Genomic DNA, 109,712 nt, shown 5'->3' with positions numbered 1-109,712 from the left:
GCGGGCGCACCGGACACGGCGGCCCGACGGGTCACGTGTCCCGGTCGCGCGGTGTGTGGCGGGCCCAGGGATGGCGCAGCCGGATCCAGATGTCCCGGGCCTGCCGGCCGGCCGCCGTGCGGCTGCGGGCCACCAGGGCGTCCGCCTCGTCGGGAGTCTCGACCATGGGACCGGACCCGCGCAGCGGCTTTCCCGCGGTCTCGTGGAGGAACAGGGTCGACACGAAACCGATGACGCCCGCCACCATCAGGTAGTACGCCGGAACCATGTCGTTGCCGGTGGCCTCCACGAGCGCCGAGGTGAACAGCGGCGTCGTACCGCCGAACAGCGACACCGAGATGTTGAAGGCGATGGACAGCGCCGCGTAGCGCAGGCGGGTGGGGAACAACGCCGGCAGTGTGGACGCGGCCGTCCCCGCGAAGCAGACGAGCAGCAACCCGAGGATCGCGCAGCCCACGGCCGGCCACAGGATCCCGCCCTCCCGGATCAGCAGGAACGCCGGAATGGCCAGGGCCACGAGAGCGACGCTGCCCGCGAGGAACACCGGTCTGCGGCCCCAGCGGTCCGAGGTGTGGCCCACGGTCGTGATCGTCAGGACCACGAGCAGCATCGTCCCGAGGACCAGCAATTGGGCCGTGGTGTCGTTCTCGCCCAGGGTGACGGTCATGTACGTGGGCAGGTACGACGTCACCATGTAGTTCGTGACGTTGTAGAGCAGGACCAGCCCCATGCAGATGAGCACCGCGTGCCAGTGACGCGTGAAGATCTCCTTGAGGTTTCCCCTGCCGGTCGCGGCGGCCTCCGCGTCCGCCTCCCCTTCGGCCGCCGCGTAGGCCGCCTCCTTCTTGAAGGCCGGGGTCTCCTCCAGCTTCAGACGCATGTACAGGCCGATCAGACCCAGGGGGCCCGCGATGAAGAAGGGGATGCGCCAGCCCCAGTCCTCCAGGCCGTCCGAGCCCATGACGAGGGTGAGGATCGTGACCAGGCCGGAGCCCATGGCGTAGCCGACGAACGTACCGAAGTCGAGCCAGCTGCCCAGGAATCCCCGGCGCCTGTCCGGCGCGTACTCGGCGATGTAGGTGGTCGCGCCGGCGTACTCGCCGCCCGTGGAGAAGCCCTGGACCAGCCGGCAGACCAGGAGCAGCAGGGGGGCGACGAATCCGACGGACGCGTACGTCGGGAGGAATCCGACGGCGAACGTACTGGCCGCCATCATGATCATCGTCGCCGCGAGCACCTTCTGCCGGCCGATCCGGTCGCCGAGCGGGCCGAACACCAGGCCGCCGAGGGGGCGGACCAGGAAGGCGGCGGCGAAGGTCGCGAACGTCGAGACGACCTGGGCGCCCGGGGAACTCGACGGGAAGAAGACCTTGCCCATGGTTCCGGCCAGGTAGGCGTAGACGCCGAAGTCGAACCACTCCATGGTGTTGCCCAGGGCGGCCGCGGTGACGGCCCGACGCACCTGCGGCTGGTCCGCGACCGATACGTCCTCGCTGGTCAAGGACTTCTTACGGCGCCGGAGCAGGGTACGGAGCAGCCGATCGGTCGACGCGTGACCGCTGCGTGAGGGCTGCGGGCGACGGGACGGTCCTGCCATCGTGTCGACCTCTCTGCCCGGGTGCGCCGTGCCGAACCACTGCGGCCTCTGATTCTTCGGGCAGGCGCGCCACTCGGCATGTCGGCAGGTCCGACCGTGTGACGGGACGACGGTGTGGCGGGACGACGGTGTGGCGGGACGACGGTGACGGGACGGCCGTGTGGCGGGACGGCCGCGGGTCGGGACCACGACGGCGGGGCGGCCGTCGGGACCGGACGTGTGGTCGGTCCCGACGGCCGCCCCGCGGGGTCGGGCCGTCCGGTCTCGGGGGAGGGGAGTGGCTCAGGCGTCCTGGAACCGGTCCTCGTCGTGCGACACCGGGGTGGTCTTCACGGCGTGCGGCGTCAGCCGCTGGATGCGCGTCTCGTGGTTCGACGCCGTGCCGCTCGCGTCGTCGGTCCCGGTCGGGTCCGCGTCCGTCAGCTCCCAGGCGGTGACCACGGTGTGCGGGGGCCGGTCATCGGGCCTCACCGTGGGCGTGCAGGACGGCCCGTACGTTCTCGATGCTGCCGCAGTCCGCCGCCAGCTGCTTCTCCCGCTCGCGCAGGAACGCGACGCCCAGCTCGGCCCGGCGTTCGTCCGGGACGTTTTCCCTGGCACCGTTGAGGATCGTCCGTTCCTCCTCGTCGATGTGGTGCGTCACCGCCTTCGACAGGTCTTCGAGGCGTTCGTCCCACTCCTCGGATCCGACCTCGGCGACTTCCAGGAGGGCCAGCAGCGCCTCGTTGCCCTCGGTGTGCTCCTCCTCCCCGTGTTCCACTTCCTCGTCGTCCACGTTCTTGAACCGCTTCAGCGCGCCGTACACCTCGGATTCCTCGGCTTCGGCGTGCGCGATGAGCAGCGCGGAGAACTTCTTCAGCGCCTCCGCGCGGTCGGCCTCCACGCTCCGCATGCGGCGAAACAGTTCCTCCATGGTGCGGTGGTCCTTCAGGATCACCGCGACTACATCGTGATTCGCCGTCATGGCGTGCTCCTGCCTGTTCTGTCGTGCCCGGCGTGGTTCACGCGGCCCTGGTGGACCGCAGGTCAGCGTCGTCGGCTGCCGCCCGTGACGAGGCGGTAGACGAGCAGCAGGATCATCGAGCCGACGACGGCCGCGATCCAGGTCGAGAGGTCGAAGAAGCCGTCGATCGAGTCGACCCCGAACAGCACCTTCCCCAGCCAGCCGCCGAGGAGACCGCCGGCGATGCCGATCAGGATGGTGACGAGGAAACCGCCGGGATCCCTGCCGGGCATGAGCGCCTTCGCGATCATTCCCGCAAGCAGTCCGATGATGATCCAGGCGATGATTCCCATGGTGTTGCCTCTCCGGGCTCCGATGAATTTCCTACGTTCGCCGAATGCTCCCTTCGGGGGAATTCAAACCCGGGCGAAATGCCCTGCCAAAGGCGAGGCCCGGGGGCCCGCCCGGGACGCGTGCCTTCCGGGGAAGTGGGCAGACGTCGGACGAGGAACCAGCGAAGGGGCCCGTATGCGCAGTGTCGGCGTCGAGGAAGAACTGCTGCTCGTCGATCCGCGGACCGGTGAACCCGCCGCATCGGCCGGCGCGGTGCTGGCCTCCGCGATCCGAACGGGGGGCCGCGCGGCGGGAGCCGACGGCGAGATCCCGCTGGAGAAGGAACTCCACGAACAGCAGGTCGAATTCGCCACCAAACCGGTGACGCTGATGGGCGAGCTCCGCGAGGAGATCCTGCGCTGGCGCGCCGAGGCCGCCCGGCACGCCGAGGCCGCCGGTGTCGTCGTCGCCGCTCTCGCCACCTGCCCGACACGGGTGGAACCCTCGCTGAGCCTGGGGGAGCGGTACCAGTGGATCGGCCGGCAGTTCGGCCTGACGGCGCAGGAGCAGCTGACCTGCGGCTGCCACGTGCACGTGTCGGTGGATTCCGACGAGGAGGGCGTGGCGGTCCTCGACCGGATCCGCCCCTGGCTGTCCGTACTGACCGCCCTGAGCGCGAACTCACCCTTCTGGCAGGGAGAGGAGACCGGCTACGGGAGCTATCGCAGCAGGGTCTGGAACCGGTGGCCCTCGGCGGGCCCCGTGAGCGTCTTCGGCTCGGCCGACCGCTACCACGAGCGGGTGCGGGCCATGCTGGCGACCGGCGCACTCCGCGACGAGGGCATGATCTACTTCGATGCCCGGCTGGCCGCCTCCTACCCCACGGTGGAGATCCGGGTGGCGGACGTCTGCCTGGACGCGGGGACGCCCGTACTGCTCGCCGCACTGACCCGCGGGCTGGTGGACACCGCCGCCCGGGCCTGGCAGGCCGGAGAGCCCCCGTCCCAGGTCGACACCGCCCTGCTCCGACTGGCCGCGTGGCGCGCGGCCAGATCCGGGCTCGACGGACCCCTGATCCACCCGGTCACACTGTCGCAGACCCCTCCCGAGGACGTCGTGTGGGCCTTGTACGAGCACGTACGGGACGCCCTGGAGGAGAACGGGGACGCCGACCTCGTCAGAGGCGGCCTGGTGGAACTTCTCGGCCGGGGCACCGGGGCCCGCGTGCAGCGCGCCCTCCTGCGCGACGAGGGGGACCTCGCCGCCGTGGTCACCCGGTGCGCCCGCCTCACTCTCGGCGGTTGACCCGCCGCCGGCCCCGGGGGGCGGTGCGCCGCCGTCGGCGCAGCGCCGCGTCGAGGGACAGGGTCGGTGCGCCCGCGAGGACCAGCGGGGTCCAGGCCATCAGGTAGGCCAGGTCGTTTCCGTAGTAGTACGGGGTGGCCTGCCAACTGACGGTCAGCCACAGGGAGAGCGAGATCAGGGCGCCCCCGAGCGCCGCGATCCGGGTCAGCAGCCCGACCAGGACCCCCAGCCCGACGGCCGTCTCGCCGAGGGCCATCGCGAGGCCGAAGCCACCCGGGTCGTTCAGGGCGACCGCCACCAGTGCCGGAATCGCGGCCGACCCCTTCACCCCTTCGAGCTGTTGGCCGATCGAGCCGTCGCCGGTGGCGGAGAGGAACGCCGGGTCGAGGAGCTTGTCGACGCCGGCGTACACGAACGTGATGCCGAGGAAGAGGCGCAGTGGCAGGAGCGCGTGCCGCGTGGCGGCGGCGCGGGGCCCGGAGGATGTCGTGTTCACACGCAGCACACGTCGCGATCGGGCCCGTGGTTCGGACCGCCTCGGGCCCGGTCGACCCCGCGGAGGAGTCCCGCGACCCGCTGCTCCGGCCCGCGATGCGGCGCCAGGAGCGGGCCGGTCGCTCGGCGCGGGGACGTCACGCCGCGCAACCCGCCGAGCAGTCCGTCAAGGAGACGTGGTGCCACCGATTCGAGTGTCCTCGGTCGTCGGGACGGCCAATCCGATGGACTCGGCCGCCACGGCGATGGCGAAGTCGAAGTAGGCGGACTCGTCCCGAACGCTGTCGTGGGTCCGGCTGAAGACCTGGAACACCAGGAGCCCGATCAGGTTGCTCCACAGCACGATGCCGCGCTCGATCAGGTCCGAGAAGGGGGCCTCGGGTACACCCCCGAAGAGCGCCACGGCCTCCGGTCGCAGCAGCGGCGGCCCGGGCACCACCCGCCGTGGCGGGGTGAGTTCACCGGCCTCCAACGCGGACCGCACGATGCCGGCCAGTACCGCGGGGGTGCGGGACGCGTGCGGGACGGTCTCCTGCGGGGCGTGGTAGCCCGGCACGGGTGAGCCGTAGATCAGCGTGAACTCGGCGGAGTTGTCGAAGGACCAGCCCCGCAGCGCACGCGTCACCGCGAGGAGCCGCGCTCCCGCCGACGCCCCGGCCGACAGGGCGGCCCGGTCGGCCTCCTCCATCGCCGCGGCGGACCCGTCGTACGCGTCGACGATCAGCGCGGTCAACAGGTCGTCCCGGTGCGGGAAGACGGCCTCCACGTCGGGGACGGCCAGACCGCCGGCGCGGGCCACGACCTCCGGGGCAAGCCCTCCGGCCCCCAGCTTCACCAGGAGTTCGCGTGCGGTGGCCTTGACGGCCGTCCGCCGCCCGGTGTCCTCGTCGTTGCCCTGGGTTCCGGAAGTATCCATGGCCAAACCGTACCTTCGGGTGACCGTGACCCGGGGTGATTTTCGGTCCGTCCCGCCATCCCGCCGTCCGGCCCGACGCCCCTGGCGCCCGCGGTTCAGTCGGCAAGTCCGGCGAGCCAGTCCGTCAGGATCCGGTTGACCTCGGCGGGGCGCTCCTGCTGGACCCAATGACCACATCCGTCGAGGACGTGGGAGGAGACCAGGCCGGGCAGCGTGGTGGGGTACCGCCTGATCGCGTCGGCCAACCAGCCGGTCGCGGTGTCCAGGGCACCGGTGACGAACAGGGACGGCTGTGTGACGGGGGCGCCGTCGAAGTCCGCGAGGTCCTCCCAGTCCCGCTCCATGGCGCGGTAGCGATTCAGCGGGCCGGTGAGGCCGCCGCGCTCGAACTCCGCCGCGTAGTGGTCCAGTTCCGCCTCGCCGAGCCAGGAGGGCCGGCGGCCGCGGGGGAATCGGTCGCGCAACGTTCCGCCCGGCGCGACGAAGTGGAGGGGAGGGTCCTCGGGTCCGGGCATCGTGTCGCCGGACAAGGCGGTGTAGAGGCCCGCGATCCAGCCGCGCACATCGGGTTCGATCTCCGCCTCGGCACGGCCGGGTTGCTGGAAGTAGGCGACGTAGAACTCCTCGCCGCCGGGCATGCCCGCGAAGACCTCGCTGGGCCTGGGACCTCCACGCGGGGCGTAGGGAACGCTCAACAGGCCCACCGCGCGGAAGACATCGGGCCTCAGCAGCCCGGAGTACGCGGCGATGGGCGACCCCCAGTCGTGGCCGACGACGACGGCGGTCTCCTCCCCGAGCGCCCGCACGACCGCGACGTTGTCCTCGATCAGCTCGGTCAATCGGTACGCGTCGATGCCGGCCGGCTTGGAGGATCGGCCGTAGCCGCGGACATCGACGGCGACGGCGCGGTACCCGGCCCGGGCCAGTGCGGGGAGTTGGTGACGCCAGGAGTACCAGGACTCCGGGAAGCCGTGGACGAGGAGCACCAGCGGGCCGGTGCCCTGCTCGACCAGGTGGGTCCGGCCGGCCGGCGAGGGAACCAGCCGGTGAGTGGGGTTCGTGCCCTGCCCCGCCACATGTCCTCCTGGGGTCTCGATCCCGCGCGCGTCCGGACCGGGCCGCCTGCCGCGCGTCGGGAGTCAAACGATCATGTGGCGCCCGCGCGGCCGGGGTCAACCCGCTGCGACGCGGTCCGGCCGAAAACGCTCGGTCCGCCTCGCACGTCTCCCTGGGGTCGGCCGGGCAGCACCGAGTCCCGGGACCTGGGCCCCGGGACTCGGTGTGGTCCACTTCGCTGACCGTTCTTCTCAACGACCGTCCGGCCGCGGAGACACCGCCTGCCGGGACGGTGTTCCCGGACGCCGGCCGGCCGCGGGCCATCGGCGCACTCCGCAAAAGGGTGCGCAACCACCTGAACCGTTGCATCCGTCGCACTACGCAGCGTGATCGTCGTGACGCCGGGTGGCGAGGGACCCGTACGGGAGGATGCGGGTCCGTGCCGCGAGGGCCCGGGACCGCGATCACCGCACCCCCGAACGTCCTGCCGGCGCCTCACGCGGGGGCGGCGGCCACGCAGAACTCGTTGCCCTCCGGGGCCGCCATCACCACGTGGTGTCCCTCGAACTCCTCCACGACCCGTCCGCCCGCCGCCACCAGGCGCCGGGATTCCGTCCGGATCCGTTCCCGTCGCCGGCCCGGACCACCGTGCCCCGGCACCCGGATGTCCCTGTGAAGGCGGTTCTTCGCCCGTCTGGGCTCCGGAACCCTCAGGATCGAGAGGCGGGGGCCGACGCCGTCGGGATCGCAGAGCCACGCCCCGCCGCCCGCGGGGTCGACCGCCTCCTGCTCGGGCGCGTCCGCGCCGTCCCGCGGGGGATCGAAGCGGGCGATCCACTCCTCGCGCGTGGCGAAGGGGGCGGGTGGCGGCTGGGCGCGGCTCGGGTCGCGGGCGGGTGGTCCGTGCGTCGCACACCACGGCCACCCGCCCGCGCCCCGTCGGCGTCAGGACAGCTTGCCGCCGTAGTCGGGCAGCTTGACGGTGCGTTCGGCGTGGCCTCCGACGAGGTCGCTCGTGTTGTTCCCGATGTTGGCGATGATCGTGTAGCCGCGGGCCTCGATCTCGGCGCGCTTGCCCGTCTTGTACGCGCTGACCTCCTGGAACAGGTCCGGCAGGTCACGGACGTACAGGCCCGAGACCGGGTAGCCGACGGCCTTCAGATTGCGTTCGGTGAGGGAGTATACGATCCCCGGGCGCGCGGTCACGAAGAAGACGGCGACCCCACGTTCGTTCGCGTACCGGGTCAGCTCACGGACCTTGCCGATCGCGGGGGTGGGGAAGGTCCAGAACCAGTGGAAGTCCGTCTCCAGCGAGCTGTTGTCGATGTCGAGGACGAGCGCGGGCTTCTCCCCGGCGGGCGAGGCGGCGATGCGCTGCTCGATGGCGGGCCGGGCCGCGTCGATGACGGCGGCGACGTCCCGCTGCCAGGTGGCGTAGTCGATGCCGAGGATCGCGGCGTTGCCGCCGGGCGCGGACGCGGCGGGGGCCGAGGCCGCGGGCGTGGGCGCGGATCGATCGGCCGCATCCGCGGCGGTGGCCGGAAGCAGGGTGAGGACGGTGGCCGCGACGGCCACCGCGGCGGCGGTGGCGGTGCGGGTGGCGCGGGGGCGGGTGCTGCGCATGGGGGACGCTCCTCGTCACACGTTGGCATGTACGCGCCCATGCTTGGGGAGCGTCGTCGCAATGTCTACTGGCCGGTAAGAAACATTTGGTGGCCGACGGATGAATGCCTGGTCGCGAGGACCGGGGCCGGACGGCCCGGGTCCCGGCGGGGCGGCGAGGGCGCGCGGGGAGGTGCCGCGGCGACAGCGCCCGGCACGGTTTCCGGCCGGGCGGCGAGAGTGCGCGGGCCCGGCTCGCGTCCCCGCGCCCCGACCGAGTCGCCTCCGCCGGCGGCGGGCCAATCCCCTCGCCGGGCGGCTCCGAATGACTGACGAGGCCGGGCCGGCTTCCCCTCCGCGGGTGACCGACCGAGAGAGCGGACGCGGCAGCCGCCCGGCCCTCGCGACCCGTCATCCAGGGGAATGCCCGGGCCCCGCAAGGGGGCGGCCTGATCAGGGCCGTCCCGCCGGGCGGCCCGAGCCGGGCGTCCGTGGCGCGGGGCCTCACGGGTGGGAGGGCGGAACGCAAGCCTCCTCCGTGGGATCCCCGGGGATCCTCGGTCCTGCCCGAGCCAACACCCCGGGACGCGGGACCGGAACGTCCTCCAAGACGAGCCGGCTGACCCGCCGCGGATGGTCCTGCGCGAGCAAGTAGCCCACCACACCACCCATGGAGTGCCCGATCAGGTCCCCTTGTCCGAGCCGCCGCGCGTCCGGGAACCGGAGCGCCCGTGCCCTGCCGCCCGCGGCGCCGGAGGCCGGCGCCGCACGCCGGGGTGAACCGGCCCACCGCGTCCGGCTGTTCGCGTGCCCGCGTCGGCGAGCGCCTCGATGTCGTGGTCGACTCGACGCGACCGGGACGGCGTCGACGCGACCCGAACGGGCACGCGTACCGGATCGCGCGCGAACGCTCGACCCCACGGCCCCCGGGTCGCGGGCGCGCCGGCCGGGCACACGCCGACGGTGTCGGTCGGGGAGTTGCCGGAGCGCCGGCGGGCGGCGGGCCTGCCCGTGTGACCCGCCGAGTGCCCCGTTCACGGAGGGTGTTCGCCCGCGACCGGACCGGCGTACGGCTGGTGGCCGGCGGTACCACTGTCGGTGTTCCGTCGTAGGGTGCCCGTCAGTCGACCGTCTCGTTCCGGAGGAACCCTGTGCCCTCTTTCGCGCGCCTCCTGACCACCATCGCCCCCGCGTTGTCCCCGGCCGAGGCGGACGCTCCCCACGTGGAGTCCTGGTCCCCGTCGAGCCGGCTCCTGGTCCAGCGAGGCGACACCGAGCTGCTCGTTCAAGGGCTGGAGGGCCCCCTCGGAGACCGCCGACCGGCGCGGCCCGTCCGCATCCCGGCGCCCTGGCCCCGCGGGTTCGGGCAGTACGCGGTGGCGCCGTCGGCGGACTTGGCCGTCTTCTCCGGGGCGCACGCCCTGACCGCCGTGGACCGGGCGGGAGCGGTGCGCTGGGAGGTACGGCACCGCTGCTGGGCGGGGTGCGCGTCCCACGACACGTACGAGGAGTACGTGCACGACCGCGATCACCGGTACGCGAGCAGCGGTTCGGCCGCCTTCTCGGCGGACGGGGCCCTCGTGTGGGCCCACGTACGAGGACCGCTGGAGCAGGACGGACGCGAGGGGGCCCCGGGGGTGGAGGAATGGCTGGTCCTCGACGCGGCGAACGGAAGGGTCCTCGCCCGCGCGGCCACGGGGTCGGTGGCGGCGGGGTCGGTCCACGTCCCGCCCGCCGACCCGGGACGGATGGGCCTGTCGATCGGCGAGGGGCAGGACGGCGCCCCGCTGAGATGGGGGAGATGGGACGGTGCGACGCTCTCCGTCGAGTGCTTCGCCGGCGAGGACCTCGTGCTGTCGGCGGCGAGTCCGGCCGGCACGCGCCTGCTGACCGTCGGGCACGGACAGGAGGCACTCGCCGTGCACCGGCTCGTGGACGGATCCGCGGAACCCGGCCCGGAGGCGGAACTGCACGCCGACGCGGTGATCCCCCGGCATCCGGAAGCGGACCCGGACGACCGGGACCTCGAGGTCTTCTGGGACTACGAGGCCGGCTTCCTCGACGAGGACACCGTCATCGCCGCGACGGTCGAGAGCGACGAGGAGTCCGGTGCGGGCCGGCATTGGATCGTCGACCTGGCCCGGAAGGGGGAGGTCGATCAGCTCCTCCATCCGTACCCCGTCACCGGAACGGCTCGCGCCCTCGGCGACGGCACCTGGTACACCGTCTCCCCGGCCGACCACGTCGTGCGGATCTGGGGCCTGCGCTGACGTCGGGCCGGAGGCGGGTACGCGGTCGCCGTCCGCCTCACCGCCGTAGGCGAGGGCGACCTGTGGCCCGGTGCGCGAGACACCACGAGGTCCCGGATGCGGGGGCTCCGGGACCTCGTGGTGTTCACTTCGCCGAGCGCCGGGTTCAACGAGCGATCGACGAAGTGGTCACCGGGTTCGACGGGAAGTGGTCAGCGGGGTTGACGGGGGTCGACGGGCGGTGTTCACCCCCGGCCGGTCACGATGCCCCGGCCTCGCCGGCCGGCCCCGTCCGGGCGTCGAGGCCCGAAGCCCCGTCGGCGGGTGCGGCGTCGGCCTGGCGGGGCAGCCATCGGGTGCTCCAGTCGTCCTCGCCCGCCAGATCGGCGGGGGAGGACAGCAGCGCCGCCTCGACGCGGCCCCAGGTGCCGTCACCGACCCAGATCCGGTACCGCTCGGCCATGCTGTGCCAGGGGCCGTACCGGGCGGGTAGATCCCGCCAGGCGGCGCCCGTCGAAAGTTTCCACACGATGGCCTCTACGGCCGTGCGCTCCACACGGGCCGCGGGCCTGCCGAGCCGCGTCTCGATCGCGGTCCAGGCCTCGTCACTCAACTGAAATCGGCGCTCCACGGGAGCATCAACGACCGGCCGCACCCGACCGGCACGCCCCGAGAGCCACCGGTTCCCACACACTGCCTTTCCGGAGGGTTTCCGGGCAATGAACGCGGCCCGGTATGAAGAGCGCATAAACGGGCAGAAGCCGGATTGAAGGCTGCCCCGTGCGCCCCTCCGGCGCACGAATCCGTTGGGAGGGCGCCATGCTGATCATCCTCGGGCTGATCGTTCTGATCGCCGCGGTCGTCGTGGCGGTCGCCGGTGTTCTCGGCAACGCCGGGGTCGGCCACGGGATCGGACAGGGATTCGACGTCTTCGGCTACCACGTCACCGGTTCCACCGGCACGCTGTTCCTGTACGGCATGGTGCTCGGCGCGGTCGTGCTGTTCGGTCTCCTCCTGTTGCTGGCGGGTGCCCGCCGCGCCTTCAGGCAGGGGCGGACCGCGCGTGCCGAACTCGGCGAGTCACGTCGACACGAGGCGGCCGCCAGAGCGGAACGCGATCAACTGATCAGCGCCCGCGAGGCGGCGGCCGCGGACACCGGGGCCGCACCGGCCCGGGACCCCGCGAACGGGGTCGCGCCCACGCCGGCACCGACCGATCAGACCTCGACCGATCAGACCTCGACCGGTCAGACCTCGACCGATCAGACATCGACCACTGCCGCCACCAACCAAGCCCCGCCCACCGACGAGTCCCGCCCCGCGGGAGGAGTCCCTCGAAGGCGGCACCTCTTCGGACACTGAACCGTCCCCCACCCCCGGAGCCATGTGGCCGCCGGGTCCACAGTGAAGAATCATCACGCGAAGATCGGAGGGCACCGTGATCATCCTCGGAGTAATCCTGCTCATCGTCGCGATCGTGGCCCACATCAGCATCCTGTACACCATCGGGATCATCCTCATCGTCGTAGGCCTGATCCTGTGGATCCTGGGCGCCATGGGGCACGCGCTGGGCGGACGCAAGCATTACTACTAGGCGGCGCCGGTAGGCGGTGTCCTTCACGGCCGTCCCGCACCGGCCCGGTACGTGGCAACCACACGCACCGGGCCGGTGGTTCGTTCCCCGCGCGGATGTGGGGCGGACACCGATCACGGTGTCCGCCCCACTCGCCTGTGTGGCGATCCCGACGTCCCCCACGCGGGCGCCGCGCGCGGGAGCCGACGGGTGTGAGACGTGTTCGCCCGGGCATGCGTTCGATGATTTCGGGAGCCATCCTCCCCACCGCGCCCCGCGGACCCACGCCGCGCGGCCGGAAGGCCGCCAGAAGGGATCATCATCATGGCGGACCACGCACAGGCCGCGTCCGACGACGGGGGCAAGACCCCCGCGGCCGGCCAGGGACATTCGCACGACGGCAGAGGCGAGAGCCCGGAGGAGCGTGCCGACCGCCAATGGCAGGAGCTCGTACAAGAGATACGCGTGGCTCAGACCGGAGTGCAGATCCTCTTCGGCTTCCTCCTGACGGTGGTCTTCACCCCGCTCTTCCACGGGCTTCCGTCGACCGACAAGACGATCTACATCATCACCGTGGTCCTGGGATCGTTCGCCACCGGCGCCCTGATCGCCCCGGTCGCCTTCCACCGGATCGTCTCGGGCCGCCGCATCAAGCCGCAGGCCGTGGCCTGGGCCTCGCGGCTCACCTTCGTGGGACTCGTCCTGTTGCTGGCCACCCTCGTGACCGCCCTGCTGCTCGTCCTGCGGGTCGCCACCCACAACATGCTCGCGCCCTGGATCGTGGCCGGCGTGTTCCTCTGGTTCCTCGTCTGCTGGTTCCTTCTGCCCCTGTGGGCCCGCCTCCGCTACACCTCCGAGGACTGAGAACCGGCCAGGCATGAGGGGGCGTTCCGAGGGCAGGCGGATGAATCCACCGCCCGCGTTCCGGAGGCCCATGTGAAGACCTGTGTGTCGGAAACGATTTCGATGCGCCTGGAAGAGGAAGCGGGACTCCCGCTCGTCGTCGAGGCCCGGATGACTTACGAAGGCGGCGACCCGCATGCGGTCCGGGCACAGTTCATGTACGGCGAGACCTTCCTGGCCCAGTGGTACCTGGACCGGCAGATGCTGGCCGACGGGCTGCGCCGGCCCGTGGGGGAGGGAGACGTCACCCTGCGACCGCAGCGGGACGGGGCGAACGCCGCCGTCCGCTTCGAGCTGCGGGGTGACTCCTCGGCGGGTCAGGGACGAGCGGTGCTGCTCGCGGACGCCGGCGCCGTGTCGCGGTTCCTGGAACAGACCTACGCCATGGTGGCCGCGGGGGCGGAGAACCAGGACGTGGACGGCTTCCTCGCCGAGGTGTTCGCCGCGGAATGACGGCGCTCGCCGGCGTGCGGGCCGCCCCATGGGCATGTCGGACACGGCGACGGGCACAAGAGCGCCGGGTACACGAACGCCGGGTACACGCTCGCCGGCACACGAGAGACAGCCACACGAGAGACAGCCGCACGTTCGATGTGTACACGACGTCGAACGGTCCGGAAGACACAGGCGGGAGGCGGAGTCAGTGGTCATGAAAGCGGTCGGATGGGCACGCTCGTTCCCCATCGCCGAAGGAGTCCGCGCGGCACGCCGCTGGACGGACGAACACCTCGACACCCTTCCGTGGGCACGGGAAGCGCCGGACACCGTGCACTCCGTCCTGCTCACCGTGTCCGAGCTGGTCACCAACGCACACCTGCACACCGAGGGCGCCGCACACCTGGTGCTGACCTGGGACGGCAGCTGTCTGCACGTCAGCGTCGCCGATGGCGATCCCCATCTGCCCGAGCCGCGCGAGGCCGGCGACGAGGCGACCTCCGGGCGCGGCCTGGGCATCGTGGCGACGCTCGCCGACACCTGGGACGTGCACGCCTGCCACGGCGGCAAGGCGATCACCGCCTGTTTCCACCCCGCCGGCCCACCCCACCCGCACACGAACTGACACGCGCCGCGCGACCCTCCGGGGGTGGACACGCCACTCCCGGAGGGCGGCGCGCGCACCGGTGGCCCCTGCCACCCCACCCACCGACACCCACTCATCTCGACTCCACCCGGGCGGGTTTGTGCCCAGGGGTTGCGGGCAGCCGCCTCAGCAACCGAAGAGACGAGGCCGCGGCCTGGAGGCCAACATGTCCACAAGCACACTCATCGCGATCATCATTCCCGCCGCGCTGGTGCTCGTCGCCCTCGCCGCGGGGGTGTGGTTGTTCACGCGCCGCAGGAACCTCCAGCGGCAGTTCGGCCCCGAGTACGACCGGACGGCCGAGGCCGCCGGCAGCCGGATGGCGGCCGACCGCGAACTGCGGGCGCGCCAACAGCGCCACGACACGTTCGAGATCAAGGACCTCCCCGCCGAACGCCGGACGGAGTACGCCGAGGAGTGGCGCGGCGTGCAGGAAGCCTTCGTGGACCGCCCGGAAGGGTCGGTCGCCCGGGCCGACGAACTGGTGTCCCGGCTGATGCGGGAGCGCGGCTACCCGGCGGACGGGTTCCACGGCCAACTGCGTGACCTGTCCGTCGAACACGGACGGACCCTCGAGCACTACCGCGCCGCCCACGAGGTCAACGTGCGCAGCGGCGAGGGCGAGACGACGACCGAGGAACTCCGCGGAGCGATGGTGCACTACCGCGCTCTGTTCGACGACCTGCTGACGAACACGAACCAAGGGAGCCGATGACATGCGGGAGAACGAAGACACGACCGGCCGACCCGTCGAGGGCCGTCTGACCACGGAGAACCTCGCCCACCCGGGTACCGGGCGCGACTCCGCGGTGTATCCCGGTGGCGCCGATGCCACCGTCGGGACCGAGGGCGACGTCATACGCGAGGACCCGCGCGGGTTCGGCCGGGACGGCCTGCCGGTCGACCCCCTGGACGGCGTACGGGACGACCCGCGTGAGGTCTCGGCGGACGACCCGAGGGCGTTCGGCCGGGACGGCCTGCGGGACGAGCCGGCGCGTGCCGGCGTGCACACCGACGAGGTCGGCGCCGGCGAATCGGACGAGCCCCTGCTCGGAGGAGCCGACGCGGACGGCCTGCGCAAGCAGTGGAGCGAGATCCAGGGGCGCTTCGTGGACGACCCGCAGGAAGCGGTGCGGTCCGCCGACACCCTGGTGGCCGAGGTGATGCAGGAACTCGCCCGGACCTTCTCCGCGCACAAGCAGGACCTGGAGGGCCAGTGGGACCGCGGTGAACAGGTCGCCACGGAAGACCTGCGCCTGGCGCTGCAGCGCTACCGTTCCTTCTTCAACCGCCTCCTCAACACCTGAGGCACGCACCGGGTCGGGGCCGCGCATCGAGGCCCCGACCCCCACGCGCCCGGCCCGGTCGCCGCGACACGAGCGGATGCCGGAGCGGGCCGGATGAACCACGCTGGACCTCCGGGGCGAGTCGCCCCTCACCGGACAGCGGAGGGAAACCGTCGTGGACCGCGGAACCGCATCACCCAGGGCCCGGCGTCGGACACACGACGCCGGGCCCCCTGCCGTGTGAACCGACTCCCGAACCGACTCGAACCGACCGGGCCGCGCCCGGCTGGCGGAGCGGATCGAGGGCAGAAGGGCAACGACACGGAGGGAGGTTCCGAATGCCCGGAATCCACAGATGGCTCGACCGCGTGAAAGAAGGCGCGACCGCGCTCGGCGAGCGCCGCGCGCAGGCCCAGGCGCGCCGCGACGCGGAGTACGGGGAGAACGCGGAGGAGGAGCGCGCGGCGGAGGCCCGACGGGCCCGCCCCCGTACGCCCGACCCGGCCGTTGCGGTGCCCTGGAGCATTCGGGTGGCGGCCGAGGCGGGCTGGCGGTTCCTGGTGCTCGCGGCCACGCTGTGGGTGCTGATGCGGGTCATCGGCGCCGTCCGACTGGTCGTCCTCGCCTTCGTCGTCGCCCTCCTGGTCACCGCGCTGCTCCAGCCGACGGTCGCCCGCCTGCACCGCAGCGGTCTGTCCCAGGGACTGGCCACCGCCGTGACCGCGATCTGCGGGTTCCTCGTGCTGGGCCTGGTCGGCTGGTTCGTGGTCTGGCAGGTGCTCGACAACCTCGACACCCTCTCGGGACGCCTCCAGGAAGGCATCGAGGAACTGAAACAATGGCTCCTCGACAGCCCGTTCCACGTGACCGAGCAGCAGATCAACGACGTCGCGAACAATCTGAGCGACGCGATCGGCACCAGCACCAGCGAGATCACCTCCAAGGGCCTCCAGGGCGTGACCGTGCTCGTGGAGATCCTCACCGGCATGCTGCTGGCGATGTTCTCCACGCTCTTCCTGCTCTACGACGGCAAGCGCATCTGGCAGTGGACGCTCAAGCTGGTCCCGGCCGTGGCCCGGCCGGGCGTGGCCGGAGCCGGCCCGCGGGCCTGGCGCACGCTCACCGCGTACGTGCGCGGCACGATGATCGTCGCCCTGATCGACGCGCTCTTCATCGGCATCGGCATCTACCTCCTGGGCGTCCCGCTCGCCGTGCCCATCGGCGTGGTGATCTTCCTGGCGTCGTTCGTGCCGCTGGTCGGCGCGGTGGTGTCCGGGGCCCTCGCGGTGGTCGTCGCACTCGTCACCCAGGGCGTGTTCACCGCGCTCATGGCCCTGCTGGTGGTGCTCGCGGTCCAGCAGATCGAAGGGCACATCCTCCAGCCCTTCATCCTGGGACGGGCCGTTCGGGTCCATCCCCTGGCCGTGGTCCTGGCCGTCGCGACCGGTGGACTGGTCGCGGGGATCGGCGGCGCGGTCGTCGCCGTACCGCTGGTCGCCGTAGCCAACACGGTGATCGGTCACCTGCGCGCCTACGCGGGGGACGAGGGCGACGAGCCCCCGGCCGAGGACGGGACGCGGACCGGGGCGCAGCCCGGTTCGGAGACCGGGACGCAGCCCCCGGCCGACCCGGGGCCGACCGCCCCCGCCGCCGACGGCCCCGCCTGAGCCGTCCATCGGGCCGAGCCGGGACTGCCGCGCGCGCTTCAGTAGCGCAGGGCGGTCCCGGTCTCGGCCTTCACCTCGCCGGAGAGGCTCCGGGTGCTGCGGGCCGTGCCCTTGCCGGTCGCGCCGGCCGCCACGTCCGCGAGGGTCACCACGACGGTGTCGAGCAGGTTGCCCCCGCTGTCGCGGAAGTTGACCTGGACGGCGAAGGACTTCTTGCCCTCGGCCGTGTTGGACGCCGTCACGGGCACGGTGGTGCGCCCGTCGGCGTCCTGCGCGACGGTGCCGAGGGTCACGTCGTTCTTCGCGTTCACCCCGTCCTTCACCCCGTCGAGCTTCTTCTTGGCCTCGGCGGCCGCGGAGTCCAGACCCGCCCCGACCGACTGCACGGCGGACGCCGCCTTCGAGGCGACACCGGACGGAGTGCTGCCGTCGGAACACCCCGTCGCGCCGGCGGCGAGACCCGCCAGGACGACCAGCGAGAGGGCGCGCATCCACACACGGTTCATTCGGCTCTCCATTGAGCTCGGGCCGGCCGCCGCGGCCGGGTGCGCGAGCGGAACGGCGGACGATCGATCGATGGCGGTTCGGCAACGCCATGATGGATCCCGAAGCCGTGAGCGGGCGGCCCCGCGTGCGGGTGTCGCCGTGAACGCCCCTGATGGCGCCTACGGGGCGCCTCGTGCCAGGTCGCGGGCGACCGCCGGTCAGGGGCGGGTCGCCCCCAGCACCACGGCCAGCCCGAGGAGCACGCCGGCGTGCGCGCTCACCAGGGTGAACCACTGCCCGGCGCGCATCCGGAAGCGGGCCTTGACCAGCAGTGTCCACTCATAGGACACGGCGAGGAGCGCGAGGGCGAGCAGGGGCAGCCACAGAGCAGTCCACCAGCCGTCCGTGCCACCGAGCCGCACCGACGCGAGGAAGCCGCCGCCGAGCAGCATCGCCACATCCCAACCCGGCTTCTCCGCAGGCGGCTTGACGTCGTTCCTCGGCTCTTCGGCAGTCGTGTCCATGGAGGCCAAAGGTACACGGAGCGTCGCGGAGGGCCTCGGGGCGTCACCACCTCACCCCGGGCGGGCGGCGGAGTGGGGGAGTGAGGTGTCGTGCCACGCGCGCGGGGAGGGAGCCGGCGCGGTGGCCGATTCCCTCCCCGCGCAACAACGGTGGGGCCGGTGGGGTCAGCTCAGCGGCTTGTCCAGGACCGCCTTGAGGTGGCTGAACGTGGCCAGGGACCAGTGACCGTGGTAGTTGCCCATGCCGCTCTCGCCGACCCCGCCGAACGGGAGGTCGGAGACGGTCAGATGGGCCACGGGGAGGCCGAAGGCGAGACCGCCCGAGGAGGTCTCGTGGGTGAGGCGTTCCCGGGTGGTCTCCGACTCGGTGAAGGCGTACAGGGCCAACGGCTTGTCCCTGCCGCCGATGAAGGCGATGGCCTCGTCCAACCCTGCCACCTCGACCACCGGCAGGATCGGCCCGAAGATCTCCTCGCCCATCACGGGGGAGTCCGGGGACACGTCGGTCAGGACCGTGGGGGCGATGTAGCGTGCCGCCCGGTCGTGTTCGCCGCCGACCACCGTGCGGCCCGACGCCAACAGGCCCGTGAGGCGGTCGAAGTGACGGTCGTTGACGATGCGGCCGTACGCGGGGGAGGCGGCCGGGTCGTCCCCGTACAGCGAGTGCACGGCGTCGGCGAGGGCCTTCTCCAGCTCCCGGGCCGTCTCGGGGTCGGTGAGCACGTAGTCGGGGGCGACGCACGTCTGTCCCGCGTTCATGAACTTGGTCGACGCCAGCCGGGCGGCCACCACGGCCAGGTCCGTGCCACGATCGACGAACGCCGGTGACTTGCCGCCGAGTTCCAGTGTCACCGGCGTGAGGTGCTCGGCCGCGGCACGCATCACGATCCGGCCGACCGTCCCGTTGCCGGTGTAGAAGATGTGGTCGAAGCGCTGCGCCAACAGCTCCGTGGTCTCGGGGACGCCGCCCTCCACCACCGCGACCGCGTCGGTGTCCACGTACAGCGGCAGCAACTCGGCCACGGCCCTCGACGTGGCCGGGGCCAGCTCGCTGGGCTTGGCGAGGACGCAGTTGCCCGCCGCGAGCGCGCCGATGACCGGGGCCAGCAGCAGTTGCAGCGGGTAGTTCCACGGGGCGATGACCAGGACCACGCCCAGCGGATCCAGCACGGTGTGGGCGGTGGCCGGGCTCAGCCGCTCGGGCACCTCCACCGGCCGGGGGCGGAGCCACTCGGCGAGGTGGTCCAGCGTGTGGTCGATCTCCCGCACGACGAAGTCGATCTCGGTGCGGTAGGCCTCCTCGCGCCCCTTCCCGAGGTCCGCGTGGAGCGCGGTGGCCAGCTCGTCCCCGCGTTCCTTCAGCAGGGCGCGTACCGCCCGGAGCTGCGTCGTTCGCCAGGAGAGCGACTTGGTGCGACCGGAGGCGAAGCCGGCGCGCAGCCGCTCGACGGTGTCTGCGGGCTGCTCCGGGAGGTGGTTCGACATGCGGTGACTCCTGAGGGGAAGGCCAGGCCGGGCGTTGCCGTCGCCGGACATGAGGATCTGCGGCGGTCGTCGAGCGGGGTCGTCCCGCCCCGGGGGAGGGGCGGCACACCGCGTCGATCGATGTATATAGCAACTAGTGTGGCCGGATTATTCCGCTCCAAACGCGGACTTCCTCCCGTCCTCCGCTACGGCTTGCGGGCGTCGGATTCCAGGGCTGCCTTGAGATTGCGCAGGGTGACGCGGATGTTCCGGCGCTGGAAATCGGCGAAGGTGTGCCCGCCCGTCGCGATCTTGTCGAAGGCGTTCGCGACGAGATCGGGCCACGAGCGGCGGTCGTCGGTCCACGTCTCCGTCACCCTCGTCCCCCCGGGGACCGCCTCGAACCGGTACTCCCAGGTGGCGATCGGGCCGCGCAGTCGCGGCCGCTTCAGCCCGATGGAGTGGACCCGGAAACGGAACAGCTCGTCCTGGTCCGCCGCGATCACGGTGCAGCGCGTGGTCCAGCGGAAGGCGCCACGCTTGTTGTGGCCGTCGAAGACCGTCCCGACCGGTACGGGACCCGGCTCGCGGGTGAGGGTCGCACCCAGGTTCTCGGGGCTCCAGCGGCCCATGAGCGAGGGGTCGCACACGTGCCGGTACACCGTTGACGGGCTGGCCTCGACGATGACGCTGTCGGAAACGCTGAGCAGGCGGGTCATGGAACTCCAATCCTCGGAGGCCGACGTTACCGCCTGGTAGCCGGGGCGGACGAGGTGACCCCGGCCCGGAGGTTCGGCCGGCCGGGCGGAGGGGCGGTCCCGGCCGTGCGGCGGGTGGCCGGCAAGCTGCCGATTCTCATGAAACCGCTCTTCGTCGGTGACGGGACCGCCGGCCTGAACTCGCCCTCCATCAGCCTTGTTTACGCGCTCACAGCGGGATTCGTACGGCCTTAACCTGTCGCGCATGCCCTTGTTCCGCAGAGCGAAGAAGGCCGCCGTCCCCGCCGATACCGGGCTGCCCGTCCCACCGTGGTGCCCCTGGTTCGGGCCCGCCGAATGGCAGTCGTTCCTGGCCCTCCTCAACGACCTCTTCCTCGACGGCGAGGGCTCCGACCAACCCATGCGGTTCGGCGCCGAGCAGCACCTGCAGCTCGGCATCGGCAGCGGCCTCCCGCTGGACCTGGCGGAGATCGCCCTCCTGGTCCGGCCCCTGCCCCGGGAACAGTGGCGCGAAGCCGCCGTACGGCACCTCAACGGGCTGCTGGAGCTCGGTGACCGCCGCAGGGCCCTGCACGAGGCGGGATACGAGGAGGTCCGTCCGCTGCTGCTGCCCCGGGTCGTGCCCGCCCGTACCGTCGCCGAGGACTTCGCCCTGGTCAGACCCCTGACCGAGGACCTGGCCGTGGTCCTGGTGGTCCGGGTGGACGGCGACCGTTCCTCCCCCGTGCCGGCCTCGCAGTTCCGTGCCTGGAACGTCGACGGGGACGAGGTGTGGGCGCTGGCCGAACGGAACCTCGCCGCCGAACCCGTCGTACGGGACGACAGCGGCGCGGCCAACCCCATGGTCTCCGTGACCTGCGAGACGGGCTTCACCTGTACCCACCTGCTGCGAGCCGGCGACCTCCTGGGCCGTCCCGCCCCCCTGGGCATCCTCGCGATGGTGCCGCACGAGGGGTTCCTGTACTTCCAGGCCGTGGACGGACCCGATCTGCACTCCCAGCTCGTCGGCTACTCCACCGTCACCCTCGACAACTGGGAGCAGGCCCCGCCCGAACAGCGGCTGACCCCGAAGGTGCTGTGGATCCACGAAGGCGACATCGAGGCCGTGGGTGTGGAGCCCGCCCCGGCCGGCAGCGGACGCCCCGGGGTGATCACCGGGTCCGCGTCCTTCATCGCCATGCTGTCGTCGTTCCGCCCGCCGGATCCCGAACACTGACCGCTCCCGGCCCGGCGAATCCCGAACACTGACCGCTCCCGGCCCGGCGACGGGCTGGGACACTGGGCCCGTGCCGTTCTCCCGTGAACCGATCCGCAGCGAGCCGCCCTTCTCCCTGCCCCGTGCCCTGCTGACCCAGTCCTGGCTCGACCTCGCCTTCCTGCACTGGCCGGTCGACCCGGCGGACGTGGCTCCACTGCTGCCGCCCGGGACCGTCCCCGACACCCTCGACGGCGTCACGTACGTCGGTCTCATCGCCTTCCGGATGGACCGCGTCGGCTGGCTGGGGCTGCCGGGCGTCCCCTACCTCGGCTCCTTCCCGGAGACGAACGTGCGGCTGTACTCGGTGGACGCCCGGGGCCGACGCGGGGTCGTCTTCCGCTCCCTGGACGCCTCGCGCCTGGTGTCCGTGGCGGTCGCCCGGACCGTGTTCCGGCTGCCCTACCAGTGGTCGCGGATGTCCCTCGACCGCACCGGTGACGTCGTCACGTACACGGGTGTGCGCAGATGGCCCGGCCCTCGGGGCGCGCACTCGCGGATCGCCGTCCGCGTCGGGGATCCCATCGACGAGCCCACGGAGTTGGAACACTTCCTCACGGCCCGCTGGTGTCTGCACAACGACTTCCCCGGTGGTCCGCTGCACCTGCCGAACACCCACCCCCGCTGGCCCCTGCACCGAGCGGAACTCCTCGAATGCCGGGAGGACCTGATCTCCGCGGCCGGTCTGCCCGCCCCGACCGGGGACCCGGTCAGCGTCCTGTACTCGCCCGGGGTGCCGGTCCGCTTCGGGCGCCCCAGCCGTTTCGCGGCGGACTCGCCCCCTCCCCGGTGATCGACCGGCGCGGAGCCCGCTCCGCGCCGGGACTCAGGACGCCGACGGCGAGGGCGCCGTCGGGGGGTGCCGCAGGAGGTACAGGCCCGTCGCGGCGGCCAGCACCGTCGCGCACACGGTGAACGTCAACCCGGCACCCACCAGCCCGAGCCACAGCGTCAACGCGCCCACGCCCACCACCGGCAGCGAGATGCCCGTGTACGCCACCACGAAGAACGAGGAGATCGTGCCACCCCGGTGCGCGGGCGGCGCCGCGTCGCTCACGGCCGTGAGCCCGGCGCGGAAGGCCATCCCCTGCCCCAGCCCCCCGCACACCGCTCCCGCCACCAGCAACGGCATCGACTCGGTCCACAGCGAGGCGCCGACCAGCAGGAGACCGACCATCAGGACGAGGCAGCCCAGCGGCAGCGCCCGCCGTACGGGCATGCGCCCCACCAGGACCTGACCGATCGTCGAGCCGAGGAACACGGTGAAGACCACCAGGCCGGCCGTGGCGTGGTTGGTCACGCCCAGGGTCTCGGACACGAAACTCGGCGCGATCGAGGTGAACAGCCCGAGCAGCGCGAACCCGGCGAACGCCGCGAGAGCGCACGGCACGAAGACGCCGCGGATGTCCGGTGGAACGGACAGCCCCTGCGGCTTCAGAGGGGGCAGGCGTCGGGGGTGCTCCACCGTCTCGGGCAGCAGCAGCACGATGGCGCACGCGAAGCACAGGAGCACGAGGTGGGCCAGGAACGGCAGGACCAGCGGCAGCGGCGCGTACTCGGCCAACAACCCGGCCAGCAGGGGACCGCAGCCCAGGCCGCCCATGTTGGCCGCGGTCGCGGCCAGTCCGGCGCGCCTCTTGCGCTCGGGGGGCGCCAGTTCCAGGACGGTGACCGTACCCACGCCGCTGAGCAGCCCGGCCGAGAACCCGGACAACACGCGGCCCGCGAACAGCATCGGCAGGCCGCCCTCCAGCAGGAAGCAGACCGCGCTCAGCGCCGACAGCCCCAACGCGTACAGCAGCACGGGCCGGCGGCCGGCTTCGTCGGAATAGTTGCCGGCGACCAGCAGCGTGACGATGACCCCGATGGCGTAGGCGGCGAAGACGAGCGTCACCGTCAGCTCGGAGAAGCCGAGTTCCTCCCTGTACAGCCCGTACAGCGGAGTGGGGAGCGTCGTGCCGGCCATGCCGATGGCGAACACCGCCGCGGCGCTCAGGTATCCGAGCCGTCGCCGGTCGTGTCCACGGTCCGGGCTGATCTTCGCTGCCATGGAGCACACAGTAGAGCGCGGGGCCCGAAAGCCCGGAGGGCCCCGTGTGCGCATGTCGGCGGGCGGCGGGGGCAAGCGGTGGAACACAGCCTTTTCGGAGCCGCATGGCGGAGGTGTTGAGGGTGACGGGTGCGAGGGTTCTCGAATTTTTCCCCGCCGGTGGTCCGCGCGGAAGCTGGCCCGCAGAGGAATCCGCGGCGCGGCGCCGTGCCCGCGGCGAGGCGGTGCGCGTCGTGATGGACCTGGACCAGGACGCCTTCCTCGTGGTGGCCCAGGACCAGGACGCGGGCGCCCTGACGGGCTGATTGCCCGGGCGGGGCGGGCGGTTCGCGCGCACGGCGGGCACGGAAGCGGGAAATCGACCGCGGTGTGAACCCACCACCGCCCACCGCAGGGCCGGTTCCCGGTCACGCCACCCCCTCCACCTCGGCCGGGGCACGGCTTCGACCCTCGGGCAGCGCGTGCCCCGACAGGGCGCCCGCGTCCCCGGCCACCGGCTCCGGTGCCAAAACGATCACCGAGTCCTCCAGGCCCAGGCACACCCGCTCTCGCTTGTCCGGGTTGATCCGGACACCGTACGAGGGGCCCCGCGCGCCGCCCTCGTGGAGTCGGAACCCGATGACACAGTGCCCCTGCCTGAGGCCGGACTCCACCACCGTCGCGAAGGTGACCGAACGGTCGGGCAGCACGTACCCCGTCGCGGGCTTCAGATGGAGGGCGTCCCCTCCGACCGTGAACAGGCTGTCGAAGACGTCGGCGAGGTACGGGTTCTGCGCGATCTGCGTCATCAACAGGCTGATCAGCCGGCCGCCGACGATGAAGTCGGCTCCCTCCCGCGCGGGAGCGAGCAACCGGTTGCGGTCGTCGGTCATCTCGGTCACGACGGCCAGTTCACGCCCGGACGCCTCTTCCAGCGCGCGCAGGTGGAGCAGGGTCACCAAGGTCCTGTCGTCACCGCCGAGAGCCCCGGGCGCCGTGGACACGTCGTCGTACCCCAGGACGATGACCCTGTCGAAAGAGAGCACGTCCAGCTCGTCGAGGATCCGCGGGTCGGTGACGTCGCCGCTGTGGACGGTGACGCGCATGCGGCGTCCCGTGGACCGCGCGCAACGACCGGCGTCCTCCAACGGCCCCTCGCCCTCCGCCACGACCACGAGGACCGAACCGTCGGGCACACACCGGTCGAGTTGCGCGACGACGAGCGGGGCACGGTGGTTCCACCCGAGCAGCAGGAACCGCTCCGGGGGCAACGGCGTCGTGCGCGGCACCACGATCGCCTCCTCGTCCACGGTGGGCGGCCGGTCCGCCCTGGCCGCGGTGTCGTCGTCCTCGGTGATCAGCACGACCCGGTCGTCCGCCCCGAGCACCCTGTCGGAGGCCGGATTGAGTTCGACGCCTCCCGTCCCGCGCAGGACGCCGATGACGCTGGAAGTGTCGTAGGCGAGCAGCAGGTCACCGAAGGCGTGCCCGACCAGGGCGGGTTCCTCGACCATGTAGATCTCGTCGCCGCCGAAGTCCAGCAGCTCCTGGTAGACGAGGGACAGCCCGGGCCGGCACGAGGTCTGGGCGATGAGGCGGGCGGTGATGTCCTCGATGTTCAGCACTCGGCCGTGGGCTCCCGCGGCCAGGTCCGCCGCCCGTTGGTGGCGCCCGTCGCGCACCGCGGCGACGACGGAGGGACGGCCCCGCCCCCGCACCGCCGCCTCCAGCGCCAGCAGCGTCTTCACCACGTGGGCGTCCCCGTCCTCGCCCTCGTGGGTCAGGACGAGGACGGCGCGCGCGGTCTCGGGGCTGACCAGGGAGACGACAGCGGGATCGGTGGTCACGCCGCTGCGACAGATCAGCCGGGTGTGACCCGGGCGGCCGAGCGCGGTGTGGATCTCGTCCTCCATCTCCGCCTTGTCCCTCGGCCCCAGGACGGCGATGACGCCCCTGCGCTGATTGGAGTTGGCGACGGTCAGTTCGGAGACGATCGGGAAGACCTGGTCCGACCAGCCGAGCAGCACGGTGTGCCCCGACTCCAGGACGGTGGACCGGCCGCGTCGCAGGGCCAGCACCTTGTCGTTGAGGCCGGTGGTGATCAGGCTGACGAGGGTGGAGACGAACAACAACGCCACCAGGGCCAGCAGGACCGAGATGACGACGTACAGGGGGCTGCCGACGGCGCCCCCGATCTTCAGGGTCTGACCCACGCTCACCCAGACGGCGACGAGCTGCCCCGACCAGGTGGTCGGTGCGTCCTGGTCGGCCCAGACCAGCGCGATGCTGGCCGGGACCACGATGGCCAGACACATCAGGGTGAGCCAGCCGATGAGCAGCGCGCTCCCGCGCGCCACGATGGTGTCGAACCAATAGCGGGTACGCGGCCAGGTGGGGTCGGCGCGTTGTTCCGTCGTCCTGCGACCTGTCAACCGGGGTTCCTCGGTCAGCTGTCGGTGCCGGGTGCGCGTCGCGTTCACGACTGCCCGGCATCGGTGGTTTTGTACGGGACGCAGGCTAGTGCGCCCGCGCGACGCGAACGGAGCGCCGGCGCGGAATCCGCCCATCGCATGACGTGTCGATCTTGAGTTCGGGCCCGGTGCGCAGCCGGGTCCGGGGGCGCGTAGGAACGGCCACGACGGGCATGAGCGCCCCGTGGCATCGAACACTTCCCCCACCGCTCCCCGCACCACCCCCGCGATCCCGGGGAACGGCGCCGTCGCGCTCGCCGTGCGCACCCGCTCCGCCCTGCGCGACACCGCGGTGCGCGTGTGGGACGACAACGTCGCCGACTACGCCGCCGCCCTCACCTACTACGCGGTGCTGGCACTCGTACCCGCGCTGCTCGTCTCGGTCTCCCTGGTGGGGCTGGCCGGCCCCGGCACCCGCGAGCGCCTCATCCTCGACCTCACCTCCTACGCCCCGCCCCAGTCCGCGGCCACGCTCCGCGAGGTCCTCGACTCCCTGACCGCGAACCCGTCCTCCATGTGGCTGCTGCTCGCCAGTGGGATCGTCAGCGCCCTGTGGTCGGCCTCCAGTTACCTCGCGGTCTTCCGCCGCGCGCTGCACGCGATGTACCGACTCCCCGACACGCGACCGCCCCTGCGCGCCGCCCACATCCTCGTCCTCACCGCGGCCCTGCTGCTGGGCCTGCTGGTGACCGGCGCGGCCAGTCTGGTCGCCTCGGGCCCCTTCGCCCGCCGCGTCGCGGCCGCCGCGGGCTACGAGGGGGTGGACACCATGGCCCTGTTGCGCTGGCCGACCCTGCTCGTCATCGCCGTCTCGCTGATCCTGATCCTCTTCCGCACCGGCCCGGCGCGCGCCCGGGGAACCCGCCGAGGTCTTCCGGGCGGCGCGCTGGCGGCCGTCCTGTGGCTCGCCGCCTCGGCGCTCTTCACGCTCTACACCGAGTTCGGCACCTACAGCCGGCTCTACGGTTCGCTCGCCGGGATCGTGGTCTTCCTGATCTGGCTGTGGTTCACGAACCTGGCGCTGCTCACCGGTGCCCAGTTCAACGCGGTCCTGGCCCGGGACACGCCGCGGTCGGAACCCGAGGTGCCCTGACCGTCCGGGACGCGCCGCGCCCGGCGGGGTCGTGTCCGCGCGGGTGGCGGGTCGTTTGGGTGGACATGGCTCCGAAGCACTCCACGACCACCGGCACGGCTCGGCACCGCGGCGCGGACGACGGCGTCCTGGCCACCCTCGTCCCCCGACACACGAGCCGTGCCGGCGCCGAGGGGGCGCCCCTGTTCGAGGAACTCGCCCGGGAGTGGACCGCGCGCGGCGCCACCGTACCGGGCGAACCCGATCCCCTCTGGCAACGGCTCGTCTCCTGGGACCACCACCAGCGCGAGATCGCCGCCACGATCCGGGACCTCCACCTCCGTGGAGCCGATCCCTCACCCGCACCCCTGCCCCCCGGCGGCGGGGCGCGGCGACAACCGGTCTGACGGCCCGCGAGGGGCCGCGCGGGGCCAGGGGCCGCCTTCGGCGTGCGCCGCGGACCAACGGGCGTGAGGGACCCTCGATCCGTACGAGAGCCTCCCGCGCGGCCCGGCCCGGTTCCTCGTCCGTGCGGATGTCCGCCTGGAAGCGGCGCGGGGAGGCCCCCACCCGGCGCAGCGCGGGCGAGGCGTGTCCGGGGGACTGAACGGTGCCCCGCACGTCGCCCCGGCAGGGGCGGCGGGGGCTTCCGGCGCGGATTTCACGAGTGTCGGGGTGCGGCCCCCGTCGCGACCCTGATGGCCAAGGCCGCACCCCGTACCAACGAACGTACCCCGAATCGACGGACGTGTGCGTTCGCGGTGCGTTCACCCACGTCGGACGGGACCCGGGCGCCCCGCGTCCGGCGGACCGGAACCGTTGGACGCAAGCCTTCGCTAGCGTGGCGGCCGGAACCCTCTGGAGGACGCATGAGCGCACGGTCCGAGTACGCGCCCGCCCTGCCGCCGGCACCGGCCCCCGCGGCGGCGGCCGAACTGCTCGTCCGCATCCGAGCCGACCGCAACGCGGAGCGCTGGGCGCCCGCCTTCGAACGTGACTGGGCGCAGGCCCTGGAGTACGCCCGCCACAGCTACAGCCTCGCCCCGCTGCACGACGTGGTCCGCACGTGGCAGGTCCGCCTCACCGCCGCCCCGGCCGTCGATGCCTTCCTGGCCGCGGACAGGGACGACACCGACGGCACCGCCCTCGACGAGCTCTTCGGACCCCGCCGGTGAGCGGTTGGCCGGTCCGACTCTCCCCGCACGCGGCGAAGGCGCTCGCGGGACTTCCCGAGTACGCGGTGGAGATCGTCCGCGACGTCCTCGACATCGCCTCCCGGGACCCCTGGTCGTTCCCGGCCTTCGACAACCGGGACCCCGAGGGGGAGGACGTGCGCTCCGCGACGATCGGGCAGCTCGCCGCCGTGTACTTCGTCAATCGGTCCGCCGGCCGTCTCTACGTCATCGACGTCGTCTGGCTCGGTTGACCGCCCCGGCTCACGTGCCGACGCCATCTCCCGCGCACCCGTTCCGGTGCCCGTCTTGCCCAGCCCTCGGAGGCCGAAACGGTCGCAGGTTTGCGGGATTGTAACGATCACCCACGTGATTCGCAGGCGAAATTCAGAAGTTACATTCTCGTTATAAACCGTCGGGCTGGTATGACATGTCATGATTCGGCACGATATGAAGATCGCCGGTGAGGTGCATCCGGGGGCCTCTCCGCGCCCGCATCAATAACATGCCGACCCTCCATCCGGAAGCTTGTGGACCCATGCATTTTTTTCTCGTGCTGGGTAACTTGCGTCGGCATGACCACTGCACATGCAGACCTGGACCGCAGCCGAAGCGGCTACCTGGAACTTCCCGGGAAGTTGCGCCTCGACAGCCCGGACGTGGAAGACGGAGCTTCCCTCTGGCGTATCGCTCGTGACTCGAAGGCCTTGGACCTGAACTCCTCGTACAGCTACCTCCTGTGGTGCCGTGACTTCGCCGGCTCCTCGGTGGTCGCCCGTGACGAGAGCGGACGGCCCGTCGGGTTCGTCAGCGGATACCGCCGTCCCGAGGCCCCCGACACCCTGTTCGTGTGGCAGGTGGCCGTCGACGAGTCCCTGCGGGGACAGGGCGTGGCCGGGGCGCTGCTCGACGGCCTGTCCGTCCGCGAGGCGAGCAAGCAGCCCCTGCGCTGCGTCGAGACGACCATCACGCCCGACAACGCCGCCTCGGAGCGACTGTTCGCCGCGTACGCCGCGCGCCACGGCGCACCGCTCACCCGCGAGGTGCTCTTCGCGCCCGGCGACTTCCCCGAGGCCGACGCGCACGCTCCCGAGGTCCTGCACCGCATCGGGCCGCTGGCCTTCTGACCCTTCTCGGGCCGGTTCTTCCCACCCGTTCCACGGCACCCCCACGTGGCCGGCCACGTCGCCGATCCGTTGCCGCGCCGTACCGCGCCACGTCGCACCGCCGCACGTCGCACATTCACAAGGAGATTTCGTTGACCATCACCGAGCCGCTTCTGAGTGTTTTCGAGACCGTCGAGTCCGAGGTCCGCAGCTACTGCCGTGCCTGGCCGACCGTGTTCGAGAAGGCGAGCGGCAGCCGACTGTACGACGAGCGGGGGCGCGACTACCTCGACTTCTTCGCCGGAGCCGGATCGCTGAACTACGGACACAACAATCCCGTGCTGAAGCGTGCCCTGCTCGACTACATCGAGCGGGACGGCATCACGCACGCCCTGGACATGTCGACCACCGCCAAACGAGCCTTCTTGGAAACCTTCCAATCCAAGATCCTGGCCCCGCGCTCCCTCCCGTACAAGGTCATGTTTCCCGGACCGACGGGGACCAACGCCGTCGAGGCCGCGCTGAAGCTCGCCCGGAAGGCCAAGGGGCGCGAAGCGGTCGTCTCCTTCACCAACGCCTTCCACGGGATGTCCCTCGGCTCGCTCGCCGTCACCGGCAACGCCTTCAAGCGCGCCGGCGCCGGTGTCCCCCTGGTCCACACCACGCCCATGCCCTTCGACAACTACCTGGGCGGCCAGACGCCGGACTTCATCTGGTTCGAGCGGCTGCTGGAGGACCAGGGGTCCGGGCTGAACCAGCCCGCCGCCGTGATCGTGGAGACCATCCAGGGCGAGGGCGGCGTGAACGTCGCGCGCCCCGAGTGGCTGCGACAGTTGGCGGACCTGTGCCGGCGCCGCGACATGCTGCTCATCGTCGACGACGTCCAGATGGGCTGCGGCCGCACCGGCGAGTTCTTCTCCTTCGAGGAGGCGGGCATCACCCCGGACATCGTGACGCTGTCCAAGTCCATCAGCGGCTACGGACTGCCCATGTCGCTGTGCCTGTTCAAGCCGGAACTGGACATCTGGGAGCCCGGCGAACACAACGGCACCTTCCGCGGCAACAACCCCGCCTTCGTCACGGCCGCCGCCGCCCTGGACACGTTCTGGCACGACGGCGGGCTGCGGGACCGCACCCTGCTCCAGGGCGCGCGCATCGAGCAGACGCTGAGTGAGATCTGCGCCGAGGACGGGCGTCCGGGAACCACCCACCGGGGCAGGGGCATGGTGTGGGGCCTGGAGTTCGAGGACAACACCCGGGCGACCGCCGTCTGCCGGCAGGCCTACGAGCACGGCCTCCTCGTCGAGACCTCCGGTCCCGAGAGCGAGGTGGTCAAGCTCCTGCCGCCGCTCACGCTGACCCCCGCCGAACTGGAAGAGGGTCTGGAAATCCTGACGCGCTCCGTCCGCGAGACGGCCTGACCACCCCGCGCGTCGCATGTGAAGAGAGGTGAACGAAGAATGATCGTCCGTTCTTTCAAGGACATCGAGGGGACCGACCGGCACGTGAAGGCCGCGTCCGGGACCTGGGAGAGCAAGCGCATCGTGCTCGCGCGCGAGCGCGTCGGCTTCTCCCTGCACGAGACCGTGCTCTACGCCGGCACCGAGACGTCCATGTGGTACGCGAACCACGTCGAGGCCGTCGTGTGCACCGAAGGTGAGGCCGAACTCACCGACGAGGAGACGGGCGAGAAGTACCTGATCACGCCCGGAACCATGTACCTGCTGGACGGCCACGAACGCCACACCCTGCGGGTCGCACGGGACTTCCGCTGTCTGTGCGTCTTCAACCCGCCCGTCACCGGGCGCGAGGACCACGACGAGAACGGCGTCTACCCGCTGCTCACCGAGCCGCACAGCGCCTGAGGACGCCCGAGAAGACGAGAGGAGAGGCAGGCAACATCATGATCACCACAACCGCGCGCACCACGGACACGTATCCGACCCGAGGTTCCGAGGAGGTGCTGATCGGCCGTCAGGACCCCGTCGTCTGGTCGGCGTCCGGGACGCCGGGGCCGCTGTGGGGGCATGAGCTGGAAAGCTTCGAGCGGCAGGGCTTCCACCCGGTGGACCAGCTGATCACCCCCGAGGAAGTCGACGTCTACCGGACCGAACTGGACCGTCTCGTCGCGGACCCGGCGATACGGGCGGACGAGCGGTCGATCATCGAGCCGGCCTCGGACGAGGTCCGCTCGGTGTTCGAGGTCCACCGGATCAGCAAGGCCTTCGCGCAACTCGCCGCCGATCCACGGGTGGTGGGCGTGGCCCGACAGATCCTCGGGTCGGACGTGTACGTGCACCAGTCGAGGATCAACGTGAAGCCCGGCTTCGGCGCGCGCGGCTTCTACTGGCACTCCGACTTCGAGACCTGGCACGCGGAGGACGGACTCCCGCGCATGCGGACGGTCTCGGTGTCGATCGCGCTGACGCCGAACTACCCCACCAACGGCGGCCTCATGATCATGCCGGGCTCCCATCGGACCTTCCTCGGCTGCGCCGGAGAGACACCCAAGGACAACTACAAGAGGTCCTTGCAGATGCAGGACGCCGGCATCCCCTCGCAGGAAGCGCTCTCGAAGTTCTCGGAGGCCTGCGGCATCAGGCTCTTCACCGGCCAGGCCGGTTCGGCCACCTGGTTCGACTGCAACGCGATGCACGGTTCCGGTGACAACATCACCCCCTACCCGCGCAGCAACGTCTTCTTCGTGTTCAACAGCGTGGAAAACGCGCCGGAGGAGCCCTTCGCGGCGCCCGTCCGCCGACCCGAGTTCATCGCCGCACAGGACGTCGTCCCGGTGCGCTGACCCCTCGGCGGGCCCGCCCGCACGTGTGACCTCACGGGGAACACCGTCGCCATTGGGCGTGGTGTTCCCCGCACTCGTGCGGGTCCATCACCCTCCCGCCCTCTTGCGCGACCGCCGGCGAGCGGCCTTGGTGGCACGGGTTGCCGCGGAAGGCCGACGGGAAGGCCGGGTCCCATGGCGGACATCACGCGCATCGAAACCCGGCACGGCGAGGACCGTCCGCCACGCAGGGCGAGTTGGCGCCCCACACCGACCACCGCCGGATCGGCGGTGGTCGTTCTCAGGAGTGCGTCGCGTGGTCGTAGGCGCCGATGATCCGTTCCAGGAAGGACGCCACGGTGACCTGCTCCTCGGGCGTGAGGTTGGTGGCCGCGGCGGTGACTCCCTGGATGAGCGGGGAGACGTACGCGTAGGAGCGGGCCTCCCAGTCGTCGGCGGGGGCGACGATCACCTTGCGGCGGTCCGTGGGATGGGGGCGGCGGGTGGCGTGGCCGGCCGCCACGAGCCGGTCGATGACCAGCGTCATCGCCGCGGTGGAGGTGCCGAGCGCCCGGGCGAGCTCGGTGGGCGAGGTCGGGCCGACGCTGACGAGATGGCCCATGACCGTCAGCCCCGCCGAGTCCGTGTGCAGCTCACGCCCCAGGTACCTCTCGAAACGCTGCTGGCGCAAGGTCATGTTCCGCAGTTGCTCGCGGAGCGTGTTCGCGTCCACGTCCGGCTCGGCGGCTGAATCGACATTGACATCCATGCGGCCAACGATACTCTGAATATTGCTAAGAACATTGGTAATCAAGGATCCGAGGTAAATATGGATACCACTCGACCCACGGGCGGGGCCGCCGAGCCCTACCGGTGGAGGTGGATGATCCTGGCCGTGATGCTCGTCGCCGAGGTCATGGACCTGCTGGACGCGTCGATCGTGAACGTGGCCGGGCCCGCACTGGAGGACTCCCTCGGCGCCACCTCCACGGGCCTGCAATGGGTGATCGGGGGATACGCGCTCACCCTGGGCGCCGGACTCGTCCTGGGCGGACGCCTCGGCGACCGGTACGGTCGGCGCCGGATGTTCCTCATCGGCCTCGGAGCCTTCACCGCGACCTCCCTGCTCTGCGCCCTGGCACCGAACATCGAGCTGCTGATCTGCTTCCGGCTGCTCCAGGGCACGGCCGGCGCCATGCTCCTGCCCCAGGGGCTCGGACTCCTGCGGGAGAACTTCTCGGGCGCCGAACTCGCCAAGGTCTTCGGCATCTTCGGACCCGTGCTGGGACTGGGCGGCATCATCGGCCCGGTCCTCGGCGGCGCACTCGTCTCGGCCGACCTCTTCGGCCTCGGCTGGCGGCTGATCTTCCTGGTCAACCTGCCCATCGGCATCGCGGCGCTCGTCGTCGCCGTCAAGGTGGTCCCGAGGAAGCCGGGCGACCGCGCCGTCACCGTCGACGGAGTGGGCGCGGCACTGATCGTGACGGCCTGCGCCCTCCTCGTGCTCCCGCTCAACCAGGGGCAGGAGGCCGGCTGGCCGCTGTGGACCTGGATCTCGATGGCCGGCTCCGCGCTCTGCTTCACCCTGTTCGCCGACCGGCAGCGGCGCGCGGCCGACGGCGGCCGCGAACCACTGGTGACCCCCGGGCTGCTGCGCAAGCCCGCCTTCACGGTGGGGCTCGGCGGCATCGCCCTCTTCTTCGCCGGACTGGTCGGCACCCAGCTCGTACTGACCCTCTACCTCCAGATCGGCCGACAGTTCACGGCGGGCGAGGCGGGTCTGGGCAACCTTCCCCTGGCGGTCGGCACCGCCATCGGCGGCGCGCTCAGCGGCGCCTTCCTCGCGGACCGGATCGGCAGGGCCGTCCTACAGGTCGGCCCGCTCGTCCAGCTCGGGGGAGCGGCCCTGCTCTGGTACGAGTTGGGGCGGGTGGGGGCCACCTTCTCGCTCGGGGACATCGCCCCGGGCGTGGCGGTGGCGGGCATCGGCTCCGGCATGGTGATCGCGGCCCTGTTCAGCTTCATCCTGGCCGCGGTGGACGACGACGAGATCGGCTCCGCGTCCGGCGTCCTGTCGGCCGTCCAGTCCATCGGCGGCTCCATCGGGGTGGCCGTCTTCGGATCGCTCTTCTTCGACAGGGCCGGTACCGGTGACTTCACCACCGGCTTCCGGCACGCGCTCGTGGCCCAGGCCTGCCTGTTGGTGGCGTTCCTGGCCGTCACGTTCCTGCTTCCGAAGAAGGGGCGCCCGGAGATCGAGGAGCACGAGGAACCCGCCGTCGCGGTCCCCGCGCCCTGACGGACGCCACGCGTGGCCCGGGGAAGCCGCCACAGGTGCCGCAGCGCCGTTCGCCCCGGTGGACGAGCGCGCCTCGGTGCGGAGGCCGGAGACGGCCGAGGGCGCTCGGGTGCTGGACGCGGCGGGCATCTGCCCGGCCCGGGCCGTCACGGTGCACGAGGTCGGAGCGGTGATCGCCCCGCGACCGTGGGACGTGTCACGACCACACGGTGGTCGGTCCGCGTCGGGCGGGGTGTTCAGTGGCCGGCGGCGACCTTGACCAGGGCCACCGCGGTTCCGATGATCGCGTCCACGACCCCGGCCAGTACGGCGAGGACGGTACCGGACCCCATGCGGATGCCCCCGTAACACCCCCAGGTGAACAGGCCGGCGACGTTCACCCCGGCCGCGATCAACAGGGCGGTGTCCACGTCGATCGCGGTGAGTGCCGCCACGGCGAGCAGAGTGAGGGGCCCCGCCGCGGACAGCAGCAGGGGGCTGCTGACGGACAGCATGTGGCGCAGCTCGCGGCCGGTGGCGAAGCGGGTGTGGACGACACGGTGGGCCTGTTGGTCCGCGACCAGGGCGGCCAGCCACAGTCCGACGGCGGTCGTGAGGATCGTGGCCGCCGCTTCGGCCGTGTCGGTGTGGCCGAAGCCGGCGAGCCCGACCACCACCGAGATCATGGTGATCGTCGCGTACAGGCGTTCCTTGAGGCGCGCGGCGGCGAACAACGGTTCGTCGTCGAGGGCCTTGTCGGGTGCGGGACCGTGAGCGGGGGACCCGGCCGCGGGGGTCTCGTCGTGGGCCATGGTGCACACCGTAGGGGCGGTGAGGCGTCACGACCGGCAGGTGGTGGCGGGGATCGGCGCCGTGTCCGCCCGTCCCCGCGTGCGCGTCGCGCGGTGGGGCCTCGATGTCGTATTTCTGTGTCGGCGGACACAGAAATAGAGGAAAGACGCGGGGAGGGTTTCTTTCCTCCCGGGAGGGCCGGGATTCTCCGCCGATTTTGTCGAGTCCGAGCGTGCTACTGTGATTTCAGTTGCAGTTGTGGTTCCCAAACTTCGAGTGTGCTCATCGGCCGTTCCGGTCGGTGGGGGTGCTTTTGTGTTTCCGGCATTTTCCGGACGGGAAGATCATGCGGCGACTCGAAATCCACATGGTGTGGATTTCTGGGCTGTGCCCCGAAGGAGATTGACATGGCAAATGGCACCGTGAAGTGGTTCAACGCGGAAAAGGGCTTCGGCTTCATCGAGCAGGAGGGTGGCGGACCGGACGTGTTCGCCCACTACTCGAACATCGCCTCCCAGGGCTTCCGTGAGCTCCAGGAAGGCCAGAAGGTGAGCTTCGACATCGCGCAGGGCCAGAAGGGCCCGACGGCCGAGAACATCGTCACGGCCTGACGTTCGCGATCACGCGTGGCCGGGGCCCGCACCCTTTGGGTGCGGGCCCCGGCTCGTTGCGTTCTCGCATGTCCTTCGTGCGCTCCGCGCAGCCAGGGCAAACGCCTGTGGGCGGCCCCGACCGAGTCGGGGCCGCCCACAGGCGTTCTCGGATTCCGAGGAGGTCAGTGCTTGAAGGTGTCCTTGACCTTCTCCTTGGCCTCGCGGGCATCGCCCTTGGCCTGGTCCGCACGGCCTTCGGCGGTGAGGCGCTCGTTGCCGACCGTGCGGCCCGCGGCTTCCTTGACCTTGCCCTTGGCCTGCTCGGTCTTGGCCTGGGTCTTCTCTTCAGCCGACACAACCATCACTCCCAAACATTGAGAAAGTCTCTTGCCTCGGTTCGTATGACCCGTTCTCGGGCCCGCAAACAGGGTGGGTGTGAACGGTGGCCGCGGGAGCCGGTCGGCGGGGCGACATCGACTTCCCGCCTGGGGCGATAAAAAACAAATAAGTTTTGTGCGCATGGTCGGGCCGGGCGCGGGCAGTCGGCGTTTCGGAGGTTGATGACAATGGTTCCCTTGCTTCTCGTTCTTCTGCTCGCTCTGATTCTCTTCGGTGCCGGTTTCGCGGTGAAGATCCTCTGGTGGGTCGCCATCGCGGTACTGGTGCTCTGGCTCGTGGGCTTCGTCGCCCGCCCGAAGGGTGGGAGTGGCCGCTGGTACCGCTGGTAGTCACGCTCGTCCACGCATGACGGTGGGGCCCGCTCCTCGACAAGGAGCGGGCCCCACCGTCATGTTCGGCGGACACAGTGAGCCGGGAGCGGCGGGTGCCGGCGGATGGTGTTGAATTCTCTCGGGGCCCCGGTGCCACATGGCAGCGGGGCCTTGACGCGTTCCCGTCCGATGAGGTGGAAGTGACAGCAGAGAACCCGCTCGATCGTCTCGACGACGACGACTACCCCGCCTACACCATGGGCAGGGCCGCCGAGATGCTCGGAACCACGGCCGGCTTCCTCCGCGCGATCGGTGAGGCCCGTCTGATCACCCCGTTGCGCTCGGAGGGCGGCCACCGCCGGTACTCCCGCTACCAACTGCGAATCGCCGCCCGCGCCCGGGAACTCGTCGACGGCGGAATGGCCATCGACGCCGCCTGCCGCATCGTCATCCTCGAAGACCAGCTCGAAGAGGCCCAGCGCCTCAACGCGGAGTACAGAAAGGCCGCGGCGCAGTCGCCCGCCGACCCCGGCCGCGATCCCGATCCGAATCCCGGTCGCGACCGCGATCCCGATCCCGGACGCTGAACCGCCCGGCGAGTTCGAGGCCCGATCAGATCCTCTTCGCGAGTTGACGGCCCCGGGCCCCGACGTCCCCGCTCGGCCGAGGGGTCCGTGGCACCATCGGCCCATGCGCTACCGATACGCCACCGAGGCCGACGCGCCCGCCATGGCCGCGCTCTTCTCCGCCAACCATCACGACGCCCTGACCGCGGAGCAACGCCGCGCCCAGGGGTTCGTACAGGGGGCCTTCGACGAGGCGGCGCTGCGCGCCATGGCCGGCGACGGGGAGCTGCTGGTCGCGGACGAGGAGGGCCGGCTCGCCGGTCTCCTCGCACTCTCCGTGGCGGCGGACCTGCCGGCACCGCCGCCTCCGGTCCTGGGACTGCTCGCTGCGCAGGGCGTGCTGGAGTGGCGGGGACGCCCCCTGAGCGACGTGCGCTGGTTGCTCTACGGGCCCGTCGTGGTCGATGCGGCGTTCCGCGGGCGAGGGGTGGCACGGGCGCTCTTCGCGAACGCCGTCGCCGAGGCCTCCGGACGAGCCGAGGCGGTGGTCGCCTTCATCGAGGAGGGGAACGTACCGTCCTGGCGGGTGCACGTCGACGGCTTCGGGATGACCCCGCTCGGCACCTACGAGGCGGGCGGACGCACCTACCACGCCATCGCGGCTCCGGCGGACGGGCCTTCCTGATTGCTGCGGCGGCCGTTTCGACCCCCTTCCCGCAAGCCTCCCGGACGCCACGCCGAGTGAACGTGGCGGATCGATTCGCCTCACCGGGCGCTCCTAGGGTCGGTTACCGAATCCCCCCACGGAAGGTACTGATCCGCCCATGAAGCTTCGTCGCACCGCCACCGCGGCCCTCGCCTCTCTCGCTCTCGTCCTGTCGATGCCCGGTTCGGCCTCGGCCGCCGTGGGCGAATTCCACTACAAGTTCGTCGATGAGTTCGGACAGGAACAGTCCGTCGTCCTGCAGAACCCGCACAGCGGCAAGTGCGTCAACCTGTACGCGGTGGGCGAGGACGACGAACTGCCCGGCTACGGCCCTCAGAACTCGACCGACTCCACGGTGACCGTCTACGTCGGCGCGGGTTGCACCGGATCGCAATGGCGGCTGCGGCCCCACGGCAAGCCCGCGACCGACGAACTCGAAGTGCGCTCGGTGCGGTTCGACGTCAGGGCCTAGCCCTTGGCGCCGCCACGGGGCGTTCCCGCCGCCGACACCTTCGGCGTCCGCGGCGGGAACGCCCCGCCCTTCAGGGGCACGGGCCGGCCGATCAGCGGGTGGTCATCACCACCTGGCTCGAACCGTCGGGCAGGCCCGCGATGGCGACCTGGTCTCCCGCGAAGGCGCCGGCGCGGCCGGGCCAGGGCACGGTCCGGAAGGGGGTCCACTCACCTGAGCGCTCGCGCGTCGTGTGGTGGACGTTCCCGTCGAGTCCCACGGCGAGGACCTGGCTGTCCCCGTTGGACATGCCGGTGATCGCGACGGATTCGGCGCCCATCATCGCGGTGGACACCCCGGGCGGACCGTTCCAGCCCTGCCAACCCCCCTCGGCGCGGCGGACGGTGTGCCAGATGTTGCCGTCGTCGCCGATGGCCACGATCTGGCTGTCGCCGCCGGGCAGTGCGGCGATGGCGAGGGCGCGACCTCGGAAGTCGGGAGCGTTGACGCCCGCCACGACCGACCAACCGGTCCAGGAGCCGTCGGCCCGACGGGCCCCCAGGCGCATCCTGCCGTCCTCGCCGAAGATCAGGAACTGCGCGGAGCCGTCCGGCATCCCCGCCGCCGACACCTTCGTGGCCCGCAGGAGAGCCGTGCCGCCCTCACCCGCCATGACGGACCATCCCTGCCACGAGCCGTCGGGGCGACGGATGTCGTGGTGGACGTTCCCGTCCCTGCCGACGGCCACCACCTGGGCCGAGCCGTCCGGCAACCCGGTGATCGCGGCATCCGACGCCTGGAAGCCCGGGTCCCTGCCGACCCCCGCCATCGCCGCCCAGCTCTGCCAGGTGCCGTTCGCGAAACGGATGGTGTGGTAGAGGTTCCCGTCGACGCCGCGGCCGATCAACTGTGTGCTGCCGTCGGGCATGGCCGCCACCGACACACGGGAGCCGACGAACCGGAACGAGCCGCCGTTGCCGGACAGCGGGCCCGCGCCGCTCCACGTACCGTCGGCGTTCCGGGACACGTGGTGGAAGGTGTGTGGGGTGACGCGCGGAGTGTTCTTCGCGATGATCTCCCGCTGGAGTTTCCCCGCCCCGAGCCCGGAACCGTTCTGGTTCACGTCGTCGGTCATGACGACGTTCATGTTCTCCGCGATGTTGGAGCCGCTCCAGTCCCCCTTCAGCTTGGCCAGCAGCCGGGGGTTGAGCTGGTGCTCCAGGTACAGCAGGTACTGGGACGCCACGGACGACGGGACGACCCCGATCTTTTCCAGGCCCTGGGCAAGGACCAGGTCCGGGATCGACAGCGACGGGTCGATGATGCCCTGCAGGACGAAGAACCTGTCCGCGTCGCGGCCCGGGTCCTTGTCGAGCACCTGATCCCCCCGACGCAGGACGGCGTCGAAGTTCTTCCGCAGCGTGTTCGGGTCGAACAGCGCCTTCACGTAGTCGGTCCAGTGGGTGTCCGCCTGGACGTAACTGCCGCGGTAGCTCTGCGCGGAGGGACCCCAGGCCCACGGATGGGAGGTGGTGTCCTTGTCGTCGATGAGGACGACGTGCTTGCCCGCCGCCATGTACTGGTCGTAGGTGGAGGTCGGGTTCAACGAGTCGTCGGCGAGCGCCGGATTGCCGGCCCCGCCGCCGAGCGCCTGGCCCAGGGCGGTCACGGCCTCGGTGTTGTCGGCCCGCTCGGTCTGCGGGGACGCCGCGGTCGACAGCCTGATGATGACGATTTCCCTCGGGTGTTTCCTGATCCACTCCGCGACCTGGTTCACCTCGCCGCGCACCACGCCACCGCGGCCGTCGGGCGCGTCGAGGAACTGGTTGCCCATCGGGCCGCCGTGATAGGTGAACCACCTGCCACCCTGCTTGCACAGGCGCAGATCGAAGTACCGGGCACCACCTTGGAGTTGGTCCACCAAGGTGCCGCTCTGCGTGCGCGACATGCTCGCCGCGATGGAGGGGAACCGGTGGGCCAGGTCGGCCTGGTCCCCGAAATCGCACACGCCGCTGTTCTTGGTGATGCTCCAGGAACCCGAGTCGTGGCTGCCCGGCATCACGATCCGGTTCAGCGGACGATCACCGATGGTGTTCCGGAGGTCGCCCATCCAGGCACCCAGGTCGACGGCGGGAGCCGCGACGGCAGCGGCGACCGACGTCGGCCGCACGGCCGCCGTGGCAGCCCTGACCGTGTCGGTCGCCGTGACCGGCGTCGCTCCGGAGACGCCGGGGGCCAGGCCCAGACTCAGTCCCAGTCCCACGACCAGGGATCCGGTGGCCAACCGGAGACGAAAGCCCATGTGAGTTCCCTTTCGGTTCGATGGTGCCGGTGTTCGGTGCACGGCCCCGGTGTTCCGTACGCACGCGCCGGTGTTCCGTACGCGCGCCGGTGTTCCGTACGCGCGCGCCGGTGGCCGGCGCACGACCTCGCGGCGGACCGTGCGGGATCACATCTCCCGGACCGGCGCAGCCAGGTGGGAGCGGACCAGGGCCAGGTAGTCCGCCGCCAGGCGGTGACAGTCGCCGGGCCAGCGGGCGGAGAGGTAGTTCCCGTCGCGGACGGTGAAGCCGCGCCCGGGCTTCGCGGCGGTGTCACGCACGGGCAGCGGCGGCCCGGCCAGGAAGTGGCCCGGGTCGGCGAGGGCCGCGGTCACCTCGGCCTGAACGGTGGTCGGATAGGTGCGGTAGTACTGCCCCAGCCACAGCCGGGTCAGGTTGAAGGCGGTGAGTTCCAGCAGCGAGGTCAGTGCCGTCGTCCGCCGCCCGTACAGGACCGACCGTCCCGTCGAGGGGTCCTCGGCGCGGGCTCCCAACAACACGCCGTGACACACGGCGCCCACCGGCAGCCCGACGGTCAGGACCCGGGCGAACAACCGCTGGGCGGTGGTGTTCTCCAGCAAGGTACGCATCCCCGCGGCGTGCCCACCGGGGACGAAGAGCCCCGTCAGCGCCGCCGGATCGACCCGCGCGTAGGACAGGGGCGACTGGAACCACGGGTCGTCGGTGAGCCGCCGGTACGCGTCGAGTTCGGCGCGGCGGGTCATCAGCCACGGGGAGAGCCAGGAGAAGCCGACATCGGTGAGCCGGTGGTCGGCCAGGGCGACCTTCCCGTCGGGCGTTGCGAACCGTACGTCGAGACCGGCATCGCGCAACGCGGCCCACGGCACCGCCGCCTCGGTCGGGTCGTAGCCGGAGGCGGGCAACAGGAAGACGATCACGGAGTACTCCTCGGACCGGCGCTGTGCCGGCGGGTGCGGGCCAACTCGGCGGCGACGCGCGGTCCCTCGTCTCGCAGGGGCCGCGGGGCGAGCCGGCCGGCGGTGATGAACCGGTGCGTCGACCCCGACGCCGCAGCGCGCGAAGGGACGACGGTGAACCCCGGACCGGGGCCGGTCGGCAGGGACAGGGTGCCACGGTCGTGGCCGAAGGGACCGGTCAGGATGGCGTCCCGCAGCCGGGGCGTCCACGACGGAACGGCGTAGGCAGCGGTACCGCGACGTGGTAGGGCTCGATGCGTGACAGGACGGGCACGATGATCCTCTCGGTGTGTGCGGCCCGACCCTAGGAGCGCCCGTGGGCCCCGGTCATTGACCCCGGCGGCCACCTCGTTGACTTCCCGGACCGCCACCGGGCGGAGTCCGGCCCGCCACGGCCGGTTGACGGGAGGCGCGCCCCCGCATTGACTGACCGCCATGTCCGGCATCGAGCCCTCCACCGTCGCCGCGTGCTACGCCCGCGCGGTGCTGAGCGCCACCACGAAGGGCGCCGACGAGCCCGGTGTCTGGAACTCGCCCATGGACCGGCTGGGGTTCACCGAGATGCGCGCGTTGTGGGAGACGGTGATCGACACCGAGGGCGCCGATCCCCACACCGGCCTGCTCGTCGGGGACCGGATCCGACCGGGGAGCCTGCACGTCCTCGGCCACGTGGTCCTGACCTGCGCGAGCCTCGCCGACGCCGCCGACGCCGCGGCGCGCTACCACCCGCTGGTCAGCCAGGCCGGCACCGTCACCCTTCACCGCGGCGACGACCGGACCCGCATCCGCTACCGGCCGACCGTGGATCCCGCGACCATGCATCCCCAGCAGGTGGAGGCGATCCTCACCGGCATGGTGAGAGCGGCCCGCTGGGTCGCCGGCGACGACTGGGCACCCCTGTCCGTGTCGTTCACCCACCCGCGCGCCGGCTCCGCGGAGCCGTACACCCGTGTCCTCGGTTGCCCGGTCACCTTCGACGCGCCCGAGAACGCGATCACGGTGGGCAACGAGGACCTCGACCGGCGCCGCGCCCCCTGCGACCCGGAACTGGGCGCCCTGCACCGGGCCTACGCCGACCGGCTCCTGCACGAACTGTCGAAGGCGGTGACCATCGGGGAGCGGGTGCGTCAATGGTTGGAACACGCCCCGCTCGACGGCACGGGCCCCGCCGACCCGGGCAGGGAACTGAACCTCAGCGCCCGCACCCTGCGCCGCGCCCTGCAGGAGGAGGGCACCTCGTGGAGGGCCCTCCTCGACGCCGCCCGCCACACCCGGGCCCGGCGCCTGCTGGAGACCACGGACCTGCCGTTGGACAGGATCGCCCCCCTGGTCGGCCTGAGCGGTGCGACGGCCCTGGTCCGGGCCTTCACCCGCTGGGAGGGCATCACCCCGGGCACCTACCGCGGCCGGCACGCGGGAGCGACCCGTTGAAACGCGAACGTGTCCGGCCGCCCGCCGTGCGTCGGCGGACGCGGCGGGCAGCCGGACACGGGGGAGTGGGCCCTGGCGTTCGTGCCGGCCCTCGGTCTGGGCCGTCTCTTTCGGATCTCGCCGGGGCCGCGGCGCCCGGCACCGCGGCCCTGACCGACAAGGCCCGAAAGAGACGGCCTAGCGGAGCGCGCCGAAGGCCTTCGTGAAGGCCAGCGGCTGCTGGAGGATCGAACTGCACGTCGGGTCGGCGTGGTTCACGGCGCCCTGCGCACACTGGCGGTCACGCGTCGCGGACCACATCGCCAACCGGCCGATGCCCTTCGACTTCGCGAAGTCCACGAGTTGTGTCGCGTCCGCGACGGTGAAGACCTCGTTGGCGACGTCGTTGACGCCGATCATGGGTGTGACGGCGACCGTCTTCCAGGCGGCCGCGTCGGTGAGCCCGAGCACTCCCTTGATCTGAGCCTGGGTGGCCGTCGCGGCCTGGACGGCGTACTCACCCATGTCGCCGCCGTACGCGGGCCCGTAGTCCATGGCCATGATGTTGACGCCGTCGATCCGTACACCGGCCCGCTTCGCGTCGGCCAGCAGGGCGACGCCGGGCTGGGTCAGCCCCTCCGGCATCACCGGCAGGGTGAAGGCGACGTCCAACCCCGGGTGCGACTTCTGGAGCGCGGCGATGGCCTGCCCGCGGCGTGCGTTGGCCGCGGTGTCGGGCAGCGCGGCGCCCTCGATGTCGAAGTCCACCTTGGTCAGGCGGTACTGGTCGATGACCTTGCCGTACGCGTCGGCCAACGCGTCGGCCGTCGCGCAGTTCAGGGCCAGCTCGTGCCCGGCGGCGCCGCCGAAGGAGACCCGGACGTCACCGCCCTTGCCCCGCAGTGCGCCGATCTGCGCGGCGACCTTGTCGCTAGCGAGGTCCGTGACACCGCCCCACAGCGGCGCGCAGCCGCCACCGGAGGTGATGAAGGCGAGGTGGAACTCGTTCACTCCGGTCTTGGCCGCGGTGTCGACCAGGTCGTAGGCCGGGTACAGCGAGGTGTCCACGTAGGGGGCGAAGCGCGCCCCTGCGGCCGGGGCGCCGGTGACCGGCGGGGGAGTGGAGACGGTGGGGGTCGCGGTCGGTGACGCGGTCCGGGTGGGCCGGGTGGAGGGCGGCGGGGTAACGGGGGCGGTCGTACTCGCGCTCGCCGAGGGTGTGGGTGTCGGACGTCCCCCGGGCGGGGGCGTCGCACCCTGGTCCACGGAGCACTTCACGCCGTTGATCAGGCAGGCCGTCGGGTTGCCGGGGGTACCGGTCCCGCTCGTCACGAAGCCCACCGTGACGGAGGCACCGGCCGCGAGCTGCTTGTTCCAGCCCGCCGGCTTGACGGTGACGTGCCGGCCGTCCACCGTATGGGTGCCGTTCCACAGGGAGTCGATCCTCGTGCCGGCGGGCAGGTCGAACCGGAGGGTCCAATCGTCCTGCGCCTGCGCGGTGTTGTTGGTGATCACGTACTGGCCGGTGTAACCACCCGTCCAGGAACTGGACTTGGTGTAAACGGCTCCGACGGCGGCGGCCTGCGCGGTCCCGGTGAACGCGAACGCGGCGCCACCGATCACCGCCGCGGCCGCGATCACGCCTGTTGCCTTCGCCGTCTTGCTCGTCCTGCGCCGGTGGCCGGTCGTGCTGCCCATCGCGTGCCCTGCCTCTGAGTTGCTGGAAATCCGAGTTGCCGGAAATCGGGGGTGCGGCAGCACGCTAGCCGCCCCGAAACGGACATCGGTTCGATTCGGGGTGGCGGGTGTGACTCTTAGGTTCCGCTTAAGGCGGCGGTAAGAGGGGGCTGAGGAAAGGGGCTTGCGGGGGCGGCCGACACGTCGCGGGCGGGCCGGCGGCGGGTCAGAGGTCGAGGTCGCGGAGGGCGTTCTCGACGACCTCGGTGAGAGCCGGGTGGATCCAGTACGGCTCCTCGGCGAGCGAGAGCGCGTCGATCCCCCGCGTCATCGCCAGCACGAGGGGCTGGATCAGGATGGCGGCCTGCGGCCCCATGATGTGCGCGCCGAGCAGGCGTCCGGTGCCGGGCTCGGCGAGCACCTTGCAGAAGCCGGTGGTGTCCTCCATGGCCCAGCCGTACGCCACGTCCGCGTAGGAAGCCGTGCCGACGAGGAAGTCGCCCCCGCGGTCGCGGCACTCCTCCTCGGTCGCGCCGATCGAGGCGATCTCGGGGCGGGTGAAGACGGCGGACGGCACGAGGTCGTGGTCGGCGCCGATGAGGTCGTCGGGATGGCGGAGGTTGTGCGAGACGACCTCGGCCTCGCGGTTGGCCACGTGCTTGAGCGGCACCGGCGTGCAGACGTCTCCGAGCGCGAACACCCCTTCGGCGGTGGTGCGTTGATGGTCGTCCACCACGATGCGTCCGTCGTCGTGGGTGCGGATGCCGGCCGCCCCGAGTTCCAGCCGGTCGCCGTTGGGGATGCGTCCGGCGGCCACCAGCAACATGTCCGTCTCGATGGTCGACCCGTCGTCGAGTGTCAGGGTCAACGCGCCCGCCTCCCCGCTCACGGCCGTGAGTTCGCGCTCGAGCCGCAGGTCGTACCGGGTTCGGGCCAGGTCGGTGAAACGCTCGGCGACCGTCTCGTCCTGCGGGCCCAGCAGGTACGGCTCCGTCTCCACCACGGTGATCTCGGTCCCCGTCGCGTGGAAGACCTCGGCGAGCTCGGCGGCGATGTACCCGCCGCCCAACACGGCCAGCCGGCGGGGCGGCGCGTCGATCCGCATGACGGTGTCCGAGGTCTCGTACGGCACTCCGGACTCGACCACCGCGGGCGGCACCGCGGGACGGCTGCCGGCCGCGACGACGATCTGCCCGGCGGAGACGTCCACGGCGCCGCCGTCCAGGTCGACGCGCAGTCGGCGGGGACCGGTGAAGCGGGCCGTGCCCTCGTACACCGTGACGTTCGAAGCGTCGAGGCGGCCCTGCCGGCCCCGCGCGCGTTCCGCGTCCAGTCGCCCGAACACCCGGTCGCGGACCTCCCGCCAGCGCACGGCACGCAGCCGCGCGTCCACGTCGTAGGTGTCGGCGCCGAGCACGGTCCGGGCCACATGGGCGGTGTAGGCCAGCATCTTGCTCGGAATGCATCCGGCGTTCAGGCAGGTCCCGCCGAACCACCTCTCCTCGACGATGGCCACGTCGAGATCGGCGAACGACTCGTCGATGACCGCGTTGCCGGATCCCGCACCGATGACGATCAGATCGTGATGACGCATCACTCCAGCGTACGAGGGGCACATGCCGTGTGGAGGACGCCCCGCTCCGCGGGGTGCGGCCGGATCCTCGGAGGCGTCGCCCTCACGTGTGCGCCGTGGGGGATGGGCCCATTCGGACCCCCCAAGTGGACCGTTTTGATGCGTGTGGGTGGGGTAGGCGGCATTTCATCCGGTAATCAAACTCATCGGTGGAAGAATCCCCGGATGTCACCCGAGACGTCAATCGAGGCGTCAATCGAGGCGTCAGCCGAGTCGACTCGGGACGACCACCGACCGCATTGCGAATGGAGAACCCCGTGTCCGTCGTGAAGAGTGCCCTCCCGGCTGCCGACCTGAAGATCGTCGGTGAAGCCCTGCAAGGCGCGCTGGTGGATCTGGTCGACCTGTCCCTGGTCGCCAAGCAGGTGCACTGGAACGTGGTGGGCCCCCGCTTCCGCTCCGTTCACCTGCAGCTCGACGACGTGGTCGTCTCGGCCCGCACCCACTCCGACGTGGTGGCCGAGCGTGCCTCCGCCCTCGGCGTGACCCCGGACGGACGGGCGTCGACCGTGTCGTCAAGCAGCGGCATCGCCGACGTGAAGGCCGGGTGGATCAAGGACGTCGAGGCGGTGAAGATCCTCGTGGACGGACTGGCCGCGGTGGTCACCCGGATGCGCGAGCGCATCCAGGCCACGGGTGACGCCGATCCGATCACCCAGGACATTCTCATCGGCCTGACCGGCGACCTGGAGAAGCACCACTGGATGTTCCAGGCCGAAAGCGCCTGACCAGGGTCAGGGCCATATCGGCTCGTTGACCTGCCAGTTGATGCATTTCACGCTGTTTCGTGAGGGGTCGACGCGTTCCGTGAACGTACGGAATCTCACCGGAATCCGGGGCCCGAGCGGAAGGATTCCGGAACGCCGCACCGCTGCGCCTGGTGACTCGTGAGGTGATGTTCCAGTGCAACCCCGGCCGCCGTTCGTGTGGCCGGGGTGCCGGTGCGTCAGAAGCGACCGTTCGGGTACTGACGCATGATCATTTCCGTCTCAGCGTCAACGCGTGCCGGCCCCGTCGTACGCCCCTACCTGATTGGGGCATCGCCCGCAGACAGGAGCTGGGCGAACGTATCGCTCAGGGCCGTAGAGATCTGCACCTATCCCAGGATCAGCTCGCCGATCGGATCGGCCTCGAACGCCGCAGTGTCCAGCGCTACGAAAGCGGCGAGCGGGACCCGAGGTGCGCCGATCTCCTTCTGATCGGCCACGCCCTGGAGGTCCCGGTCGAACAACTCGTCGAGAGAAAACAGTGACCCCGGCCGGGGCCGGCCGGCCGGGGGCGAGGGCTCGCGACACCCGAGAGCGTGCCAGCCCGAGGGTGTCGCGAGCGCGATCATGGGGTCCTGTCAGGACCACGGCCGTTTCGGGCCACTGACGCAATGGGCTCTGGACATCTACTTGGCGAGTGCACCGGATCGTTAGATGTACCCAGTCAGGTGCAGACAAATGACCAAGATCATTATCGTGTTGGTCGAGTGTCTACCGATCCGCCGCCCGCTTGGGCAGTCGCCCGCCGCCGGATCATCGGAGCACGTCTACGAGATGCCCGCATCGCTGCCGGCCATTCGCAAGAACGGCTCGCCGAGTTGGCCGGAATCGACCGGAAATCTGTAGTGCGCCCTGAGGGTGGCTCTAGCGACGCTCGGCTGACGGTCTGGCTACGTCTCGCCCGTGCCGTGGGCGTTCCGCTGGCCGACCTCGTCAGGGAGTAGCAGGCCTAGCCCGGGTCTCCATGTCGTGTGCATGTACACACCATAGGGACCAAGTCGTGAGACGGAAGCCAGAGTTCCGCAACGACTCTGCACAACCCCCTTGCGGGTTAGGGCCTGTTGCGAAAGTGGCGCGGTCGCCCGAAGGGCGGCCACGCGGCAGGCGCCGCTTCGTATCAGGTTCCCAAGGACCGCTGTCCCTGGGAGCCGTGGGCTGCGAGCGGAAGACTGCGCAGCGACAGTGCGCTCGGCGCTGGCAGCGCTCCGTGGGCCGCCTCGGCGCGGAACGACTGGAGCAAGTACGCCACCAGACGCCGGGACGCCGCACGGTCACCCGGCAATGCGGTGACCAGACCGCAGTGGGACAACAAGGCCACGGCAAAGTCGGAGGGGTGGAAGTCGGCCCGCAGCACTCCCGCCGCCTGAGCCCTGCGGACCAGGGTCATGAAGTCCTGCTCGGCCTGTTCCCGTACCCGCGCGTGTTCTCGCGTGCTGTCCGGAAAGGCCGCGACGAACGCGGCCGGGAAGCCCCGTTCCTCCCGTTGCAGTTCGCAGACCGTCTCGACCAGTCGCTGGAAGCCCTGCCACGGATCGGGGTCGGCCAGCGCCTCGGTGAGCGCCCGGGCGCAGGTGTCCATCTGGTGCGCGAACGCGGCCCGCACCAGGGCGTCCCGTGTCGGGAAACGCCGGTACAGCGTCGCCACGCCGACCCCCGCCCGCCGGGCCACGGTCGCCATGGGCGCGTCGATGCCGTGCTCGGCGAAGACCAGGCGGGCAGCCGAGAGGATGCGCTGCCGGTTGCGCCGGGCGTCCGCCCGCAGACTGTCCTGCCCCGCGATCCGAGAGGATTCCCCCACCGCTGTCTCTCACCTCCGGTCAAATGGACGATCTCGTCCACTTGCCAGCCTACGCTCGGCGCCACGATCCCCCGCACGGCCCCTGGTGGCGAAGGTGAGAACGCAACGATGGACGACCACACGATGAAAGCCGTACTGTTCGACCGCTTTGGCGGCCCCGAGGTGCTGTATGTGGGCCGGGTGCCACGTCCCGGACCGGCACCCGGCGAGGTCCTCGTGCGCGTGCGCGCGTTCAGCGTGAACGGCGGCGAACTCGCGGCCCGTTCCGGTCGGGTCCGCCTCATCACCGGCCGGAAGTTCCCGCAGCGCATCGGGCTGGACTTCACTGGCGAGATCGCCGCACTCGGCGCCGGCGCGACCGGCGTAGCGGTCGGCGACCGGGTGTGGGGCGTCCTGGGCCGCGGCTCCGGATTCGGCAGCGCCGCCGAGTACGTGACGGTACGGCCCGAGCGGCTCGGCCGGGTCCCGGACGGCCTGGACCTCGTGGCCGCTGCCGCGCTGCCGGTAGCCACCACGGCCATCACGGCCCTCCACGACAAGGCCGCACTGCGCCCCGGCGAACGGCTGCTTGTACGGGGGGCGGCGGGCGGCGTCGGCAACGCCGCCGTCCAGCTGGGACAGGCGTACGGTGCCGAGGTCACGGCCCTGGCCCGCGCTGCCAACCTCGACTTCGTCCGTACGCTCGGTGCCCACCACGCCGTCGACCACCGGACCGTGTCCCCTGCGGAACTGGGACTGTTCGACGTGGTCCTCGACACGGCGGGCACCGACCTGCGTACCGTACGGCGGATGCTGAAGCCGGGCGGACGCATGGTCACCATCGCCTTCGACCTGACGCGGCCCGCCGCCTGGCTGGGCTACATCGCGGCCAGCGCCGTCCACGGACGCGGCCGGGTGCGCTTCTTCAGCGGCAACCCCGAACGTGCGCTCTTCGACGACCTCGCCCGCCAGGTGACAGAGGGGAAGCTGCGGCCGGCGGTGGACACGGTCTTCCCGCTGAAAGAGACAGCGGCCGCACACCGGGCGCTGGAGGCGGGCGGTGTGCGGGGCAAGTACGTGGTCAGGGTCGACTAGGGTTTGTTGGGAAGGTGCTGGTCACAGCCACTCGTTGAGGACTGCAACCAACACGGTCGCCTCGTAGCGGACGGCGAGCTTGTCGTATCTCGTGGCCACGGCCCGGTGGCGCTTGAGGCGGTTGATCCCGCACTCGACGGCATGCCGCTCGCGGTAGTCGGTTTTGTCGAACTTCGGCGGCCGACCGCCTCGGGCACCGAGCTTCTGGCGGTTGCGGACGCGGTCGGCGGGGACCGGGATGGTCGCCTTGATCCCGCGTCTGCGCAGGTAGGCCCGGTTGCGGCGGGAGTCGTACGCTTTGTCGGCCCGCACCCGGTCCGGCCGCCTGCGGGGCCTGCCCGGACCAAGGCGAGGTACCCGGATGGCTTCCAGGACCGGCTCGAATTGCGGCGAGTCACCCCGCTGGCCGGCTGTGATCACGACGCTCAGCGGCTTCTGCCCCTGCTCGACGGCAAGGTGGATCTTGGTGGTCAGGCCGCCTCGGGAACGTCCGAGACCATGGTCGGCCGGCTCAACGGCAATGCCGCCGGGCGGTTCCATTTGCAGATCCCCTTTTTCGAGGCCCCGGCGGCGTGCTGGTGGGCCCGGCAGACGGTGGAGTCGATATTCACGTCCCAGGCGATCAGGCCCTTCGCGTCCGCCTGAGCTTGGAGCTGAGTGACGAACCTGGCCCAGGTGCCATCGCGCCGCCAGCGCCGGAACAGGTCGTAGACCCGCTCCCAGGGCCCGTAGCGTTCCGGCACATCACGCCAGGGAGCGCCGGTACGGGTCCGCCACCGAATGCCGTCTATCAGCTGCCGTCGCGTCCACACCGGCGGACGGCCCGGCTTGATGCCCTGCGGCAACAACGGCTCAAGCCGGGCCCACTGTCCATTCGTCAGATCACCACGCCCCACAGGGCGTGATCATCCACGACCAAGATCCACTTTCGCAACAGACCCTAGCCCCGACCGGCAGCGGGGGGACTGCTGCCAGCCGGGGCGGTCATTGCGGGCTACGCCTCGCCGTCGTCGTCCGGCACGATGAACCCCCGCACAGGCTGCTGGGGTCCTCGTCGGTCCGGCTCGCCCTGCCGCTCACGCAGCTCGGCGACGACATCGGCGTACCTGGGATCGATCCACTCAGTCATGTGCGGCAGCCTACTCAGACACCTTCGGCTTCGGCCTCGGGATGATGACGATCGGGCCCTCCGGCCCCGAGTGCTGGCAGGACGCAGCCACCGTGATCAACGAGTCCTCCGGGCCGCGCCACAGGTCCGCGTCCACCGAGTAGCCGGCCGCCTCGATCGCCGCGACCGTGCGCTCGACGTCGCCGTGCGACCGGGCTCCCGGGTTCGGACGCTCCGGCACGTGGTGGATGAACCCGCCCCCGAGCCGCATGCACAGCGACTGGTACAGCGGAGTGTTGAGGACGAGCGCGTGCCACCCCTCGTCAACGACCCGAGACGGCACCAGGCCCTCCGGGGTACGGGCTGCGGTGGCGAGGAACGCGAGCGCGTCGGTCACGATCCGGGAGGCCAGCCCGGGTTCCATGCCCGCGTTGTTGTCGAGGACGGTGTGCATCACCCCGTTGAACTCGGCGTCGCTCAGGAGTGCTCGCGGTGTCACCGGTTCGAGCAGCGTGGTGCCGGTCACGGCTGGCTTCGGGTCGCCCTGCTTGCTGGTGCACGGCGGAGGGACCGGGTGCGGCTGCGGAGTGGACATGACTTCTCCCTGAGGGTGTGAAGGAAGGTGCAAGGTCAGTGCGGACGTGCAGGGCCTGGCGGTTGCACGGTCACCGGATGCCGGTCCGGCCGCCGCGAGGGCAGCCCTTCGCGTGGATGATCGCGCCGCCCTCCGAGCCCCCGCCCGGAACAGGCGTCGCACCACACTTGGGGCACTCACGCCCCGGAGGACGGCCCGGGCTCGCGGTCATCGGACGGCCGCCGGAGCAGGGCAGGACCAGACCTCCGTGTCCAGGACGCAGGCGCCCTGCCGGCCGGCGACGACGCCACGTGGCACCGCGCCGCCGGTGAGCGGGCGGCCGCAGGACACGCAGGCCCGCCCCATGTACTGGTCCTGCGACAGATCGGACACCGACGCGGGCAGCGGCAGCGTGTCACAGTGCTGGCTCACTACGACGTCCCGGACGCCGTAGTGCAACGGTCAGCGCATCGGACGATCGGCCACGCCTGCTCGAAGCCGCGGACGGTGACCTCACCCGCGGGGACCAGAGCGGTGTTGACGGCACCGCAGTCCCAGCAGGCGTGACCGTGGAGACGGGCGATGCTCACATCGCCGGTGGATACGACTGGATGGATACTCACGGAAGCCGTCCCATCTGCTCGGTTGGTGCGGGCAGAGAGAGAATGACCTCCAGGAAGGGGTGCAAGTACCACAAGTGGTGGTAGCCGTGTTGCTTGACTCAGACGGCGCCGATCCACTCGGCGAAGGCGCTGAGCGACTCGGCGTCAGCCCGCTTGATCCGGCGGATCTTCTCGACGTCCTCGCGAGCCCACGGGTGCTCGCGCACATGCTGCGGCGCCAACCTGCGGGCCACCTTGAGCGACTCGAACGCGGCATCAGGCTGGCCCGCCCACAGTTGCGCGCGGCCCACCTCGACGTAGAACCCCGACTGCCGCTCGGCCGGAACCTCGGCGCCAGGCTTCCAGGTGCGGGCGACGTCGAGAGCCCGACCGATGTGGTCCTGACCCAGGCTCACCGCGACGGCCACCTCGTGGATACGGACGCTCGACGGGCCGAACGCCGTACCCAGGTACACGCCTTCGGCGAGACCGGCCGCCAGTCCGCTGGCCTGTTCCAGGTGCTCGTACGCGGTGACTGCCGCGCCCGCTCGGGCAGCCACAACGGCGGTCCTCATGAACAGTGCACCGCGCGCTGCCGCCGCAATGGCAGTCACCGGCGCCGGGGACGCGTCGAGAGCCTGCTCCAGCGCCGCCTGCCCAACACGGTAGGCGCGCGCCGCCAGGTACGTTTCCGCGCTGGTGTACGCCACCGCCGTCTCCAACACGGGGTCACCGGTCTGCGCGACGGCCCACCGCATCACGTCGATCAACCGGGCTGACAGATCGTGGGCGCCGACCTTGTAGGCCACCGCGTCCGCGCAGCGGGCCGCCGCGACCACCAGCGCGGCCACATCCTCGCGCTGCTCCCCGGCCGAGTGGTGGAGCAGCGCGAGCGTGTCGGCGAGCAGGGACGGGGCGGCGACCGCGATTAGCCCGTACTGCGCGGCCAGGCGTTGGGCCACGGCCGCCGCGACCTCGCGCCGCAGTTCTTCCCGGCGCCTGGCCGGCGGGTCGAGGCGGATGTGGTAGCCCGCGATGGCGGCGGAGATCGACGGCAGTGCCGAGTGCACCCGGCGCGAGGTACCTGCGAATGCGGGGTCGAGACGTGCTGGGTCGACCCCGAGCGCTGCCGCGATCGACTCCAGCGCGGACGGGCTCGGCGCGCGCGTGCCTTGCTCGATGTGCCGGATCATGCTGAGGGACAAGTGGGCGGCCCGGGCGAGGTCGAGCTGGGTCATGCGTCGGGACTGGCGACGCGCGGCGATGCGCTGGCCGATGTGGTCTGCCATGCCCGCACCGTACCGCGCGCGCAAGGGGCCTTCTGCCGCTACGCGTTGACGATGCCCACGATGCCCACGAGGTCGTGCAGGGAGTCGATCGAGTGGTCGGCCGCGCCAGTCGCCCGGACCTCGTCCGCCCACCAGTGCCCCCAGGGGCCGCGACGCAGATGCGCGGTCGCGAGCCCGGCCGCGCGGGCAGGAGCCACGTCGTTGGCCGGGTGGTCGCCGACGTACAGAGTCTCCGCAGCCGGGGCGCCGGACACTTCCAGGACCCGTTCGAAGAACCCCCTCGACGGCTTGGCCACGCCCCAGTCACCGGACACCGCGACCACATCGGCTGGGAGGTCCAGCGCACGCAGCATCCGCCCCGCCTTCGGGGACTGGTTACCGGAGATGACGACCCGGACTCCTGCGGCCCGCACGGCGGCGAGGGCCGGGCGTACGTCGTCGTACAGGTCAGTCTCGTCGAGCTGCTCTCCGCGGCCCGCGGCCTCCCGAGCGGCGTACTCGGCGGGGACGTCGATGCCCGGGCGGACGAGGCGGAGCGCGTCCGCGTTGTCGCGGCCGTCGACCACCATGGCGCCGACGAGCGCCGACAGCGTGTGCCGAGGGACACCCAGCCAGTCGGCCCATGCCGCCCAGTACCGGTCGTCCCGGGTCAGCGTCTCTCCGATGTCCAGTACTACGGTCCGAATCATGGAGTCAGCGTACGGACGGGCCCGGACGCACGAAAGCGCCCCCTCCCGCCCGAAGGCGAGAGGGGGCGTTGTGTTTGTTCGTCAGGAGACCCCGTACCACTGGGAGGACCACCCGGTGTTGATGATCGTGGTCGTCTGCTGCGTCAGATCAAGCGTGGACGGCAGCGACGTCTGGCTGGTCAGCATGTTCGTAGAGATCGCTCGGGCAGCAGCAGAGATGGCAGCCGAGACCCGGTCCGCGCGGATGCTCCGCGAACTGCGAACTCTGGAGCGTGCCATGCGGCCATGGCACGATGCCCCCGTAGGCCGGGACCTCGCCGAGATCCTGGCACCGGTGACCGAGGGGGTATGACATGGGCGTGCCGCAGCCGATGACGCACGAGCAGATCGCCGAGCACCTGGCGGACCTGCCGGGCTGGACGCAGGACGGCGACGCGATCACCCGCACGTACCCGATCCGCTACCACGCGGCGGTGGCCGCGATCGTCACGATCGCCGACCGGTCCAGGCGCATCCAGCATCACGCGGACCTCGACCTGCGCATCGATCACCTGCGTGCGTCGATCACCACGCACGACGCCGGGAACCGGCTGACGCGAGCGGACTTCGACCTCGCGCACCGCATCGACACCATCGTCGCAGCACACCAGGCCCTCCCGCTGGACTGACCCCGGACGCACGACGGCGCTCCGCCTCCCAGCCCGAAGGCTGAGAGGGGGAGACCGGGGCTCGTCTCGCATCAGACGCATCAGCCGGATCAGACGCATCAGCCGCCCCCCGGGGCGGGACCAGCCGGTCACGCCGATACGGCCGAGACGCGGCCCGCGGCGATCGCTTCCGTGAGATGGGCGTAGTCCCGCTCGTTCAGGTCGGCATAGCTCTCCGCGAAGCGCAGCACCGCACGGTCGAAGACGTCGCGCCGGCCCAGGTAGGCGGCGATGGCGATCCGGTCGCCGGAGCGGGCGTGTGCCCGCGCGAGGGTGGCGCCGCAGAGCTCGGCGAAGACCCTCATGCCGCGCGGCACCATCTGCGACGGGTCCACGATCCCCTTCCAGTCCAGCAACTGGCGTACGTAGAAGTCCCGTCGCCGGCCGTCGATGCCGTGGACCTGCTGCCAGCCGAGGAAGATGTCCCCGGCGGCCTGCATCAGCCGCTGCCCGGCGACCACGCGTTCCCCCTGTGAGGCGAACTCGCTCCCACCGGCGTGCGCGGCGAGCACCGATTCGCCCGCCTCCTTGGCCTGGAGGATGAGCGGGTCCTCGTCGTCCCGGCCCAACAGCAGCACGACCCAACACCTCATGCCGACGCTGCCGACACCGACCACCTTGCGCGCCATGTCCACGACGCGGAACTGCTCCAGGAGGTGCCGCCGGTCGGGCGTGAGGCTGTCGCCGTACTCCCTGACCAGGCCGCGGATCTCGTCTTCGAGCGCGGCGCGTTCCTTGTCCTGGATCAGCTCGGAGATCGGTGTGATCAGTCGTGGAGCGGCGGCGAACCGGCGCTCGCCCCCGACGACCTCGGTGAGCTTCTCGAAGGCCCGCATGCTGTCGCGTCCCCGTGCCTTCGTCAGTTCCGCGGAGACGCGCTTGCGACCGCGCGTGTGCAGCGCGCCGGCCGCCACCGCCTGGAGCTGCGCCTCGTCGACCCGCGCGTACCAGACGTCGAGGGTGCGCATGGCGGCGAAGCGGCGCATCTGCTCGCGGTAGGACCGCACCCCGGCCCGTACGATCTCGGCGCACTCGTCGCCGGTGAAGGAGTTCTCCCGCGCGGCGATGACCAGGCTGACGGCCAACCGCTTGACGTCCCACTCCCACGGACCGGGCAGCGTCTCGTCGAAGTCGTTGATGTCGAAGAGCAGGTTCCGCTCCGGGGAGCCCAGCAGGCGGAAGTTCAACAGGTGCGCGTCCCCGCAGAGTTGGACGCGGATCCCGGAATCGGGAGTGCGGGCCAGGTCGCCCGCCATGATGGCCGCCGCACCGCGGTAGAAGCGGAACGGCGACTGTGACATCCGCCCGTAGCGCAGCGGTACGAGTTCCTGCACCCGGGTGGCGGACTGCCGCTCGATCACGTCGATCGGGTCCGTCCGGTCCGCGGACACGTCGAACTCGCCGTGTGCGGACCGGGGCGTGCGCCGCCGTGCGGCCCGTCCGAGGGCGACGCGTTCGTCGGCGGAGAGGGGCGGCCCGGCTCCGGCCGTCTTCGAGGTCGCCTTACGCTTCGTCATCGCTGTGAACCTCCAGGCCGCCTCTGGGTCGCCTTCTCCCGGTACGGGCGCGGCGCTCCGACGTCGGCTCCGCGCCCGTGTGTCTCCGGTGTCCGCGAGCGGTCCGTCGGCTCCGCGCCCGTACGGCCTTCGCCTTCGTGCTCACGCCCGGACCCGCTCAGTAGAAGAGCTTGTACGTGACGTCCTTGGGGATGGGGGAGGGCACGGTGTCGGTGTAGAGGAGCCGGACCGTGGTGAACCGCTGGACCTCGGGGTGCGCGGGCCACGGCTTCGGATTGCTGAAGGTCACGGTCACCGGGTGGGGGTGGAACCGACCGGCCGCACAGTAGGGGCGGCAGTCGTTCACCATGTTCGTACCGGTCGCCGTGGCGGTCTTCGGACCCCAGTCCTCCCAGTCCAGTCGTACGAGGCGGCTGTTGCCGTCGCCGCACGCCAGCAGGTAGTCCTCGGGTCGCACCTGGGCCTCGTTGGAGCAGTCGAGCACCACGAGGGGTTCCGGTGCGGCGCGCGTCTGTGCGGAAGCGGGCACGGCGCCCGCCACGAGGGCGGCGGCCGCGCACAGCAGGGTGGCCGTCCTGACCCCGGCCCGGGGTGTCGCGGGAGTGAGCCCGCCGTCTCCTGAAGTGACCACAAGACCCTCCTTGACCGGGCCGTCCCGACATCGGTACTGCCGTAGCCCTGATCAGCTTCCCCCATCCGGGCGTACCGCGCACCCGCTGCGTACCCGGACCCGCCCGGACGTGGGCCCACCGGGCGAGAGCGCTCGCCGTCGGCGGGCGGCGCGTGCTACGCCTGCGGCAGCGACTCGCCCTGTACCGCCTGGATGTCCAGCTCCACCCTCAGCGTCGTCCCGATGGCGGCGATGCCCGCCCGCACCACCTGGTTGTAGTTCATCGCGAAGTCCTCGCGGTGGAGGTCCGCGGTGGCGCGGAACGCGGCGCGCGTGCCGCCCCACGGGTCGGCGCCGGTGCCCAGGTAGGCGAGGTCCAGGTCCACGGGCCGTACGACGCCGCGCATGGTCAGCTCGCCGTGCACGGTCCAACGGTCGGACCCGGCGGGCGTCAGACCCGTCGAGCGGTACGAGAGCTCCGGATACGTCTCCACGTCCAGGAAGTCGGGCGACTTCAGGTGCCCGTCGCGCAGGTCGTTGCCCGTGTCGATGGACGCGGCGCCGATCCTCGCCTCCACACGGGACGCGGACACCGCGTCCGGGGAGATCTCGATCCGGCCGGTGAACTCGGTGAACCGCCCGTGCACGCTGGAGATGCCCAGGTGCTGTGCGACGGCGCCCACGGAGGAGTGCGCCGGGTCGATCGTCCACGGCCCGGGCGGCGGCAGCTCCGTACCTCCCTGACGGGCGAGGACGACCTTGCCGACCTCGGCGCGTCCACCGGCCGTGACGATCGCGCTCGACGCGCTGGGCGCGTAGCCGACCGCCGTGACGATGACGGTGTACGCCCCCGGCGCGAGCGCGGTCGTGTCGCGTACGGCTCCCTCGGCATCGGCCTCGGCGCGGACCACCTGCGTGCCCGTCATGTCGGTCACCGTGACGACCGCGTGCGACACGGCCCATCCGTCGCGCGTGAGGATCCGTGCGGTCAGTCCCATCCCGTTTTCTCCCTGCCAAGCATGTCGAGATCGTTCGAAAATGGCCGGCCCGCGGGGCGCGCCTCCGTTCGGGGCGCGCCCCGCGGGCCGGGGTACGGCTACTCGCCCGGGTGGGCCAGTTCGATGTCGTGGTCGTCGACACCGCGCACGCCCACGCTCAGGGCCGTGGCCACCGGCGGGTAGCTGGTCGCGATGACGGTGTACTCGCCGCTGTCCAGGTCGGTGAAGGCGTACGCGCCGTCCGCGCCGGTCCTCGCCGTGTCGACGACGTTGCCCGCCGTGTCGATCAGCGTGACCCGCGCGTCGCCGAGCGGGCCGTGCGGCGCCCGTACGACGCCCTGGACCCGTGCGCCGGGGCTGAGCTCGACCTCGACCCGGGTGACGCCGGCCCCGCCGACCTCGACGGGCAGGGCCGCGGGGCGGTGCCCGAGAGCGTTGACCGCGATGGTCACCGAGCCCGGCACCATCTCGGCGAAGGAGAACTCGCCCTGCTCGCCGGTGGTCGCGGACGCCAACACGTCACCGCGGACGTCGGTCACGATGACCATGGCGTCCTTGACCGGGTCACCGCTCCCGGCGGCCCGGACGAGTCCGCTCAGCCCGCTCGTACCGCTCAGCAGGATGTCGTACGCGACCGGCTCGCCGTTGACCACGATCGTCGACGCCTGCGGCTGGAAGCCGTCGGCCGAGGCGATCAGGACGTACGAGCCCGAGCCCGGCGCGTCCACGGCGTACGAGCCGTCGGCCCGCGAGACCGACCGGCCCAGTTGACGTCCCGCGAGGGAGATCAGCGTCACGGCCGCCTGGGGTACGGGCGCGCTCTCGGAGCCGCGCACGTAACCGCCCACCGGAGTACCACCGTTCACGGGACCGGTCCCTTCGTTCGCCACCGCGGTGACGACGGTCGACTGCCGCGTTGTCCCGGGCTCGGCATCGTCCGTGCCGGGTCCGGCTTCGATAGCGGTCTCGGACCGCGCCATGCTCTCCGCGCCGGTGGCCTCGGCGAGCTGCGGAGCCGGGACCGTCACGGACGCGGGGACCGCGAGGTCATCGCTTCGTCCGGGGCCCGCCTCGACGGGCGAGGCGACCTGCTCCAGACCGCCCGACGTCCGCAGCGGAACCTCCTTGATGAAGATCGTGACGAGGAAGGCGATCAGTGCGAGCGGCGCGGCGATCAGGAAGACGTCCGCGATGCCGTGGCCGTACGCGCTCTCCATGACGGTGCGCAGCGGGCCCGGCAGGCTGTCCATGTCCGGGATGCTGCCGCCGGAGCCGGCACCGGCGGCGGCCGCCGCGTACTTCGGGTCGAGGGTGGCGAGCCCGTCCTGGGCGTAGTGGGTGATCCGGTTGGCCATCACCGCGCCGAGCGCGGAGACGCCGATCGCGCCACCGAGGGAACGGAAGAAGGTCACCGTGGAGCTGGCCGAACCGAGGTCGGACGGCGCCACCTGGTTCTGCGTGCACAGCACCAGGTTCTGCATCATCATGCCGATGCCGAGGCCCAGCAGCGCCATGAAGATCGCGATGTGCCAGTACTCGGTGTCGTAGCGGATCGTGCCGAGCAGGCCCAGACCCGCGGTCACCAGCACGCCACCGCAGAGCAGCCACGCCTTCCACTTTCCGGTCTTGGTGATCACCTGGCCGGAGACGGTGGAGGAGACGAACAGACCGGCGATCATCGGAATCGTCATCACGCCCGACATGGTCGGGGACTTGTCGCGGGCCAGTTGGAAGTACTGACTGAAGAACACCGTGCCGGTGAACATCGCGACACCGACGAACAGCGAGGCGATCGACGACAGCGCGATGGTGCGGTTGCGGAACAGGCGCAGCGGGATGATCGGTTCGGCGGCCTTGGACTCGACGAGCACGAACAGCAGCCCGAGCACGATCGATCCGCCGACCATGGCGAACGTCTGCCAGGAGACCCAGTCGTACTTGTCGCCGGCGAACGTGACCCACACCAGCAGCAGCGACACGGCGGCCGAGATGAAGAACGCGCCGCCCCAGTCGACCTTGACCTCGCGCTTGACGACGGGCAGGTGCAGGGTCTTCTGGAGCACGATCAGCGCGATGATCGCGAAGGGCACGCCGACATAGAAGCACCAGCGCCAGCCGAGCCAGTCGGTGTCGGTGATGACGCCGCCGAGGAGCGGGCCGCCGACGGTGGCGACGGCGAAGGTCGCGCCGAGGTAGCCGCTGTAACGGCCGCGCTCGCGCGGGGAGATCATCGCGGCCATCACGATCTGCGCGAGGGCGGACAGGCCGCCGACGCCGATGCCCTGGACCACGCGGCACGCGATGAGCATTCCCGCGTTCTGGGACAGGCCGGCGGCGGCCGAGCCCAGCACGTAGATGACCAGGGCGATCTGGACGAGTGCCTTCTTGCTGTACAGGTCGGAGAGCTTGCCCCACAGGGGAGTGGCCGCCGTCATGGAGAGCAGTGCGGCGGTGACGACCCAGGTGTAGGCGGACTGGCCGCCGCCCAGGTCGCCGATGATCTCGGGCAGGGCGTTGGAGACGATCGTCGACGACAGGATCGCGACGAACATGCCGAGCAACAGCCCGGAGAGCGCCTCCATGATCTGCCGGTGCGTCATCGGTGCGCCGTCGTGGCCGCCTCCGTGCTTGGCGTGAGAGCCCCGCACACCGGCTGGTGTGGTCGTTGCCATGGGCTTCCTAACGTTCTTCGTGCGGGTGTACGGGTGATCAGTTCAGTCGTGTGCGGTGCACGCCGGCGGAGCGGCAGTCACCGAAGCTTTCGCGCAGCCGGGACATGAGCCGGACGAGCCGGCCCACCTCCTCGTCGGACCAGTCGCTCAACCGGTCGGCGAGCAACTGCGAGGAGCGTCGGGAGAGCTCGTCGAGCTGTTCCCCTCCGGCGGCGGTGAGGTGGAGGATGCGTGAGCGTTTGTCGGCCGGGTCGGGGCGCCGTTCGATCCAGCCCCGGTCCGTGACGTGCGCGACGTGACGGCTGGTGACGGACATGTCCACGGAGAGCAGCTCGGCGAGCCTGCTCATGCGCATGTCCCCGTGCCGACCGAGGAGGTGCAGCACGGCGGCGGATCCGGCCGGGCAGTCCTGGGGCAGGATCCGCCCCAGGTCCCTCTTGACGGCGCCGATGGCACTGAGCTCGCGAGCCAATTCCTCGTACTGCGCCCGCTCGGCCATCGCACCTCCCGCATCGTTGCTTCAGGCAACCGTAAAAGTGGTTGGTTGTTCCACGCAAACCGGGAGGGGTGTATTGAGCTAAAAAGTTGACAAAGGCAAGCATTGGCGAACGTAAACTCGCAGGTGGGCGGCCTGCCTGCCGGAGTCGGCGAGGGATGGGCCTCACTCATCGGCAATCAGGGGATCACGCTGCGCGGTCGTCAGGTTCCCGAGCCGGGATGGTGCGATGCCGACGGTCGCCGTGTTGCCTCCGCAAAGGGGATGACGCTCGACCGGGGGCGCGTGCGGCGCCTCGGTCGAGCGTCGTCCCCGGGTGGAGCCGTCGTCCCCGGGTGGAGCCGTCGTCCCCGGGTGGGGCTGTCGTCCCCGGGTGGGGCTGTCGCCCCCGGGTGGGCCCGGGTTGGCCGGGTGGAGCCGGGGTGGCCGGGTGGGGCCGGCCGTCGGTCAGTGGCCCTGGATCGCCTTGAGGTCCCGACCGGCGGTCAATGGGTCTGGACCAAGTCCCCTGTGGGTGTCGGGGTGTTCAGGAAGGGCGGGAACAGGACAATCCGATCGCCGTGCCCGCAACTTCGCTCAAAACCGGTTAAGTTGACCTCCCGTCCGGAGCGTCATCGACGCGCGACACACCGTGCGCACGTACGCCCGACGGGAGCGACCCCGTCCCGGGGAGGGCGGGTCGCGAGCGGAGACCCGAGAGACAGAAACAGGCATGTACGCGAAGAACGAGCACGGGCAGGTACGGCCGGCGGCCGGCGGGGGCGGGGAGCCGGCACGAGGAGGGGAGTCCGCGCGGGCCGGGGAACCGGCGCGGGGCGCGGGCGGCGACCGGGACCTTCCCGAGGCGGCGCGGTGGTTCGAGGCCCTCGCCGCGTACGCCCCCGCGCCCGCCTTCATCCGCGACGGACACGGCCGGTACCTGTGGGTGAACGCGGCCTACGCCCACCTCTACCGCATGGAGTCGCACGCCGTGGTCGGCCGGACCGTGGAGGAGATCGACGCACCCGACGACGCCGCCGTGTTCCGGGCCCTGGACCGCGAGGTGCTGTCGTCCCGCCGGCCGGTCCGCCACACCCTCGTCTTCCGGCACCCCGACGGGACACCCCGCCAGGTCACCGGGCACCGCTTCGTCCTGGACCACGGCCGGGGCCTGCGCGTGGGCGGGATCTACACCGACGTCACGGACCAGGCCAGGGCACTGGAGGACAAGGCCGTCGCCGCCGAGGAACTCCACGCCCTGTGGGAGCGCTCGGGGCTGGCCATCGTGACCCTGGACCTGCGCGGCCGGATCCAGCGGGTCAGCGGAGGAGTCGCCGAACTGCTCGGGGGCGACCGCGCCTCCCTGGAGGGCACCCGCGCCCTCGGACACCTGCGCGGTGACGCCCGGACGGTGCGTGGCGCCTGGGTGGACCTGGTCACCGGAAAGGCGTCCCGGCGCACGTGCTCCGTGGTCTGCGCCACGGCCTCGGGGGAGAGCAAGGTCCTGCGGGCCGATCTCGCGGTGGTCAGGCGCCAGGGCGCTCCCGACCGGGTCTCTGCCGTACTGACCTCGCTGAGCGTCGGGTTCGACGCCCCCGCCCGGGTGAGCCCCGTGCAACTGCGGGTCCTCTCCCTGATGGCGGCCGGCCGCTCCAACGGGGCCATCGCCACCGACCTGGGCCTCTCGCGCCAGGCGCTGGACTACCACCTGCGCCGGCTCCGCGGAGCACTCGACGCGGAATCACGCCCCGCCCTCGTGGCCCGCGCCTACACCCTCGGCATCCTCGACACGGGGGTGTGGCCCCCGCGCGCCGCCGTCGCGCCCTGTCAGGGCTGACCGACGGCCTGCCGCACCCCGTCACGACGCAGCCGCCACAGGACGACGCCCACGACGAGCAGCAGCAGGCACGTGCCCACCGCCGCGTGCACGAGGAGCGCGTCCAGGCGGTCCGCCGCCAGGTAGGCACCGACGGCCAGCGCCACCAGCGCACACACACCGCGGTCGATGATGGACTCCACCGACAGCAGGGTCGCCCGGTACGGGGTCGGCGGGATGGCCGCGTTGATCAGGTTGCGTTGCACCGGGTACGCCAGACCCGCCGCGGCGGCGAACACGCACAGCCACACGATCGTGGCCGGCGCCCCCGACAGGGTGGTGGCCGCGAGAGTGAGCGCCATGACCACGCTCAGCACGGTCACCACCGAGGTGTCGGAAAGTCTGCCGCGCAACCAGCCGGTCCGGGCCGATCCCACGGCCTCCGCGATCGTCATCGCCGACAGCACCGCACCGTGATCGGCGACGGGGAGGTCCTTCTCCAGCAGCAACGGTTGGAAGAGGTTGACCTGGCAGATGCGCCCGAGCGTGAAGATGGCCACGCCCTGCACCATCAGCGGTCCGAGCGACCGCGAGGTCCCGAGCACCTTCAGGGCCTGGCGGGCCGAGTCGAGGAGCCCGACGCGTTCCGCGGGCGGCCGCGTTCCGCCGTGCCGCTCCGCGATGGCGGGGAGGGCCGCGGCGCAGGCCAGCGAGCCGAGCGTGGAGAGCGCGGTCAGCACGTACGGGGCCTGGTGCCAGACGTGCATCAGGACGCCGACCAGTGGCCAGCAGGCGATCTTCGCCCACAGGCCGATCGCCCGGGCGGTCCCCTCGGCCTGGACGTAGTGCTCTCCCGCACCGTGCTCGTGCAGGTACTCGTACAGGTACGCGCTGGACGCTCCGGAGACCAGCGAGCGGGCGGCGGCGATGGCCAGGAAGTGCGCCATGAAGCCCACGAAGGAGGGCCAGGCGACCGGGACGAGGTTCGCCGCCGTCATCACGGCCGCCCCGAGCTGCATGCAACGGCGCTGTCCGATGCGGTCGGCGATGAAGCCGGTGGGTATCTCCAACAGGCAGAACGCCACGTAGTAGACGCTCTGGATGCCGAAGATCTGGCTGTCCGAAAGACCCGCCTGCTTCTGGTACTGGTAGAAGACCGGCATCCACCACAGCAGGTTGAACAGGAGCTGGAAGCCGTTGTTCAGGCGGATCACACGGAGCACCGCGGCGGGCGGGCGGACGCGGCGTTTCACGCGCGCACGCAGGGAGAGGGGCATGGGAGTGACCTTCGGAAGGGGCGGAACGCGGGGGAGCGCGGGCGGGATCAGGCGCTGTAGGGCCTGAGTTGGAGGATGTGGAGCGCGCCTCCCGGCCCGAGCAGCCATTCGACGTCGAGCGGCCCGGCGAAGGTGTAGTCCGCGGCGAAATGGGACTGGAGCAGGCGGCCCGCAAGCGCCAGCCGGCCCAGATGGGCCTGCGTCTCCAGGTCCAGGTCCTGCTCGGCCGCCCCGAGCGAGAGCGTGCGACCGCCGCCCTCGACGGTGTTGTACAGGTACTGCAGGGGCATCGTCCGGCCGTCGACCACGTCGGCCGTGGAACCGTGCGCACAGTTGAGGTACACGTTCCGGAAGTCGGCCCGGTTGGTCGGATTGCAGGTCACCATGACGCCTCCGAGCGGGGACGGCTCGTAGCGCTGGACGATCACCCCCATGTACGTGTCGTCCAGCGAGATGCCGGCCTGATGGCGCAGCCGCACGCTGCGCGGGGACAACAGCGAGGCCCACACCTGACGGATCGCGTCCAACAGCCCCGGCAGATCGGTGACCTTGGTGTGGGACTCGTAGATGCCGGCCGCGGAGAAGCCCGGCAGGTCCTCGGCATTCGACGAGGACCGCACGGCGAAGCGACTCGTGCCCGCCAGGTGCTCGACCAACTGGGTGTCCAGGGCCCGCACCAGGTCCTCGGGCACCGGGAGGGTGCGCACCAGGTGCTGCAACTGGACGCAGACCGTGTCCACGGCGTCCATGGCGTTCAGCTCCAGGGCCATCTTCAGCTTGCCGATGCTCTGCTGCACGGCGGGCGAGGAGTCCAGGAAGCGTTGTTGGACGGAGAACGGCACGGCGATGCCCGCCGGCGCCTGGACGTGCCGGGCCAGGAACTCCCCGGCGTACTGGGCGAGATCACCGTCGGCGGGCATCCGCAGCCGGGCGGCCAGGTGACCGAGCAGATCGGCCCGGGGCGGGCGCGGCACGGAGTAGTAGCCGGTCAGCCGGCCGGAGCCGTGGCGCAGTACGTGGTGCAGCTCGCCCAGGTTGGCCGCCTTGGTGCCGTAGCGGTTGCGGTCGCGGGCACGCAACGCGGACAGCGGCACGAGCGGTACGTCCGTCACGTGCGGGGCGTCGAGCCGGACCCGCTGCGTGTGCCAGGTCGGTTCCGTGAGGTCCGCCGGCTCCTCGGCGCGTTCGACGACGAAGTTCTCGGCGGTGACCTCGTAACGGACCCAGGCACCGTCCAGCTTCTCGTCGGCGATCGTGTCGAGGATGCCCCGGACGATGGCGTTGGGGATGCCCCAGCCGGCCGCCAACATGTTGGTGTGCGACAGCGGGGTGGTGGGCAGGGCGTTGAGCAGCCCCGCGAGGCGCGGAATGTCATCGGGGACGACCGGCATGGCAACGATGTCGTACCAGGTCAGGTCCGCGCGCGCGGCCCGGTACTCCTCGCCGGAGGCGAACGCGCGCAGCCGGCCGGTCGCCGAGGCGAGCGTCAACGGCACGAAGGGCGCGGTCGCGGACAACGCGTGACCCCGGGCACGGGGCACCACGGTCTCGGGCACCGCCGCGAGGGCGTTCTCCTGCCCGTGGTTGGCCGGCTTGACCAGCAGTTCCAGCGCGGGGTCGAGGTGGGCCCGTACGAAGGCGTGGAACTCGATCAGCAGGTCCGCGCCCATCGTGTCGGCCTCGGTGGTCTCCAGGACCATGAACGGCTCGTCCTGCTCCGGGCCTCCCCGGGAGTGCAGGGACAGCACGCCGAGCAGGAACCGTCGCTCGGGATCCTGGTACACGTCGTGGTTGAACCGGTCGAGCCGGGCGTCGAGCTCTTCCAGGGTCAGTCCCACGACCTCGGTGGCTATGTAGTTGACGTGGAAGGAGTGCACGGCGCTGTCCAGGACGTGCCAGAGGCCCTGCTCCCGGTCGACGACGACCTTCACGTACGGGTGCCCGCCCAGCACCCCGGCCAACTGCTCGAACAGGGGCAGCGTGAGCAGGGTGTCCACGGCGGCGCCCCGGGGGGACGGTACGGGTGTGGTGGTGCCGGCGTTCGTCATGCGGCGCTCCCGGGCGTCGAGCGGTCGGCGGACGTGGCACCGAGGGCGTGCGGCAGCGCCGCGAGGATCCGGCCGCAGTCGGCCAGCAGCTCCGACCCGGACTCGGCGGTGAGGAAGCACAGCGCCGCCATGGAGTTCGCTCCTCCCGCCTCCTCGTACACCGGCACCCGACTGCCCGGCGGGAGGCTGTGCTCCCGTACCAACTCGACGCGGGAACCGGGCGCGAGCAGGGCGGGCCAGTCGACCGCCTCGAAGTCCCAGGTCGGGAGTTCGCTCCAGGGCCGCCCCTCGGGATCCACGGCGAGGACGACGAGCGACCCGGCCGCACCCTCGCCCTCCGTCAGCATCCGCCGCGGGTAGTCGACGTCCCGGCCGAGCAACTCGCGGACCAGCATGCCGATCATGTCGAGGCCGAAGACGGTCTCCACCTGCCGTGTGGTCATCACCCCGCCGAACCGGGCCGCCGTCTCGATCAGCCACATGGCACCGTCCGCACCGAGTTTGATCTCGGTGTGAGTGGCACAGGTGTCGAGCCCGAGCGCGTCGACGGCGGCGCGCGACACCTCCTCGATCCGGCGCTGAAGGGCGTCCGGGAGAGCCGCCGGAGCCAGGCTCGCGCGCTCGGTGAAGGGCGCGATGGTGGGCATCCGGCCGGTGATGCACAGCGGGTGGTACCGGCCGTCGGCGACGATCCCCTCCACGCTCGCGTAGTCGCCCCAACCGGCCTCGTCGAACCAGTCGGAGGCCTCGCCGGTCACGATCTCCTCCAGCAGGAAGTCGCTCACGCCCTCGTCCGCGGCGTGCAGTTCCGCGTATCCCTGGGCGGACGAGGCCTCCATGACGGAACGGCCGGTCTTCCACGCCTCCTCGGCCTGCTGCTCGTTCCACACGGTGAGGTGGGCCGTGGAGCCCGCGCTCCAGGCGGCCTTCAGCAGCAGTGGCGGCGTCAGTTCCTCGAAGGCGGTCGCGATGTCCTCCGGCGCGTGGACCTCCGTGAACCCCGGTACCGGCACCCCCGCGTCACGCCAGATCCGGCGCATCAGGCGCTTGTCCCGGGCCCCGGCCACCCGCTCGCCGGCGCCGCGCAGCCCGAGCCGCAGACTGGCGTGGGCCACGGCCACCACCGCGTACTCCGACAGCGTCAGCACCGCTGCGGCGCCGACGCGGCGCGCGTGGGAACAGATCAGATCGACCAGTTCCACCCCCTCGCGGGGCCGCACGGAAGTGATCGACGCGCATGCGGGCAGCCAGACGGACTCGGTGGTTCGAGGCAGTGGTGCGAGCGCCAGGACATGGACGTCGGCATGGGCCGCGATTCTCGGTATCGCGTACTCCAGCGGAGGGCCGCCCTTGGCATAGACGAAGAGGATCGGGGACATGGTGCTCCCGGGGTCGAGGGGGACGCCGCGTGGTGCCGCGGCGGCGTCGGGGGACGATCCGTACGGGGTGACACGGTGTACGGACCAGGGGCAACTAGAGCACGACAGGGAACGGCGGACGCACGTCTGTACCCCTACTCGGTTAGGCGTTCGCCAAACAACCGCACGCGCCAAGTGGGCGTGCAATGAGGGTGTTTCAGCCACCTGTACGGAGCCCGAGACGATCACGGGCCCTCGATGTCGACCGGGTGGTCCAGGGCCCGCGAGCGGGGTCCGCGGCGCACGGGTCCGTGCCGGGAGGGCCGGCAAAAGGAGGCCGGTAAGTGGGGGTGGGGGGTGAGGGGTGGGCGTGATACTCGACCGGTGGACTCGATCCATCGCAGTGCGGCGGGCAGGGAACTCATCCGGCGCTGGTGCCTCGACCAACTCGACGTCTGGCCAGTGCCGCACGAACGGAGCACGGTGACAGCCCAGGGAGCGTCAACCCATGTGGTGCTCGCCGGGTCCGGCGCGCCGCCGTGGAGGCGGGTGACCCGAAGTCGCGCGTCAGACGATGGCACACGCCAGGCGCCTGCTGGACACCATCGGCAAGGAGTCGGCGAAGGCGCTCAGCCGGCTGTCCACTCGGGCGAAATGGGCGGTGGCGGGTCTGGAACGTCCCCGCACACGAACTCCCTGAACATTCCTGGACCCGTTGCCACCCCTTGACCTCCACCAAAGTCGAGGTTTTGAGGAACTGGAACGCAGGCTCACCGAGGCGTGAGGCGTGAGGCGTGAGGCGTGTCGTGTGGTGTGAGGGGGGTGGGGGGTGCGCGGGCGGGTGCGTCGTCGGGTCCCGGGTGGTCGGCGCGCGCACCCGGGAGCGTTCAGTCGCGGTGGCGCAGGACGTGTTCCGCGTGAGGGAGGTCGTGGACGTCGGCGGCGGATCCGGTCAGCGGGAACATGGGGGTGTACGCGCACCGGCCGGGATAGGCGTGGTCGACTTCCCACTGCGCGGCCGTCGTTCCCTCGCCGGACTCCCGCGTGCAGACCGTGTACAAGGGGTGCGAGCAGCCCTGGCAGGCGGGCGGGCCGTTCACGCCCGGGCCCGAGGGGCGTCGCCGCGGCCTCGCGCGGGCGGGTGGGGTCGCAAGGGGCGGGACGGCGGAGCGCCGGGGGCGGAGGTCGCCGGGTCGGGCGTGGTGATCATGACGGAAGAACGATTCTGCGAGGGCGGGGGACACGCCTCGTCGCTGCGGAATGTGACCGTCCGCCACGCGCGGGTGGCCCGTTCCTCCCGCGCGGACCCCGTCGCGCGGGTCCGTGTTCCCTCCCCGGTGTCGTCCCGGGGCCGTGCTAGCTTCCGTTCATGGAACAGCGTGTCAGTCTCATCACCTTGGGCGTCACGGACCTCGGTCGCGCCCGGGCGTTCTACGAGAGCCTGGGGTGGCGTGGGCAAGAGGTCGAGGAGACCGTCTTCTTCCAGGCCGGCGGCCTCGGATTCGTGCTCTGGGGTCGCGAGGAACTCGCGCGTGACAGCGGCCTCGCCGACGGCCGGGGAACCGGATTCGGCGGTATCACCCTGGCTCACAACGTGCGTTCCCCGCAGGAGGTGGACGCGCTGATCTCGGTGGCGCGAGAGGCGGGCGCCACTGTCACCAAACCGGCCGCGGCGACGTTCTACGGGGGTTACGCGGGATACTTCACGGATCCCGACGGGCATCCGTGGGAGATCGCCCACAACCCGGGCTTCCCCTTGGCCGAGGACGGCTCGCTGACCGTTCCCGACTTCGGTTCCCTGTAGCGCCGCCGGCTGTATCACCGGCCGCTGTGGTGCCGGTGCCCGTGGCGCCGATCGGGCCGGGCTCGCCCATGGCCATCCCCACCGGCCCGGCCCGCCCGCTCAGTTGGTGGTGACGGTGACGATGGCGGCGATGACCGTGAGCGTGGAGAGGGCGAGCATGCCGTGACGGGCCAGCCCCGTCGCCCTGTTGTCGACGGCTGACCGGCCCGTGGTGGGGGCGGGAGGCGTCGATGCCGCGGGTTGGGGTTGGTGCCGGCACGCACAGGTGTCCTGGTGGGTCAACACGTCGCGCCAGAGTTCGCCGTCGAGGGGTGCCCGCGAGAACGCGGCCGGTTCGGACTTCATACGCGTTTCAACCGTCAGGCGTCCGGGGTGGTCACGTGCGTCGGTCAATCCGCCACTGGCCGCCACCTTCCGCCAGGGGCGGGGGCGCGATGCGAAGCCGCGCGCGCCGGGGGCGCGGAGGGTGAGGGGGTGTCCTGGCGTGGCCGAACGGGAGAGTGGGGCGGGTGTGATCCGGTACGGATGCGGGCGCCGCCGATGCCCTTGACGGGAGGTCCCATGACAAGGACGTCGTCCGACCGGGCGGGAGCCACTGGGTGGCGGGGGTGAAGTGGAGCGGATGGCAGGGATCGCACACTGCGTTTTCCCCCTGGAAGGGGGACGTTCTACTACTGAACTACATCCGCACGCATGAGGAGGTTCGGTCCGTGGCCGATCCCCTTCAAGGTGATCACCATCCTAGACGACAATCAGGGTGGGTTGGCAACTCGGCGCGCGGTGAGGGGCGGTCGATGACCCGCGAGGCCTCCGAGGTGGAGCCGCAGGGTTTCTGGTGGGGCGTCGGAGGACCACGGTCGCTACGCCTGCCCCCTGCCCCCGGCCCCCTGCCTCCGGAGCCCGAAGGCCCCGGCCGGTGTCCCTGCCGGTGTCCCGGCGAGAACGCTACGTGGCGGAGCCCTTGTTGCGGTTGGCGAAGGGGCGGGCGGCGTGGACCGCGAGGAACTCGGCGATCAGGGACGCCTCGGCGCTGCCCGGATTCTCATCGGGTGTGGACCGCCACGCGACGAGCAGGCCGGCCGAGTCGCGCAGTTGCCAGAGGTGGCGTCCGCCCCAATGGCCCACCGGTAAGCCCGCGCCGTGTCGCCGGTACTCGTCGAGCCTCTTGCGGAGCCCGCGCCGGCCGTCCTTGCCCGCCGAGGCCTTGCCCACGTAGAGGACCGTGGCGCCGTCGACCCAGGCATCGGCCAGTACGCCGACGTCCTTCGTTGCTTCCGGAGCGGGCGGACGCCGGCCCGGCCCGCGCTCCGGTCCGCTACTCCTCGGTGGGCAACCAGGCCCCGTGGAGACCGAGCGGCACGCGGACCGGGATCCGGATCCGTGCGCAGGGGCCCTGCGCGGGGTCGTGGGCGGGGATGACGAGAAGCAGGCTGGTGCCGTCGGTGCGGTCGGTGGCGAAGGTCAGCCAGTAACCGTGTCCGGTGTCGCGGGTGCCGGGCGTCGGCGCGTAGACGGGCTCGCCGACCGACAGGTCTCCCGCGTCCCAGTCCAGTGCGCCGAGGCCCGCGCCGTCGCCGGTGTACCACCGCAGGGCGTCGTACTCCCCGGGAAGCAGTCCGTCGGTGCGTCCGCTGACGGACGCGACGGCGATCGTGTCGTGGGGTCGGGTGAGCAGACGGTCGTCGACGCGGGGGAACTCCACGCAGGCGTCGTCGAGCTGTGTGCGTCGTACGGTTCCCGCCACGGGGTCGATGACGGCCCGGGTCAGACCGCGATGCGCGGTGGAGCCCCGAACGGGGTCCTGGCCGAGCGACAGCTCGGGCCACTGGACGTAGTCGAGGACGATGCCGCCGTCGCTCGTGTCCTCGTACGCGTTCACGGTGTGCCAGACCCAGAACGCCTCGTCGCTCGCCCAGCGCACCGGGCCCCCGTCGCGCGGGACGAGCGCGATGCGGGTGCCCCGCTCGGGACGCCAGGCCAGGAACGAGCCGCCCCGCATGGCGCCCGCGATGTCGAAGAACGCCGGCGCCAGGACGAGGACGAGATGGCGGGAGGTGAGGGCCATGTCGTGGATCATCAGCGGCTCGTCCACCCCGTCGATCGGGGTCGGGCCGCGCCCCACCGTCCCGTCGGGGTTGACGACGGACCAGGTCAGGTAGGGAGGTTCGAGGGCGTAGCAGAAGACGACCATTTCCCCCGTGGCCGGGTCGATCTTGGGGTGGGCGGTGATGCCGGCCGGGAGTCGCCCGTCGAACGTCTCCTTGCCGAGCGTCTCCAGGTCGGGGCCCATGCGGAAGGGGCAGTCGGACTCGGCCAGGGCGAGCAGGCGCCCCGCGTGCCGGACGACATTGATGTCGGGGAGGTTCTTGAAGGTGTGGGCGAGGTCGGGGCCGACGACGTCCGGACCGGGCGTGATCATGGATTCCAGCCCGCCCCACAGGGCGTGGCCCACCTTCTCCTCCGCGAGGATCGCGGGGGTGCGCACGAAGCGGTTGCCGTAGCGGGCGCGGCCCCCGGAGAGCCACACGCCGTGCAGCATCCCGTCGCCGTCGATGGGGTACAGGTAGGACCCGATCGGGGTGAAGCGCGGGTTGGGGCCATTGCGCAGGTAGAGGCCGTCGAGATCGTGGGGCAGCTCCCCTACGACGTCGAGGTCGACGACGTCCACCTCCTCGGTGACGGGGGCGAACCGTCCGTTGAGGTGGGCCGTACGGGTGGGGTCGAAGGCCGTGGCGTGGGTGGTCATGGGGACCTCCAGGGGGCGGAAGGCGTGCGGCTGCCCTCGAAGCCAGTCAACCGCCGCGAGCGGTGCACTGCCACTTCCGGGGCGCCCGGCCGGCGGGGCAGGGGTGCGCGTCGCGGAGGCGGGGTAGGTCAAGGCCACAACGCACGGGGGCCGTTGGGCGGGGTGGGGGCACGGATGGTGAGGAAGGCGCTGTCGGCCGGCGGTCGGATCCTGTTGCTGGTCGTTCCGGCCGCGGCGGCGTACGGGTCCGCGTGGGCCGTGTGGGCGGGAAGCGGCGGCCGGTCCGCGGTTTTGATCTTCGTCTGCGCGGTGGTCGCCCAGTGGGCGGGCGTGGCCTGGTTGGCCAAGCGCGACGCCATGATCGCGGTGGCGGCCCTGCTGGTCATGAACGTGGCGTGGCTGGCGCTGACCTGGATCCGGACCGACATGCGCGAGGAAGAGACGATGCACGACCGGGGCGTGACCGCGCGGGCCGTGGTGACCGGGTGGATCCGTACGTCCGACCCTCTCGGCGGCGTCTACGACAAGGTCACGTCCATCGATGTGCGACTCCCGGACGAGGCCGGGGTGCGGCGCCTGCAACTGATGGGGGCCGGGGCGCCGGACGTGGGCGAGTCGGTGGAGGTGACCCGCGATCCGGGCGGTCGGGTACCGATCCGTCTCGGCCCCCGCCCGGACGCGCCCGGCGGCGTCCTGGCCACGATCGCGCTGATCGTCATGATCGGCAGCGGCCTGGTCTGTTCCGTCGCGGCCTTCGCCGCCCTCTCGTGAGGTCGCCGCTCTCGTGGAGAGGGAGAGGGGGACGACGGAGCGACTTCGAGCGTCAGGCGTCGAAGCGGTGTCTGGACGCCTCGATGTGACCGAGGTACTGGTGGGTCCAGTCGCACATGCCGTGGACCGTCTGCCGCAGGGCGCGACCCGGCTCGGTGAGGGTGTACTCGACCCGGGGCGGCACGGTGGGGTGCACGCACCGGTCGACGAGGCCGTAGCGCTCCATCATGCGCAGGTTCTGGGTGAGCATCTTGTGGCTGATGCCCTGGATCTCACCCCGCAGCTCACTGAAGCGCAGGGTCCGTTCCGCCAACACGTCGATGATCAACAAGGCCCACTTGTTGGCGATGTCCGAGAAGATCTCGCGCGCGAGGGAGTCCGCGCGCGTCAGGTCCGCTTCGTCGGGCGAGCCGCTGAACTGCTGGGTCACCATGAGGTTCCTCAGTCACTGAAAAGTGCGTTCTTCCATGTCAGCGCACACTCTCCTACGGTTCCCGAGTAACCACAAGAGATCGAGTGCGCGGGAGTTTGTGAGCCCGCGCGACGAGAGGCGGGCAACATGGCCATCACCCTGGTGAACCCCGACGGACTTCCGAAGATCGACGTCTACCGGCAGGTCTCGATCGCGACCGGTTCGAGGCTGGTCTTCATCGCCGGGCAGGTCTCCTGGGACGCCGACGGGGTCACGATCGGAGCAGGGGACCTCGCCGCCCAGGTCGAGCAGTGCTACCTCAACGTCGCCACCGCCCTGGCCGAGGTCGGCGGCTCCTTCGACGACGTGGCGAAGCTGAACGTCCACGTCGTCGACTGGACGCCCGACAAGATGCCCTCGTTCCTGGAGGGCGTGGCCCGGGCGGCGGCGAAACTGGGCGTCACCCCGGTGGCACCGGGCACGCTGGTGGGGGTCGCGGCGCTGGACGTGCCCGACCACCTCGTCGAGGTGGAGGCCATCGCCGTCCTCGACTGAGGTGGCGTCGACCGGGCGGGCGTCGACCGGGGGCGGCGACCTGGCGGGCGGCGTGGGCGCCCGCGTCGGTCACGGGGGTATGGGTGCCCGTCTCGGCGGGCCGGCTAATCTTGCGCACATGACGATGCACCAGAGCGCGGGCGTGAGTGTCGACGCGATGATCGAGGACCTCAGGAAGCTCGTCGAGGTCGAGTCCCCGTCGCGCGACGTCGACGCCCTGACGGCATCGGCCCATGCCGTCGCCGCTCTCGTCGAAAGCCGTCTCGGCGGGCGGGCCGTCCTCGTGGAGAGCGAGGCCGGACCGCACGTCCACTGGTCGGGCGGCGGCAAACCCCGCGTGCTGATCCTCGGCCACCACGACACCGTGTTTCCCCTCGGTACGCTCGACCGCCGCCCGTTCGCGGTCGAGGACGGGCACGCGACCGGCCCCGGGGTCTTCGACATGCTGGGTGGACTGGTGCAGGCCGTTCACGGCCTCGCGACGCTCGACGACCGGTCGGGCGTAGAGATCCTGGTGACCGCCGACGAGGAGGTCGGCTCCGGCTCCTCGCGCACGCTCATCGAGGAAAGAGCCCTCGCGTGCGGCGCCGTGCTCGTCTTCGAGGGCGCGGCCGACGGCGGAGGGCTGAAGACCGGCCGCAAGGGCTGCGGCACCTTCCGGGTCTCCATCACGGGCCGGGCCTCCCACGCGGGCCTCGAACCCGCGGCCGGGGTGAACGCGCTCATCGAAGCCTCACACCAGGTGTTGCGCATCGCGGAGTTGAGCCGACCCGACATCGGAACCACGGTCACCCCGACGGTCGCGTCGGCGGGCACCCTGGACAACGTCGTCCCCGCCGAGGCGACCGTCGTCGTAGACGTACGGGTCGAGTCGACCGCCGAGAAGGAGCGCGTCGAGGCCGCGTTCGCGGCGCTCGCCCCGCACCTGGACGAGGCGGAGATCAGGGTCGAGGGGGCGGTCGGCCGGCCCCCGATGCCCGTGTCGGCGTCAGCCGAACTCTTCGCGGTGGCACAGCGGTTGCTCCCGGGTATCGAAGGCAGGTCGGTCGGCGGCGGAAGCGACGGCAACTTCACCGCCGCGCTGGGGGTGCCCACGCTCGACGGCCTCGGAGCGGTCGGCGGTGGTGCCCACGCGGACCACGAGTACCTGGTGATCGGCGCCATGGCCGAGCGCGCGAACCTCGTGGCCGCACTGGTGCACGCGATTCGCAACCCACTGGACAACGGCCGGGGTTCGGCGGCCGACGCCGCGTGATCCGCGCCGCGTGATCCGCGCCGCGTGATCCGCGCCGATGATCGTCTCGCGCCGTTGGGTGTTGGTCGAGGGTCGAGGGTCGAGGGCCGTGCTCCGCCGTACGCCCCACAGGCCGCGGGGCGATGAGTGGCGCCCTCCCGGTCGTCGCGTTCCGGAGCGGCCATTAGGGTGAGTCGCCTCCCTCCCTGACGAGAAGGCACCCATCTCACAGTGACCGGCACCCGCGCCCACACCCTGTTCTCCTTCGGCACGCTGATGGACGAGCGGGTCCAGACCGCTCTCTTCGGTCGAGCCGTGCCCACCACCCCGGCGTCCCTGGCCGGCCACACGACCCGGCCCCTGCCGATCACCGACCAGGCCGTGATCGCCGCGAGCGGCCTGGACGTACACCTCACCCTGGAACGCGGATTCGGCGCCACCGTCGAGGGCGCCGTGCTGCACCTCACCGACCGGGAACTCGCAGCGGCCGACGCCTACGAGGTCGACGACTACACCCGCCGACGCGTCCGGCTCTCCTCGGGGGAGACCGTATGGGCCTACCTCGACGCGAAGCCGTTGCGTGCCGCGGAGCGCATCGTGATCGTGGGCGACAGCATCGCCTACGGACGCTGTGACCCTCGGGGAGGTTGGGCGGCCCGCCTGGCGGCCACCCACATCGCACGGAACGAGACCGCCCACCGGGTCTTCAACCTGGCCGTCCCCGGCAGCACCCTGACCGACGTCGCCGAGCAGAGCCCGGGGCTCCTGGACGCACGCCTGCCCGACACTCTCCTCGTCGCCGCCGGCATCAACGACTCGGCCCGGCCCCTCGCCCCCTCACGGCCCGGACCCGACGCCGGGCCGCCACACCTCACGGAGAGCCTCGGGGCACTGGCCGCCGCCGCCCTCGACCGCAACGCGCGTCTGGTCCTCGCGGGACCGGCGTGGATCGACGAGGAACGCGTCCGCGACCACGAGGGTCTTCGCTTCACCAGGGAACGAGCCCTGGGCCTGCGCGAGTCCCTGAGGGCCTGGTCCGAGGACAACCACGTCGACTTCCTCGACATGTGGGAGCCGCTGCGGGACAGCCCCGAACTCCTCGCCGACGGGCTCCACCCCACGCCCGAGGGCCATGCGGCGCTCCACCGACACCTCGAGGCGATCGGTCACTGACCCGACACGCGGGCCGCGTTCACCTGACCCGCCGCGGAGTCGGCGGGTCACGGCGATGCGCGTCGGGCGCGCCGGCCGCTCACTCGGACGCACCGATGAGGCGTCCATGCCGGAACCCGGCAACGTGCGGACCCCGTTGACACACGGATGCGACGGGCCCGGGCACGTACGCGACGGGTCCCCAGCACGTACGGGACGGGCCCCGGGCACGTACGGGACGGGTCCCGGGCACGTACGGGACGGGCCCCGGGCACGTACGGGACGGGTCCCGGGCACGTACGGGACGGGCCCCGGGCACGTACGCGACGGGTCCCGGTGCCGGAGGACAGGGGCCTGCGGGCCCGCTGTCCGCCGGCGAGGGAAGGTCAGCGGCCGGGGGCGACCTTGTCGCCCGTGCCTCTTTCGCTCGTGCCCCTTTCGCCCGTGACCGTGTTGCCGGTGACCGTGCCGTCCGTGCCGGACAGGGTGACGGCGTGCCGGACACCATCGGGCCCGATGACGACGGCCAGCCACGCGCTGCCACCGCCCTGTTGCCCGACGACGCGCAGGCTCTCCACCGAGCCGCCGCTCACCGCGCCGGTCGCCTTCTCGACCGCGTCCTTCGCGGCCAGCGAGGGCAGCGGCGCCGGCGCCGCCCTCGGGGTGGTCACCCGCCCGCCGGTGTCCTCGTCGCCGCCGGGCAGGGCCGGGACAGCGCGTTCCCTCCCCGACTGCCGCTCGCCGGCCCGCCGCTCCCCGGGGCGGCCCGGGAAGGCGTGCTCCTCGCCGTCCCCGTCGTGGATCCACGGCCCGAGGATCCCCACGGGGCGCCGGTCCTGGTGGTGTTCGGACACGGCGACGGCCGTGACCGCCGCCGCGCCGCCGACCAGCACCACGGCCGCGCCGGCCACGGCCCAACGGGCTCCCCTGCCCCGCGGGACGACCCGGGCGAGCCCCTTGCGGTCCCGGGGAGCGGTCTCCGCGGCGTTCCCGAGGACCTGAGAGCGGTCGGTCGATACGGTGGGTGCCGCCTGGGCGCCGCTGTCGGGCCGGACGGTCGGGTCGGGCTGGGGCGAGGGTGGGACGGACTGGGACATGCCTGCGACTCCTCAAGACGAACGGCCACCGCGGCCGGTGCGTCCAGAGCTTGCGCGACCCCACCTGAAGCCCACCTGAAGCCGCCTGAAGACCCCTTCAGCAAGCCGGCCGCCGGGCCTGAGACCCTGTTCGGCATGCGCGTACTGGTGGTGGAGGACGAACGACGGCTGGCCGTGGCCCTGCAACGGGGGCTCCAGTCCGAGGGCTTCTCCGTCGACGTGGCCTTCGACGGGCCGCAGGGACTGTGGATGGCCACCGAGCACGACTACGACCTGATCGTGCTCGACATCATGCTGCCCGGCCTGAACGGCTACCGGGTCTGCTCCCGCCTGCGGGCGGCCGGCAACGAGGCCGGGATCCTGATGCTCACCGCGAAGGACGGCGAGTACGACGAGGCGGAGGCGCTGGACACGGGCGCGGACGACTTCCTCTCCAAGCCGTTCTCCTACCTCGTGCTCGTCGCCCGACTCCGCGCGCTGGGCCGACGTACCGGCCGACGCACCCCCCAGACCCTCGAATTCGGAGACCTTCTCGTCGATCCGGCGCGACACGTGTGCTCCCGGGCCGGTACGGAGATCCGTTTGACGGCACGGGAGTTCGCGGTCCTGGAGTGTCTCGCCCGGCGCCCGGGCGAGGTGGTGCCGAAACGGGAGATCCTGGAACAGGTCTGGGACAGCGCCTTCGAGGGCGACCCCAACGTAGTGGAGGTCCACGTGAGCGCGGTCCGGCGCAAGATCGACGCGCCGTTCGGACGGGCCGCGCTGGAGACCGTGCGGGGCGCGGGCTACCGCCTGGCGGTGGACGGTGGCTGAACCGCAGCCCTCCCCGGGCCCACTCCTGAAGCCGATCGTCCCGCCGAGACCGCGCCACCTCCCGAGCCCGTTCCACCCTCCGAGGTCGCGACGGTTCCCGGCGGTGCGCCGCCCGGTGCGGTGGGTGGGGCGGTGGGTCGTGTCGCGGCGCTGGTGGCCGACCACGGTACGGGCCCGGGCCACCGTCGCCGCGAGCCTGGTGGTCGCCGCCGCCCTGACGGCGGCCTCGTTCGCCCTGATCGGTCTGCTGGAGAACAACCTGCTGCGCAACGCGGAGAACGACGCCCGGCAACAGGCCGAGTCGGTGGCCGCGCTCGCCGCCACCGGCAACCTGGGACGGGTCCGGCCCCTCGCCCCCGGCGTCGAGTTTCTCCAAGTGGTCGCCGCGAACGGCACCGTGCTGTTCTCCAGCCCCCGACCACTCGCCGCACCCGGCCCCTTCCGCGCCGGACCCGACCCCGTCGCCCCCGTGCCCGACCCCGACCCCGTCACCCCGGTGCCCCAGCGCCCGGGGCTGCGCCTGCACACCTGGAAGGACCGACCGTTCGGCCGCGAACAGCGTGTGCGGGTGGCCCAGGTCGTCGTCGACACCCCCGACGGGATTGTCACCGTCTACGCGGGAGCCTCGCTGCGCGCCGCCGACGCCGCCGACGACACCACCACCGCCGCGCTCGCGATCGGCATGCCCCTCCTCCTCGCGACCGTCGCCCTCGTCACCTGGCGCGTCACCGGCCGGGCACTGCGCCCCGTCGAGGAGATCCGCGCCGAGGTCGCGGAGATCTCCGACCGGGACCTGCACCGCCGGGTCCCCGTGCCGCCCACGCGTGACGAGGTCGCCCGCCTGGCGCAGACGATGAACACCACCCTGGACCGACTGGAGGCGTCCGGGATCCGTCAGCGGCGGTTCATCGCCGACGCGTCCCACGAACTGCGCAGCCCCATCACCGTACTGCGGACCCAGTTGGAAGTGGCCATGGCGGTCCGGGACCCGGACCTGTGGCCCGAGCTGATCGGGGGCGCGCTGGAAGACGTCGAGCGGCTCCAGCAACTCGCGGCCGACCTGCTCCTCCTTGCCCGGATCGACGCCGCGCAGCCCGTGCCGACCGTGCCCCTGGACCTCACCGAACTCGTCCGGGACGTGGTCGAGGCCCGCGTCGGCGACCGGGTCCCGGTCGGTACGGTCCTCACCGCGGGCGTCCGGGTCACCGGCAACGAACTGTGGCTGACCCGGATCGTCACCAACCTGCTCGACAACGCCCAACGCTTCGCGCAGGAGCGGGTGGACGTGGTGCTGCGCACCGCGCCGGGCGCGGACGGCGCGCCGGTCGCCGTGCTGGAGATCGTGGACGACGGGCCCGGCATCCCGCCCGCGGAACGGGAGCGGGTCTTCGAACGGTTCACCCGCCTCGATGACGCCCGCAGCCGCGATCAGGGCGGGGCCGGGCTGGGGCTGGCCATCGCCCGGGACCTGGCGGCCCATCACGGCGGTTCCGTGGCCGCGGAGCCGAATCCTCGCGGCGCCCGCCTCGTCGTCCGCCTCCCGTCAGAGCCGTCGGTGTCGGTGCCCGGGCGTCGGGGCGGCCGGGCCGGCGGGTCCGGTACGGACACCGCGCCCCGGTAGGGGGTGGGGTGTCCGTCAACGCCCCGCGTCGACGGCCGCCGACTCGACGACACCCCGCCAGGTTCTGCGGTAGCCCTCGCGAAGCGGCCCGCCGACGAGGTCGAGGATCCGAGCGGCGGCTTCGACGAGCGGCGTCGGATCCTGCGATCGACACAGCCGCAGGTGTCCTTCGAGCAGGGCGGATCCGCGTTCCGCGTCCGCGGCCAGGAGGCGTCGTGGCAGCCATTTCCCGCCGCCCGCCCACGCGCGGTGGTGGTCCAGGAGGAGGGCCGCTGCCGCGTTCAGCACGTATCCGGCCACGGCCAGGCGCTCGAAGGGATCACCCGCGTCGCCGAGGTCGTCCAGGGCGTCCGTGAGCAGGTACCGCCTGGTCTCGACCGCATCGGCTCCCAACGGGGGCGGACCCTCGCCGAGGTCCGCCGCGGCGAGCGCCCGGGCGCGCCCCGCCGCTCCCTCGTGGTCGACCAGGACGAGTCCGGTCGCGTACATGCTCTGCAGGGTCGCCCGGCGCCCGGCGACGTCCGCGGCGAAGAGTTCCGCGAGGCCGGCACGAGTGTGGACGAAGAGCTCGACGACACGTCCCTCGACACGGAGGGTCTCGCGGAAGGTCTCGCCGCCGTCCCCGACGAGCACCGCGACGTCGAGGTCGCTGCTCGGGGTCGCCCGTCCCGAGGTCGTGGATCCGGCCAGTACCACGGCGAGTGCTTCGGGGAACCGATCGCGCGTGAGACGTCGCGCGAGGTCGACGGGGTCGGCGTCCATGCGGGACAGGCTCTCATCGGCCTTGGATCATCGTCGACCGGTTTCCGACCCGTCAGCGGTCGGGTTGGTCGGAACGGACCGCGGGGCCGGTCGTGGGCCGCGCGGTCCGCGCGGTCCGCGCCCAGAGGTTGGCCAGGTGGGCGTGCAGGACGTCCCGCGCGGCGTGTGGGGTGAGGTGGCCGATGAGCACGTGCGTGGTGAGACCGTCCGTGAGGGCGAGGAGCGTGCGGGCCTCATGCGACGCGTCGAGGGGCGAGGCGAAGGGTGTGTCAGGCGACGCGTCGAGGGGCGCGGCGAGGGGTGTGTCAGGCGGCGCGTCGAGGGGCGCGAGGCCGTCGACGCTCTCGGCGGCCTCCGCGACGAGGTGCGTGAACGCCTCGTGCAGGGCCGCGTAGTTGGCCTTCAGGGTGGCCGCGAGGGTCTCGTTGACGGCCGCCTGGGCGACGAACGCGAGCCAGACCCGGGCCTCGGCCCGGTGTTCCTCCCGGAGCAGCGCGATCTCGGTGGCCGCGTGACCCAGGGCGGTGCCGGCCGACTGCGCGGGGCTCGCCGCCACTCGGGCCCGGATGCGCTCGCCGATCCGGTCGCCCACCCGCCCGAGAGTGAAGGCGAGCATCTCCTCCTTGGTGCGGAAGCAGCGCTGGACGGCGCCCATCGACACCTGCGCGCGGGCGGCGACGTCGCGCAGGGTGACGCCTTCCAGTCCGCGTTCGTCGGCGAGTCGACAGACGGCCTCGGCGATGAGATGGCGGCGGTCCGCGTAGTCCACCTGCTTGGGCATGCCCGGCTCCTCCCTGACCCCCCGGTGCTTCCGGTGCTCCGGGTCCCCGGCACACATTATGCGATGCGCTCGTATCGATTCCCGGGGTAGTGTTCCGATGCAGATGCATCGGAACGTGTTCAGGGAAGAGGTACCAGACGTGGTGATGGATGCCCTGTGGAGGATGACGGCCGCCGAGCAGGCGGCGGCGGTACGTGGCGCGGACGTCTCCGCCCTCGAAGTGGTCGACAGCCATCTGGAGCGGATCGCCGAGGTCAACCCCCGGGTGAACGCCGTGACGCGGATCCTGGCCGAGCGCGCCCGCGCCGCCGCCGCCCGAACGGACCGCAGGCGGGCCGCGGGTGAGGTGTTGGGTCCGCTCGCGGGCGTGCCGTTCACCGTCAAGGAGAGCACCGCCGTGGAAGGGGTGCCGACCACCTTCGGTGTGGAACGCTTCCGGGACCTGGTGGCGACGGCGGACGCGCCACCGGTGGCGCGACTGCGCGCGGCGGGCGCCATCCCCGTCGGGCACGCCAACATCCCGACCCTCATCCTCGCGGGGATGCACACGCGGAGCGAACTGTTCGGGGACACCGTCAACCCGTGGGACCCCGACCGGACCCCGGGCGGCTCCAGCGGAGGCGACGGGGTGGCCGTCGCCACCGGCATGGCGGCTCTCGGCCTCGGCAACGACTCGGGCGGATCGATCCGCATCCCCGCCCAGTTCAACGGGGTGGCCGGGTTGAAGCCGACCAGCGGGCGCTTCCCCGCGGACCACCGGGTGCTGGGCCCCGACGACCCGGGCCCGGCCTCACAGTTCCTGGTCACCGACGGCCCGCTGGCGCGCTCCGTGGGTGACCTGAGGCTCGCCTACGAGGTACTCGCCGGGACCGATCCGCGCGACCCGCGCGCCGTACCGGTGCCCGCCTACGGCGCACCGATCCCGGGGCCCCTGAAGGTCGCGGTCGTGACGGACCCCGGCGGCCACGGGGTCCACCCCACGGTGTGCCGAGCCGTCGAGGACGCGGCCGAGGTGCTGCGGGACGCCGGGTACGACGTCCGGGAGGTGCCCGACGTGCCGAGGCTCGACGAGGCGCTCGACGCGTACGGTCGGATCGTCGCGACCGAGTTCGCCCCCACCTGGCCCGCGGTGCGCGGGCTGCTCGGGGACGGCGGGGACCGCTACATCGACATGACCATGGAACGGACCCCGCCCGCGAGCGCCGACGCGTTCATGAAACTGATGGGCACCTGGCTGAGCATCCGCCGCTCCTGGGCCGAATTCCTCGACGCGTACCCGCTGTTGATCGGGCCGGTGTTCACCGAGCCGCCGGTCGAGCCGGGATTGGAGTCGCGCGACAGGGCAGGACGGGACCGGGTCGCCTCGGCCATGCGGCTGTGCACCGTGACCAGCTTCGCCGGCGTACCCGCCGTGGCCGTGCCGACCGGGGTGGTCGACGGACTGCCGACCGGGGTGCAGGTCGTCGGACGGGCGTTCCGCGAAGACCTGTGTCTGGCGGCGGCCCAGTCGATCGAGGACCGGCTGGGGATCCTCACCCCGATCGACCCGCGCGGGAGCGGGCGGCGCTGAACCGGCGGCGACGAGGGCCGGGGCATGTGCGCCGTGGCGCTTGAGGCGCGGGGCGACTCAGGTGCCCGCGCCAGGAGTGTCGGGCGAGGCGGGTGTGGCGGTCGTACCGGGTGCGACGGGAGTGTTCGTCGCGGCGCGCGCGTAGCGGTGCGCCAAGTGCGCGAAGGCCTCCCTCAACTCGGTCGGCCCCACGACCTCGATGTCGGCGTCGAACCTGCCGAGGGTGGCGGCCAGTCCGGGCCAGGACCACGAGCCCAGCACGAGCCGGCAGCGGTGCGGGCCGAGTTCCTCGACGAATCCGTCATGTGCGTACCGGGAGACGGCGGCGGCCGGCAGGTCGAGGTTCACCTCGCCGCGGCAGGGCCAGTCTCCGGAGGCGCCGGAGCCGTGGAACCTGCCCGCCACATAGGCGGCCACATCGCCTCCGGGCACCTCGCGCGGAGCGAAACGGGGCCCCGTGGGGACGCGCGGGCTGATCCGGTCCGCGCGGAAGGTGCGCCAGTCCTCGCGATCGAGGTCCCAGGCGACGAGGTACCAGCGGCCGCCCCAGGTGACGAGGTGATGGGGCTGCACCCGCCGGGGAGGGGGCATCGGGCGGCCTGCGTCCCGCTCGCCCCCGCCCCCGCCTTCGCCCCCGCCCTCGTCCCCGCTCTCGCCCTCGTCCCCGTCATCACCGGCTTCCGGCGCAGTCGCGGCCGGGTAGTCGAAACGGAGCACCTCGCGAGCGTGGACGGCGGCGCCGAGAGCCATGAGCACCTCACTGTCCACCCGAGTCGCCGGACGGCTCGCGGGCCGCTCCACGGCGGTGACCTGGAGGACGTCGATCCGGTGGCGCAGCCGCGCGGGCATGACCTGTCGGACGGTGTTCAGCGCCCGCGCCGCGGCCTCCTCGATGCCGGCGCCGCTGCTGGTGGCGATCCGCAGCGCCACGGCGAGGGCGACGGCCTGCTCGTCGTCGAACAGCAGGGGCGGAAGCTCCGCGCCGGAGTCGAGCCGGTACCCGCCGTCGGGGCCCTTGAAGGCCGCGATCGGATAGCCGAGCTCGCGCAGCCGGTCGACGTCGCGGCGCACGGTACGGGCGCTGACGTCCAGCCGTTCGGCCAGGAGCGCTCCCGGCCAGTCCCGGCGGGCCTGGAGGAGCGAGAGCAACGACAGCAGTCGCGCCGAGGTTTTCTGCATGTCCCCAGGATGCCCCGAGTAGCGGACACTACCTGTCCTTTACCTCGGCGACTGTTGTCCCGTACCGCGAACGCGAACGCGAACGCGAACGCGAACGCGCACGAGGACGTGAACGCGGATGAAGACGTGAACGCGGATGAAGACGTGAACGCGGATGAAGACGCCGATCGGAAGGACACCCCCATGAGCCCCACGACCACGCCCCTCTCGAACGAGCCCGCCCCGGCCACGCCGCCCCCGGCCCTCGACGCCGAACGTGCCGACCTGCTCGCCGCCCTCGGAACCGCCCGAGCCGCCCTCCTCAACGCGGTGCGCGGACTCGACGACGATCGGATCGGCGAGCGTCCGACGGCCAGTGACCTGTGCCTGGGCGGGCTGATCAAGCACGTCACGTCCATGGAGGCGGGATGGCTGCGCTTCGTCGTCGAGGGCCCGTCGGCGATGAGGTTCGACCTGCCCGACGGCGTGACCTGGGCCGAGGTCACGGCCGGCACGGCACGCGAGTTCCCGCAGTGGGCCATCGACCACCGCAACGACTTCCAGGTGGCATCCGGGGAGACGGTGGCCGGGATCCTCGCCCGCTACGAGCAGGTCGCGGCCCGCACCGAGGAGATCGTCCGGGCGGTCCCCGACCTGTCGGCGACGCACGCCGCTCCCGACGCGCCGTGGAGCGAGCCCGGCGGGGTGCTCAGCGTCCGCGGAACGCTCCTGCACGTCATCGCGGAGACGGCCCAGCACGCCGGTCACGCCGACATCCTGCGCGAGACGCTCGACGGGCAGAAGTCGACCTGAGGGGCGGGCCCCGAAACCCTGAGACCCGAAACCCCCGAAACCCGAAGTCCCGGGCCGCCGAGCACCCCGTGGTGCCGGCCCCCGGGCGGCCAAGGAGACGCGCATGCCCCATGCCCCGCGCGAGGAGAACCGGACCGGCGTCCCGCCGGTGGGGGGATCCCGATGACCGTCCTCGACACCCGCGCCCTGGGCCGCGCCACGCTCGCCCGTCAATTGCTGCTCGACCGGGCCCGGGTACCGGTCCTCGACGCCGTCGCGCACCTCTGTGGGCTCCAGGCCCAGGAACCGCAGGAACCCTTCGTCGGGCTCTGGTCACGGCTGCACGCGTTCGCCCCCGCCGAGCTCTGCGACCTGCTGACCGGACGGGCCGTGGTGCGTACCCACCTCATGCGCCGCACCGTTCACCTCGTCACGGCCGACGACGCCCTGGCCTGGCGCTCCCGCCACGACGCCATGCTGCGCCAAAGGGTGCTGGGTACCTACCGCGACGACTTCGTCGGGACGGACCTCGACGAACTCGCCGCGGCCGGCCGCGCGGTGATGGCCGACGGCGAACCCCGCTCGATGACCGAACTCGCCAGGGCCCTCGGCAGGCCGACACCGGGGCCGCGGCCCCTGGGAGAGATGCTCGTGGCCGCCCTGCTCCCCATGGCGCAGATGCCGCCGCGCGGACTCTGGCGGACGAAGGCGGGCGTGCGCAACGTCCTGCTCTCCTCCTGGCTGGGGCGCGAGGTCGACCCTCCGTCCCGGGACGCCTCCGACCCGGTGGGGCAGGCGCTCGTCCGGCGCTACCTCGCCGCGTACGGTCCCGCGGCCTCGGCCGACGTGCGCGCCTGGTGCGGTCTCGCCGGCCTGCCGGCGGCGATCTCCGCGATGCGCGAGGAACTGGTCGCCTTCCGGGACGAGCGGGGGCGGGAACTCCTGGACCTCCCCGACGCGCCGCGACCCCATCCCGACACGCCCGCCCCGGTGCGGTTCCTGCCGGCGTTCGACAACGCGATCCTCGGCTATCACGACCGCGGCCGGATCATCGACGACGCCCACCGGGGCCTGTCGGTCGCCGGTGAGCGCGTCGTGCTGCTGGACGGCAGGGTCTCCGCCACGTGGACGGTCGAGGACGGCACCGTGACGGTCACCCCGCTGCGCCGCTTCTCCCGGGCGGACCGCACCGCCGTGGCCGAGCAGGGACAGGCGCTGGCGGCGTTCCTCTCCGACCACGAACACCACCGCGCACGGATCACCGCGTCCCCGCACTGAACGGCCCACCCGTACGGCCTGGGCCGTCTCTTTCGGATCTTGCCGGTCGAGCCCGCGTCGTCCGGTGCCGTGCATCGCAAGGCGGAGAGGCTTCCGAGTACTGGACGTCCTCGGGTGCCTCGACAACGCGGCGAGGTGCGGTGCCGGGCGGCGCGGGTCAGGCAAGATCCGGAAGAGACGGCCTAGGCGGAACGGACGAGTCGCGCGTACGCCGCGGCCAGTTCCGTGGTCACCTTGCCCACCCGGTACGTCCGTTCGTCGACGCCGCTGACCGGCTGGACCTCGTACGCCGTGCCGGTGAGGAAGACCTCCTCGGCGCGGTCGAGTTCACCGGGCTCGATGCGGCGCTCGACCACCTCGATGCCGAGGTCGGCGGCGAGGGCGATGACCGTCTGCCGGGTGATGCCGTCGAGGAAGGAGTCCGGCGTCGGCGTGTGCAGGGCGCCGTCGATCACCAGGAAGAGGTTGGCCCCGGTGGCCTCCGCGAGCCCGCCGCGCAGGTCGAGGAGCAGGGCGTCGTCGTAGCCCGCCGCCTCGGCCTCGTCGCGGGCCAGTGTGCAGATGTTGTACAGGGAGGCGGCCTTGGCCCGGACCGGCGCGGTCGCGGGGTCGGGCCGGCGCCACTTCGAGGTGCGCAGCCGGATGCCGGCACGCGCCGCGTCGGCGGAGAAGACGTGCGGCCAGTCCCAGGCGGCGATGGCCACGTGCGGGGTGCTGCCGGCCCCGGAGACGCTGATCTGCTCGCTGCCCCGCCAGGCCACGGGCCGGACGTACCCGTCCACGATGCCCTCGCGACGGACGATCTCCCGCGCCGCGGCGTCGAGTTCGTCCGCCGAGTAGGGAAGCGCGTAGTTCAACTCCCGGGCGGAGGAACGCAGCCGCTCGGCGTGCTCCAGTGACTTGAACATCCGGCGGCCGTAGACGCGCACGCCCTCGAAGACGGCTCCGCCGTAGTGCAGGCCGTGGCTGAGGACGTGCAGCCGTGCCTCGCGCCAGGGCACGAACCGGCCGTCCAGCCAGATGGTGCCGTCGCGGTCGTCGAAGGGGAGGGGGGTCACGAAGGGTTCACCTCGGAGGTCGCGGGGGCGTAGTCGATGCGGATGGCCTGCTCCAGGTGGGCGTGGAACTCCTCCGCGCCCGTGAGGTCGGCGTGCCGGGACAGGATGAACGCCGGGTAGCCGGTGAAGTCCGGGTAGGGGCGGACCACGTCGCCCGGAGCGAGCATCCGCGCGACGTGGTCGACCCTCGGATCCGCCTCCGTTTCGTCGAGGCCGTGGAGGGCGGTGATCGTGCCGTGTCCGCCGCACGGCACGATGTAGTTCGCGGACGCGGCGACGGGCTCGGTGAAGCCCTGTTCGACGGCGCGCAGCGGCGGCAGGCCGGCCGCGATGCGCAACGTCTCGGCGGCGAGGTCGACGCCGGTGACGTTCTCCGCGATGTAGTGGGACACTCCGGAACCGCCGATCCGTGCCCCCATCTCCAAGAGGTACGGGGTGGAGCCGCCGCGCAGGCGCAGTTCGGTGTGGGTGGGGCCGAGGGCGATGCCCAGGGCCGCGTGGGCGGCGATCACCTCGCGTACGACGTCGGCCCGAACGGCCTCGGGCAGCGCGGCGGGCGCCCGGTAGACGCTCTCCTCGAAGTACGGTCCCCGGGGGTCGCCCTTGTAGCCGATGGACAGGACCTGCACCCGGCCCTCGTGGACCAGGGACTCGACGGCGAACTCGGGTCCGTCGAGGTACTCCTCGACGATCAGCCCGGCGCCTCCGTCGGCGGTGCCGGCCGACACCCGGCGTACGTCCGTCACGACCTCGCCGAGCGCGTCGACGGAGTCGACCCGGGTCACGCCGAGGCTGGACATGCCGAGGGCGGGCTTGACCACGACGGGGAAGGCCAGGCCGGCCTCCGCCACGGTCGCGGCGGGATCGTCGGCGGGGTCCAGCCGCACGAAGCGCGGCACGTTCAGACCGGCCGCCGCGAGCCGCTCGCGCATGATCCGCTTGTCCTGGGCGTTGCGCGCGACCGTCGGGCCGATGCCGGGAAGGCCCAGGAGATCGGCGGCGTCAGCGGCGAACGGCACGAACGGGTCGTAGAGGGTGACGATTCCGTCGAAGGGCGTGGCCTCGTGCCGTTCGCGCAGGGCCTTCAGCGCGCCGTCCGGGTCACCGGCCACGTCGAGCGGCAGCAACTCCACGACCGCCGGCGGCAGTCGGTCCGGGTCCACCCGCTCGTCGGATCGCGGGACGAGGACCAGGTCGATGCCGGCGCGCACCGCGGCGTCGAACAGCCAGGGCAGGCCGACGCGCTGGTGGAGCAGAACGAGGGTCGGGCGGGAGGCGGTCACGATGAGCTCCTTGGCGGGAGGGCCTCGGCCGTGGCGGAGGCACGGTGATCGGGTCTGTCGTTCTCGGACTCGGACTCGGACTCGCTCTGCGACTCGGGGTCGGTGCTGGTCTCGGCGGCGGTCTTGGACTCGCCCGCGGCGGAGGGGACGGCGGGTGCGGAGGCCCCGTCGCGCCGGCGACCGCCCACGGTGAGCCACACACCGGCCGCGGACGCGACGATGAGCAGGACGGGGAGCGCGCCCGGCGCGGCGGCCGTGCCCAGGCCCCATTCGCCGAGCCGCACCAGGAAGGGCACGGCCAGCCCCAATGCGGAGGTGAACAGCGGCCCCTTGCGCAGGATCAATTCGTGCGAGATGAGGAAGACGGGGGCGGTGAGGACCGCGCCGAGCACGGCGACGCCGCCCCAGTCGGCGGCGGAGACCCCGCCGAGCGGTACGAACAGCAGCGCGGTGAGGCCGAGCATGAGCGTGCCGGCCCCGGTGATGGCGGGGAGGGCCGCGAGGGCGGGTACGTCGGACATGCGCTGCCGGTAGACGTACCCGTACAGGGCGTAGGTGAGGGTGCCGCCGAAGGCGAGCGCGCCGCCCGTGAGGAGGGTGGCGGCGCCGCCGTCCGAGCCGGGCCCGGCGCTCGCGGCGCCGTCGGCCAGCAGGAAGCCGATCGCGCCCGCGCCGGCGAGGACCGTCCCGAGGACCTTGCGGCGCGAGGACGGCTCGCGGAACGCGAGGATGCCGATGACGAAGGTGACGCAGGGCAGGAGCGAGACGATCAACCCGACGCGGGAGGCTCCCACGTACCGGGTGCCGAGCAGGGTCCCCGAGTAGTAGGCGAAGAAGCCGAGGAACGCGAGGACCGCCACGGCGCGGGGCCGGGCGGCGGCGGTCCTGGCCCCGCTGCGACCGCGCGGGGTCAGCGACGCGATCACCGTGATCACGACGAAGGCCGTGGCGGTCCGCCCCGCGGCCACCGCGAGCGGGGGCACGCCGGCCACCAGGTGACCGGAGAGCAGCCAGCCCGCGGCGAGCAGGAGGACCATGCACGTCGCCAGGGCGGGCACGACCAGCCGTCCGCCCCCGCCCCCGCGAGCGGTGCGGGCGGAAGTCACCACCCCGCCCGCGCGAATTCGAGCGGTGGCAGCCGGTCGAGGTCGCTCTTGGCCCGGCGCAGTACGAGCTGGTCCTCCGTGAAGGAGAACCGCTGCCGGGGCTCGCCCTCGGGAAGGTACCGGCGCACGAACTCCTTGGCGGCGGCGCGGTACTCGTCGTCGTCGCTCACTTCGGCCTCCAGCTTCTCCACACGCGTCACGAACGCGCGCAGGGCCTCCAGGGCCTTGGCGCGGTCGAACCGCAGCAGCCCGCCGTCGGCGGGCGATCCGACGAGCGCCTCGTGCTCGCGGAACCAGGAGTAGAGGAACACACCCGTGCCGGAATCGAAATTGCGGGTGGCGTCGTCCGCCTGCGGATAGCGGAACACCCGCTCCAGCAGGATCATGTCGATCTGCTGCTCGGCGAAGGGGACGAGGCCGCTGTCGGCGCAGGCGAGAACGGTCTTCGCGTCGACCTTGATCTCCTCCAGGAGGCCGACGAACCAGTTCATCTTCAGGGAGATGTTCTCGTCGAAGGGCCACAGGCCCTGGTAGTGCATCGAGTCGTGGAGGTAGCCCCAGATGGCCCGGGCCTCGAAGCACACGTCGGCGGCGAGGCCGCTGGAGGCGCCCGGCAGCGAGTCCGGGGTGAGCACGGCGGCGGCGGCGGGCAGCGCGTACGTCTCGTGGATCTTCCGCATCTTGTTGTAGAAGAACATGGCGTACGGCTGGTCGGTCACCTTGTCGTGCGCCGCGACGTTCTCCGGGAAGAAGACGAGGCAGGAGCCCTGGGCGAAGCCGGCGCTGCCGGTGACGAGCACGAGGGACTGGCAGTTGTTCTTCGGGTGCGGGAAGTCGGCCGCCATGCCCGCCAGCGCGTCGGGTTCCTTGCGCAGGGCGAGGAAGCAGTCGAGGCGCTTGCCGACGGGCGGGGCGCTGTTGGTGCTCTGCAAGGGGGCGAGGAAGAAGACCGGCTCGCCGTCGGCGGGGACTCGCAGGGCGTCCCGGGAACGGGCGAAGTGGGGGCGGGAGTCGAGACCGGCCGTCAGCCAGCCGTCCACGTCCTCCACCAGTGCGTCGGCCTGTCCGTCGAGCCCGTGACGGCGGTACCAGGATGTCGCCTCGTCGCGTATGCGGCCCAGCAGTTCGGCGTCGTCGGGGGTGGGATCGGCGACGGTGCCGTCGTCCTGCTGGCGGTCGCGGAAACGATTCACCATCGGGATGAGCGCGTCCGTCAACAGGTCGGCCTCGGCCAGGAGGTCCGCCGGCACGGGTGCGGTCGCGGAGGTGAAGCGTCCGGTGCTCATCGGGCGGCTCCGACGGCGAGCGGCAGCTCGCCCTCGGCGCGCACGGCCAGTACCTGGTGGACGGTGAAGACCATCGGTACCGGACCGAAGTCCCGCAGGACCCGCAGTCCGTGCCGCTCGGCGGCCACGATGGTGGTGATGCAGCCGTCGACGAGACCCTCGGCGCAGTCGATGGCCGCCTGCGAGTTGCTCAACACCTCGCGGATGCGGGCGGGCTCGGGGACGAGGCCCTTGGGCGCGGGGTGGGAGGCGACGGTGGCCGGGTCCTGCGCGCCGCTGCTGGCGAGCACCATGTTGTGGGTCGGCATCACGAAGCTGTCGATCATGTGGAGCCGGTGCAGGTTGGAGAAGACCAGGGTGTGCAGGGCCGGATAGACGGCGCAGGCGGTCAACGCGTGCCGGCCGTCGTCGGGCACGGCCTCCAGCGCGGACTCGATCGAGGAGTGGAGTTCGACCGTCCCCTCGACACCTCGTCTGCGGAACCATTCGTGGGAGGCGGCTTCCAGATTGGTGCCGTGGGGACCGAGCGTGTGCAGGTGACGGACCTCGTCGGGGCGCGCATACATCGTCTGCCCTGGACCTTCCTGTGGTGGTGCGGAATTACTGCTTCCGGACAGCGGTGGGTGAGGACGGCGATCTCGGAAGCGAGAGGCAAGATCCTTTTCTATCACCGCATCACGGGTGTCGTGATATCCGGGAGGCGGGGGCGGATGATCGCACGGCATTCCCCGGTGGCGGTGGTGAGTTGGACCGATGTGAATCAGCCGGCGTTGCCTGAATTCGCCCTTGATTCGGAATCGGAGCCTCCGAATTGTTGTGTGTGGCGCCGCGATCGAGACCGCCTCGACGCCGTGCGCCGCGGGTCACGCCGGCGTGCACGCGGCATGCACGCGGCGTGTACGCGGTGGGGACGCGGTGGGGACGCGGAAGTCGAGGGAACTCGTACGTTCTCCTCGTTCTCTTGTCCCGGGCGGACGCCACTCACGTGCTCGGGAAACCGTCGTCCAACCTCGATCCCGCATTTCCGTGCCGGGAGAGAAGTGGAACATGAGTGGAACGTGCTCTAGAGACTGTGTTCCGCGTTCCTGTCGCTTGCCATGGCCATGGGGCTGGTCCCCGCACCGAGCGGTACGGCATCCGCGACGAACCATTCGGTCGTCGATTGGAACATCTCCGGAATCACCGATGGCGGAGGGAAACGCGCCACCCGCCGTCACCGATTGACGGACGGGATCCATCGGCGTTCCCACGGTGAGCCCACGGAGGAGGAGAGCGTCACACGGACGACCACCGAGGCCGGCCGGTACGCGGGACTGGTGAACCAGCGGGGATCCATCTCCCGGTCCGTCTACGACCTGCGGCACGGCCGCCCGGCTTCGATCAACGTCCTCGGCCGGGCCATCACGAGCTTCGCCGCCCCGAGGCGGTCGTCGGGCCTCGTGGAACTCGACGGTTCACAAGCCCGCCTCTGACGCCCCCGTCCGTGAACCGCCGTCTGCCGCGACCGGGACCCGAGGCCCGGGACCCGAGGCCCGGGACCCGAGGCTCGGGACCCGGGACCCGAGGCGCGAGGCGCGAGGCGCGAGGCCCGAGGTGGCAGCGGCGGCGCCCTCGCACCCTGCCGCTGGACCCCTCCCCGTAGGGTCGGCGCATGCTTGTGTGGATCAATGGACCCTTCGGTGGCGGCAAGACGCAGAGCGCGTACGAGATCCGACGACGCCTTCCCGGCAGCGTCGTCTGCGACCCGGAACACGTGGGGTTCGGCTTGCACCGGATGCTGCCTCCCGCGTTGCGCGCCGACTTCCAGGACCTTCCCGCCTGGCGGCGGAGCGTCCACGAGATGCTGGACCTCGCCCTGACCGAGTACGAGGGCACGGTGATCGTGCCCATGACCGTGGTCGAGCCCGTCTACTTCCGGGAGATCGTCGATCGGCTGCGTGAACGCGGCCACGACGTCCGGCACTTCGCGCTGCTGGCCGACCGCGAGACCGTGTTGCGACGCCTGCGGGAGCGGGGCTTCGGGCACTCCGTCAGGTTCTTCGCGGGCAAGGACGCCCCTTTGCGACGCGAGAGCTTCGCGGTGTCGAAGCTCGACCACTGCCTGGACCGCCTGCGCGGGGAGGAGTTCGCGGAGCAGGTGTGGACCGACCGGCTCACCGTTCCACAGGTCGCCGACCACATCGCCGCCTCGGCCGGCCTGACCCTCACCCCCGACACCGACAACGCGCTGCGGGGGAGGCTGCGTCGGGCTTTGATCGGGGTCAGGCACATCCGGTTCGACTGACGCCGACGGGTGGGCGCCGGGACGGCGGCTTCCGGCGCGATGTTCATGGGGACACGACCGCACGGGCCGCCGGGACGCGGCCCTGGCCGACTCCCTCGGCTTCGGCGGCCACCACGTCGGCCTCGTGTCGCCCCGTGACCCGGGCGGGGTTCAGCAGGTCGGCGTCGACCGGCGAGCGGGCTTCGCGCGACCGGCGAGCGGGCTTCGCGGACGCGCCGCCGGTTGGTCAGCGCAGGTCGAGGCGCATCAGGACCCGCGGGTGGCCGGCCAACACGGCGGTGGTGTCGGCGGCGTGGGTGAACCCCGCGCGCTCGAAGTTCTCGCGGATCCCGGCGTACGCCATGGTCAGGTCCACCTTGGCGGCGCCGTTGTCGAGGGGGTAGGCCTCGATCGCCGGCGCGCCCCGGGCGCGGGCGAACCCGACCGCGCCGGTGATCAGCGCGTGCGAGAGCCCCTTGCCGCGGTGGCCGGGTCGTACGCGGACGCACCACAGGGACCAGACCGGCAGGTCGTCCACGTACGGGATCGTGCGGCTGCGGGCGAACGAGGTCTCCGAGCGCGGCGCCACGGCGGCCCAGCCGACGGGCTCCCCGTCGTCGTAGGCGAGCACCCCCGGCGGCGGATCGGCGCGGCAGGACTCGGCGACGTACTCACCGCGGGCGGGTCCGCGCAGCTCGTTGTCGAGCTTGGACGGGATCCGGTGACTCAGACACCAGCAGACGTTGGCCCCGGGTGACTTGGGGCCGAGCAGGGCGCGGACGTCCTCGAAGACCGAGGCCGGGCGAACGTCGATGGGCATGGCGCCACGATCCCACGGAACGCACGGGGCCGCCGATCAATCCGTGGCGCGCGCCGCCGGCACCCCGAGGTCCGGGCCGTCGGAGGCGAGGGCCGCGCCGACGGCGAAGAGGCGGGCGCAACGCCGGGCCATGGCGTCGGGGGACTGGTCGGGGTGTTTGACCCACCAGCGGACGAGGGTCGCTACCAGGCCCTGCCAGACGTGGTTGAGGGCGTCGGCGTCGAGCGGGTCGGTGGACCCGGCGGCGCGCAACAGGTCGGCGGTGCCGCCCGCGGCGAGCCGGTCGACCGACGCGCGGTACTCCGCGGCCCGCCGGGCGCCCTCCCCGTCCGGGGGGAGCGAGGCGTCGTAGAGGACGAACCAGGACTCGCGCCGCCCTTCGAGGGCGTTGAAGATCGCGCGCAGCACCCGAAGCGGCGTGCCCGGGGCGGTGGCCCCGTCCTCGGCGACGGCCTCGCGCATGGCGGCCACGAGCCGGTCGCCGACGGGGGCCAGGCAGGCGAGGTGGAGGTCCTGCTTGGTGCCGAAGTACTGGTGCAACAACGTCTTCGTCACGCCGACGCGCGCGGCGACGGCGGCCAGGGACGCGCCGGCGTAGCCGTGCGCTCCGAACTCCTCGGTGGCGGCCGCGAGGATCTGCTCCTCACGGAGCGCTCGCGGGACGCCCTTGGTGCCCGCCTTCGAACGTGGGGTTGCCATGAGCCGATATTATCAGTAGGTAATTTACCTCAAGGTAAGTTCCCTCGATCCTTTGGAGCCCCCATGGCCGGCGCCACCCGGACGACGACGCACCACACCGCCCGCACCCGATCCTGGTGGGGCTGGGGGTGGGCGGACGCCCACCCCGACGACGCCGAGTGCACCGCCATGGGCGCCCTGTTGCCCGGCACCCTCGCCCGACCGCTCCCGGTGCCCCGGATATCCGACCTGAGCATCGACCGCCCCGCCGTGGAAGCCCCCCACAGCCTGTCGGGGACGGTCACCGCCGACCCCGAGGTGCGCGCCGCGCACGCGATGGGAAAGGCCTACCGCGACGTGGTCCGCGCCCTGCACGGCTGCCCCGGCCGCATCCCCGACCTCGTCGCCCACCCCGAGAACGACCGCGAGGTGGCCGACCTGCTGGAGTGGGCCGGCGAACACGGCGTCGCGGTGGTCCCGTTCGGCGGCGGCTCGTCCGTGTCGGGCGGTGTGGAGTACCGGGGCGACACGCACCGGGCCGTGCTGTCCATGGACCTGACCGCCATGAACCGGGTCCTGGAGGTCGACGTGGCCGGGCGGGCCGCCCGGATCCAGGCCGGGGTCCTCGGGCCGTCCCTGGAGGACCAACTACGTCTCCACGGACTGACGTTGCGACACTTCCCGCAGAGCTTCGAGTTCTCCACGCTGGGCGGCTGGCTGGCGACCAGGGCCGGCGGCCACTACGCCACGGTCCACACCCACATCGACGACTTCACCCAGTCCCTGCGGGTGGTCACCCCGGCCGGCGCGGGCACCTCCTGGCGGCTGCCCGCCTCCGGTGCCGGACCCTCACCCGACCGGCTCTTCCTCGGTTCCGAGGGAGCCCTCGGCGTCATCACCGAGGCCTGGATGCGCCTGCGGGAACGACCCGTCCACAAGGCGTCCGCCGCACTCGCCTTCGAGTCCTTCGCCGCCGCGCTGGAGGCGGTGCGCGCCATCGCCGGGTCCGACCTCGCCCCCGCGAACTGCCGCCTCCTGGACTCCGGTGAGGCCGCGCTCTCAGGCGCCTCCCAGGACGGTTCGTCGGTCCTGGTCCTCGGGTTCGAGTCGGCCGACTTCCCCGTGGACACCCGCCTGGAACAGGCCGTCGATCTCGCCCGCGCCCACGGCGGCCGGATCGGCGAGTCCCGCGACGGCGGCCGGGACGCGGTCGGCGCCTGGCGATCGGCGTTCCTGCGCATGCCGTACCTGCGCGACGGCCTGGCCAGGATGGGCGCCATCGCGGAAACCTTCGAGACGGCGGCCACCTGGGACCGCGTTCCGGGCCTGATCGACGCCGTACGCACCGAGGTCGGCGCGGCCGCCCTCAAGGCCACGGGGCACCCCGCCCTCGTCAACTGCCGCCTCACCCACGTCTACCCGGACGGCGCGGCCCCGTACTTCACCGTCCTCGCGGCGGGTCGCCCGGACGACCAGGTCGAGGTGTGGGACCACCTGAAGGAGGTCGCGGGAGAGGTGCTGCACCGCCACCGCGCCACGATCACCCACCACCACGCCGTCGGCCGCGACCACCGCCCCGGCTACGACCTCCAACGCCCCGAACCCTTCGCCCTCGCCCTGCGCGCGGCCAAGGGTGCCCTGGACCCCCACGGCATCCTCAACCCGGGCGTCCTCGTGGACTGACCCGTCGGACACGCACGGACACGCACGGGCGGGGCCCCGGCGGGGTCCGGGTCACCGCCCGTGCGTGTCCGCGTGCGTGTCCGCGTGCGTGTCCGCGTCTACGGTCGGGCGCGGCGGCCCGGCGCGCCCGATCCGAGGTGCGCCGTGAACTACCCGGCCGTCAGACGACGGTTGACCTCCTCGGTCACCCGGCGGTGGAGTTCCGCCAACTGCTGCGGGGTGAGTTTCGAGAGGTCCTCGCCGGCGGGTGGGGACGAGGTCTCGCGTTTGCGTTTCTCCTCCTCCCTGCGCTTGAGTTCCTTCTCCTCCGGCGAGCCGGGCGCCGCGTACGCGCAGCGGATGAGCGTGCCGTCGGCGCTCTTGAGGCAGGTCGCCTCGCGGCCCGCGATCTGGCCCCTGCCCTCCACCCGGTAGCGGATGTTCTGCTCGCTGCCGACCGTGGCCGTCCACGTGCTGCCGCCCGTCGGGACGATCTCGAAGACTCTGTCGTCGTTGTAGCAACAGACGTCCCGATACTCGGCCTTGACGAGGGCGACGATCGTCTGCGGCGAGGACCAGGTCGGGTCGAGCCGGTGCACGGTCAGAGGGGCGAGCCCGCCGCCCTGGTGACGGGTCGGCACGGTCGAGACGGCCACGACCGAACTCGCCTCGCCCTGCGGGGTGAGGGGAGTGACATAGGCGCTGAGACCGCTCTGATCGCGGTAGCGGAGGGTGAACTCCGATTCGTTGCCCTCGTTGGCGCCGTCCTCGGACTCGTCCCAACCGCTCCGCTCGAAGAGCCAGTCGGAGAAGCCGCCGACCGCCGCCGTGGCCTCGCGCTGCCGGCCCGCCAGACTCAGCGGGTACGAGGGGCCCGGGACGGCCGTGGAGTCGTCGAGGAGGGTCAGCTCGCCGGTGCGCCCGTTGTACAGGGCCACCCCGGCGGGTCGTTCCGTGACCACGAAGAAGCCGGTCTGTCGCTTGAGCGGGATCACGACCGTGGGCGTGTCGCCCGAGCAGGTCACGTAGGCGTCCGAGGCCTCGAAGCGGACCCACCGCCTCTGCGCGGAGATCTTCCGCCCCAGGTTGTGCGTGAACCAGCCGCTGATCCTCGCGTCGGCGACGTCCGTGTCGAAGGCGCAGCGTTGTTGGCTGCGGCCGGTGCCGCCGAGGGGTACGTCCTGGACCAGGCCGACCTCGTAGCCCGCGAGCCAGCCGCGTCGTTCCACGAGGGTGGAGAACCGGTCCGAGTCGGGCAGGTAGGTGACGTCCGAGATCTCACCCGTCACGTCGCCCAGGTTCGGGGCGGCCTGCGCCTTGCCGACCACGTACGGGGCGCGTGCGGTGAGTTCGGGGACGGGCGCGGCGACGATCCGCGTGCTCTCCATGTAGACGCGGTCCTGCTGGTAGGAGCCGTAGACCAGCCAGCCGATCGCCACGCCCAGGGCGAGTACGAGACCGACACAGCCGACGGCCTGCGCGGCGGTTCCGGCCTCCTCCCGCCCGCCGGAACGCAGCCGTCGCACCAGCCACGGCAGCGCGCCGAGCCCCGCGACCAACACGGGCGGGGCCAGCCACGAGAGGATCTTGCGCCCCTCCCACACCATGATCGTGGTGTAGTACGAGGCGTACCACAGCACGAACCCCGCGAACACGATGGCCAGTGCCACCCGCCATACCCGCCCCATCGGCGCGCCTCCCCCTGTTGCCCCGACCTCCATTCTGCTTCTGGGCAAGGGGAGTTGGCAGGTCTGCGACCAAATCGACGGCGTGGGATCCCGACGCCGTCGTCAGCCCTGCGCCACCGCGCGGTACGGACGGAAGAAGGCGCGCAGCTCCTCGGCGTACAGCTCGGGTTCCTCGAACGCCGCGAAGTGCCCGCCCCGGGCGGGCTCGGTCACGCGGACGACGTTCGTCGTGCGTTCCAGCCACGCCCGGGGCGGGCGGACGACGTCACCCCGGAAGAGCGAGAAACCGGAGGGCACCTCGACCCGGCGGGCGAGCTGCGCGGGCGGGATCGCGGCGTTCGCGCGGTACGTGCGCATCGACGAGCCGATGGTCCCGGTGAGCCAGTACAACGTGACGTTCGTGAGGATCTCGTCCTTCGTGAAGCTCCGTTCGACGTCGCCGTCGCAGTCGCTCCACCCCCGGAGCTTCTCCACGATCCACGCGGCGAGCCCGGCCGGCGAGTCGGTCAGCCCGAACGCGGCGGTCTGCGGCTTCGTCCGGTGCAGGGCGGCGTAGGCACCCTCGGCGGCGCCCCAGACCGCGGCGTCCTCCAGCCAGGCGCGTTCCTCGGGCGACAGGTCCGCCGGGTCGCCGGTGTACAACGGCAGCCCCGCGTCGGTGCGGTGGACGGCGACGACCCGGTCGGGGTGGTCCAGACCCAGGTAGCGACTCACGTGGCTGCCCATGTCCCCGCCCGCCGCCCCGAACCGGTCGTAACCGAGTACGCCCATCAGCTCGGCCCACAGGCCGGCGACGGCGATCGTGTCGAGGGGCGGCCCGACGGGGCGGTCCGAGTAGCCGAACCCCGGCATGTCGGGCACGACCACGTCGAAGGCGTCCGCGGGATCGGCGCCGTGCGCGCCGGGGTCGGTGAGGAGCGGGATGACCTTCGTGTAGCGCCAGAAGGAGTCCGGCCAGCCGTGGCTGAGGACCAGGGGCAGGGCGCGCCGCGCGGACCCCTTCGGCGTCACGGCCCTGACGTGCACGAAGTGGATTCCCAGGCCGCCGAGCGCGACGTGGAAGTGGGGGAGCCGGGCGAGGGCCGCCTCCTGCCTGGGCCAGTCGAAGCCGTCCGCCCAGTGCGCGACGAGCTCGCGCAGATAGTCCAGGTCGGTACCGAGCGACCACCCGGCGTCCTCGGGTTCGTCCGGCCAACGTGTCGCCCGCAGCCGCGCGTCGAGGTCTTCGAGTGCGGCCGGCGTCGTCCGGAGGGTGAACGGCTCGGGGCGGGGAGAGGCGTCCGACATGGGACACATCGTACGAGCCGCACTCTGTCCCGGGCCGGGATCCCCGCCCGGGGACTCGCCGATGATCCGATGCGGGCGACATCGTGCAAGCGACGCCGCCGGACACGAGAACGTCCGGCTCTTGGACTTCGGGCGGCGGGACCGGGAGGCTGGGGATCATGCGCGTACACATAGTCCAGGGCGTCGCCCTGCTGTCCACGGGTCTGCTGGCCGGAGCGTTCGGCTACGGTGCGGTCAACCTCGTTCCCACCTTCAACGCCGTACCTCTCGACATGCGGCTGGACTTCCACGCCGAGCTGATGAAGATGAACGGCATCAGCATGCAGGCGGCGATGGGGCTGTCGATCGTGAGCGCCGCGACGCTCGCCGCGCTCACGCGAGGTCGTGCCCGGTTGACGGCCGGCGCCGCGGGCCTGCTGACCCTGGTGTCCTTCCTGGTCACCCGGTTCGGCAACGTGCCGATCAACGGCCGCATCAAGGAGTGGGCCGCGGGTTCGGCTCCGGCCGACCACGCGGAGATCCTTGGGCGCTGGGAGGCGTTCAACATCACGCGCACGCTCACCGCGGTCCTCGCCTTCGCCCTGCTGACGGCCCTCGCGTCACGCCGGTCACACCCGGACGCCGCCGACCGATCGGCGTCACGGGAGCGGCGGTCCCTCCGCCGGGGCTGATCCGACGGCCCGCCGACAACGCTGCGGGGTCGGGCTCGCGGAGGACACGGCCGACAACGGTGCGAGGTCGGGCCGGCGGAGAACACGGCCGACAACGGTGCGGGGTCGGCCCGGCGGAGAACGCGCCGGAGGGGCAGTGGCGCCCCCGCGCACGCCGTGGGGAGGGCCGCCCGCCCCGGCGAGCGGCCCTCGTGGGGGTGTCAAGGGCGGCCGGCGGCCCGTACACCGGTGGTCAGCGGCGGTGGAACACGACCTCCGGGTCGGCCGGGGTGGGTCCGTCCAGGCGCGGCGCCGGGAGCCCGCGCAGGTGCAGGTCGAAGAAGTCGCCGACGTACGCACGCGTGATCTGCTGGGAGCGGGTGCCCGAGAGGGGGGTCTCCGGATGCGAGTAGCCCACCTGATCGCCGAGCACGGGCCAGTCGGTGAAGCCGGGGTGACCCGCGCCCGTGACGGTCAACCAGCGCTTCCAGCCGTCCAGGTGCGGCCAGTTGTCCTCCCACGAGGTGTCGGGGAAGTCGGGCGGCAGCAGGGCCGGGTCACCGGCGAGCATCAGGAACGGGCGGGCGCCGAGGCCGCCTTGGGGTATCGGGGTGAAGAACGTTCCGTCCATGTTCACTCCGGCGTCCACGCGCGGGTCCACGGCCATGGTGGCCGACGCCGCCGCGCCGCCGATGGAGTGCCCGGCCATGCCGATGTGGCGGGAGTCGATCAGCCGGGAGTACCGCCACGCGGAGTGCGGCCCGGTGAGGCGGTCCAGGACGAACGGAACGTCGCGGGCCCGGCCGTCGGAGACCCGGTGCAGTGACCCGTCGGGGAAGACCTGCTCGCAGGCCTTGCAGGTGAGCAGGCGCCCGCCGGGGAAGACGGTGCCGTCCGACTCGTACGCGTGGTCCACCGCGGCCACGACGTATCCGCGACTGGCGAGGTCCTCCGCCAGGGTGGTGAGCGAGGCGCGCGGCATCGTGAAGCCGGGGGAGAGCACGATCAACGGGTAGCGGTGCGTGGAGGGCCGGGGCAGCGCGCCGGAGCGGGAGTGCGTACGGGTGGCGGCGAGTCGCTCGGGTGTGACGTACTCGCCGAGTTGGCCGCGGTCGGTCAGCAGCGCCTTGGCCTCGGGAACGGCCATGTAGGGGGCGGGAGTTCCGGTGTGCGCGAGCGCCGGGTAGTACAGCGACAGCAGCAGTTCCCGGTCGGCCGTCGGTACCCAGGGGTCCTTGCGTTCGCGGTCCACCAGGTGCAGGGTGTCGCGGCCCACGGCGAACGCGCCGGTGGGGCGCGGGAGTTCGATGCCGGATGCCCCGCCGGCCGGGGCGCCCGTGGCCGCGGCGGGGCTCGCGAATGCGAGAGGCGCGGCCAGGGCCAGCCCGGCCGCCACGACCGTCAACGCGCGAATGATCTTCTTCATGCGCGCATCCTAGATGCTAAGGCAAGGCTTACCTAAGTCTCAAGTGTCTTGGGGTGTGGTCGAGTTCGTCCTCCCTGTTGCCGGACCGGGTCGCTCGGGTAGGTTTCTGGAAACATTTCCAATTCGATGGGGCTGACGTGTCAGAGCTGAGGGGGAGTGGGGCCGGGCCGCTGGAGGCGGGGGATCCGCGGCGGATCGGGCCCATTCCGTTGGCGGGGCGACTCGGCGCCGGCGGCATGGGGCGGGTGTACCTCGGGATCCATGACGGCCGGTACGTCGCCGTCAAGCAGTTGCTGGCTTCCGTGGTGGGCGAGGACGAGGACTTCCTGCGCCGCTTCGCACACGAGTTGGACAACCTCTCCCGGCTGCCCGCCGAGGCCACCGCGCCCTTGCTCGCCAGTGACCGGACCGCCCGGCCGCCGTGGTTCGCGACCGCGTACATCCCCGGGATCACGCTGAGCAAGGCCGTCGAGTCGTACGGCGGCGGCCTCCCCGCCGACGCGCTGTGGTTGTTGCTGCGCGAAGCGGCCGCCGGGCTGAAGTCGGTACACGGCCTGGGGATGGTGCACCGGGACCTGAAACCCTCCAACGTCATGCTGACCCTGGACGGTCTGACCCTGATCGACTTCGGCATCGCCCGGGCCGCCGAACAGAGCCAACTCACCAGAACGGGAATGGTGGTGGGCACGCCCGCATACATGGCGCCGGAACAGGCCTCGGGAAAGCGCGAGGTCAGTGGCGCCACCGACGTGTTCGCCCTGGGCTCGGTCCTCGCGTTCGCGGCGTCCGGCAAGCCGCCGTTCGGCGAGGAGTCAGGGCACGGCGTGCTGTACCGCGTCGTCCACGAGGAACCTGAACTCGATGGTCTGCGGGAACTGGATCCCGACCTCGCCGACCTCGTCGCGGCCTGCCTCGACAAGGACCCCGAGGGCCGCCCCACCGCCGGCGAACTCAACGAGCGCGCCGCGCGTCGGGGCCCGTTCGCCGAGCCGTCGTGGCCCGCGGCCGTCACGGCGAGCCTGCGGGAGCGGGCCGCTTTCGCCGCGGGCGGGCCGGAGACCGACGTACCGACGCTGCCGCTCACCGGCCGGGAACCGGAGCCGTCGACGGGCCCGGCCCCGAAGACGGGCGTGGACCCGAAGATCGGCCCGGCCCCGAAGACGGGCGTGGATCCCGCCCCGGAGTCGGACCCGAAACCTGAGCCGGAGGTCGTGCCCGAAGTCGTGCCCGCGCCCGAGGGCGTGTCCGTCGCCGCGCCCGCGCAGGGGCGGCCGCCCGAGCGGCCGCGGCGCCGTACCAGGGTCCTCCTCGCCGTCATCCCGGTCGTCGTGGTGGCGGGGGGCACGACGTTGGTCATCCAGAACCTGCCGTACACGTCCGCGCCGCAGGCCGGCGCGCGGGGCGAGCGGTCCGCCCCGGCCGCGGTGCCCCCGGGCGGGAAGCCGCCGGCGTCGAGCGGGGCCCCGTCCGGTCAGGCGTCCCCCGTACAGTCCCCGGCCCCGGCGGGTTCCGGTGCGGACGGCAAGGCCGGTGGGCAGGCCGGAGCGGGCGGGCTCGTACCCGTGGCCGCGGGCGGCGCGGGAGCAGGCCCGGGCGCGGGGACGGGTACGGGAACGGGTACGGGAACCGGCCCGGCGACAGGCGCGGGACCCGGGGGCGGCACACAGAACGGCGCCGGCGGCTCCGCGAACGGCGCGGGCGGCTCCGCGAACGGCGGCAACCCCGGCGGCGCCGACAGCCCACGTCCACCCGGCGGCGGAACGTCCACCGCACCCGTACCCCCCAAGGCCCCCGACTCCGGTACCTACCGCTACCGGAACGGCAACAAGGGAAAGTGCATCACCCAGGTCTTCGGGGCATCGGACTTCGGCGACTGCTCCGACTCCTCCGCGCGGTGGACCGTGCGGAGCGGGTCGAACGGCGGCTTCAAGCTCGTCAACCGGGAGAGCGGCCAGTGCCTGTACGCCAACGGCCTCGGCCAGGCCGTCTTCGTGGGCGACTGCGCCCAGGACATCGGCCGGCTGTGGCGTACGGGCGCGGGCGGCACCCTCCGCAGCGACTTGGGCGGAGGCTGCCTCGACCTCGGCATGAGCAGCGGCCTGGTCACGAACACCTGCGCTGGGGACGCCTCACAACGTTGGACGAGACAGGCCTGAGGCGTCCGCCTTCGGAGCGCGCCGCCTCAGGCCAGGAACGAGAGTCGTGCGGTGCGTCGGGGGTTGTCCCGGTTGGTGTCGACCAGGACCACCGACTGCCAGGTTCCCAGGGCCAGTTCGCCTCCCACCACGGGCAGCGTGGCGTGCGGCGGGACGAGGGCGGGCAGCACGTGATCACGGCCGTGCCCCGGGGAGCCGTGCCGGTGGCGCCAGCGGTCGTCGGCGGGCAGCAGCGAGCGCAGGGCCTCCAACAGGTCGTCGTCGCTTCCGGCGCCCGTCTCGATGACGGCCAGCCCGGCGGTCGCGTGCGGGGTGAACACGTTGAGCAGTCCGTCCCGACCACGGGCGGTCTCCCGCAGGAAGCCCGCGCAGGCCGAGGTCAGGTCGTGCACGGTCTCCGCGGAGCCCGTGGTCACGTCGATCGTCCGGGTGGTGAAGGTGTCTGTCACGGACCCATCCTCGCCCCGTTCGGCGAACCCGCGCCGCCGCCCCACCGCGTCCCGCCCGGACATCCCGTCCCCGCTCCCCGACCGACGGGCGGTGACCTCCGCTCCTCCCGGGGACGGCGCCGCTGATTGAGGCCGCGTATCGCGGACATCCGCTCGGTATGGCAGCGCTATGGGAACGCAAGCACCACGAGCAGGACGGGCGGCCGCCACACCGGCCCGCGGCCGCGGCAGCCGACCGGGAACGGCCCCGCGCGGTCCCGCCCGGCGACCGTGACGGAACTCCGGGCGGGGTCCGTGCGGACGAGGCGGAGAACGATCGGGTCGGGCCGAATCCCAGCGTGGAGCGCGACGGGCCCGACCGGCCCACGGAGATGCCGAGGCGCGCCTGGGGCAAGGTGCTGAAGGGCACCCTGAAGGAGTTCGGCGACGACGAACTCGGCGACCGTGCCGCCGCGCTGACGTACTACGGCATCCTCGCGCTCTTCCCGGCCCTGCTCGTCCTCACCTCCCTGCTCGGGCTGGCCGGCCCGTCCACGGCGCAGCGGGCACTGGAGCAACTGGAACAGCTCGCGCCCGCTTCCGCACGCGATGTGGTCGCCGACGCGGTGCAGCAGTTGCAGGGCCGCAGCGGCATCGGGTCCGCGGTCGCCGTCGTCGGCCTGGTGGTGGCCGTCTGGTCCGCCTCCGGGTACGTCGGCGCGTTCATCCGCGCCGCCAACGCCGTCTACGACATGCCCGAGGGACGGCCCGTCTGGGTCGTGCTGCCGGTGCGGCTCGGCGTCACCGTCGCGCTGATGGTGATGGCCGTCGCGAGCGCCCTGATCGTCGTCTTCACCGGCGGGGTCGCCCGCCGGGCCGGCGACGTACTGGGCCTCGGCGACACCGCGCTCACGGTCTGGTCCATCGCCAAGTGGCCCGTGCTGGTCGTCCTGGTCACGAGCATGATCGCGCTGTTGTACTGGGCGACCCCGAACGCCAAGGGGCGCGGCTTCAAATGGATCACCCCGGGCAGTCTGCTCGCCCTGTTGATCTGGCTCGCGGCCTCGGTCGGCTTCGCCGTCTACGTGGCGAACTTCGCCTCGTACAACAAGACGTACGGCACCCTGGCGGGCGTCGTCGTCTTCCTGGTCTGGCTGTGGATCACCAACCTGGCCATCCTCCTCGGCCTGGAGTTCGACGCCGAGATGTCCCGCCGGCGCGCCATCATGGGCGGCCATCCGGCCGACGAGGAGCCGTACGTCCGCCCCCGCGACACCCGCGCGTGGAGCCGGGAGGAACGGGAACGCGCGGAGCACCACCCGGAGCCGGGCGACGGGCCGGACGGGCACGCGGAAGCCACCCGGGTCTGAGCGCTCACCGGCGAGTGCGTGCCCCGAGACGGGGAAGGCGCCACCGGTACGAGACGAGCCGCCGCCGCTACCGCGATCACACCCGCATCCGCGGGCGCGACCGAGGCCACACGACGTACCGGGCGAGGCCACCGGCCCGCCCGCGCAAGGGAAGGCAGATCCCCGACGATGTACTCCTCAGTCGATCCCTCACCCCACGACCAGGCCGACGACACCTCTTCCGCCTCGACGAGCGCCCTCGTGAAACAGGCTTCGGAACAACTGACCCTGCTGGTCCGCCAGGAACTGAACCTGGCCACCGCCGAGATGCGTGAGAAGGGCAGGGGCCTGGGCCTCGGCGCCGGGCTCCTGAGCGGAGCCGGGCTCTTCGGCATCCTGGCCCTCCAGGGCCTCGCAGCGACCGGCATCATCGCCCTGGCCCTCGTCCTGCCGCTGTGGGCCGCGGCCCTCGTCGTCACCGGCGTCCTCGCCGTGATCGCGGCCGTCCTGGCGGCGGCCGGCAAGAAGCAGGCGGTCCGAGCCACCCCGCCCGCGCCCGAGCGGACCATCGACAGCGTGAAGGCCGACGTGGCCGAAATCAAGGAAAGGGCACATCGATGAGTGACGACCACACCCACGCGGACAAGGACCCGGCCACCCCGGACGAGTTGCGCGAGCAGATCGAGGCGACCCGCGACGAGTTGGGCCGGACCGTGGAGGCGCTGGCCGCCAAGGCGGACGTCACGGCCCGCGCCCAGGAGAAGACCGCTGAGGTCAAGGCCGCCCGGGACAAGGCCGCCGAGGTGAAGGCGAGCGCCCAGGACAAGGCGGCCGAGGTGAGGGCGAGCGCGCAGGACAGGGCCGCCGAGTTCAAGGCGCGCGCCCACGACAAGGCCGTCGAAGTGAAGGCGGGCGCCCAGGAGAAGGCCTCGGCAGTGGTCCACGCGGCGCAGGACAGGATTCCGGAGCCCGTGGCGCGGAAGGCGGCCTCCCTGACCGGCGCCGTGGAAGCCGGGATACGGGACGTCACCCCCGATCGGGGGCGTGCGGAGGCGAGCCGGGCGGCCGAGGTCGCGCGCCGCCACCCCGCGCTCGTGGCGGCCGGATGCGCCGTCCTGGCGTACGGCCTGGTGCGCCGCTACCGGGGACGTCGGGGGCGGTGACCGCCCGCGACCGCGCCTGAGCCCGGGTCCGGACCCGGCCGGTGTTTCCGCGCAGGATGAAACACGCGGGGAGGGCGCGCCGCCCGGCGGGGAGGTCCGGGGGAGCAATCGGATGATTGCGACACCACGAGCCGGGCAGGCGCGGGATGCACGGTGAACCCACCGGCCCGGACCCCGTCCCCCGCACGAACGGGCGGGGGACGCCGGAGCCCCGAACCGAAGGAAGTGAACGCGGTGCGCATCGCATTCCTGACCGCGCCCGAAGGCGTCGAGGAAGTCGAACTGACCGAGCCGTGGAAGGCCGCCCTGGAAGCAGGCTGGAACCCCCAACTGGTCTCGACGGAACCGGGACAGGTGCAGGCCTTCGACCACCTCGACAAGGCCGGCAGGTTCACCGTGGACCACGTGCTCGCGGGTGACACCTCGGACGCCTTCGACGCGCTCGTGCTTCCCGGCGGCGTCGCCAACCCGGACGCGCTGCGGATGAACGAGCGCGCCGTCGGGTTCATCAGGAGCTTCTTCGAGGCGGGCAAGCCCGTCGCCGCGATCTGCCACGCCCCCTGGACTCTGGTGGAGGCCGAGGTCGTGCGCGGTCGCACCCTGACCTCGTGGCCGAGCCTCGCCACCGACATCCGCAACGCCGGCGGCACCTGGGTGGACGAGGAGGTCCACGTCTGCCGCGCGGCCCCCGGCACGCTGGTGACCAGCCGCAAGCCCGACGACCTGGACGCCTTCTGCGCCGCCTTCGTCAAGGAGTTCGCCGCCTGATCCACCCACGCTCCCTCCGTGCGCGGGCCGCCCGAACCCGCCTCGGCCGAACGGGCGCCGTACGGGCGCCGCGCACGCACCGGCCGCATACGGGTCCGGGCCCCGGGCAGGCGAAGGGGCATGGACTACTCCACCACGCATCCCCCGCGGTTCCGCGTCACCGTCGAGGGAGAGCGCTTCACCTGTGCGGAAGCCCAGGGACTGGGTTCGCGGGGAGACGGCGACGCCCCCGGCCCGGACCTCACGGTGACCCTGACCGACTGTGTCCTCGTCGATGCCCCCGACGCCCTCTCCTGGGCCCTCGCGGAGGAAGCCGACGGGCCGCGACCCGTCCGCGTCACCATCGACGAGACGGACGCCGCCGGACGCGAGGTGCTCGCCACCTGGCAGCTGACCGACGCGGCCCCGGCCCAGCTCCAGGGCACCAGGACGAGGGCGGCGGACCACGAGGGCCGCATCCGGCGGCTCACCCTGAACGCCGCCCGGATCACCGAGCTTCCGCGCACCGCGGGAACCCCTGAAACCGCCGGCATCCCTGGAACCGCCGGCATCCCGGAAACCTCTGCGCCCGCGGACACGCGATGACACGGTCCGCCGGGACGGCGACCGAACGCGACGGCGAAACCCGCATCACGGTGTGGGTGGCCCTCGGCGCGAACCTGGTCATCTGCGTGGCCAAGGGCATCGGAGGCGTCATCGCCGGCTCCCCGGCCCTGCTGTCCGAGGCGGCGCACTCCGTGGCCGACAGCCTCAACGAGGTCTTCCTGCTCGCGTCGGTCAAACGCAGCAGGCGCCCGGCGGACAAGCGCCACCCCTTCGGCTACGGCAAGGAGCGCTTCTTCTGGTCCCTGCTCGCGGCGGTCGGCATCTTCGTCACCGGCGGCTGCTTCTCGGTCTTCCAGGGCATCGAGGCGTTCCGTTCCGGCGGTTCCGAATCGCACAAGGGTTACGCATCGGCCTGATCGTGCTCTTCGCGGCGCTGCTCGCCGAAGGGGCCTCGCTCGTCCGCGCCGTACGCCAGGTCCGCGGCGAGGCCAGGAAGGCCGGGCGCAGCACCACCGAGGAGATCCGCCAGGTACGAGACCCGGCCCTGCGCACCGTCCTGGCCGAGGACAGCACGGCCTGCGCCGGTGTCGTCCTCGCCATGATCGGCATGGCACTCCACATGGTGACCGGTGAAGTGGCGTACGAGGCGTGGGCCTCCATCCTGATCGGTGTGCTGCTCGTCTACGTGGCCTACACGCTGGGCAAGGGAGCCCGGGCCCAACTGATCGGCGAGGCCGCCGATCCCGCCATGCAGAGCGAGGTACGGGCCCTGCTGCGGCGGCAGCCGGAGATCGACTCCGTCACCGCGCTGCTCACCATGCAGCTCGGGCCGGACTCGGTCCTGCTGGCCGCCGGGATCGACCTGACGGCCGGCTATGACAGCGAGACCGTCGAGGACGCGATGGTCCGCATCCGGGGCGAGCTGAAGGAACGCTGGCCCGAGTTGGACCAGGTGTTCCTCGACGTCACCGACGCCGCGGCCGCCCGCCACGCGGCCGAGCGCGAGGAAGCGGAACACCCGGCGGACGCGTGAGCCCCCGGGCCTCGCGGGCGGGGGGCGCGGGGGAGTCACGTGCCCACGGAGCCCACCGCCGGCGCGGGCGGTGCGCCACCCGAGGACGTGCCGGCGGCGACGGTCCGTGTGGACGACCGCGAGAGCAGGATCGAGGCCACGCTCGCCTCGCGGGCCCACCGGCACGGCGAGCGTGCAGGGTCACCACGGCGAGGGTGCAGGGTCACCACGACGAACGGCTCGGGCGGCTCGGACGGCTCCAGGACGAGGCGACCGTGCTGTTGTGCGAGTGGTGCGGCCCGACGCCGAACCCACACGGACCGCGGCGGCGCGCACGGGCGTGGTCCGACCCGGAGGGCCCCGTGTGGGTCGGAGCTTTCAGGGCAGGCGACCCTGTGACGGTTCCGCGTCTCTCCGGATCATCGAGGACGCCGTGGAGAAAAGGGCCGTCACATCGACTGGGTGAAGGGGTTGTTCACATGACCGAGAATGTGTGGGGTTACCGCGAGACGTCCGGCCGACTGGCCGATGTCGATCTGACGGGTTTCAAGGTCGAGGCCACGGACGGCTCCATCGGCAAGGTCGACAAGCACTCCGACGAGGTCGACTCCTCGTACATCGTGGTCGACACCGGTCCGTGGATCTTCGGCAAGGAAGTTCTCCTTCCCGCCGGCACGATCAGCCGGATCGAGGTGGACGAGCGGAGGATCCACGTCGACCGGACGAAGGAGCAGATCAAGCACGCTCCCGAGTTCATCCGGGACGAGCACCTCCAGGACGCGGACTACCACCGTCGGATCGGCGGCTACTACGACGAGCCGCACACCTTCTGACGGGACGCCTCCCGACGGTACGGCGCGCACGACGGGGCCGGGGGGGGGCCCCCCGGGGGGGGGGGCCCCCCCCCCCCCCCCCCCCGGGGCGGGGGGCGGCGGGGGCGGGGGGGGGGGTTGGGGGGTGTCATAAGTACCCAAACATGGATAGCCCCCCCGCACAA

The 109,712-nt window shown here is 71.9% G+C and carries 115 protein-coding genes, 1 tRNA gene and 2 pseudogenes; 59 read left to right on the top strand and 59 right to left on the bottom strand.

From position 1 onward, the window contains the following. Positions 1-31 precede the first annotated feature (31 nt). The 4 genes from proP to ACFYW3_RS32215 all read right to left on the bottom strand — a co-directional run bounded on the left by proP (position 32) and on the right by ACFYW3_RS32215 (position 2,893). A complete protein-coding gene (gene proP, locus ACFYW3_RS32230) occupies positions 32-1,537 on the bottom strand; it encodes a glycine betaine/L-proline transporter ProP (protein WP_389388121.1) in 1,506 nt (501 codons plus the stop codon). Positions 1,538-1,879: 342 nt separating this feature from the next. Beyond that, positions 1,880-2,068, bottom strand: a complete 189-nt coding sequence (locus ACFYW3_RS32225; protein WP_389388100.1) for a hypothetical protein — start codon at positions 2,066-2,068, stop codon at positions 1,880-1,882. Further along, complete coding sequence (locus ACFYW3_RS32220) at positions 2,055-2,561, bottom strand: hemerythrin domain-containing protein (RefSeq protein WP_351750192.1); 507 nt, start codon at positions 2,559-2,561, stop codon at positions 2,055-2,057. Before ACFYW3_RS32220 ends, ACFYW3_RS32225 begins: the two co-directional genes overlap by 14 nt. A gap of 62 nt (positions 2,562-2,623) precedes the next feature. After that, entirely contained in the window at positions 2,624-2,893 is a 270-nt protein-coding gene (locus ACFYW3_RS32215) for a GlsB/YeaQ/YmgE family stress response membrane protein (RefSeq protein ID WP_351750193.1), read from the bottom strand. A 175-nt stretch (positions 2,894-3,068) separates the two neighbouring features. Here ACFYW3_RS32215 and ACFYW3_RS32210 point away from each other — a divergent pair, with 175 nt between their 5' ends. After that, a complete protein-coding gene (locus ACFYW3_RS32210) occupies positions 3,069-4,178 on the top strand; it encodes a glutamate--cysteine ligase (RefSeq protein ID WP_351750194.1) in 1,110 nt (369 codons plus the stop codon). On the opposite strand, the gene ACFYW3_RS32205 is transcribed toward ACFYW3_RS32210, so the two are convergent. The 5 genes and pseudogenes from ACFYW3_RS32205 to ACFYW3_RS32185 all read right to left on the bottom strand — a co-directional run bounded on the left by ACFYW3_RS32205 (position 4,162) and on the right by ACFYW3_RS32185 (position 8,268). Next, positions 4,162-4,674, bottom strand: a complete 513-nt coding sequence (locus ACFYW3_RS32205; RefSeq protein ID WP_389388099.1) for a TQO small subunit DoxD — start codon at positions 4,672-4,674, stop codon at positions 4,162-4,164. The genes ACFYW3_RS32210 and ACFYW3_RS32205 overlap by 17 nt on opposite strands. Positions 4,675-4,839: 165 nt before the next feature. Beyond that, positions 4,840-5,589: a TetR-like C-terminal domain-containing protein gene (locus tag ACFYW3_RS32200; protein ID WP_389388098.1), complete on the bottom strand. Its 750-nt coding sequence runs from the start codon at positions 5,587-5,589 to the stop codon at positions 4,840-4,842. A gap of 95 nt (positions 5,590-5,684) precedes the next feature. Next, positions 5,685-6,665 carry an alpha/beta fold hydrolase gene (locus ACFYW3_RS32195; RefSeq protein ID WP_389388097.1) on the bottom strand — a complete coding sequence of 327 codons (981 nt, stop codon included), beginning with the start codon at positions 6,663-6,665 and terminating at the stop codon, positions 5,685-5,687. A gap of 475 nt (positions 6,666-7,140) precedes the next feature. Further along, positions 7,141-7,518 (bottom strand): annotated as a pseudogene (locus ACFYW3_RS32190) (VOC family protein); the annotation flags it as partial. 72 nt (positions 7,519-7,590) lie between these two features. Further along, positions 7,591-8,268 (bottom strand): HAD family acid phosphatase, encoded by a 678-nt coding sequence (locus ACFYW3_RS32185; protein ID WP_351750198.1) that lies wholly within the window; start codon positions 8,266-8,268, stop codon positions 7,591-7,593. Positions 8,269-9,398: 1,130 nt separating this feature from the next. On the opposite strand from ACFYW3_RS32185, the gene ACFYW3_RS32180 reads away from it, so the two are divergent. Beyond that, positions 9,399-10,517: a hypothetical protein gene (locus ACFYW3_RS32180; RefSeq protein WP_389388096.1), complete on the top strand. Its 1,119-nt coding sequence runs from the start codon at positions 9,399-9,401 to the stop codon at positions 10,515-10,517. A gap of 238 nt (positions 10,518-10,755) precedes the next feature. Here ACFYW3_RS32180 and ACFYW3_RS32175 read toward each other — a convergent pair whose 3' ends face one another. Further along, complete coding sequence (locus ACFYW3_RS32175) at positions 10,756-11,127, bottom strand: transposase (protein WP_389388095.1); 372 nt, start codon at positions 11,125-11,127, stop codon at positions 10,756-10,758. Between the two features lie 188 nt (positions 11,128-11,315). Here ACFYW3_RS32175 and ACFYW3_RS32170 point away from each other — a divergent pair, with 188 nt between their 5' ends. The 8 genes from ACFYW3_RS32170 (at position 11,316) to ACFYW3_RS32135 (ending at position 17,006) form a co-directional block, all read left to right on the top strand. Then, positions 11,316-11,858 (top strand): hypothetical protein, encoded by a 543-nt coding sequence (locus ACFYW3_RS32170; protein WP_389388094.1) that lies wholly within the window; start codon positions 11,316-11,318, stop codon positions 11,856-11,858. Positions 11,859-11,934: 76 nt separating this feature from the next. After that, positions 11,935-12,090 carry a DUF6131 family protein gene (locus tag ACFYW3_RS32165; protein WP_199826501.1) on the top strand — a complete coding sequence of 52 codons (156 nt, stop codon included), beginning with the start codon at positions 11,935-11,937 and terminating at the stop codon, positions 12,088-12,090. 303 nt (positions 12,091-12,393) lie between these two features. Further along, positions 12,394-12,933, top strand: coding sequence for a DUF6328 family protein (locus ACFYW3_RS32160; protein ID WP_351750202.1), 540 nt, complete (start codon positions 12,394-12,396; stop codon positions 12,931-12,933). Positions 12,934-13,017: 84 nt separating this feature from the next. Then, on the top strand, positions 13,018-13,425 hold the full coding sequence (locus ACFYW3_RS32155) for an SsgA family sporulation/cell division regulator (RefSeq protein ID WP_389388093.1): 408 nt from the start codon (positions 13,018-13,020) through the stop codon (positions 13,423-13,425). Between the two features lie 196 nt (positions 13,426-13,621). Beyond that, complete coding sequence (locus ACFYW3_RS32150) at positions 13,622-14,032, top strand: ATP-binding protein (protein ID WP_351750204.1); 411 nt, start codon at positions 13,622-13,624, stop codon at positions 14,030-14,032. Positions 14,033-14,219: 187 nt separating this feature from the next. Continuing rightward, positions 14,220-14,768, top strand: a complete 549-nt coding sequence (locus tag ACFYW3_RS32145; protein WP_351750205.1) for a hypothetical protein — start codon at positions 14,220-14,222, stop codon at positions 14,766-14,768. 1 nt (position 14,769) lies between these two features. Then, on the top strand, positions 14,770-15,360 hold the full coding sequence (locus ACFYW3_RS32140; protein WP_389388092.1) for a hypothetical protein: 591 nt from the start codon (positions 14,770-14,772) through the stop codon (positions 15,358-15,360). Between the two features lie 317 nt (positions 15,361-15,677). Next, on the top strand, positions 15,678-17,006 hold the full coding sequence (locus ACFYW3_RS32135; RefSeq protein ID WP_351750207.1) for an AI-2E family transporter: 1,329 nt from the start codon (positions 15,678-15,680) through the stop codon (positions 17,004-17,006). A gap of 38 nt (positions 17,007-17,044) precedes the next feature. Here the strand turns inward: ACFYW3_RS32135 and ACFYW3_RS32130 are convergent, their stop codons facing one another. The 4 genes from ACFYW3_RS32130 to ACFYW3_RS32115 all read right to left on the bottom strand — a co-directional run bounded on the left by ACFYW3_RS32130 (position 17,045) and on the right by ACFYW3_RS32115 (position 20,199). After that, entirely contained in the window at positions 17,045-17,512 is a 468-nt protein-coding gene (locus ACFYW3_RS32130) for a hypothetical protein (protein WP_351750208.1), read from the bottom strand. A 198-nt stretch (positions 17,513-17,710) separates the two neighbouring features. Beyond that, complete coding sequence (locus ACFYW3_RS32125) at positions 17,711-18,016, bottom strand: hypothetical protein (RefSeq protein ID WP_351750209.1); 306 nt, start codon at positions 18,014-18,016, stop codon at positions 17,711-17,713. Between the two features lie 165 nt (positions 18,017-18,181). Then, entirely contained in the window at positions 18,182-19,501 is a 1,320-nt protein-coding gene (locus ACFYW3_RS32120) for an aldehyde dehydrogenase family protein (protein ID WP_351750210.1), read from the bottom strand. Positions 19,502-19,686: 185 nt separating this feature from the next. Beyond that, a complete protein-coding gene (locus ACFYW3_RS32115) occupies positions 19,687-20,199 on the bottom strand; it encodes an SRPBCC family protein (protein WP_351750211.1) in 513 nt (170 codons plus the stop codon). 244 nt (positions 20,200-20,443) lie between these two features. Here ACFYW3_RS32115 and ACFYW3_RS32110 point away from each other — a divergent pair, with 244 nt between their 5' ends. Further along, positions 20,444-21,415, top strand: coding sequence for a hypothetical protein (locus ACFYW3_RS32110; protein ID WP_389388091.1), 972 nt, complete (start codon positions 20,444-20,446; stop codon positions 21,413-21,415). A gap of 70 nt (positions 21,416-21,485) precedes the next feature. Beyond that, entirely contained in the window at positions 21,486-22,247 is a 762-nt protein-coding gene (locus ACFYW3_RS32105; RefSeq protein ID WP_389388090.1) for a YqjF family protein, read from the top strand. Between the two features lie 33 nt (positions 22,248-22,280). Here the strand turns inward: ACFYW3_RS32105 and ACFYW3_RS32100 are convergent, their stop codons facing one another. Continuing rightward, on the bottom strand, positions 22,281-23,504 hold the full coding sequence (locus tag ACFYW3_RS32100; protein WP_389388089.1) for an MFS transporter: 1,224 nt from the start codon (positions 23,502-23,504) through the stop codon (positions 22,281-22,283). 104 nt (positions 23,505-23,608) lie between these two features. On the opposite strand from ACFYW3_RS32100, the gene ACFYW3_RS32095 reads away from it, so the two are divergent. Beyond that, positions 23,609-23,809, top strand: coding sequence for a hypothetical protein (locus ACFYW3_RS32095; protein WP_351750215.1), 201 nt, complete (start codon positions 23,609-23,611; stop codon positions 23,807-23,809). 102 nt (positions 23,810-23,911) lie between these two features. Here ACFYW3_RS32095 and ACFYW3_RS32090 read toward each other — a convergent pair whose 3' ends face one another. Further along, complete coding sequence (locus ACFYW3_RS32090; protein ID WP_389388088.1) at positions 23,912-25,915, bottom strand: NAD-binding lipoprotein; 2,004 nt, start codon at positions 25,913-25,915, stop codon at positions 23,912-23,914. A 223-nt stretch (positions 25,916-26,138) separates the two neighbouring features. Between ACFYW3_RS32090 and ACFYW3_RS32085 the strand changes: the two genes are divergently transcribed. From ACFYW3_RS32085 to thpD, 8 genes are all read left to right on the top strand, one after another. Next, entirely contained in the window at positions 26,139-27,047 is a 909-nt protein-coding gene (locus ACFYW3_RS32085; protein WP_389388087.1) for a YihY/virulence factor BrkB family protein, read from the top strand. A 65-nt stretch (positions 27,048-27,112) separates the two neighbouring features. After that, positions 27,113-27,433 (top strand): hypothetical protein, encoded by a 321-nt coding sequence (locus tag ACFYW3_RS32080; RefSeq protein ID WP_351750218.1) that lies wholly within the window; start codon positions 27,113-27,115, stop codon positions 27,431-27,433. A gap of 462 nt (positions 27,434-27,895) precedes the next feature. Then, positions 27,896-28,201 carry a DUF6247 family protein gene (locus ACFYW3_RS32075; protein WP_351750219.1) on the top strand — a complete coding sequence of 102 codons (306 nt, stop codon included), beginning with the start codon at positions 27,896-27,898 and terminating at the stop codon, positions 28,199-28,201. Beyond that, positions 28,198-28,452 (top strand): hypothetical protein, encoded by a 255-nt coding sequence (locus ACFYW3_RS32070; RefSeq protein WP_053678034.1) that lies wholly within the window; start codon positions 28,198-28,200, stop codon positions 28,450-28,452. The genes ACFYW3_RS32075 and ACFYW3_RS32070 overlap by 4 nt, the downstream gene beginning before the upstream one ends. A 321-nt stretch (positions 28,453-28,773) precedes the next feature. Next, the gene (gene ectA, locus ACFYW3_RS32065) at positions 28,774-29,325 is read left to right on the top strand and encodes a diaminobutyrate acetyltransferase (RefSeq protein ID WP_351750220.1); all 552 of its coding nucleotides are present in this window, start codon (positions 28,774-28,776) and stop codon (positions 29,323-29,325) included. A gap of 131 nt (positions 29,326-29,456) precedes the next feature. Then, a complete protein-coding gene (ectB, locus tag ACFYW3_RS32060; RefSeq protein ID WP_351750221.1) occupies positions 29,457-30,725 on the top strand; it encodes a diaminobutyrate--2-oxoglutarate transaminase in 1,269 nt (422 codons plus the stop codon). A 39-nt stretch (positions 30,726-30,764) separates the two neighbouring features. Continuing rightward, positions 30,765-31,169 carry an ectoine synthase gene (locus ACFYW3_RS32055; protein WP_267799288.1) on the top strand — a complete coding sequence of 135 codons (405 nt, stop codon included), beginning with the start codon at positions 30,765-30,767 and terminating at the stop codon, positions 31,167-31,169. 38 nt (positions 31,170-31,207) lie between these two features. Then, complete coding sequence (gene thpD / locus ACFYW3_RS32050) at positions 31,208-32,107, top strand: ectoine hydroxylase (protein WP_351750222.1); 900 nt, start codon at positions 31,208-31,210, stop codon at positions 32,105-32,107. Positions 32,108-32,387: 280 nt separating this feature from the next. On the opposite strand, the gene ACFYW3_RS32045 is transcribed toward thpD, so the two are convergent. Continuing rightward, entirely contained in the window at positions 32,388-32,855 is a 468-nt protein-coding gene (locus ACFYW3_RS32045) for a MarR family winged helix-turn-helix transcriptional regulator (protein WP_389388086.1), read from the bottom strand. A gap of 60 nt (positions 32,856-32,915) precedes the next feature. Between ACFYW3_RS32045 and ACFYW3_RS32040 the strand changes: the two genes are divergently transcribed. Next, on the top strand, positions 32,916-34,385 hold the full coding sequence (locus tag ACFYW3_RS32040) for an MFS transporter (protein WP_389388085.1): 1,470 nt from the start codon (positions 32,916-32,918) through the stop codon (positions 34,383-34,385). Positions 34,386-34,621: 236 nt separating this feature from the next. Here ACFYW3_RS32040 and ACFYW3_RS32035 read toward each other — a convergent pair whose 3' ends face one another. Beyond that, complete coding sequence (locus tag ACFYW3_RS32035; RefSeq protein ID WP_351750225.1) at positions 34,622-35,176, bottom strand: hypothetical protein; 555 nt, start codon at positions 35,174-35,176, stop codon at positions 34,622-34,624. Positions 35,177-35,563: 387 nt separating this feature from the next. Here ACFYW3_RS32035 and ACFYW3_RS32030 point away from each other — a divergent pair, with 387 nt between their 5' ends. Beyond that, entirely contained in the window at positions 35,564-35,767 is a 204-nt protein-coding gene (locus tag ACFYW3_RS32030; protein ID WP_053678014.1) for a cold-shock protein, read from the top strand. Positions 35,768-35,931: 164 nt separating this feature from the next. Here the strand turns inward: ACFYW3_RS32030 and ACFYW3_RS32025 are convergent, their stop codons facing one another. Next, entirely contained in the window at positions 35,932-36,105 is a 174-nt protein-coding gene (locus ACFYW3_RS32025; RefSeq protein ID WP_266973353.1) for a CsbD family protein, read from the bottom strand. A gap of 210 nt (positions 36,106-36,315) precedes the next feature. Between ACFYW3_RS32025 and ACFYW3_RS32020 the strand changes: the two genes are divergently transcribed. The 4 genes from ACFYW3_RS32020 (at position 36,316) to ACFYW3_RS32005 (ending at position 38,203) form a co-directional block, all read left to right on the top strand. Next, on the top strand, positions 36,316-36,477 hold the full coding sequence (locus ACFYW3_RS32020) for a hypothetical protein (RefSeq protein ID WP_053676175.1): 162 nt from the start codon (positions 36,316-36,318) through the stop codon (positions 36,475-36,477). 182 nt (positions 36,478-36,659) lie between these two features. Beyond that, the gene (locus ACFYW3_RS32015) at positions 36,660-37,046 is read left to right on the top strand and encodes a MerR family transcriptional regulator (protein ID WP_351750226.1); all 387 of its coding nucleotides are present in this window, start codon (positions 36,660-36,662) and stop codon (positions 37,044-37,046) included. Positions 37,047-37,149: 103 nt separating this feature from the next. Next, positions 37,150-37,710, top strand: coding sequence for a GNAT family N-acetyltransferase (locus ACFYW3_RS32010; protein WP_351750227.1), 561 nt, complete (start codon positions 37,150-37,152; stop codon positions 37,708-37,710). Positions 37,711-37,849: 139 nt separating this feature from the next. Continuing rightward, positions 37,850-38,203 carry a hypothetical protein gene (locus ACFYW3_RS32005; RefSeq protein ID WP_351750228.1) on the top strand — a complete coding sequence of 118 codons (354 nt, stop codon included), beginning with the start codon at positions 37,850-37,852 and terminating at the stop codon, positions 38,201-38,203. Positions 38,204-38,294: 91 nt separating this feature from the next. Here ACFYW3_RS32005 and ACFYW3_RS32000 read toward each other — a convergent pair whose 3' ends face one another. Continuing rightward, a complete protein-coding gene (locus ACFYW3_RS32000) occupies positions 38,295-40,484 on the bottom strand; it encodes a hypothetical protein (RefSeq protein WP_389388084.1) in 2,190 nt (729 codons plus the stop codon). Between the two features lie 147 nt (positions 40,485-40,631). Beyond that, positions 40,632-41,402, bottom strand: coding sequence for a type 1 glutamine amidotransferase domain-containing protein (locus ACFYW3_RS31995; RefSeq protein WP_389388083.1), 771 nt, complete (start codon positions 41,400-41,402; stop codon positions 40,632-40,634). Positions 41,403-41,876: 474 nt separating this feature from the next. Here ACFYW3_RS31995 and ACFYW3_RS31990 point away from each other — a divergent pair, with 474 nt between their 5' ends. Next, complete coding sequence (locus ACFYW3_RS31990; protein ID WP_351750231.1) at positions 41,877-42,872, top strand: AraC family transcriptional regulator; 996 nt, start codon at positions 41,877-41,879, stop codon at positions 42,870-42,872. 177 nt (positions 42,873-43,049) lie between these two features. Here ACFYW3_RS31990 and ACFYW3_RS31985 read toward each other — a convergent pair whose 3' ends face one another. Both ACFYW3_RS31985 and ACFYW3_RS31980 read right to left on the bottom strand, forming a co-directional pair. After that, positions 43,050-44,549: a cellulose binding domain-containing protein gene (locus ACFYW3_RS31985; protein ID WP_389388082.1), complete on the bottom strand. Its 1,500-nt coding sequence runs from the start codon at positions 44,547-44,549 to the stop codon at positions 43,050-43,052. A 205-nt stretch (positions 44,550-44,754) separates the two neighbouring features. Further along, the gene (locus ACFYW3_RS31980) at positions 44,755-46,122 is read right to left on the bottom strand and encodes a mycothione reductase (protein WP_389388081.1); all 1,368 of its coding nucleotides are present in this window, start codon (positions 46,120-46,122) and stop codon (positions 44,755-44,757) included. Between the two features lie 296 nt (positions 46,123-46,418). Between ACFYW3_RS31980 and ACFYW3_RS31975 the strand changes: the two genes are divergently transcribed. The 4 genes from ACFYW3_RS31975 to ACFYW3_RS31960 all read left to right on the top strand — a co-directional run bounded on the left by ACFYW3_RS31975 (position 46,419) and on the right by ACFYW3_RS31960 (position 47,872). Next, positions 46,419-46,889: a Dps family protein gene (locus ACFYW3_RS31975; protein WP_053678123.1), complete on the top strand. Its 471-nt coding sequence runs from the start codon at positions 46,419-46,421 to the stop codon at positions 46,887-46,889. Between the two features lie 167 nt (positions 46,890-47,056). Beyond that, a complete protein-coding gene (locus ACFYW3_RS31970; protein WP_389388120.1) occupies positions 47,057-47,413 on the top strand; it encodes a helix-turn-helix domain-containing protein in 357 nt (118 codons plus the stop codon). Positions 47,414-47,606: 193 nt separating this feature from the next. Then, a complete protein-coding gene (locus tag ACFYW3_RS31965; protein WP_389388122.1) occupies positions 47,607-47,774 on the top strand; it encodes a hypothetical protein in 168 nt (55 codons plus the stop codon). After that, entirely contained in the window at positions 47,711-47,872 is a 162-nt protein-coding gene (locus ACFYW3_RS31960) for a helix-turn-helix transcriptional regulator (protein ID WP_389388119.1), read from the top strand. The genes ACFYW3_RS31965 and ACFYW3_RS31960 overlap by 64 nt, the downstream gene beginning before the upstream one ends. Positions 47,873-48,045: 173 nt before the next feature. On the opposite strand, the gene ACFYW3_RS31955 is transcribed toward ACFYW3_RS31960, so the two are convergent. Further along, complete coding sequence (locus tag ACFYW3_RS31955; protein WP_367473195.1) at positions 48,046-48,726, bottom strand: helix-turn-helix domain-containing protein; 681 nt, start codon at positions 48,724-48,726, stop codon at positions 48,046-48,048. 108 nt (positions 48,727-48,834) lie between these two features. Between ACFYW3_RS31955 and ACFYW3_RS31950 the strand changes: the two genes are divergently transcribed. Continuing rightward, positions 48,835-49,800: an NAD(P)-dependent alcohol dehydrogenase gene (locus ACFYW3_RS31950; RefSeq protein ID WP_389388080.1), complete on the top strand. Its 966-nt coding sequence runs from the start codon at positions 48,835-48,837 to the stop codon at positions 49,798-49,800. A 21-nt stretch (positions 49,801-49,821) separates the two neighbouring features. Here ACFYW3_RS31950 and ACFYW3_RS31945 read toward each other — a convergent pair. The 6 genes from ACFYW3_RS31945 to ACFYW3_RS31920 all read right to left on the bottom strand — a co-directional run bounded on the left by ACFYW3_RS31945 (position 49,822) and on the right by ACFYW3_RS31920 (position 54,062). Then, positions 49,822-50,696 (bottom strand): IS5 family transposase gene (locus ACFYW3_RS31945; protein ID WP_389388079.1). Its coding sequence is split into 2 segments (ribosomal slippage): positions 49,822-50,330 and positions 50,330-50,696, totalling 876 coding nucleotides; the frame shifts between segments, so codons are not numbered across the junction. A 98-nt stretch (positions 50,697-50,794) separates the two neighbouring features. After that, positions 50,795-50,929 (bottom strand): hypothetical protein, encoded by a 135-nt coding sequence (locus ACFYW3_RS31940; protein WP_389388078.1) that lies wholly within the window; start codon positions 50,927-50,929, stop codon positions 50,795-50,797. Between the two features lie 10 nt (positions 50,930-50,939). Beyond that, positions 50,940-51,503, bottom strand: a complete 564-nt coding sequence (locus ACFYW3_RS31935) for a glycine-rich domain-containing protein (RefSeq protein WP_389388077.1) — start codon at positions 51,501-51,503, stop codon at positions 50,940-50,942. A 207-nt stretch (positions 51,504-51,710) separates the two neighbouring features. Next, positions 51,711-51,914, bottom strand: a complete 204-nt coding sequence (locus ACFYW3_RS31930) for a hypothetical protein (RefSeq protein WP_389388076.1) — start codon at positions 51,912-51,914, stop codon at positions 51,711-51,713. Between the two features lie 289 nt (positions 51,915-52,203). Continuing rightward, positions 52,204-53,373 carry a helix-turn-helix domain-containing protein gene (locus tag ACFYW3_RS31925; protein WP_389388075.1) on the bottom strand — a complete coding sequence of 390 codons (1,170 nt, stop codon included), beginning with the start codon at positions 53,371-53,373 and terminating at the stop codon, positions 52,204-52,206. 38 nt (positions 53,374-53,411) lie between these two features. Further along, entirely contained in the window at positions 53,412-54,062 is a 651-nt protein-coding gene (locus tag ACFYW3_RS31920) for an HAD family hydrolase (protein ID WP_389388074.1), read from the bottom strand. A gap of 70 nt (positions 54,063-54,132) precedes the next feature. Here ACFYW3_RS31920 and ACFYW3_RS31915 point away from each other — a divergent pair, with 70 nt between their 5' ends. Beyond that, positions 54,133-54,414, top strand: coding sequence for a hypothetical protein (locus ACFYW3_RS31915; protein ID WP_389388073.1), 282 nt, complete (start codon positions 54,133-54,135; stop codon positions 54,412-54,414). Between the two features lies 1 nt (position 54,415). Continuing rightward, the gene (locus ACFYW3_RS31910; protein WP_389388072.1) at positions 54,416-54,730 is read left to right on the top strand and encodes a 4a-hydroxytetrahydrobiopterin dehydratase; all 315 of its coding nucleotides are present in this window, start codon (positions 54,416-54,418) and stop codon (positions 54,728-54,730) included. A 128-nt stretch (positions 54,731-54,858) separates the two neighbouring features. Here ACFYW3_RS31910 and ACFYW3_RS31905 read toward each other — a convergent pair whose 3' ends face one another. From ACFYW3_RS31905 to ACFYW3_RS31885, 5 genes are all read right to left on the bottom strand, one after another. After that, positions 54,859-56,286 (bottom strand): DUF2252 domain-containing protein, encoded by a 1,428-nt coding sequence (locus tag ACFYW3_RS31905; RefSeq protein ID WP_389388071.1) that lies wholly within the window; start codon positions 56,284-56,286, stop codon positions 54,859-54,861. A gap of 157 nt (positions 56,287-56,443) precedes the next feature. Next, a complete protein-coding gene (locus ACFYW3_RS31900; protein WP_053677985.1) occupies positions 56,444-56,917 on the bottom strand; it encodes a hypothetical protein in 474 nt (157 codons plus the stop codon). Positions 56,918-57,072: 155 nt separating this feature from the next. Further along, positions 57,073-57,894 carry a YceI family protein gene (locus tag ACFYW3_RS31895; protein WP_389388070.1) on the bottom strand — a complete coding sequence of 274 codons (822 nt, stop codon included), beginning with the start codon at positions 57,892-57,894 and terminating at the stop codon, positions 57,073-57,075. A gap of 98 nt (positions 57,895-57,992) precedes the next feature. After that, positions 57,993-60,566: an MFS transporter gene (locus tag ACFYW3_RS31890; protein WP_389388069.1), complete on the bottom strand. Its 2,574-nt coding sequence runs from the start codon at positions 60,564-60,566 to the stop codon at positions 57,993-57,995. A 37-nt stretch (positions 60,567-60,603) separates the two neighbouring features. Then, positions 60,604-61,065 (bottom strand): MarR family winged helix-turn-helix transcriptional regulator, encoded by a 462-nt coding sequence (locus ACFYW3_RS31885; RefSeq protein WP_389388068.1) that lies wholly within the window; start codon positions 61,063-61,065, stop codon positions 60,604-60,606. Between the two features lie 709 nt (positions 61,066-61,774). Here ACFYW3_RS31885 and ACFYW3_RS31880 point away from each other — a divergent pair. Beyond that, on the top strand, positions 61,775-62,878 hold the full coding sequence (locus ACFYW3_RS31880) for a helix-turn-helix transcriptional regulator (RefSeq protein WP_351755660.1): 1,104 nt from the start codon (positions 61,775-61,777) through the stop codon (positions 62,876-62,878). Here the strand turns inward: ACFYW3_RS31880 and ACFYW3_RS31875 are convergent. From ACFYW3_RS31875 to ACFYW3_RS31865, 3 genes are read right to left on the bottom strand one after another with little or no spacing between them, the layout of a single operon-like run. After that, entirely contained in the window at positions 62,869-64,134 is a 1,266-nt protein-coding gene (locus ACFYW3_RS31875; RefSeq protein ID WP_389388067.1) for an MFS transporter, read from the bottom strand. The two genes, ACFYW3_RS31880 and ACFYW3_RS31875, sit on opposite strands and share 10 nt — an antisense overlap. A 47-nt stretch (positions 64,135-64,181) precedes the next feature. Further along, positions 64,182-66,182, bottom strand: coding sequence for a PEP/pyruvate-binding domain-containing protein (locus tag ACFYW3_RS31870; RefSeq protein WP_389388066.1), 2,001 nt, complete (start codon positions 66,180-66,182; stop codon positions 64,182-64,184). Then, complete coding sequence (locus tag ACFYW3_RS31865) at positions 66,179-67,561, bottom strand: acetyl-CoA carboxylase biotin carboxylase subunit family protein (RefSeq protein ID WP_389388065.1); 1,383 nt, start codon at positions 67,559-67,561, stop codon at positions 66,179-66,181. The genes ACFYW3_RS31870 and ACFYW3_RS31865 overlap by 4 nt, the downstream gene beginning before the upstream one ends. 553 nt (positions 67,562-68,114) lie before the next feature. Here ACFYW3_RS31865 and ACFYW3_RS31860 point away from each other — a divergent pair. Continuing rightward, positions 68,115-68,240, top strand: coding sequence for a hypothetical protein (locus ACFYW3_RS31860; RefSeq protein WP_389388064.1), 126 nt, complete (start codon positions 68,115-68,117; stop codon positions 68,238-68,240). 187 nt (positions 68,241-68,427) lie between these two features. Here ACFYW3_RS31860 and ACFYW3_RS31855 read toward each other — a convergent pair whose 3' ends face one another. Further along, positions 68,428-68,640 carry a hypothetical protein gene (locus tag ACFYW3_RS31855; protein WP_351755672.1) on the bottom strand — a complete coding sequence of 71 codons (213 nt, stop codon included), beginning with the start codon at positions 68,638-68,640 and terminating at the stop codon, positions 68,428-68,430. A gap of 269 nt (positions 68,641-68,909) precedes the next feature. On the opposite strand from ACFYW3_RS31855, the gene ACFYW3_RS31850 reads away from it, so the two are divergent. Next, entirely contained in the window at positions 68,910-69,344 is a 435-nt protein-coding gene (locus tag ACFYW3_RS31850; RefSeq protein ID WP_351755675.1) for a VOC family protein, read from the top strand. Positions 69,345-69,443: 99 nt separating this feature from the next. Here ACFYW3_RS31850 and ACFYW3_RS31845 read toward each other — a convergent pair whose 3' ends face one another. From ACFYW3_RS31845 to ACFYW3_RS31830, 4 genes are all read right to left on the bottom strand, one after another. Continuing rightward, a complete protein-coding gene (locus tag ACFYW3_RS31845) occupies positions 69,444-69,689 on the bottom strand; it encodes a hypothetical protein (RefSeq protein WP_351755678.1) in 246 nt (81 codons plus the stop codon). Between the two features lie 269 nt (positions 69,690-69,958). Further along, positions 69,959-70,033: transfer RNA gene (locus tag ACFYW3_RS31840), tRNA-Gly, on the bottom strand. A gap of 256 nt (positions 70,034-70,289) precedes the next feature. Continuing rightward, on the bottom strand, positions 70,290-70,556 hold the full coding sequence (locus ACFYW3_RS31835) for a hypothetical protein (protein WP_389388063.1): 267 nt from the start codon (positions 70,554-70,556) through the stop codon (positions 70,290-70,292). 103 nt (positions 70,557-70,659) lie between these two features. Continuing rightward, the gene (locus ACFYW3_RS31830) at positions 70,660-72,090 is read right to left on the bottom strand and encodes a carotenoid oxygenase family protein (RefSeq protein WP_389388062.1); all 1,431 of its coding nucleotides are present in this window, start codon (positions 72,088-72,090) and stop codon (positions 70,660-70,662) included. 174 nt (positions 72,091-72,264) lie between these two features. Here ACFYW3_RS31830 and ACFYW3_RS31825 point away from each other — a divergent pair, with 174 nt between their 5' ends. After that, positions 72,265-72,861 carry a hypothetical protein gene (locus ACFYW3_RS31825; RefSeq protein WP_389388061.1) on the top strand — a complete coding sequence of 199 codons (597 nt, stop codon included), beginning with the start codon at positions 72,265-72,267 and terminating at the stop codon, positions 72,859-72,861. A gap of 52 nt (positions 72,862-72,913) precedes the next feature. On the opposite strand, the gene ACFYW3_RS31820 is transcribed toward ACFYW3_RS31825, so the two are convergent. Next, on the bottom strand, positions 72,914-73,294 hold the full coding sequence (locus tag ACFYW3_RS31820) for a helix-turn-helix domain-containing protein (RefSeq protein ID WP_351755690.1): 381 nt from the start codon (positions 73,292-73,294) through the stop codon (positions 72,914-72,916). Positions 73,295-73,420: 126 nt separating this feature from the next. Between ACFYW3_RS31820 and ACFYW3_RS31815 the strand changes: the two genes are divergently transcribed. The 3 genes from ACFYW3_RS31815 to ACFYW3_RS31805 all read left to right on the top strand — a co-directional run bounded on the left by ACFYW3_RS31815 (position 73,421) and on the right by ACFYW3_RS31805 (position 76,235). Then, on the top strand, positions 73,421-73,828 hold the full coding sequence (locus ACFYW3_RS31815) for a RidA family protein (protein ID WP_351755693.1): 408 nt from the start codon (positions 73,421-73,423) through the stop codon (positions 73,826-73,828). 118 nt (positions 73,829-73,946) lie between these two features. Beyond that, a complete protein-coding gene (locus ACFYW3_RS31810) occupies positions 73,947-75,083 on the top strand; it encodes a M20 family metallopeptidase (RefSeq protein WP_389388060.1) in 1,137 nt (378 codons plus the stop codon). A gap of 210 nt (positions 75,084-75,293) precedes the next feature. Beyond that, positions 75,294-76,235, top strand: coding sequence for a GDSL-type esterase/lipase family protein (locus ACFYW3_RS31805; protein WP_389388059.1), 942 nt, complete (start codon positions 75,294-75,296; stop codon positions 76,233-76,235). Positions 76,236-76,600: 365 nt separating this feature from the next. On the opposite strand, the gene ACFYW3_RS31800 is transcribed toward ACFYW3_RS31805, so the two are convergent. After that, positions 76,601-77,311, bottom strand: a complete 711-nt coding sequence (locus tag ACFYW3_RS31800) for a hypothetical protein (protein WP_351755702.1) — start codon at positions 77,309-77,311, stop codon at positions 76,601-76,603. Between the two features lie 135 nt (positions 77,312-77,446). Here ACFYW3_RS31800 and ACFYW3_RS31795 point away from each other — a divergent pair, with 135 nt between their 5' ends. Then, positions 77,447-78,124 (top strand): response regulator transcription factor, encoded by a 678-nt coding sequence (locus tag ACFYW3_RS31795; RefSeq protein WP_351755705.1) that lies wholly within the window; start codon positions 77,447-77,449, stop codon positions 78,122-78,124. A gap of 139 nt (positions 78,125-78,263) precedes the next feature. Next, entirely contained in the window at positions 78,264-79,745 is a 1,482-nt protein-coding gene (locus ACFYW3_RS31790) for a sensor histidine kinase (protein WP_389388058.1), read from the top strand. 15 nt (positions 79,746-79,760) lie between these two features. Here the strand turns inward: ACFYW3_RS31790 and ACFYW3_RS31785 are convergent, their stop codons facing one another. Both ACFYW3_RS31785 and ACFYW3_RS31780 read right to left on the bottom strand, forming a co-directional pair. After that, the gene (locus tag ACFYW3_RS31785; RefSeq protein WP_389388057.1) at positions 79,761-80,507 is read right to left on the bottom strand and encodes a nucleotidyltransferase domain-containing protein; all 747 of its coding nucleotides are present in this window, start codon (positions 80,505-80,507) and stop codon (positions 79,761-79,763) included. Positions 80,508-80,559: 52 nt separating this feature from the next. Next, positions 80,560-81,288 (bottom strand): TetR/AcrR family transcriptional regulator, encoded by a 729-nt coding sequence (locus ACFYW3_RS31780; RefSeq protein WP_389388056.1) that lies wholly within the window; start codon positions 81,286-81,288, stop codon positions 80,560-80,562. 145 nt (positions 81,289-81,433) lie between these two features. Between ACFYW3_RS31780 and ACFYW3_RS31775 the strand changes: the two genes are divergently transcribed. Continuing rightward, positions 81,434-82,858, top strand: coding sequence for an amidase (locus tag ACFYW3_RS31775; RefSeq protein WP_389388118.1), 1,425 nt, complete (start codon positions 81,434-81,436; stop codon positions 82,856-82,858). Between the two features lie 57 nt (positions 82,859-82,915). On the opposite strand, the gene ACFYW3_RS31770 is transcribed toward ACFYW3_RS31775, so the two are convergent. Next, positions 82,916-84,037, bottom strand: a complete 1,122-nt coding sequence (locus tag ACFYW3_RS31770; protein WP_389388055.1) for a helix-turn-helix transcriptional regulator — start codon at positions 84,035-84,037, stop codon at positions 82,916-82,918. A gap of 183 nt (positions 84,038-84,220) precedes the next feature. Here ACFYW3_RS31770 and ACFYW3_RS31765 point away from each other — a divergent pair, with 183 nt between their 5' ends. Further along, the gene (locus ACFYW3_RS31765) at positions 84,221-84,829 is read left to right on the top strand and encodes a DinB family protein (protein ID WP_389388054.1); all 609 of its coding nucleotides are present in this window, start codon (positions 84,221-84,223) and stop codon (positions 84,827-84,829) included. Between the two features lie 162 nt (positions 84,830-84,991). Beyond that, positions 84,992-86,086 (top strand): winged helix DNA-binding domain-containing protein, encoded by a 1,095-nt coding sequence (locus ACFYW3_RS31760; RefSeq protein ID WP_389388053.1) that lies wholly within the window; start codon positions 84,992-84,994, stop codon positions 86,084-86,086. Positions 86,087-86,268: 182 nt separating this feature from the next. Here the strand turns inward: ACFYW3_RS31760 and ACFYW3_RS31755 are convergent, their stop codons facing one another. The 5 genes from ACFYW3_RS31755 to ACFYW3_RS31735 are packed head-to-tail and all read right to left on the bottom strand — an operon-like array spanning position 86,269 to position 91,385. Next, positions 86,269-87,144, bottom strand: a complete 876-nt coding sequence (locus ACFYW3_RS31755) for a branched-chain amino acid aminotransferase (protein WP_351755732.1) — start codon at positions 87,142-87,144, stop codon at positions 86,269-86,271. Continuing rightward, entirely contained in the window at positions 87,141-88,427 is a 1,287-nt protein-coding gene (locus ACFYW3_RS31750; RefSeq protein WP_351755735.1) for an ATP-grasp domain-containing protein, read from the bottom strand. Before ACFYW3_RS31750 ends, ACFYW3_RS31755 begins: the two co-directional genes overlap by 4 nt. Continuing rightward, entirely contained in the window at positions 88,424-89,533 is a 1,110-nt protein-coding gene (locus tag ACFYW3_RS31745) for a DMT family transporter (RefSeq protein WP_351755737.1), read from the bottom strand. Before ACFYW3_RS31745 ends, ACFYW3_RS31750 begins: the two co-directional genes overlap by 4 nt. After that, a complete protein-coding gene (locus ACFYW3_RS31740; RefSeq protein ID WP_351755740.1) occupies positions 89,530-90,819 on the bottom strand; it encodes a DUF6421 family protein in 1,290 nt (429 codons plus the stop codon). Before ACFYW3_RS31740 ends, ACFYW3_RS31745 begins: the two co-directional genes overlap by 4 nt. Continuing rightward, positions 90,816-91,385, bottom strand: coding sequence for a bacilysin biosynthesis protein BacA (locus tag ACFYW3_RS31735; RefSeq protein ID WP_389388052.1), 570 nt, complete (start codon positions 91,383-91,385; stop codon positions 90,816-90,818). Before ACFYW3_RS31735 ends, ACFYW3_RS31740 begins: the two co-directional genes overlap by 4 nt. Before the next feature lie 654 nt (positions 91,386-92,039). On the opposite strand from ACFYW3_RS31735, the gene ACFYW3_RS31730 reads away from it, so the two are divergent. After that, positions 92,040-92,291 carry a hypothetical protein gene (locus tag ACFYW3_RS31730; protein ID WP_351755745.1) on the top strand — a complete coding sequence of 84 codons (252 nt, stop codon included), beginning with the start codon at positions 92,040-92,042 and terminating at the stop codon, positions 92,289-92,291. A gap of 179 nt (positions 92,292-92,470) precedes the next feature. Beyond that, positions 92,471-93,103: an AAA family ATPase gene (locus ACFYW3_RS31725; protein WP_389388051.1), complete on the top strand. Its 633-nt coding sequence runs from the start codon at positions 92,471-92,473 to the stop codon at positions 93,101-93,103. Positions 93,104-93,329: 226 nt separating this feature from the next. Here ACFYW3_RS31725 and ACFYW3_RS31720 read toward each other — a convergent pair whose 3' ends face one another. Together ACFYW3_RS31720 and ACFYW3_RS31715 are read right to left on the bottom strand one after the other, a co-directional pair. Next, positions 93,330-93,902, bottom strand: a complete 573-nt coding sequence (locus ACFYW3_RS31720; protein WP_389388050.1) for a GNAT family N-acetyltransferase — start codon at positions 93,900-93,902, stop codon at positions 93,330-93,332. A gap of 36 nt (positions 93,903-93,938) precedes the next feature. Next, positions 93,939-94,601: a TetR/AcrR family transcriptional regulator gene (locus tag ACFYW3_RS31715; protein ID WP_351755754.1), complete on the bottom strand. Its 663-nt coding sequence runs from the start codon at positions 94,599-94,601 to the stop codon at positions 93,939-93,941. Positions 94,602-94,664: 63 nt separating this feature from the next. Between ACFYW3_RS31715 and ACFYW3_RS31710 the strand changes: the two genes are divergently transcribed. Beyond that, positions 94,665-96,263: an FAD-binding oxidoreductase gene (locus ACFYW3_RS31710; protein ID WP_389388049.1), complete on the top strand. Its 1,599-nt coding sequence runs from the start codon at positions 94,665-94,667 to the stop codon at positions 96,261-96,263. Between the two features lie 149 nt (positions 96,264-96,412). Here ACFYW3_RS31710 and ACFYW3_RS31705 read toward each other — a convergent pair whose 3' ends face one another. Both ACFYW3_RS31705 and ACFYW3_RS31700 read right to left on the bottom strand, forming a co-directional pair. Next, positions 96,413-97,930, bottom strand: a complete 1,518-nt coding sequence (locus ACFYW3_RS31705) for a hypothetical protein (RefSeq protein WP_389388048.1) — start codon at positions 97,928-97,930, stop codon at positions 96,413-96,415. Between the two features lie 102 nt (positions 97,931-98,032). Further along, a complete protein-coding gene (locus tag ACFYW3_RS31700) occupies positions 98,033-99,217 on the bottom strand; it encodes an epoxide hydrolase family protein (protein ID WP_351755762.1) in 1,185 nt (394 codons plus the stop codon). 158 nt (positions 99,218-99,375) lie between these two features. Here ACFYW3_RS31700 and ACFYW3_RS31695 point away from each other — a divergent pair, with 158 nt between their 5' ends. Continuing rightward, positions 99,376-99,888 carry a DUF1772 domain-containing protein gene (locus ACFYW3_RS31695; RefSeq protein WP_351755765.1) on the top strand — a complete coding sequence of 171 codons (513 nt, stop codon included), beginning with the start codon at positions 99,376-99,378 and terminating at the stop codon, positions 99,886-99,888. Positions 99,889-100,120: 232 nt separating this feature from the next. On the opposite strand, the gene ACFYW3_RS31690 is transcribed toward ACFYW3_RS31695, so the two are convergent. Next, positions 100,121-101,293: an alpha/beta hydrolase family protein gene (locus tag ACFYW3_RS31690; RefSeq protein ID WP_389388047.1), complete on the bottom strand. Its 1,173-nt coding sequence runs from the start codon at positions 101,291-101,293 to the stop codon at positions 100,121-100,123. Between the two features lie 137 nt (positions 101,294-101,430). Between ACFYW3_RS31690 and ACFYW3_RS31685 the strand changes: the two genes are divergently transcribed. Continuing rightward, entirely contained in the window at positions 101,431-103,449 is a 2,019-nt protein-coding gene (locus ACFYW3_RS31685; protein WP_389388046.1) for a protein kinase, read from the top strand. A gap of 26 nt (positions 103,450-103,475) precedes the next feature. Here ACFYW3_RS31685 and ACFYW3_RS31680 read toward each other — a convergent pair whose 3' ends face one another. Continuing rightward, positions 103,476-103,898: a YjbQ family protein gene (locus tag ACFYW3_RS31680; protein ID WP_389388045.1), complete on the bottom strand. Its 423-nt coding sequence runs from the start codon at positions 103,896-103,898 to the stop codon at positions 103,476-103,478. Between the two features lie 158 nt (positions 103,899-104,056). On the opposite strand from ACFYW3_RS31680, the gene ACFYW3_RS31675 reads away from it, so the two are divergent. The 7 genes and pseudogenes from ACFYW3_RS31675 to ACFYW3_RS31645 all read left to right on the top strand — a co-directional run bounded on the left by ACFYW3_RS31675 (position 104,057) and on the right by ACFYW3_RS31645 (position 109,548). Continuing rightward, entirely contained in the window at positions 104,057-105,247 is a 1,191-nt protein-coding gene (locus ACFYW3_RS31675) for a YihY/virulence factor BrkB family protein (RefSeq protein ID WP_389388044.1), read from the top strand. 168 nt (positions 105,248-105,415) lie between these two features. After that, positions 105,416-105,847: a phage holin family protein gene (locus ACFYW3_RS31670; RefSeq protein ID WP_389388043.1), complete on the top strand. Its 432-nt coding sequence runs from the start codon at positions 105,416-105,418 to the stop codon at positions 105,845-105,847. Further along, positions 105,844-106,389 carry a DUF3618 domain-containing protein gene (locus tag ACFYW3_RS31665; protein ID WP_389388042.1) on the top strand — a complete coding sequence of 182 codons (546 nt, stop codon included), beginning with the start codon at positions 105,844-105,846 and terminating at the stop codon, positions 106,387-106,389. The genes ACFYW3_RS31670 and ACFYW3_RS31665 overlap by 4 nt, the downstream gene beginning before the upstream one ends. Positions 106,390-106,623: 234 nt before the next feature. Continuing rightward, positions 106,624-107,157, top strand: coding sequence for a type 1 glutamine amidotransferase domain-containing protein (locus ACFYW3_RS31660; RefSeq protein WP_351755781.1), 534 nt, complete (start codon positions 106,624-106,626; stop codon positions 107,155-107,157). 120 nt (positions 107,158-107,277) lie between these two features. Then, the gene (locus ACFYW3_RS31655; RefSeq protein WP_351755784.1) at positions 107,278-107,742 is read left to right on the top strand and encodes a hypothetical protein; all 465 of its coding nucleotides are present in this window, start codon (positions 107,278-107,280) and stop codon (positions 107,740-107,742) included. Beyond that, positions 107,739-108,736, top strand: a pseudogene (locus ACFYW3_RS31650) (cation diffusion facilitator family transporter). The gene ACFYW3_RS31655 and the pseudogene ACFYW3_RS31650 overlap by 4 nt, the downstream one beginning before the upstream one ends. Before the next feature lie 458 nt (positions 108,737-109,194). After that, the gene (locus tag ACFYW3_RS31645) at positions 109,195-109,548 is read left to right on the top strand and encodes a PRC-barrel domain-containing protein (protein WP_389388041.1); all 354 of its coding nucleotides are present in this window, start codon (positions 109,195-109,197) and stop codon (positions 109,546-109,548) included. Positions 109,549-109,712: the final 164 nt, after the last annotated feature.

It is taken from the genome of Streptomyces sp. NPDC002602 (assembly GCF_042889445.1).
GTDB lineage: Bacteria > Actinomycetota > Actinomycetes > Streptomycetales > Streptomycetaceae > Streptomyces.
The sequence above is the reverse complement of the archived record's forward strand: the minus strand, read 5'-3'. Positions and strand labels throughout refer to the sequence as shown.

Excerpts from the sequence above, each read along its gene's own strand:
- ACFYW3_RS32220 (WP_351750192.1), bottom strand. The coding sequence starts at position 2,561 with ATGACGGCGAATCACGATGTAGTCGCGGTGATCCTGAAGGACCACCGC.
- ACFYW3_RS32215 (WP_351750193.1), bottom strand. The coding sequence starts at position 2,893 with ATGGGAATCATCGCCTGGATCATCATCGGACTGCTTGCGGGAATGATC.
- ACFYW3_RS32210 (WP_351750194.1), top strand. The coding sequence starts at position 3,069 with ATGCGCAGTGTCGGCGTCGAGGAAGAACTGCTGCTCGTCGATCCGCGG.
- ACFYW3_RS32200 (WP_389388098.1), bottom strand. The coding sequence starts at position 5,589 with ATGGATACTTCCGGAACCCAGGGCAACGACGAGGACACCGGGCGGCGG.
- ACFYW3_RS32185 (WP_351750198.1), bottom strand. The coding sequence starts at position 8,268 with ATGCGCAGCACCCGCCCCCGCGCCACCCGCACCGCCACCGCCGCCGCG.
- ACFYW3_RS32170 (WP_389388094.1), top strand. The coding sequence starts at position 11,316 with ATGCTGATCATCCTCGGGCTGATCGTTCTGATCGCCGCGGTCGTCGTG.
- ACFYW3_RS32160 (WP_351750202.1), top strand. The coding sequence starts at position 12,394 with ATGGCGGACCACGCACAGGCCGCGTCCGACGACGGGGGCAAGACCCCC.
- ACFYW3_RS32150 (WP_351750204.1), top strand. The coding sequence starts at position 13,622 with ATGAAAGCGGTCGGATGGGCACGCTCGTTCCCCATCGCCGAAGGAGTC.
- ACFYW3_RS32145 (WP_351750205.1), top strand. The coding sequence starts at position 14,220 with ATGTCCACAAGCACACTCATCGCGATCATCATTCCCGCCGCGCTGGTG.
- ACFYW3_RS32140 (WP_389388092.1), top strand. The coding sequence starts at position 14,770 with ATGCGGGAGAACGAAGACACGACCGGCCGACCCGTCGAGGGCCGTCTG.
- ACFYW3_RS32135 (WP_351750207.1), top strand. The coding sequence starts at position 15,678 with ATGCCCGGAATCCACAGATGGCTCGACCGCGTGAAAGAAGGCGCGACC.
- ACFYW3_RS32130 (WP_351750208.1), bottom strand. The coding sequence starts at position 17,512 with ATGAACCGTGTGTGGATGCGCGCCCTCTCGCTGGTCGTCCTGGCGGGT.
- ACFYW3_RS32125 (WP_351750209.1), bottom strand. The coding sequence starts at position 18,016 with ATGGACACGACTGCCGAAGAGCCGAGGAACGACGTCAAGCCGCCTGCG.
- ACFYW3_RS32120 (WP_351750210.1), bottom strand. The coding sequence starts at position 19,501 with ATGTCGAACCACCTCCCGGAGCAGCCCGCAGACACCGTCGAGCGGCTG.
- ACFYW3_RS32115 (WP_351750211.1), bottom strand. The coding sequence starts at position 20,199 with ATGACCCGCCTGCTCAGCGTTTCCGACAGCGTCATCGTCGAGGCCAGC.
- ACFYW3_RS32110 (WP_389388091.1), top strand. The coding sequence starts at position 20,444 with ATGCCCTTGTTCCGCAGAGCGAAGAAGGCCGCCGTCCCCGCCGATACC.
- ACFYW3_RS32100 (WP_389388089.1), bottom strand. The coding sequence starts at position 23,504 with ATGGCAGCGAAGATCAGCCCGGACCGTGGACACGACCGGCGACGGCTC.
- ACFYW3_RS32095 (WP_351750215.1), top strand. The coding sequence starts at position 23,609 with ATGGCGGAGGTGTTGAGGGTGACGGGTGCGAGGGTTCTCGAATTTTTC.
- ACFYW3_RS32080 (WP_351750218.1), top strand. The coding sequence starts at position 27,113 with ATGGCTCCGAAGCACTCCACGACCACCGGCACGGCTCGGCACCGCGGC.
- ACFYW3_RS32075 (WP_351750219.1), top strand. The coding sequence starts at position 27,896 with ATGAGCGCACGGTCCGAGTACGCGCCCGCCCTGCCGCCGGCACCGGCC.
- ectA (WP_351750220.1), top strand. The coding sequence starts at position 28,774 with ATGACCACTGCACATGCAGACCTGGACCGCAGCCGAAGCGGCTACCTG.
- ACFYW3_RS32055 (WP_267799288.1), top strand. The coding sequence starts at position 30,765 with ATGATCGTCCGTTCTTTCAAGGACATCGAGGGGACCGACCGGCACGTG.
- thpD (WP_351750222.1), top strand. The coding sequence starts at position 31,208 with ATGATCACCACAACCGCGCGCACCACGGACACGTATCCGACCCGAGGT.
- ACFYW3_RS32045 (WP_389388086.1), bottom strand. The coding sequence starts at position 32,855 with ATGGATGTCAATGTCGATTCAGCCGCCGAGCCGGACGTGGACGCGAAC.
- ACFYW3_RS32040 (WP_389388085.1), top strand. The coding sequence starts at position 32,916 with ATGGATACCACTCGACCCACGGGCGGGGCCGCCGAGCCCTACCGGTGG.
- ACFYW3_RS32035 (WP_351750225.1), bottom strand. The coding sequence starts at position 35,176 with ATGGCCCACGACGAGACCCCCGCGGCCGGGTCCCCCGCTCACGGTCCC.
- ACFYW3_RS32030 (WP_053678014.1), top strand. The coding sequence starts at position 35,564 with ATGGCAAATGGCACCGTGAAGTGGTTCAACGCGGAAAAGGGCTTCGGC.
- ACFYW3_RS32020 (WP_053676175.1), top strand. The coding sequence starts at position 36,316 with ATGGTTCCCTTGCTTCTCGTTCTTCTGCTCGCTCTGATTCTCTTCGGT.
- ACFYW3_RS32010 (WP_351750227.1), top strand. The coding sequence starts at position 37,150 with ATGCGCTACCGATACGCCACCGAGGCCGACGCGCCCGCCATGGCCGCG.
- ACFYW3_RS32005 (WP_351750228.1), top strand. The coding sequence starts at position 37,850 with ATGAAGCTTCGTCGCACCGCCACCGCGGCCCTCGCCTCTCTCGCTCTC.
- ACFYW3_RS32000 (WP_389388084.1), bottom strand. The coding sequence starts at position 40,484 with ATGGGCTTTCGTCTCCGGTTGGCCACCGGATCCCTGGTCGTGGGACTG.
- ACFYW3_RS31990 (WP_351750231.1), top strand. The coding sequence starts at position 41,877 with ATGTCCGGCATCGAGCCCTCCACCGTCGCCGCGTGCTACGCCCGCGCG.
- ACFYW3_RS31985 (WP_389388082.1), bottom strand. The coding sequence starts at position 44,549 with ATGGGCAGCACGACCGGCCACCGGCGCAGGACGAGCAAGACGGCGAAG.
- ACFYW3_RS31980 (WP_389388081.1), bottom strand. The coding sequence starts at position 46,122 with ATGCGTCATCACGATCTGATCGTCATCGGTGCGGGATCCGGCAACGCG.
- ACFYW3_RS31970 (WP_389388120.1), top strand. The coding sequence starts at position 47,057 with ATGTTCCAGTGCAACCCCGGCCGCCGTTCGTGTGGCCGGGGTGCCGGT.
- ACFYW3_RS31965 (WP_389388122.1), top strand. The coding sequence starts at position 47,607 with ATGACCAAGATCATTATCGTGTTGGTCGAGTGTCTACCGATCCGCCGC.
- ACFYW3_RS31950 (WP_389388080.1), top strand. The coding sequence starts at position 48,835 with ATGGACGACCACACGATGAAAGCCGTACTGTTCGACCGCTTTGGCGGC.
- ACFYW3_RS31940 (WP_389388078.1), bottom strand. The coding sequence starts at position 50,929 with ATGACTGAGTGGATCGATCCCAGGTACGCCGATGTCGTCGCCGAGCTG.
- ACFYW3_RS31935 (WP_389388077.1), bottom strand. The coding sequence starts at position 51,503 with ATGTCCACTCCGCAGCCGCACCCGGTCCCTCCGCCGTGCACCAGCAAG.
- ACFYW3_RS31925 (WP_389388075.1), bottom strand. The coding sequence starts at position 53,373 with ATGGCAGACCACATCGGCCAGCGCATCGCCGCGCGTCGCCAGTCCCGA.
- ACFYW3_RS31920 (WP_389388074.1), bottom strand. The coding sequence starts at position 54,062 with ATGATTCGGACCGTAGTACTGGACATCGGAGAGACGCTGACCCGGGAC.
- ACFYW3_RS31910 (WP_389388072.1), top strand. The coding sequence starts at position 54,416 with ATGGGCGTGCCGCAGCCGATGACGCACGAGCAGATCGCCGAGCACCTG.
- ACFYW3_RS31905 (WP_389388071.1), bottom strand. The coding sequence starts at position 56,286 with ATGACGAAGCGTAAGGCGACCTCGAAGACGGCCGGAGCCGGGCCGCCC.
- ACFYW3_RS31895 (WP_389388070.1), bottom strand. The coding sequence starts at position 57,894 with ATGGGACTGACCGCACGGATCCTCACGCGCGACGGATGGGCCGTGTCG.
- ACFYW3_RS31890 (WP_389388069.1), bottom strand. The coding sequence starts at position 60,566 with ATGGCAACGACCACACCAGCCGGTGTGCGGGGCTCTCACGCCAAGCAC.
- ACFYW3_RS31885 (WP_389388068.1), bottom strand. The coding sequence starts at position 61,065 with ATGGCCGAGCGGGCGCAGTACGAGGAATTGGCTCGCGAGCTCAGTGCC.
- ACFYW3_RS31880 (WP_351755660.1), top strand. The coding sequence starts at position 61,775 with ATGTACGCGAAGAACGAGCACGGGCAGGTACGGCCGGCGGCCGGCGGG.
- ACFYW3_RS31875 (WP_389388067.1), bottom strand. The coding sequence starts at position 64,134 with ATGCCCCTCTCCCTGCGTGCGCGCGTGAAACGCCGCGTCCGCCCGCCC.
- ACFYW3_RS31870 (WP_389388066.1), bottom strand. The coding sequence starts at position 66,182 with ATGACGAACGCCGGCACCACCACACCCGTACCGTCCCCCCGGGGCGCC.
- ACFYW3_RS31865 (WP_389388065.1), bottom strand. The coding sequence starts at position 67,561 with ATGTCCCCGATCCTCTTCGTCTATGCCAAGGGCGGCCCTCCGCTGGAG.
- ACFYW3_RS31860 (WP_389388064.1), top strand. The coding sequence starts at position 68,115 with ATGGCACACGCCAGGCGCCTGCTGGACACCATCGGCAAGGAGTCGGCG.
- ACFYW3_RS31850 (WP_351755675.1), top strand. The coding sequence starts at position 68,910 with ATGGAACAGCGTGTCAGTCTCATCACCTTGGGCGTCACGGACCTCGGT.
- ACFYW3_RS31845 (WP_351755678.1), bottom strand. The coding sequence starts at position 69,689 with ATGAAGTCCGAACCGGCCGCGTTCTCGCGGGCACCCCTCGACGGCGAA.
- ACFYW3_RS31830 (WP_389388062.1), bottom strand. The coding sequence starts at position 72,090 with ATGACCACCCACGCCACGGCCTTCGACCCCACCCGTACGGCCCACCTC.
- ACFYW3_RS31825 (WP_389388061.1), top strand. The coding sequence starts at position 72,265 with ATGGTGAGGAAGGCGCTGTCGGCCGGCGGTCGGATCCTGTTGCTGGTC.
- ACFYW3_RS31820 (WP_351755690.1), bottom strand. The coding sequence starts at position 73,294 with ATGGTGACCCAGCAGTTCAGCGGCTCGCCCGACGAAGCGGACCTGACG.
- ACFYW3_RS31815 (WP_351755693.1), top strand. The coding sequence starts at position 73,421 with ATGGCCATCACCCTGGTGAACCCCGACGGACTTCCGAAGATCGACGTC.
- ACFYW3_RS31810 (WP_389388060.1), top strand. The coding sequence starts at position 73,947 with ATGACGATGCACCAGAGCGCGGGCGTGAGTGTCGACGCGATGATCGAG.
- ACFYW3_RS31800 (WP_351755702.1), bottom strand. The coding sequence starts at position 77,311 with ATGTCCCAGTCCGTCCCACCCTCGCCCCAGCCCGACCCGACCGTCCGG.
- ACFYW3_RS31795 (WP_351755705.1), top strand. The coding sequence starts at position 77,447 with ATGCGCGTACTGGTGGTGGAGGACGAACGACGGCTGGCCGTGGCCCTG.
- ACFYW3_RS31785 (WP_389388057.1), bottom strand. The coding sequence starts at position 80,507 with ATGGACGCCGACCCCGTCGACCTCGCGCGACGTCTCACGCGCGATCGG.
- ACFYW3_RS31780 (WP_389388056.1), bottom strand. The coding sequence starts at position 81,288 with ATGCCCAAGCAGGTGGACTACGCGGACCGCCGCCATCTCATCGCCGAG.
- ACFYW3_RS31775 (WP_389388118.1), top strand. The coding sequence starts at position 81,434 with ATGGATGCCCTGTGGAGGATGACGGCCGCCGAGCAGGCGGCGGCGGTA.
- ACFYW3_RS31770 (WP_389388055.1), bottom strand. The coding sequence starts at position 84,037 with ATGCAGAAAACCTCGGCGCGACTGCTGTCGTTGCTCTCGCTCCTCCAG.
- ACFYW3_RS31765 (WP_389388054.1), top strand. The coding sequence starts at position 84,221 with ATGAGCCCCACGACCACGCCCCTCTCGAACGAGCCCGCCCCGGCCACG.
- ACFYW3_RS31760 (WP_389388053.1), top strand. The coding sequence starts at position 84,992 with ATGACCGTCCTCGACACCCGCGCCCTGGGCCGCGCCACGCTCGCCCGT.
- ACFYW3_RS31740 (WP_351755740.1), bottom strand. The coding sequence starts at position 90,819 with ATGAGCACCGGACGCTTCACCTCCGCGACCGCACCCGTGCCGGCGGAC.
- ACFYW3_RS31735 (WP_389388052.1), bottom strand. The coding sequence starts at position 91,385 with ATGTATGCGCGCCCCGACGAGGTCCGTCACCTGCACACGCTCGGTCCC.
- ACFYW3_RS31725 (WP_389388051.1), top strand. The coding sequence starts at position 92,471 with ATGCTTGTGTGGATCAATGGACCCTTCGGTGGCGGCAAGACGCAGAGC.
- ACFYW3_RS31720 (WP_389388050.1), bottom strand. The coding sequence starts at position 93,902 with ATGCCCATCGACGTTCGCCCGGCCTCGGTCTTCGAGGACGTCCGCGCC.
- ACFYW3_RS31715 (WP_351755754.1), bottom strand. The coding sequence starts at position 94,601 with ATGGCAACCCCACGTTCGAAGGCGGGCACCAAGGGCGTCCCGCGAGCG.
- ACFYW3_RS31710 (WP_389388049.1), top strand. The coding sequence starts at position 94,665 with ATGGCCGGCGCCACCCGGACGACGACGCACCACACCGCCCGCACCCGA.
- ACFYW3_RS31705 (WP_389388048.1), bottom strand. The coding sequence starts at position 97,930 with ATGGGGCGGGTATGGCGGGTGGCACTGGCCATCGTGTTCGCGGGGTTC.
- ACFYW3_RS31700 (WP_351755762.1), bottom strand. The coding sequence starts at position 99,217 with ATGTCGGACGCCTCTCCCCGCCCCGAGCCGTTCACCCTCCGGACGACG.
- ACFYW3_RS31695 (WP_351755765.1), top strand. The coding sequence starts at position 99,376 with ATGCGCGTACACATAGTCCAGGGCGTCGCCCTGCTGTCCACGGGTCTG.
- ACFYW3_RS31690 (WP_389388047.1), bottom strand. The coding sequence starts at position 101,293 with ATGAAGAAGATCATTCGCGCGTTGACGGTCGTGGCGGCCGGGCTGGCC.
- ACFYW3_RS31675 (WP_389388044.1), top strand. The coding sequence starts at position 104,057 with ATGGCAGCGCTATGGGAACGCAAGCACCACGAGCAGGACGGGCGGCCG.
- ACFYW3_RS31670 (WP_389388043.1), top strand. The coding sequence starts at position 105,416 with ATGTACTCCTCAGTCGATCCCTCACCCCACGACCAGGCCGACGACACC.
- ACFYW3_RS31665 (WP_389388042.1), top strand. The coding sequence starts at position 105,844 with ATGAGTGACGACCACACCCACGCGGACAAGGACCCGGCCACCCCGGAC.
- ACFYW3_RS31655 (WP_351755784.1), top strand. The coding sequence starts at position 107,278 with ATGGACTACTCCACCACGCATCCCCCGCGGTTCCGCGTCACCGTCGAG.
- ACFYW3_RS31645 (WP_389388041.1), top strand. The coding sequence starts at position 109,195 with ATGACCGAGAATGTGTGGGGTTACCGCGAGACGTCCGGCCGACTGGCC.